The sequence below is a fragment of the Variovorax paradoxus genome, assembly GCF_902712855.1.
GTDB lineage: Bacteria > Pseudomonadota > Gammaproteobacteria > Burkholderiales > Burkholderiaceae_C > Variovorax > Variovorax paradoxus_Q.
The window spans coordinates 1,401,244-1,515,669 of sequence record NZ_LR743508.1 but is presented as its reverse complement, the minus strand read 5'-3'; the positions used below and the strand labels follow the sequence as shown (position 1 = coordinate 1,515,669).

96 protein-coding genes and 3 pseudogenes (2 of these 99 cut by a window edge) are annotated in these 114,426 nt (G+C 68.9%); 49 read left to right on the top strand and 50 right to left on the bottom strand.

The features are described 5' to 3' along the window. The 5 genes in view from AACL56_RS33600 to AACL56_RS33580 are tightly spaced (at most 37 nt apart) and all read left to right on the top strand, a layout consistent with a single transcriptional unit that may run on beyond the window. Positions 1-239, top strand: partial view of a LacI family DNA-binding transcriptional regulator gene (locus AACL56_RS33600; RefSeq protein ID WP_339094967.1) — the end only. The gene continues 814 nt to the left of window position 1, outside the view; the window shows 239 of its 1,053 coding nt (coding positions 815-1,053); its start codon lies off the left edge, out of view; its stop codon occupies positions 237-239. Between the two features lie 37 nt (positions 240-276). Next, positions 277-1,266 (top strand): Bug family tripartite tricarboxylate transporter substrate binding protein, encoded by a 990-nt coding sequence (locus AACL56_RS33595; RefSeq protein WP_339094965.1) that lies wholly within the window; start codon positions 277-279, stop codon positions 1,264-1,266. An 11-nt stretch (positions 1,267-1,277) separates the two neighbouring features. Further along, on the top strand, positions 1,278-2,297 hold the full coding sequence (locus tag AACL56_RS33590; protein WP_339094963.1) for a Bug family tripartite tricarboxylate transporter substrate binding protein: 1,020 nt from the start codon (positions 1,278-1,280) through the stop codon (positions 2,295-2,297). Further along, complete coding sequence (locus AACL56_RS33585) at positions 2,294-3,016, top strand: RraA family protein (protein ID WP_339094961.1); 723 nt, start codon at positions 2,294-2,296, stop codon at positions 3,014-3,016. The genes AACL56_RS33590 and AACL56_RS33585 overlap by 4 nt, the downstream gene beginning before the upstream one ends. A gap of 12 nt (positions 3,017-3,028) precedes the next feature. Beyond that, complete coding sequence (locus tag AACL56_RS33580) at positions 3,029-3,865, top strand: HpcH/HpaI aldolase family protein (RefSeq protein WP_339094959.1); 837 nt, start codon at positions 3,029-3,031, stop codon at positions 3,863-3,865. An 18-nt stretch (positions 3,866-3,883) separates the two neighbouring features. Here AACL56_RS33580 and AACL56_RS33575 read toward each other — a convergent pair whose 3' ends face one another. The 3 genes from AACL56_RS33575 to AACL56_RS33565 form a co-directional block, all read right to left on the bottom strand. Beyond that, positions 3,884-5,560 (bottom strand): autotransporter outer membrane beta-barrel domain-containing protein, encoded by a 1,677-nt coding sequence (locus tag AACL56_RS33575; protein WP_339095326.1) that lies wholly within the window; start codon positions 5,558-5,560, stop codon positions 3,884-3,886. A gap of 58 nt (positions 5,561-5,618) precedes the next feature. Next, complete coding sequence (locus AACL56_RS33570) at positions 5,619-7,043, bottom strand: ESPR domain-containing protein (RefSeq protein WP_339094957.1); 1,425 nt, start codon at positions 7,041-7,043, stop codon at positions 5,619-5,621. 386 nt (positions 7,044-7,429) lie between these two features. Next, positions 7,430-9,088, bottom strand: coding sequence for an alpha-amylase family glycosyl hydrolase (locus tag AACL56_RS33565; protein ID WP_339094955.1), 1,659 nt, complete (start codon positions 9,086-9,088; stop codon positions 7,430-7,432). A gap of 32 nt (positions 9,089-9,120) precedes the next feature. Here AACL56_RS33565 and AACL56_RS33560 point away from each other — a divergent pair, with 32 nt between their 5' ends. Continuing rightward, positions 9,121-10,785, top strand: coding sequence for an alpha-amylase family protein (locus AACL56_RS33560; protein ID WP_339094953.1), 1,665 nt, complete (start codon positions 9,121-9,123; stop codon positions 10,783-10,785). 193 nt (positions 10,786-10,978) lie between these two features. Here the strand turns inward: AACL56_RS33560 and AACL56_RS33555 are convergent, their stop codons facing one another. Next, positions 10,979-11,443, bottom strand: coding sequence for a hypothetical protein (locus tag AACL56_RS33555; protein WP_339094951.1), 465 nt, complete (start codon positions 11,441-11,443; stop codon positions 10,979-10,981). Between the two features lie 275 nt (positions 11,444-11,718). On the opposite strand from AACL56_RS33555, the gene AACL56_RS33550 reads away from it, so the two are divergent. From AACL56_RS33550 to AACL56_RS33540, 3 genes are all read left to right on the top strand, one after another. Further along, positions 11,719-12,021, top strand: coding sequence for a hypothetical protein (locus tag AACL56_RS33550; RefSeq protein WP_339094949.1), 303 nt, complete (start codon positions 11,719-11,721; stop codon positions 12,019-12,021). Next, positions 12,021-13,784: a RecQ family ATP-dependent DNA helicase gene (locus AACL56_RS33545; RefSeq protein ID WP_339094947.1), complete on the top strand. Its 1,764-nt coding sequence runs from the start codon at positions 12,021-12,023 to the stop codon at positions 13,782-13,784. The genes AACL56_RS33550 and AACL56_RS33545 overlap by 1 nt, the downstream gene beginning before the upstream one ends. Positions 13,785-13,892: 108 nt before the next feature. After that, on the top strand, positions 13,893-14,891 hold the full coding sequence (locus AACL56_RS33540) for a hypothetical protein (protein ID WP_339094945.1): 999 nt from the start codon (positions 13,893-13,895) through the stop codon (positions 14,889-14,891). A gap of 190 nt (positions 14,892-15,081) precedes the next feature. On the opposite strand, the gene AACL56_RS33535 is transcribed toward AACL56_RS33540, so the two are convergent. The 3 genes from AACL56_RS33535 to AACL56_RS33525 all read right to left on the bottom strand — a co-directional run bounded on the left by AACL56_RS33535 (position 15,082) and on the right by AACL56_RS33525 (position 18,354). Next, complete coding sequence (locus AACL56_RS33535) at positions 15,082-15,321, bottom strand: hypothetical protein (protein WP_339094943.1); 240 nt, start codon at positions 15,319-15,321, stop codon at positions 15,082-15,084. A gap of 372 nt (positions 15,322-15,693) precedes the next feature. Continuing rightward, positions 15,694-15,831: a hypothetical protein gene (locus AACL56_RS33530; protein WP_339094941.1), complete on the bottom strand. Its 138-nt coding sequence runs from the start codon at positions 15,829-15,831 to the stop codon at positions 15,694-15,696. Between the two features lie 87 nt (positions 15,832-15,918). Further along, positions 15,919-18,354: a catalase gene (locus tag AACL56_RS33525; RefSeq protein ID WP_339094939.1), complete on the bottom strand. Its 2,436-nt coding sequence runs from the start codon at positions 18,352-18,354 to the stop codon at positions 15,919-15,921. Between the two features lie 307 nt (positions 18,355-18,661). On the opposite strand from AACL56_RS33525, the gene AACL56_RS33520 reads away from it, so the two are divergent. Next, complete coding sequence (locus tag AACL56_RS33520; protein ID WP_339094937.1) at positions 18,662-19,381, top strand: glycosyltransferase; 720 nt, start codon at positions 18,662-18,664, stop codon at positions 19,379-19,381. 113 nt (positions 19,382-19,494) lie between these two features. Here the strand turns inward: AACL56_RS33520 and AACL56_RS33515 are convergent, their stop codons facing one another. Both AACL56_RS33515 and AACL56_RS33510 read right to left on the bottom strand, forming a co-directional pair. Next, the gene (locus AACL56_RS33515) at positions 19,495-19,788 is read right to left on the bottom strand and encodes a hypothetical protein (RefSeq protein WP_339094935.1); all 294 of its coding nucleotides are present in this window, start codon (positions 19,786-19,788) and stop codon (positions 19,495-19,497) included. Positions 19,789-19,907: 119 nt separating this feature from the next. Next, positions 19,908-21,881: a sensor histidine kinase gene (locus tag AACL56_RS33510; RefSeq protein WP_339094933.1), complete on the bottom strand. Its 1,974-nt coding sequence runs from the start codon at positions 21,879-21,881 to the stop codon at positions 19,908-19,910. 580 nt (positions 21,882-22,461) lie between these two features. Here AACL56_RS33510 and AACL56_RS33505 point away from each other — a divergent pair. Continuing rightward, positions 22,462-24,609 (top strand): TonB-dependent siderophore receptor, encoded by a 2,148-nt coding sequence (locus tag AACL56_RS33505; RefSeq protein ID WP_339094931.1) that lies wholly within the window; start codon positions 22,462-22,464, stop codon positions 24,607-24,609. Between the two features lie 278 nt (positions 24,610-24,887). Here AACL56_RS33505 and AACL56_RS33500 read toward each other — a convergent pair whose 3' ends face one another. The 7 genes from AACL56_RS33500 to AACL56_RS33470 all read right to left on the bottom strand — a co-directional run bounded on the left by AACL56_RS33500 (position 24,888) and on the right by AACL56_RS33470 (position 32,773). Next, the gene (locus tag AACL56_RS33500) at positions 24,888-25,310 is read right to left on the bottom strand and encodes a hypothetical protein (protein ID WP_339094928.1); all 423 of its coding nucleotides are present in this window, start codon (positions 25,308-25,310) and stop codon (positions 24,888-24,890) included. A gap of 101 nt (positions 25,311-25,411) precedes the next feature. Then, the gene (locus AACL56_RS33495) at positions 25,412-26,809 is read right to left on the bottom strand and encodes an amidase family protein (protein ID WP_339094926.1); all 1,398 of its coding nucleotides are present in this window, start codon (positions 26,807-26,809) and stop codon (positions 25,412-25,414) included. 52 nt (positions 26,810-26,861) lie between these two features. Next, entirely contained in the window at positions 26,862-28,598 is a 1,737-nt protein-coding gene (gene poxB, locus AACL56_RS33490; protein ID WP_339094924.1) for a ubiquinone-dependent pyruvate dehydrogenase, read from the bottom strand. A gap of 105 nt (positions 28,599-28,703) precedes the next feature. Next, on the bottom strand, positions 28,704-29,087 hold the full coding sequence (locus AACL56_RS33485) for a RidA family protein (protein WP_339094922.1): 384 nt from the start codon (positions 29,085-29,087) through the stop codon (positions 28,704-28,706). A gap of 155 nt (positions 29,088-29,242) precedes the next feature. Next, positions 29,243-29,371, bottom strand: a complete 129-nt coding sequence (locus AACL56_RS33480; RefSeq protein WP_339094920.1) for a hypothetical protein — start codon at positions 29,369-29,371, stop codon at positions 29,243-29,245. 246 nt (positions 29,372-29,617) lie between these two features. Continuing rightward, complete coding sequence (locus AACL56_RS33475; RefSeq protein WP_339094918.1) at positions 29,618-31,030, bottom strand: lactonase family protein; 1,413 nt, start codon at positions 31,028-31,030, stop codon at positions 29,618-29,620. A 399-nt stretch (positions 31,031-31,429) separates the two neighbouring features. After that, positions 31,430-32,773, bottom strand: a complete 1,344-nt coding sequence (locus AACL56_RS33470; protein ID WP_339094915.1) for a chloride channel protein — start codon at positions 32,771-32,773, stop codon at positions 31,430-31,432. A gap of 272 nt (positions 32,774-33,045) precedes the next feature. Here AACL56_RS33470 and AACL56_RS33465 point away from each other — a divergent pair, with 272 nt between their 5' ends. After that, the gene (locus AACL56_RS33465) at positions 33,046-34,383 is read left to right on the top strand and encodes an NAD(P)/FAD-dependent oxidoreductase (RefSeq protein WP_339094913.1); all 1,338 of its coding nucleotides are present in this window, start codon (positions 33,046-33,048) and stop codon (positions 34,381-34,383) included. Between the two features lie 24 nt (positions 34,384-34,407). Here the strand turns inward: AACL56_RS33465 and AACL56_RS33460 are convergent, their stop codons facing one another. Further along, entirely contained in the window at positions 34,408-35,733 is a 1,326-nt protein-coding gene (locus AACL56_RS33460) for an NAD(P)/FAD-dependent oxidoreductase (protein ID WP_339095323.1), read from the bottom strand. A 355-nt stretch (positions 35,734-36,088) separates the two neighbouring features. Next, positions 36,089-37,117 carry an OmpA family protein gene (locus AACL56_RS33455; protein WP_339094911.1) on the bottom strand — a complete coding sequence of 343 codons (1,029 nt, stop codon included), beginning with the start codon at positions 37,115-37,117 and terminating at the stop codon, positions 36,089-36,091. Positions 37,118-37,350: 233 nt separating this feature from the next. On the opposite strand from AACL56_RS33455, the gene glgX reads away from it, so the two are divergent. Beyond that, positions 37,351-39,492, top strand: a complete 2,142-nt coding sequence (gene glgX, locus AACL56_RS33450; protein WP_339094909.1) for a glycogen debranching protein GlgX — start codon at positions 37,351-37,353, stop codon at positions 39,490-39,492. Between the two features lie 73 nt (positions 39,493-39,565). On the opposite strand, the gene AACL56_RS33445 is transcribed toward glgX, so the two are convergent. The 3 genes from AACL56_RS33445 to AACL56_RS33435 are packed head-to-tail and all read right to left on the bottom strand — an operon-like array spanning position 39,566 to position 41,659. After that, on the bottom strand, positions 39,566-40,270 hold the full coding sequence (locus AACL56_RS33445; RefSeq protein ID WP_339094907.1) for an NAD(P)-dependent oxidoreductase: 705 nt from the start codon (positions 40,268-40,270) through the stop codon (positions 39,566-39,568). A 10-nt stretch (positions 40,271-40,280) separates the two neighbouring features. Then, entirely contained in the window at positions 40,281-40,757 is a 477-nt protein-coding gene (locus AACL56_RS33440; RefSeq protein ID WP_339094905.1) for an AtaL-like protein, read from the bottom strand. A gap of 35 nt (positions 40,758-40,792) precedes the next feature. Next, complete coding sequence (locus AACL56_RS33435; RefSeq protein WP_339094903.1) at positions 40,793-41,659, bottom strand: SDR family oxidoreductase; 867 nt, start codon at positions 41,657-41,659, stop codon at positions 40,793-40,795. 99 nt (positions 41,660-41,758) lie between these two features. Here AACL56_RS33435 and AACL56_RS33430 point away from each other — a divergent pair, with 99 nt between their 5' ends. Next, positions 41,759-42,652, top strand: coding sequence for a LysR family transcriptional regulator (locus AACL56_RS33430; RefSeq protein ID WP_339094901.1), 894 nt, complete (start codon positions 41,759-41,761; stop codon positions 42,650-42,652). Positions 42,653-42,742: 90 nt separating this feature from the next. Here the strand turns inward: AACL56_RS33430 and AACL56_RS33425 are convergent, their stop codons facing one another. Both AACL56_RS33425 and AACL56_RS33420 read right to left on the bottom strand, forming a co-directional pair. Beyond that, positions 42,743-43,105, bottom strand: a complete 363-nt coding sequence (locus tag AACL56_RS33425) for a hypothetical protein (RefSeq protein ID WP_339094899.1) — start codon at positions 43,103-43,105, stop codon at positions 42,743-42,745. A 139-nt stretch (positions 43,106-43,244) separates the two neighbouring features. Next, positions 43,245-44,075, bottom strand: a complete 831-nt coding sequence (locus AACL56_RS33420; RefSeq protein ID WP_339094897.1) for a TatD family hydrolase — start codon at positions 44,073-44,075, stop codon at positions 43,245-43,247. A gap of 175 nt (positions 44,076-44,250) precedes the next feature. Here AACL56_RS33420 and AACL56_RS33415 point away from each other — a divergent pair, with 175 nt between their 5' ends. Further along, positions 44,251-45,231, top strand: a complete 981-nt coding sequence (locus AACL56_RS33415; RefSeq protein ID WP_339094895.1) for a ferritin-like domain-containing protein — start codon at positions 44,251-44,253, stop codon at positions 45,229-45,231. A gap of 91 nt (positions 45,232-45,322) precedes the next feature. Here the strand turns inward: AACL56_RS33415 and AACL56_RS33410 are convergent, their stop codons facing one another. Next, entirely contained in the window at positions 45,323-47,314 is a 1,992-nt protein-coding gene (locus AACL56_RS33410) for a HEAT repeat domain-containing protein (protein ID WP_339094893.1), read from the bottom strand. A gap of 216 nt (positions 47,315-47,530) precedes the next feature. Here AACL56_RS33410 and AACL56_RS33405 point away from each other — a divergent pair, with 216 nt between their 5' ends. Continuing rightward, positions 47,531-49,327, top strand: a complete 1,797-nt coding sequence (locus AACL56_RS33405) for an ATP-binding response regulator (RefSeq protein ID WP_339094891.1) — start codon at positions 47,531-47,533, stop codon at positions 49,325-49,327. A 52-nt stretch (positions 49,328-49,379) separates the two neighbouring features. Here the strand turns inward: AACL56_RS33405 and AACL56_RS33400 are convergent, their stop codons facing one another. From AACL56_RS33400 to AACL56_RS33375, 6 genes are all read right to left on the bottom strand, one after another. Further along, complete coding sequence (locus AACL56_RS33400) at positions 49,380-50,033, bottom strand: antibiotic biosynthesis monooxygenase (protein WP_339094889.1); 654 nt, start codon at positions 50,031-50,033, stop codon at positions 49,380-49,382. 37 nt (positions 50,034-50,070) lie between these two features. Further along, a complete protein-coding gene (locus AACL56_RS33395) occupies positions 50,071-51,960 on the bottom strand; it encodes a TRAP transporter large permease subunit (protein ID WP_339094887.1) in 1,890 nt (629 codons plus the stop codon). Then, positions 51,957-52,979, bottom strand: a complete 1,023-nt coding sequence (locus tag AACL56_RS33390) for a TRAP transporter substrate-binding protein (protein WP_339094885.1) — start codon at positions 52,977-52,979, stop codon at positions 51,957-51,959. Before AACL56_RS33390 ends, AACL56_RS33395 begins: the two co-directional genes overlap by 4 nt. A 99-nt stretch (positions 52,980-53,078) precedes the next feature. After that, positions 53,079-53,888, bottom strand: a complete 810-nt coding sequence (locus tag AACL56_RS33385) for an IclR family transcriptional regulator (protein ID WP_339094883.1) — start codon at positions 53,886-53,888, stop codon at positions 53,079-53,081. 395 nt (positions 53,889-54,283) lie between these two features. Further along, complete coding sequence (locus AACL56_RS33380; protein WP_339094881.1) at positions 54,284-55,417, bottom strand: ATP-binding protein; 1,134 nt, start codon at positions 55,415-55,417, stop codon at positions 54,284-54,286. Positions 55,418-55,685: 268 nt separating this feature from the next. Beyond that, positions 55,686-57,149 (bottom strand): SidA/IucD/PvdA family monooxygenase, encoded by a 1,464-nt coding sequence (locus AACL56_RS33375; protein WP_339094879.1) that lies wholly within the window; start codon positions 57,147-57,149, stop codon positions 55,686-55,688. Between the two features lie 303 nt (positions 57,150-57,452). Here AACL56_RS33375 and AACL56_RS33370 point away from each other — a divergent pair, with 303 nt between their 5' ends. The 20 genes and pseudogenes from AACL56_RS33370 (at position 57,453) to AACL56_RS33275 (ending at position 79,989) form a co-directional block, all read left to right on the top strand. Continuing rightward, positions 57,453-58,541 carry an ABC transporter substrate-binding protein gene (locus tag AACL56_RS33370; RefSeq protein ID WP_339094877.1) on the top strand — a complete coding sequence of 363 codons (1,089 nt, stop codon included), beginning with the start codon at positions 57,453-57,455 and terminating at the stop codon, positions 58,539-58,541. A 4-nt stretch (positions 58,542-58,545) separates the two neighbouring features. Next, positions 58,546-59,364 carry an ABC transporter ATP-binding protein gene (locus tag AACL56_RS33365; RefSeq protein WP_339094875.1) on the top strand — a complete coding sequence of 273 codons (819 nt, stop codon included), beginning with the start codon at positions 58,546-58,548 and terminating at the stop codon, positions 59,362-59,364. A gap of 154 nt (positions 59,365-59,518) precedes the next feature. Further along, on the top strand, positions 59,519-60,346 hold the full coding sequence (locus tag AACL56_RS33360; protein WP_339094873.1) for an ABC transporter permease: 828 nt from the start codon (positions 59,519-59,521) through the stop codon (positions 60,344-60,346). Then, the gene (locus AACL56_RS33355) at positions 60,339-61,298 is read left to right on the top strand and encodes a substrate-binding periplasmic protein (protein WP_339094871.1); all 960 of its coding nucleotides are present in this window, start codon (positions 60,339-60,341) and stop codon (positions 61,296-61,298) included. Before AACL56_RS33360 ends, AACL56_RS33355 begins: the two co-directional genes overlap by 8 nt. Before the next feature lie 160 nt (positions 61,299-61,458). Next, a complete protein-coding gene (locus AACL56_RS33350) occupies positions 61,459-62,394 on the top strand; it encodes a CysB family HTH-type transcriptional regulator (protein ID WP_339094869.1) in 936 nt (311 codons plus the stop codon). A gap of 132 nt (positions 62,395-62,526) precedes the next feature. Further along, complete coding sequence (locus AACL56_RS33345) at positions 62,527-63,468, top strand: TauD/TfdA dioxygenase family protein (protein WP_339094867.1); 942 nt, start codon at positions 62,527-62,529, stop codon at positions 63,466-63,468. Positions 63,469-63,528: 60 nt separating this feature from the next. Further along, on the top strand, positions 63,529-64,899 hold the full coding sequence (locus tag AACL56_RS33340) for an LLM class flavin-dependent oxidoreductase (protein ID WP_339094865.1): 1,371 nt from the start codon (positions 63,529-63,531) through the stop codon (positions 64,897-64,899). Then, positions 64,896-66,077, top strand: coding sequence for an SfnB family sulfur acquisition oxidoreductase (locus AACL56_RS33335; protein WP_339094863.1), 1,182 nt, complete (start codon positions 64,896-64,898; stop codon positions 66,075-66,077). Before AACL56_RS33340 ends, AACL56_RS33335 begins: the two co-directional genes overlap by 4 nt. Before the next feature lie 108 nt (positions 66,078-66,185). After that, on the top strand, positions 66,186-67,811 hold the full coding sequence (locus AACL56_RS33330) for an ABC transporter substrate-binding protein (protein WP_339094861.1): 1,626 nt from the start codon (positions 66,186-66,188) through the stop codon (positions 67,809-67,811). 14 nt (positions 67,812-67,825) lie between these two features. Next, positions 67,826-68,851 carry an ABC transporter permease gene (locus tag AACL56_RS33325; RefSeq protein ID WP_339095321.1) on the top strand — a complete coding sequence of 342 codons (1,026 nt, stop codon included), beginning with the start codon at positions 67,826-67,828 and terminating at the stop codon, positions 68,849-68,851. After that, positions 68,848-69,678 carry an ABC transporter permease gene (locus tag AACL56_RS33320; RefSeq protein WP_339094860.1) on the top strand — a complete coding sequence of 277 codons (831 nt, stop codon included), beginning with the start codon at positions 68,848-68,850 and terminating at the stop codon, positions 69,676-69,678. The genes AACL56_RS33325 and AACL56_RS33320 overlap by 4 nt, the downstream gene beginning before the upstream one ends. After that, positions 69,675-70,688 (top strand): ABC transporter ATP-binding protein, encoded by a 1,014-nt coding sequence (locus AACL56_RS33315; RefSeq protein ID WP_339094858.1) that lies wholly within the window; start codon positions 69,675-69,677, stop codon positions 70,686-70,688. Before AACL56_RS33320 ends, AACL56_RS33315 begins: the two co-directional genes overlap by 4 nt. Beyond that, entirely contained in the window at positions 70,685-71,527 is an 843-nt protein-coding gene (locus AACL56_RS33310; RefSeq protein WP_339094856.1) for an ABC transporter ATP-binding protein, read from the top strand. The genes AACL56_RS33315 and AACL56_RS33310 overlap by 4 nt, the downstream gene beginning before the upstream one ends. A 113-nt stretch (positions 71,528-71,640) precedes the next feature. Continuing rightward, positions 71,641-73,157: pseudogene (locus AACL56_RS33305) on the top strand (amidohydrolase family protein). Positions 73,158-73,162: 5 nt separating this feature from the next. Then, complete coding sequence (locus AACL56_RS33300) at positions 73,163-74,242, top strand: ABC transporter substrate-binding protein (protein ID WP_339095319.1); 1,080 nt, start codon at positions 73,163-73,165, stop codon at positions 74,240-74,242. A 133-nt stretch (positions 74,243-74,375) separates the two neighbouring features. Continuing rightward, complete coding sequence (locus tag AACL56_RS33295; RefSeq protein ID WP_339094854.1) at positions 74,376-75,224, top strand: ABC transporter permease; 849 nt, start codon at positions 74,376-74,378, stop codon at positions 75,222-75,224. Further along, positions 75,221-76,036, top strand: coding sequence for an ABC transporter permease (locus tag AACL56_RS33290; RefSeq protein WP_339094853.1), 816 nt, complete (start codon positions 75,221-75,223; stop codon positions 76,034-76,036). Before AACL56_RS33295 ends, AACL56_RS33290 begins: the two co-directional genes overlap by 4 nt. Before the next feature lie 16 nt (positions 76,037-76,052). After that, the gene (locus tag AACL56_RS33285; protein ID WP_339094851.1) at positions 76,053-76,919 is read left to right on the top strand and encodes an ABC transporter ATP-binding protein; all 867 of its coding nucleotides are present in this window, start codon (positions 76,053-76,055) and stop codon (positions 76,917-76,919) included. 150 nt (positions 76,920-77,069) lie between these two features. Further along, positions 77,070-78,437: an LLM class flavin-dependent oxidoreductase gene (locus tag AACL56_RS33280; protein ID WP_339094849.1), complete on the top strand. Its 1,368-nt coding sequence runs from the start codon at positions 77,070-77,072 to the stop codon at positions 78,435-78,437. A 550-nt stretch (positions 78,438-78,987) separates the two neighbouring features. Further along, entirely contained in the window at positions 78,988-79,989 is a 1,002-nt protein-coding gene (locus tag AACL56_RS33275; RefSeq protein WP_339094847.1) for a hypothetical protein, read from the top strand. Between the two features lie 61 nt (positions 79,990-80,050). On the opposite strand, the gene AACL56_RS33270 is transcribed toward AACL56_RS33275, so the two are convergent. The 3 genes from AACL56_RS33270 to metC are packed head-to-tail and all read right to left on the bottom strand — an operon-like array spanning position 80,051 to position 82,650. Further along, a complete protein-coding gene (locus tag AACL56_RS33270) occupies positions 80,051-80,821 on the bottom strand; it encodes an amino acid ABC transporter ATP-binding protein (RefSeq protein ID WP_339094845.1) in 771 nt (256 codons plus the stop codon). Beyond that, on the bottom strand, positions 80,818-81,468 hold the full coding sequence (locus tag AACL56_RS33265) for an amino acid ABC transporter permease (RefSeq protein WP_339094843.1): 651 nt from the start codon (positions 81,466-81,468) through the stop codon (positions 80,818-80,820). The genes AACL56_RS33270 and AACL56_RS33265 overlap by 4 nt, the downstream gene beginning before the upstream one ends. Before the next feature lie 15 nt (positions 81,469-81,483). After that, positions 81,484-82,650 carry a cystathionine beta-lyase gene (metC, locus tag AACL56_RS33260; protein ID WP_339094841.1) on the bottom strand — a complete coding sequence of 389 codons (1,167 nt, stop codon included), beginning with the start codon at positions 82,648-82,650 and terminating at the stop codon, positions 81,484-81,486. A gap of 110 nt (positions 82,651-82,760) precedes the next feature. Between metC and AACL56_RS33255 the strand changes: the two genes are divergently transcribed. Together AACL56_RS33255 and AACL56_RS33250 are read left to right on the top strand one after the other, a co-directional pair. Further along, positions 82,761-83,714 carry a LysR substrate-binding domain-containing protein gene (locus tag AACL56_RS33255; RefSeq protein WP_339094839.1) on the top strand — a complete coding sequence of 318 codons (954 nt, stop codon included), beginning with the start codon at positions 82,761-82,763 and terminating at the stop codon, positions 83,712-83,714. A 121-nt stretch (positions 83,715-83,835) separates the two neighbouring features. After that, positions 83,836-84,672: a transporter substrate-binding domain-containing protein gene (locus tag AACL56_RS33250; RefSeq protein ID WP_339094837.1), complete on the top strand. Its 837-nt coding sequence runs from the start codon at positions 83,836-83,838 to the stop codon at positions 84,670-84,672. Positions 84,673-84,727: 55 nt separating this feature from the next. On the opposite strand, the gene AACL56_RS33245 is transcribed toward AACL56_RS33250, so the two are convergent. Continuing rightward, positions 84,728-85,462, bottom strand: coding sequence for a hypothetical protein (locus tag AACL56_RS33245; RefSeq protein ID WP_339094835.1), 735 nt, complete (start codon positions 85,460-85,462; stop codon positions 84,728-84,730). Positions 85,463-85,594: 132 nt separating this feature from the next. Further along, positions 85,595-86,513 (bottom strand): annotated as a pseudogene (gene argC, locus AACL56_RS33240) (N-acetyl-gamma-glutamyl-phosphate reductase). Between the two features lie 82 nt (positions 86,514-86,595). Between argC and AACL56_RS33235 the strand changes: the two are divergent. Together AACL56_RS33235 and AACL56_RS33230 are read left to right on the top strand one after the other, a co-directional pair. Continuing rightward, positions 86,596-87,485: pseudogene (locus tag AACL56_RS33235) on the top strand (LysR family transcriptional regulator). Positions 87,486-87,539: 54 nt separating this feature from the next. After that, entirely contained in the window at positions 87,540-88,184 is a 645-nt protein-coding gene (locus AACL56_RS33230; RefSeq protein ID WP_339094833.1) for a carbonic anhydrase, read from the top strand. A gap of 45 nt (positions 88,185-88,229) precedes the next feature. On the opposite strand, the gene AACL56_RS33225 is transcribed toward AACL56_RS33230, so the two are convergent. The 4 genes from AACL56_RS33225 to AACL56_RS33210 all read right to left on the bottom strand — a co-directional run bounded on the left by AACL56_RS33225 (position 88,230) and on the right by AACL56_RS33210 (position 93,548). Further along, on the bottom strand, positions 88,230-88,667 hold the full coding sequence (locus AACL56_RS33225) for a CBS domain-containing protein (RefSeq protein WP_339094831.1): 438 nt from the start codon (positions 88,665-88,667) through the stop codon (positions 88,230-88,232). Between the two features lie 45 nt (positions 88,668-88,712). After that, on the bottom strand, positions 88,713-89,768 hold the full coding sequence (locus AACL56_RS33220) for a 2-oxoacid:ferredoxin oxidoreductase subunit beta (RefSeq protein ID WP_339094829.1): 1,056 nt from the start codon (positions 89,766-89,768) through the stop codon (positions 88,713-88,715). Further along, the gene (locus AACL56_RS33215; protein WP_339094827.1) at positions 89,765-91,591 is read right to left on the bottom strand and encodes a 2-oxoacid:acceptor oxidoreductase subunit alpha; all 1,827 of its coding nucleotides are present in this window, start codon (positions 91,589-91,591) and stop codon (positions 89,765-89,767) included. The genes AACL56_RS33220 and AACL56_RS33215 overlap by 4 nt, the downstream gene beginning before the upstream one ends. Before the next feature lie 151 nt (positions 91,592-91,742). Then, positions 91,743-93,548 (bottom strand): FAD-dependent oxidoreductase, encoded by a 1,806-nt coding sequence (locus AACL56_RS33210; RefSeq protein WP_339094825.1) that lies wholly within the window; start codon positions 93,546-93,548, stop codon positions 91,743-91,745. A gap of 242 nt (positions 93,549-93,790) precedes the next feature. Between AACL56_RS33210 and AACL56_RS33205 the strand changes: the two genes are divergently transcribed. Next, positions 93,791-95,689, top strand: coding sequence for a diguanylate cyclase (locus AACL56_RS33205; protein WP_339094823.1), 1,899 nt, complete (start codon positions 93,791-93,793; stop codon positions 95,687-95,689). Positions 95,690-95,722: 33 nt separating this feature from the next. Here the strand turns inward: AACL56_RS33205 and AACL56_RS33200 are convergent, their stop codons facing one another. From AACL56_RS33200 to AACL56_RS33165, 8 genes are all read right to left on the bottom strand, one after another. Then, positions 95,723-96,478, bottom strand: a complete 756-nt coding sequence (locus AACL56_RS33200) for a hypothetical protein (RefSeq protein ID WP_339094821.1) — start codon at positions 96,476-96,478, stop codon at positions 95,723-95,725. Positions 96,479-96,640: 162 nt separating this feature from the next. Continuing rightward, the gene (locus AACL56_RS33195) at positions 96,641-96,850 is read right to left on the bottom strand and encodes a hypothetical protein (RefSeq protein ID WP_339094819.1); all 210 of its coding nucleotides are present in this window, start codon (positions 96,848-96,850) and stop codon (positions 96,641-96,643) included. Between the two features lie 122 nt (positions 96,851-96,972). Beyond that, positions 96,973-97,761 carry an SDR family oxidoreductase gene (locus AACL56_RS33190; protein WP_339094817.1) on the bottom strand — a complete coding sequence of 263 codons (789 nt, stop codon included), beginning with the start codon at positions 97,759-97,761 and terminating at the stop codon, positions 96,973-96,975. Beyond that, positions 97,758-98,351: a cysteine hydrolase family protein gene (locus AACL56_RS33185; protein WP_339094815.1), complete on the bottom strand. Its 594-nt coding sequence runs from the start codon at positions 98,349-98,351 to the stop codon at positions 97,758-97,760. Before AACL56_RS33185 ends, AACL56_RS33190 begins: the two co-directional genes overlap by 4 nt. After that, on the bottom strand, positions 98,348-98,836 hold the full coding sequence (locus AACL56_RS33180; protein ID WP_339094813.1) for an aromatic-ring-hydroxylating dioxygenase subunit beta: 489 nt from the start codon (positions 98,834-98,836) through the stop codon (positions 98,348-98,350). Before AACL56_RS33180 ends, AACL56_RS33185 begins: the two co-directional genes overlap by 4 nt. Continuing rightward, a complete protein-coding gene (locus tag AACL56_RS33175; RefSeq protein WP_339094811.1) occupies positions 98,833-100,137 on the bottom strand; it encodes an aromatic ring-hydroxylating dioxygenase subunit alpha in 1,305 nt (434 codons plus the stop codon). The genes AACL56_RS33180 and AACL56_RS33175 overlap by 4 nt, the downstream gene beginning before the upstream one ends. A gap of 30 nt (positions 100,138-100,167) precedes the next feature. After that, on the bottom strand, positions 100,168-101,133 hold the full coding sequence (locus AACL56_RS33170) for a PDR/VanB family oxidoreductase (RefSeq protein WP_339094809.1): 966 nt from the start codon (positions 101,131-101,133) through the stop codon (positions 100,168-100,170). Continuing rightward, entirely contained in the window at positions 101,130-102,392 is a 1,263-nt protein-coding gene (locus tag AACL56_RS33165; protein ID WP_339094807.1) for a dienelactone hydrolase family protein, read from the bottom strand. Before AACL56_RS33165 ends, AACL56_RS33170 begins: the two co-directional genes overlap by 4 nt. Before the next feature lie 188 nt (positions 102,393-102,580). Here AACL56_RS33165 and AACL56_RS33160 point away from each other — a divergent pair, with 188 nt between their 5' ends. Continuing rightward, on the top strand, positions 102,581-103,780 hold the full coding sequence (locus tag AACL56_RS33160; protein WP_339094805.1) for an ABC transporter substrate-binding protein: 1,200 nt from the start codon (positions 102,581-102,583) through the stop codon (positions 103,778-103,780). A gap of 21 nt (positions 103,781-103,801) precedes the next feature. Here AACL56_RS33160 and mug read toward each other — a convergent pair whose 3' ends face one another. From mug to AACL56_RS33145, 3 genes are all read right to left on the bottom strand, one after another. After that, positions 103,802-104,410 (bottom strand): G/U mismatch-specific DNA glycosylase, encoded by a 609-nt coding sequence (gene mug / locus AACL56_RS33155; protein WP_339094803.1) that lies wholly within the window; start codon positions 104,408-104,410, stop codon positions 103,802-103,804. Further along, entirely contained in the window at positions 104,410-105,456 is a 1,047-nt protein-coding gene (locus AACL56_RS33150; protein ID WP_339094801.1) for an SLAC1 anion channel family protein, read from the bottom strand. The genes mug and AACL56_RS33150 overlap by 1 nt, the downstream gene beginning before the upstream one ends. 181 nt (positions 105,457-105,637) lie before the next feature. Then, positions 105,638-106,636, bottom strand: a complete 999-nt coding sequence (locus AACL56_RS33145) for an AraC family transcriptional regulator (RefSeq protein ID WP_339094799.1) — start codon at positions 106,634-106,636, stop codon at positions 105,638-105,640. Positions 106,637-106,891: 255 nt separating this feature from the next. Between AACL56_RS33145 and AACL56_RS33140 the strand changes: the two genes are divergently transcribed. From AACL56_RS33140 to AACL56_RS33110, 7 genes are all read left to right on the top strand, one after another. Then, positions 106,892-107,398, top strand: a complete 507-nt coding sequence (locus tag AACL56_RS33140) for a sigma-70 family RNA polymerase sigma factor (RefSeq protein ID WP_339094797.1) — start codon at positions 106,892-106,894, stop codon at positions 107,396-107,398. 14 nt (positions 107,399-107,412) lie between these two features. Further along, positions 107,413-108,447: a FecR domain-containing protein gene (locus AACL56_RS33135; protein WP_339094795.1), complete on the top strand. Its 1,035-nt coding sequence runs from the start codon at positions 107,413-107,415 to the stop codon at positions 108,445-108,447. Between the two features lie 94 nt (positions 108,448-108,541). Next, a complete protein-coding gene (locus AACL56_RS33130; protein WP_339094793.1) occupies positions 108,542-111,079 on the top strand; it encodes a TonB-dependent siderophore receptor in 2,538 nt (845 codons plus the stop codon). A 103-nt stretch (positions 111,080-111,182) separates the two neighbouring features. Continuing rightward, a complete protein-coding gene (locus tag AACL56_RS33125; protein ID WP_339094791.1) occupies positions 111,183-112,355 on the top strand; it encodes an acyl-CoA dehydrogenase family protein in 1,173 nt (390 codons plus the stop codon). 6 nt (positions 112,356-112,361) lie between these two features. Then, positions 112,362-113,495 (top strand): acyl-CoA dehydrogenase family protein, encoded by a 1,134-nt coding sequence (locus AACL56_RS33120; RefSeq protein WP_339094790.1) that lies wholly within the window; start codon positions 112,362-112,364, stop codon positions 113,493-113,495. After that, positions 113,492-114,349, top strand: a complete 858-nt coding sequence (locus AACL56_RS33115) for an enoyl-CoA hydratase-related protein (protein WP_339094788.1) — start codon at positions 113,492-113,494, stop codon at positions 114,347-114,349. The genes AACL56_RS33120 and AACL56_RS33115 overlap by 4 nt, the downstream gene beginning before the upstream one ends. A 59-nt stretch (positions 114,350-114,408) precedes the next feature. Next, positions 114,409-114,426 carry the 5' end (the start) of an acyl-CoA synthetase gene (locus tag AACL56_RS33110; protein ID WP_339094786.1) on the top strand. The gene runs 1,506 nt beyond the window's last position, so only the first 18 of its 1,524 coding nucleotides appear in the window; its start codon is at positions 114,409-114,411; its stop codon lies beyond the right edge, outside the window.

The window sequence follows — 114,426 nt, the reverse complement described above, 5'->3', positions numbered from 1 at the left end:
CCGAGGACGTGAGCGTGATCGGCTTCGACGACGTGCCGCAGGCGGCCTGGGGCGCCTACCGCCTCACGACCGTGGTGCAGGGCGTGGAGCCGATGGTCGAGGCCACGGTCGAGCTGCTGCACGAACAGATGCAGGACGACGCGCAACCGCGCAACGTGGTCATTCCCTGCCGCGTGGTCGAGCGCGAGTCGGTTCGCGCCGCGCGCCGCAGGACAACAAGAGTTTCGAAGCCCGCCTGAGCGGGACGCATCCCATTTCATCCAGGAGACACACCCCATGAGCCCCCGAATCCGCCCCTTGATGCTGGCCGCATTCGCCCTTTCCACACTCGCCGCCCTGCCCGGCGCCGCGCACGCGCAGGCCGCCGCATGGCCCACCAAGCCGATCAAGTACGTGGTGCCCTTTTCTCCCGGCGGCGTGTCCGACGGCGTGGCGCGCCTGGTGGCCCAGCATCTGAGCGAACGGCTCGGGCAGCCGGTGGTCATCGACAACCGGCCCGGCGTGTCGGGCATCGTCGGCACGCAGGCCGTCGCACGCGCGCCGGCCGACGGCTACACCGTGATGGGCGGCACCATCACCACGCATGCGGTCAATCCCTTCTTCAGCAAGAACCTCGGCTACGACCCGGTGAAGGACTTCGTGCCGGTGAATCTCGTGGGCATGGTGAGCAACGTGCTCGTGGTGCCCGAGGGCAGCCGCTTCAACTCGGTGGCGCAGGTCGTCGCCGAGCTCAAGGCCAGGCCCGAGAGCCTCACCTACGGCACGGCCGGCCCCGGCACCTCGCAGCACCTGTCGGGCCAGCTGTTCGAGAACATCACGCACACGCGCATGCGCCAGATCATCTACAAGGGCGGCTCGCAGGCCATCGTGGACCTGGTCGGCGGACAGATCGACATGGTGTTCGAGACCGTGGCGGCCGCGCGTCCCATGATCGACGGCAAGCGCGTGAAGGTGCTCGGCGTGACCGCCGCGAAGCGGCTGCCCAGCCTGCCGGGCGTGCCCACGCTGGCGGAGGCCGGCGCGCCGAACTTCGAGATGCAGTCGTGGCAGGGCGTGTTCGCACCCGCCGGCACGCCCAAGCCGGTGGTCGACCGGCTGGCGCGCGAGATCGCGGCCATCGTGGCGATGCCCGACGTGCAGGAGAAATTGCGCGGCCTCGGCGTGGAGCCCGACGGCCGCACGTCGGAGGCCTTCACCGCGTTCCAGCAATCGGAGATCGCGAAGTGGGGCAAGGTCATCAAGGACGCCGGCATCCAGGCCGAATGAGAAAGACAACCATGAAGCACACAACCACGAAGAAGAACCTGCGCCGCACGGTGCTGCTGGCCGCGCTCGCGCTGGGTGGCGGCATCGGCCACCTCGTCTCGGCACAGACCGCCGCCGCCGGCCCGGGCGGCTACCCGTCCACGGGCCGCGTCACCATCGTCGTGCCGTTCGCGCCCGGCGGTGCCACGGACATCGTTGCGCGCCTGGTGGCCGAGGAACTCGGCAAGCGCTGGGGCACGGCCGTGGTGGTCGACAACAAGGCCGGCGCGGGCGGCGGCATCGGCACCGAGTTCGTCGCGCGCGCCAAGCCCGACGGCTACACGCTGCTGCTGGGCACGCAGACCGCGCTGTCGGTCAACCCGACGCTGCTGAAGAAGCTGAGCTACAACGTCGAGAAGGACTTCGCGCCCGTGACCGAACTCGCGAGCACGCCGCTCGTGCTGCTGGCCGGCAACAAGTCGGGAGCGACCGATGTGAAGTCGCTCATCGCGGTCGTCAAGGCCAAGCCCGATGCGGTGTCGTACGGCTCGAGCGGCAACGGCACGTCGCAGCACCTCACGGCGCTGATGTTCCTCAACCGCATCGGCGGCAAGGCGGTGCACGTGCCGTACAAGGGCAGCAGCCAGTCGCTGGTCGACCTGGCGGGCAACCAGATCGACATGCAGTTCGACAACATGACCACCGCGCTGGCCTTCGCCAAGAACAATCAGGCCAAGGCACTGGCCGTGACGAGCGCCGCGCGCTCGCCGCTGGCGCCCGACCTGCCGACGCTGGCCGAATCGGGCGTGCCCGGCTTCGAGGCCGCGACATGGCTCGGGCTGCTGGCGCCGGCAGCGACGCCGGCACCCGTGGTCACCTGGCTCAACGCCGAAGTGGTCGCGGTGCTGCGCACGCCCTCGGTGGTCGAGCGTCTCGCGGCGCAAGGCTTCACGCCCAGGCCGATGACGCCCCAGGCGTTCCGCAAGTTCATCCAGGACGAGACGCTGAAGTTCGCCGAGCTCATCAAGGCCAACCATGTGACGCTCGAATGAGCGCCGCCGCACCAGGTCCGGCGCTCGGTGCCGAACTCGTCCGCAAGCTGCGCTCGGTCGACACGCCGACGATCTGCAACGCGCTCGAAATCGCGATGGGCGGGCGCAGCGCGCAGGGCTTCACCCGCGGCACGCTGGTGGCCGCACCGCAGCCGATGGCGCCGATGCTGGGCTTCGCGCGCACCGCGTGCATCCGCGCCGCGCAGCCTTCCGACCGGCCCGCCGCCGAGATGCGGCAGCTGCGGCTCGACTACTACCGCCATGTCGCGCCGGTAAACGGCGTGCCCACGCTCGTGGTGATGCAGGACCTGGACGAGCAGCCCGGCATCGGCTCGTTCTGGGGCGAGGTCAACTCGGCCGTGCACGAAGGGCTGGGCGTGGCCGGCGTGCTGACCAACGGCTCGGTGCGAGACCTCGGCGACCTGTCGCCTCGCTTCCCGATCCTGGCCGGCAGCATCGGCCCCTCGCATGCCTTCGTGCACGTCGAGAGCATCGGCAACACGGTGGAGGTGTTCGGCCTGCGCGTGGCGCACGACGACCTGATCCATGCCGACCGCCACGGCGCGGTACGCATCCCGCCGCACTGCCTCCAGGCATTGCCCGCCTGCATCGACCTCGTGCAGCGCAAGGAGGCGCCCTTGCTGGCCGCCGCGCGCGCCCCGGGCTTCAGCCTGGCGAAGATAGAGGCCGCCATGCGCGAAGCCGACGACATCCATTGAAAGACCCACACCATGGAACAGCCTCAGAACACGCTCCACCAGCCGCGCCACCCGCACCACCCGCACCACCCGCTCGATACGCGCCTGCCTGCCTTGCTCAGGAGCGGCCAGCGCCTGCGCGGTCTCTTCAACTCGCTGCCCAGCCCGGCCATCGTCGAGATGTGCGGCTATGCCGGGTTCGACTTCGTCATCCTCGACAACGAGCACGGCAGCGCCAACCTGGAGACCACCGAGCACATGCTGCGCGCCGCGCGCGCGAGCGGCATCGTGCCCGTGGTGCGCTGCCTGCGCCACGACATCTCGCGCGTGCTCGACATGGGCGCCAGCGGCGTGCAGATTCCGATGGTGAACAGCGCCGAGGAAGCGCGCGACCTGGTGCAGCAGGTGCGCTATCCGCGCACCGGCCGGCGCGGCAGTGCCTTCAGCCCGCGTGCCGCCGGCTACGGCGCGTTCCCGGGCGTGGCCCACACCGAACGCAGCAATGCCGGCGTGGCGCTGATCGTGATGATCGAGACGCCCGAGGCGGTCGGGCAGGCCGCCGACATCGCGGCCGTGCCGGGCGTGGATGCCGTCTTCGTCGGCCCCAACGACCTCTCGCATGCGATGGGCTTCGACAACAACTGGAAGGCCCCCGAGGTCGAAGCGGCGATCCAGCGTGCGCTCTGCGCGATCCGCGACGCCGGCAACTGCGGCGGCGTGATCGCGCTCACGCCGGACGACGAGGCGAAGTACGGCCAGTGGGGCGCGCGCTATTTCGCCAGCACCACCACCGGCCTCATCACGCAGGCCTTCCAGCAGGCCTCCAGTGCCGGCGGGCGGCGACCGGCGGCGGCGACGCTCGGCTACTGAGAAGGCCCTGCCGGCAGTTCACCAGCGCACCTTCACGCCCACGCTGGCCTGCACGCTGCCCTTCGTGCGCGTGTCGCCACCGGAGGCCCACAGCTTGCCCACTTCGCCGTACAGGCTCGTGCTCTCGGTGAGCTGCAGCGTGGCGCCGCCCGCCAGCTCGGTGCTGGTGCCGCCGGTGCGAGTGGCGATGTCGGTGTACGCGGCCGGGCCGACGAAACGCGCGACGTCGGTACCGCTGCCGCTGCGGTACACGTTGAAGCGCACATAGGGCTGCAGCAGGCCGGCGCCTGTCGCCATCTCGCCCTTGACGCGCACGCCCGCGCGCACCAGCCAGCCGCTGTGCGTATTCTGCTGCACGAGCGCGCCGGCGATGCCGTTGTCGTCCAGGCTCACCCGCTGGTGCACCAGCTGCAGTTGCGGCTCGACGGTCCAGTTGGGTGCAATCGCGAAGGCCTGGCCGACCTCGACGGAGGCCAGCAGGCTGTCGCCCTTGCCGGAACTGCCGGAGCCCAGAGCCGGCGACACGGTGTAGCGGTGGCGTCCGGCCTGCAGGACGCTGTCGACGTACAGGCCGCCGTCGTTCTTCCAGGTGGCATAGGCGCCCAAATACTGGTTCCTCAGGTTGTTGGTGCCGACCGCGAGGTTCTGCACGCCGCTGGCGAAGCCGGTCACGCGCATGTCGCCGTCGAGCTGGCCGACGTACACGCCCACGCGCCAGTTCGGGTCGGCCCACAGGTCGGTGCCTGCCTGGAAGCCCGTCAGGCGGCCGTCGCTGGTGGGGCTGACGGTGCCGCCCTGCGAGATGGTGCGGTCGATGCTGATGACGCGGCCCCAGGCCTGGCGATAGCCCTGGTCGGGCGTGGCGATGTTCGCGCCCGTGGGGCCGTCGTCGCCCACGCGCTGGTGCAGGTTGCCGACCATCGCAAGGTTGGCCTGGCGGAATTGCTCGGGCAGCGCCGCGTACAGCGGCACCTCTGCGCGATAGGTCGGCACGACGATGCCGCCCACCGCCGCCCCTGCGCCGGTGCCTGCCGCGCCGGTGACCTCGCCTGCGGTCCGGGTGCCCGTGCCGGTGCCTGTTCCCGGGTCGGTTCCGGTTCCTGTGCCCGTGCCACCTCCGGGCGGCGTGACGGTGGTGGTGGAGCGCAAGTACCAGTTCTCGCCCGCGCCGCTGGCATCGGCTGCGTACAGCCGGTATTCGTAGGCGCCGGCATCGACATGGCCGCCCGCCAGGACGAAAGCGCTCCTGGTGGTCTGCGCCGTGGTCGTGGCCCCGCTGATGGCGCTGATCACCTCGATGCCGCTGCCGGTGGTCAGCGCGCCCAGCCCGCCCATGTTGGTGATCTGCACATTGGTCGTGCCGCTGGCGATGGCTGTGGCGCCGCTCAGGATGAGCCGGTCGCTCACGCTGGCGCTGTTGCCCAGCACGGTGCCCAGGCGCAGCGTGCCGCCGTTGCCGACCCATGGCCCGGTGACCGTGAGCGTGGTGCCGGCCACGCTGCCCGGCAGCGTCACGGTGCCGCTGTTGTTCATTGACGCGATGGTCTGGTTGTGGCCGGCCAGGTCGAGCGTGGCGCCTGCCGCCACGTTGAACGCGCTCGCGCTGCTGAAGGTGCCGGCCACACCGGCGCGCAAGGTGCCGGTCGCCACGCTGGTGGCACCGCTGTTGGTGTTGGCGCCGCTGACGGTGAGCACGCCCGCGCCGGCCTTCACCAGATCGCTCGGGCCGGAGATGACGCCGGTCCAGGCCAGGTCATGCCCGTTGGTGTCGATGGTGCCGGTGCCGCCGAGGATCAGCGCGTTGGGCACGCTCAGCCCATCGTCGCCGGCGATCACGCGGCCGGTGGCGCCGGGGTCGATGGCAATCGCGCCGATCAGCACGCCGCCGGGGTTCAGCGTGAGCGTGTTGCTGCCGGCAGTGAACTGGACGGCCGGCGCGCGCGTCGTGCCGTCGCCGCCCAGGCCGCCGGAGATGGTGCCGGTATTGGTCACGTCCAGGTTCGAACCCCAGACACCGACGCCGCCGGCACCGCTCGCACCGTTGGCGCCACCGTTGGCGCCACCGTTGTTGGCGACCCCGCCCGCACCCCGGCGCCGCCAGTGATGGTGCCGGTGTTCGCGATGGCGGCCGAGCTGCCGGTGGACGACACGCCCGCGCCGCCGCTGCCACCCGCGCCCGGCGCGCCGGTGCCGGTGGCGCCGCCACCGCCGTTGCCGCCCGCGCCCCTGCGCCGCCCGTGATCGTGCCCGGGTTGTTCGCGGCAATCGAGGTGCCGACCAGCGTGAGCCCGATGCCGCCTGCACCGCCGCCGCCGCCGGAGGCGTTGAGCTCGCCCGGCAGCAGGCTGGAGCCGCCGGCACCACCCGCACCGCCGGTGATCGTGCACATGTTGGTGAACGCCAGGCCCGGCGTGACGGCGTTCAGGTGGAACCCGCCCCCGCCGCTGCCGCCCCCGCCGGCTTGCGAGAAGGCGTCGCCGCCCGCCCCGCCCGCGCCGCCCACCGACTCTCCGAACGACGTGAAGTTGCCGAGCGGACCGTCGAGGATGGCGCCATAACCGCCCGCACCCCCGCCGCCCGCTGCCCAGTAGCCCTGACCGCCCGCGCCGCCGTTGCCACCGGTGCGGCGCCGGTTGGACGAGCTCGCATTGCTGGGAATCGTCCCGCCCTGGAAGCCCGCGCCACCACCACCGCCGTAGCCGTTGCCGGCCCCTGCACCGCCGGTCTGCGACTGGCCCGCCATGCCGTCGTCGCCACGGAACGACCCCGGGCCCACGAGGTTGCTCGTGGCGCCCGCCGCGCCGCCGGTGCCGGGCGTGGCGCCCGCGAAGGAGCCGATGTCGGCGCTGCTGCCATCCGACGCACCGGCGGGCGTCGAAGCGCCGCCGTTGCCGCCGCTCGCGCCCAGGTTCGAGTCGTTGAGACCGCCGCTGCCGCCGTTGCCGTCGCTGCCTCCGGCCCCTGCGTGCAGCAGCGGGTCGCCGGCCGGCTGGCCGCCGGCGCCGCCTGCCGCCATCGCGGGCCCTGCGGACAGGAGTGCCACCGCTACGGCGACCGCGCCGGCGCAGCGCTCGGCGCGCGTGCTCGACGAAGAGCGCGCATGGCCGCGCGAGGTCTCAGGCGTGGCCACCCAGGTGGCGAGCGCGGGATTCCAAAGGGTGCGAAAAATCTTGTTCATGGCCTCAACCTGTTGCTTCGTTACCTGATCGGGCAGGCGCCCACATGCGGCGGCATCGGCTCGCCCCTTCCGCATACCGTGATCTGCGAAATACAAGGTAAAAATGTAAGAACGCGTAGCAACTGGCGATATGCCCGATAGCGGGTACCCCACGCAGGCAGCCACAGCGCGCTGCCATGGGTTCAAGCGCCGTGACGGGGCACGTCGGCTCGCTCATCGCCGAACTGCATCGGGAAGTAACCGATGTGTCGGAGGTAGGCTCAAAGTATTAGGGTTACCAAGGACGCCGGCGAGTTTGCGGCGTGCCCGAAGTGCTTGCCGGCGGGGCTCGACACCCGCCGGCGCACCGCCACCTGGGCATGGTGGCAGTGCGTGGTCTGCGCGCCTCAGCTCGGCATGGAGATGGCGCCGTGCACCGCCAGTGCGACGCCTTCGAGCGGATGCAGGACCAGCCGTTCCGCATGCTTCCCTTCCGGCCGCTCATGAGTGCTGGCAAGCACGTCGGCACGTTCGCCCAGCAATGCCCTGTCGATGCCACGCTGCGCGTCCGCGAAGTTCAGCAGCACCACGAGCCGGCGTTGCGCAACGGTTCGTGCATAGGCCAGGATGTCCGCGCCAGCGTCGAGCGGCTCCCAGGCGCCGGCATGCAAAGCCGGTTCCGCGCGCCGCAGCGCGATCAGGCGGCGGTACAGCGCGAGCATCGATGTCGCATCGGACTGCTGCCGCTCGACATTGAGTGCCGCCCAGTCGCCGGCCAGCCGCAGCCAGGGGCTGGCATGGCTGAACCCCGCATGCGGCCCGGTGCTCCACTGCATCGGCGTGCGCTGCGGATCGCGGCCGAGCCCCCTGCCGGGCTCGTTCTTCTCGAACGGGTCCTGCACCTCGTCGGGAGGAATGTCCACGTCCGTCATGCCGATCTCGTCGCCGTAGTACAGGGTCGGCGTGCCGCGCAGCGTGAGCAGCAGCATCGCCGCGAGCCTGGCGCGCTCGGGGCCGACGCGGCTTGCGATGCGCGGCTTGTCGTGGTTGCCGAGCACCCAGTTGGGCGCCGCGCCGGGCGGCAGCGCGGCTTCGTAGTCGCGCACGAGGCGGTCGATCACGTCGGCCTGCCATTGCGCGCCGATGAGCTGGAAGTTGAACGGCAGCTGCACGCCCTGCAGCACGCCCTCGCTGTCGAGCCCGTAGTACGCCATGAGGCGCGCCAGGGGCAGGTAGAGCTCGCCGATCAGCACGCGGTCGCCGCGCGCGTCGCTGAATGCGTCGACCACGCCGCGCATCTCGCGCACGATCTCCTGCACCTCGGGAAGGTCGGCGGTGTACAGCGGCAGCAGGCTGTGCGACGGGTCTCCGCCGGGCACGAAGGCCGGGTTGGCAGGGTTGTCGCGGAAAGAGGCGTCCTTCACGAGGTGGTACAGCACGTCGATGCGGAAGCCGTCGACGCCGCGCCGCAACCAGAAGCGCAGCGCCTCGTACATCGCAGCGCGCACCGCCGGGTTGCGCCAGTTGAGGTCGGGCTGCTCGCGCAGGAACGAGTGCAGGTAGTACTGCCCGGTGCGCGGGTCGAGCGTCCAGGCCGGGCCGCCGAAATTGCTGAGCCAGTTGTTCGGCGGACCGCCGCCGGGTGCGGGGTCGCGCCACAGGTACCAGTCGCGCTTGGGGTCGCTGCGCGAAGAGCTGCTTTCGATGAACCAGGGATGCCGGTCGGAGGTATGGTTCGGCACGAAGTCGAGGATGACCTTCAGCCCGCGCGCATGCGCGCCCTGCACCAGTTCGTCGAAGTCCGCCAGCGTGCCGAAGCGCGGGTCGATGCCGCAGTAGTCGGATATGTCGTACCCGAAGTCGGCCATCGGTGAAGGGTAGATCGGCGAAATCCAGACAGCGTCGACACCGAGCGCCACCAAATAATCGAGCCGTTGCCGGATGCCGCGCAAGTCGCCGATGCCGTCTCCGTCACTGTCCTGGAACGAACGCGGATAGATCTGATAGACGATGCCGTTCTTCCACCAGCTGTCGGGCGATGAGGGTTGCCGTTGCCTGGAATCCATGTGTGCGAGTCCTTCCCTGAAAGCAGGAATGCATGATCAAAGACCTTTGGTATAAGAACGCGGTCGTCTACTGTCTGTCGGTCGAAACCTTCATGGATGCGAACGGCGACGGCTGCGGCGACTTCGAAGGCCTCACCCGGCGGCTCGACTACCTCAACGGGCTCGGCGTCTCCACCATCTGGCTGATGCCCTTCCAGACCTCGCCGGGCCGCGACGACGGCTACGACGTGGCCGACTACTACAACGTCGACCCGCGCTTCGGCACGCTCGGCGATTTCGTCGAATTCACCCACGCCGCCGCGCAGCGCGGCATGCGCGTGCTGATCGACCTCGTCGTGAATCACACCTCCGACCAGCACCCCTGGTTCCAGGAGGCCAGGCGCGACCCCGGCTCGAAGTACCGCGACTGGTACGTGTGGGCGGACCGCAAGCCCGCGCGCGCGGACGACGGCGTGGTGTTTCCCGGCGTGCAGAAATCGACATGGACCTACGACAAGGTGGCGAAGCGCTGGTATTTCCATCGCTTCTACGACTTCCAGCCCGACCTGAACACCAGCCATCCGATGGTGCAGGCCGAGATCCTGAAGATCATGGGGTTCTGGACGCAGCTCGGCGTGTCGGGCTTCCGCATGGACGCGGTGCCGTTCGTCATCGCCAGGAAGGGCGCGGAGGTCAAGGGCGCGCCCGAGCAGTACGACATGCTGCGCCAGTTCCGCGAGCTGATGCAGTGGCGCAAGGGCGACGCCGTCATCCTGGGCGAGGCCAACGTGCTGCCGAAGACCGACATGCAGTACTTCGGCGACGAAGGCGAGCGGCTGCACATGATGTTCAACTTCCAGGTCAACCAGAACCTGTTCTACGCCTTGGCCAGCGGCGACAGCCGGCCGCTGGCCAAGGCGCTGGCCGCAACACGGCCGCGGCCGGCCACGTCGCAATGGGGCATGTTCCTGCGCAACCACGACGAACTCGACCTCGGCCGGCTCACGCGCGCGCAGCGCGAGCGCGTGTTCGCGGCCTTCGCGCCGGACAAGGACATGCAGCTGTACGACCGCGGCATCCGCCGCCGCCTCGCGCCCATGCTCGGCAGCGACCGCCGCCGGCTCGAGCTCGCCTACAGCCTGATGCTCACGCTGCCCGGCACGCCGGTGCTGCGCTACGGCGACGAGATCGGCATGGGCGACGACCTGAGCCTGCCTGAGCGCAACTGCGCGCGCACGCCCATGCAATGGTCGACCGAGCCGCACGGCGGCTTCACCTCCGCGCGCAAGCCGGTGCGCCCGGTGATCAGCGGCGGCGCCTACGGCTTCGAGCATGTGAACGTCGCTGCGCAGCGGCGCGACCCCGAGTCGCTGATGAACTGGATGGAGCGCGCACTGCGCATGCGCAAGGAGATTCCCGAGGTGGGCTGGGGCGACTTCGAGGTGCTGGCGCACCCGTCGCCGCAGGTGCTGGTGATCCGCTACGACTGGCGAAACAACTCGGTCCTGTTCGTCCACAACCTGGCAGAGGAACCGCTGGAGTTCGAACTGCCCGCACGCAAGATCGGGACCGAAGGCGCGCGGCTGATCAACCTGCTGACCGAGGCGCACAGCGAGGCCGACAGCAAAGGCCGGCACTGCATGCTGCTGGAGCCCTACGGCTATCGCTGGTTCAGGGTCGGCGGGCTGGGCTACCTGCTGCAACGCAGCGAGATCTGAAGCGCGGCACCGACGGCAGCCGCCGGCCTCGCCCTGGCCGGCGGCCTACCTCTTTCTGGTTATTCCAGGAACCGCGATCGTTCCCTAGACTGGCCGCTCGATCCTTCGTCCTTCGCGGACACCTGAGGGGATTGTTTGCCCGCCTCGTGCGGGCACTTTTTTGGCGCCCGCTGCGACGCCGTGGCGCGGATGCTCAATCGCGGTCCAGCTGCTTGTCCAGCTGTTTGGCCACACGGTCGTAGTAGCGCGCCGAAGCGGTGTTCCCTGCATTGCTGTAGTGCTTGCTCACCATGCGTGCCGCACGCAATGCGGCTTCGAAACCATCGTGCTGCTCCTGCCATTCGGTGTTGTGCGCGCCGATGTCACCGTCCACGAAGCGCCCGACCTGATAACCCGACTCGAAGTCCACGGCACCGATGAGGGGAACGCCGTCCCGCAACTCGCCATAGAAGGCAATGCCGGCCTTGGCACCGACCCGCGTGCGCAGCATGCCGAGGCCCGAGGCCTTGCCGGACACGCAGGCGCCGGTCCAGTAGGTCGGCGCGGTCGTCAGCGACGTGGGCGCGATGAATCGGCAGCCGGTCGAAGGGTCCTGCTGCCATTCCGCCTGGCCGCCCTTGCCGGCCGCAAGGGCCGCGCCGAAAGAGATTGCAAGCACGGCCGCGGCAGCCGCACAACGTCCAGCCCGCAAGCCGTTCAAGTTCAAACGCATGGGTTCCCCCTCCTGAAGAAATCTTGTTGCACGCAGCGGGCAGACGGCCCCCGCGATCCGCGAGGGATTCTGCTCGGGATGGCATGCCGCATCAAGCGGCGGCACCGGCCTTTGCGCCGGCGCAGACACGACATCGTCCCGGACGCGCCCTGCTCCTACTTCGCACGCATCCGGAAGCGTCCAGTGTTCAGCAACGAATCACCCATCGAGGAACTTGCGACATGGCAACCAGCAGCATTCTGGGCGGCGATCATCCGCCCATCGAACCCAAGGGCACCGACGTGGACAGCCTGGGCCCGAGCGACTCCAGCGACAGCGGCAGCGACGCCGCAGGAACCGAAGACCGGCCCTCGGCCGAAGGCGGCCTCGAGGAAGCCACCAACGCGGACATCCTGCCCGACCGCGTGGGCGTGTTCCCGGATTCCGCTTCCGAAGTGTTTACGTCGCCCGACGACCCCGAAGCCGCCGAGGCCGCTGAACTCGCGGCCTCGGGCGACGAGCCCGAAGACGAAGAGAACGACTGATGCCCGGCAGCGCCACCGACGCCCGTAACAGGAAAAAGAGGCCGTTCGGGCAGACCGCCGCCGGCCTGGACGACGCACTGCGGCGCGTCTTCGGCCACGCCCGCCTGCGCGCCGGGCAGGCGGAGGTCATCGAGCGCGTCATGGCAGGCCTGCCCACGCTGGCGGTAATGCCCACAGGCGCGGGCAAGTCGCTGTGCTACCAGTTGCCGGCGGTGGTCCTGCAGGGACGCACCGTGGTGGTGTCGCCGCTCATCGCCTTGATGAAGGACCAGTGCGACAAGCTGCAGCGCCGTGGCATCCGGGCCGTGCAGGTCAACAGCTCGCTGAATTCGGCCGAGCTGGCGCAGGCCGAGCTGGCCATCGACGGCGGCAGTGCCTGCATCGTGCTGACGACGCCCGAACGCCTTGCCGACCCGGCCTTCGTCCAGCGCCTGCGCGCGCATCCGGTGGCACTGGTCGCGGTCGACGAGGCCCATTGCATCTCGCAATGGGGCCATGACTTCAGGCCCGCATTCCTGGAGATCGGTCCGGCGCTGCGCGTGCTCGGCAACCCGCCCGTGCTGGCGCTCACCGCGACCGCGGGAGACGACGTGGCGGCCGACATCATGAAGTGCCTGGGCATTCCACGCGCCGGGTTGATCGACACAGGCGCATACCGCGCCAACCTGCACTTCGCGGTCGAGCAGATGGCGGACGAGAAGGAGCGGTTGCAGCGCGTCGTCGATTTCGTACTGCAGGCTTCGGGCTGCGGCATCGTCTATGCCGCCACCGTGAAGGCCGCGCAGCAGGCGTTCGATGCGCTCAGGGCGCGCGACGAATCGGTCGCGCTCTACCACGGCAAGCTCGGCGCGCGCGAGCGCAACGAGGCGCAGGAGGCTTTCATGGCCGGAACGGCCCGCGTCATGGTGGCCACCAACGCGTTCGGCATGGGCATCGACAAGCCCGACATCCGGTTCGTGCTGCATTGCCAGATGCCATCGAGCGTGCATGCCTACTACCAGGAGGCTGGGCGTGCGGGCCGCGACGGACAGGTCGCGCGATGCGTGCTGCTGTTCCAGGCGAAAGACCGGGCGGTGCAGCAGTTCTTCCTCGCGGGGCGCTACCCGCAGCTCGAGGACCTCGACGCGATCTATCGCCAGTTGCTGGCCGAACCGCCTGAGCCGCAGGGCTGGACCGCAGCCAGCCTGATCGACGCGCTGGACCGGCCGCGCACCAAGATGCAGTCGGCCATCGCGCTGCTGCGAAAGGAGAAGGTGCTGAAGGTCGATCGGCTCGGCCATGTATCGCTGCGCCAGCACGAGACGGCTGGCATCGACTTCGCCCCGATGCTCGACGCCTACAAAGACCGGCGCGCACAGGACCGCGAAACGCTCGAGCGCATGCTTGCCTATGCGCAATCGGGGCAGTGCCGGTGGCAGCTGCTGCTGGGCGACCTCGACGCGGCGGCGCCCGCGAAGCGCTGCGGCACCTGCGACAACTGCCGGCGCATCGCAGCCCATGAAGCCGCGATAGCGCAGCCGATCGTGGTCGATGCGGATCCCCAGCCGATCGTCACGCGCAGCAGCCCTGCCTTCGCCCCCACCGACCCGGTCAGGGTCCGGCGCTTCGGCTCCGGCATCGTCGTCGCATCGGACACGAGCGCGATCACTGTCGAGTTTCCCGATGGAACCCGGCGCAGCTTTCATCCGGACTACGTCAGCCACCGGCGCGCGTCCAGCCCTGCGGGCGCGGCGCACGCGATGCGAGCGTCGCTGGCCGCCTGACGAACTCTCCCGTGCGTGGGGTGGCCGCCTACTGCGCTTGGCGCCCGGCGCCGACTGAGGCCATGCGGCACGGGATCGAGAGTTCCTGCTCCACAACAAGGAGCAGCCATGGCTCAGTACGGCGTCAATACACCGGTCGGCGTGATCGAAGGAAACACCTCCTCCAGCGGTGTTTCATGGGGCGCGATCTTCGCGGGTGCGGCGGGGGCCGCCGCGCTGTCGCTCGTGCTGTTGCTGCTGGGCACGGGGCTGGGCATGTCGTCCGTGAGCCCCTGGGCGAGCCAGGGCGCCAGCGCGGCCACTGTCGGCATCGCCACGATCCTCTGGCTGAGCTTCACCCAGATCGCGGCATCGGGCATGGGCGGTTACCTGGCCGGACGGCTGCGCACGAAGTGGGCCGGCATCCACACCGACGAGGTCTACTTCCGCGACACCGCGCATGGCTTCCTTGCATGGGCGGTGGCCACCCTTCTGACTGCAGCGCTGCTCGGCTCCGCCGTGGCCTCGATCCTCGGCGCCGGTGCACAGGCAGGCGCCACGGTGGCCGGCGGCGCGGCGACCGCGGCGGCGACCGCGGCGGGTGGAGCGGGCATGGCAGCGTCGCGCTCGGGCACGGACTCGGCTTCTGACCCCACCGGCTACTTCATCGACTCGCTCTTCCGGCGCGATCCGGCCAGCCCGGCGCCGGCCCCGAGCGATGCCACCGGCACATCCGGCACATCTTCGACCTCGTCCATGCCGTCTGCATCAGGCACGCCGTCCATGGCGCCCGAACGCGGCACGGCCGCGACCAGCGCCGAGGTCAGCCGCATCTTCCTGAACAGCATCCGCACCGGCGCACTGCCGCCCGAGGACGCGAAGTACGTCGGCCAGGTCGTGGCGCAGCGCACCGGCTTGAGCCAGCAGGACGCGGAGAAGCGCGTGAACGACACCTACGCCAAGGCCCAGGCCGCGCTCAGGAATGCAGAGACCAAGGCCAGGGAAGCGGCCGATGCCGCACGCAAGGCGTCCGCCTATGGCGCACTCTGGCTGGTGGTGTCGATGCTCATCGGGGCCTTCGTCGCCAGCTTCGCAGCGACCTACGGCGGCCGCCGCCGCGACCTCTGAACGAACACCTTCAAGGAGACCTTCATGCGCTCACTACTCTTGCTGTTCCTTGGCGTGCCGATCCCCGTCATCATCCTGATCGCGCTCTTCTTCCACTAGGCTCCGCCGGGCTTCGGCCGGCAGGCCGCGGGCCTCGGCTCTCGGGGTCGCCCGCCGCGCATTCGGGCACGAGCCTCATCGTTGGAAAGTGTCAGGCCGAGACTCCGTTCATCTCGGCCTGCTCGATCCAGGCGATGCACTTCCGCCGGAGTTGCTCGAAGCCGTCGGCACCGGCAGTGTTGGGAAGGCAGAGCACCAGCTTGCATTGCAGCTGCCCGTTGCGTGCGATGTCGGCGGAGGCCGAGAAGCCGGCTTCCGGCGCACTCATGCTGCGGAGTGTGCAGACCCAACGACCTGATCTGCCTTCGTGGACGAAGGTGATGCCATCCATGACCCACTCCCGTACCGGGCGTGGCATCGGGATTGATGTTTGGCGCTCGTAGAAAGTGATGTCGAAGGTACCCGTGCGGCGGCAGCGTGTCCAACGCAATGTCGACAGGCGGGCTTTTCGACAGCCGTCAAGCCCGGCAGGAAAGGTGGTTGTCCTACGCATCGCGACATCACCATTACTTATTTTTTGCTCGAGGCAGCATCCGACCACTTCCAACCCTGCGCTGTCTCATTGAACCCGCACTGCGGGTTCTCTTTTTTTGGCGCCTGCCACGCGAGTGTCCAGTTCACACCGCGTGCGCGTGGATACAGGGTCACGTCTGAAGGATTCCGCTGCGCAGCAGGCGCGGCGAGCCACATGTGACCGCCGCGATCAAGCCTGGATGTCGTCGCGCGTTCCGCTCACGCTGCGGGGCAACTGGAGCGCATCGACCGGTCGCTCGCCGTGCGACCGGTGCGCCTGACGGAAACAGGCCAGAACGCTCTCCGCCTCGATCGCGAGCTGCAGCACTTGCGCGTGCAGATCGTTCGAGCTGCCCGCCCTGCCGCGCGCGACACGCCCGCCCCCTCGTTCCGGGCCGATGCGTCGCGCCAGCGTTCAGGCCTTCGGGGGATCGTTCTCCCGCCCGAAGTGACGGTGCTGGCCCATGGCCGCGATGAACGCCTCGATCGCATCGTCGGCGCCGGCAGCATCGGCGAGGATGAGGCCGGGATCGGCCGCTCCGTCGGGCATCGTGAGCGGTATCTGCGCCTCTGCCAGGAGCGCATCGGACGCGCCCAGCGCCAGGATGGTCTTGCAATGCCAGTACTGGTCGCGCAGGAACTCAAGCGTGTGTGCGTCGGCGTCGAGTGCCTCGACAGCGGGCGCGCCGTCCGGCAGCACCAGCGCGTCGAACAGGAAGCCGGGCGAGTTCTCCATCGTTGCGTCGACGGCGAACTTCTCACCGCCCGCACCTGCGCAGGTTCCCAGCCGCGCGCCGACGAGCCGGGGCACCGCGCCGGCGGCCACCAGCGCCGACACCAGCTTCTGCAGCGACGCGCCTTCCACACCGTTGGCCACGAGCACCGCCACCTTGCGCGTGCGGATGCCGCCGTCGCCGGGACGTGCCATGAGCGACAGCGCGGGCGACTGCTCGACCTCCGGCGCCGCCGGCGTTTCGAGCGCCTTGGGCATCGGCGCCGGCAGCTGCATGCCGAGGTCCTGCGCGAGGCGTTGCGCCAGTTCGGGCACCGCGTTCAGCAGGCTCGCCACCACGCGCTCGCGGATCGCGGGCACGGTGACCTTGGACAGCTCGAAACGGAACGCGTTGCCGATGTGCACCTGCTCCACCTCGGTCTGGCTCTGGAAGAACAGCCTCGCCTGCGTGTAGTGGTCGGCAAATTTCTCGGGCTTGATGCGCACCTTGTCCGCGCTTTCCTTCGCGTCCAGGCGCCGCGCGATGCTCGCGAAGCCCTGTGCCGCACCGGCCTGGAACGGGCAGCCGCCGGCCAGCGAGTTCGGCTCGTAGGCCACGCGGCCGCGATGGATCGCCTGGCGGTGCATGCCGTCGCGCTGGTTGTTGTGCACCTGCGCGATCGGCGCGTTGATCGGCAGCTCGTGGAAGTTGGGGCCGCCGAGCCGGCTGATCTGCGTGTCCACGTACGAGTGGATGCGCCCGGCCAGCAGCGGGTCGTTGGTGAAGTCCAGGCCGGGGACGATGTGCGCGGTGCAGAACGCCACCTGCTCGGTCTCGGCAAAGAAGTTGTCGGGGTTGCGGTTGAGCACCATGCGGCCCACGATCTGCACCGGCACCAGTTCCTCGGGAACGATCTTGGTCGCGTCGAGGATGTCGAAGCTGAACTGCTCGGCCTGCTCCTCGGTGAAGATCTGCAGGCCCAGCTCCCACTCGGGGTACTCGCCGGCCTCGATCGCCTCCCAGAGGTCGCGCCGGTGGAAGTCCGGGTCGGCGCCCGAGATCTTCACCGCCTCTTCCCACACCAGCGAATGCGTGCCGAGCTTCGGCTGCCAGTGGAACTTGACCAGGAAGCTCTCGCCAGCCTCGTTCACCAGCCGGAAGGTGTGCACGCCGAAGCCCTGCATCATGCGGTAGCTGCGCGGAATGGCGCGGTCGGACATCTGCCACATGAGCATGTGGGTCGACTCGGGCATCAGCGAGACGAAGTCCCAGAAGGTGTCGTGCGCGCTCGCGGCCTGCGGCATCTGGTGGTGCGGTTCGGGCTTCACCGCGTGCACGAGGTCGGGGAACTTCATCGCGTCCTGGATGAAGAACACCGGCATGTTGTTGCCCACGAGATCCCAGTTGCCCTCGTCGGTGTAGAACTTCACCGCGAAGCCGCGCACGTCGCGCGCGGTGTCCTTGGAGCCGCGCTCGCCGGCCACGGTGGAGAAGCGCACGAACACCGGCGTGACCTTGCCGGCCTCCTTGAAGGGAGCGGCCCTGGTGTATTGCGTGAGCGGCTCGTAGGCCTCGAAGAAGCCGTGCGCGCCCGAGCCGCGCGCATGCACGATGCGCTCGGGAATGCGCTCGTGGTCGAAGTGCGTGATCTTCTCGCGCAGGATGAAGTCCTCGAGCAGGGCCGGGCCGCGCGCGCCTGCCTTCAGCGAGTTCTGGTTGTCTGCGATGTGCACGCCCTGGTTGGTCGTGAGCACCTGGCCGGTCGAGTCGACGCGCACGCGGTCGAGCGTGCCGATGGTCGCGTTCACCGCCTCGGCCGCGGGGCCGCCCGTCTTGTCCGACCGATTGGCCTCGGACAGCGTGCTCACGCCCGGCAGGTGCGACGGCGGCGCCACCGTCACGCCGGCAGGGGTCGACGCCGCATTGGACTCGCCATGCTCGAGCGGCTTGTTGACGTTGGCGGGCATGCCGGCGGCAAGCGCCTGCGTGTCGATGGCCTTTTGAGCAGGCGCATCGCCCTTGCCCGCGGCCGCGGGCGCCGGACCCGCGGGTCCGCTGTCGGTGTTGCGGGCTGCGGCGCGCGCCGCGTCGATCTCGGCTGCGCTTGCAACGGGTGAAGCAGTGGGTTTCTTGGCCATGGTTTGCTCGTGGGCTGGTGGAAAGGCGGCGATGCTGTGTGCGGCATTGCTGCCGCGGTGTAGGAGACAGCCGCGTGGGTGCCGATGACTCGCGAAATCGTGCGCGCCTGACTTGCCCGGCGCGCGTCGGTGCGCATCGCCTGCCGCCCGCCGGCCCCCCGCGCGAACCGTGTGCGCACCTACAAGCGCACCGCGCGTACGCTGACGACTGCCGCTGCGCCCCGGCCCAACGCTACGGATGAACCAGGCGCAACAACCTCACCGCTGCAACCCGCAGCAGATGCGTCGAAGGAAAAGGCCCTGTCAGATGATCGGCATCGTCGTACCCGCCCACAACGAAGAAGCGCTCGTTCGCGACTGCCTGCGGTCGCTGAAAGAGGCTGCAAGCCACCCCGCGCTGGCGGGCGAGCCCGTGGAGATCGTGGTGGTGCTGGACTCGTGCACCGACGCCACGGGCGTGATCGCCAACGCGAGCGGCGCGACCACGTTGAGCATCCGGGCGTGCAATGTCGGCATGGCGCGCGCCGTGGGCGCGCAATTGCTCATTCTGCGCGGCGCGCGCTGGCTGGCCTTCACCGACGCCGACACGGTGGTGTCGCCCTCATGGTTGGCCGACCAGCTGTCACTGCAGGCCGACGCCGTGTGCGGCACGGTCGGCGTTGCCGACTGGACACCGCATGGCCGCCACGCGGCGCTGCTGGCATCGCATTTCATGCAGACGTACAACGACGACCATGGGCACTCGCATGTGCACGGCGCCAACCTCGGCGTGTCGACCGAGGCCTACCGGCGCGTCGGCGGCTTCAGGCACCTCGCCTGCAGCGAAGACGTGGCGCTGGTCGATGCGCTGGTGGCCAGCGGCGCTTCGGTCGCATGGAGCGCGAAGCCCCGCGTGACGACCAGCGCGCGCAAGGACGCAAGGGCCGTGGGCGGTTTTGCCGACGCACTGCTGCATGCCGTGGCGCAACGGCTGGAGGCTGCCTCGCAGCCGCTGTTCCTGCCGGCGCCGGTGCTGCAGAACACCTGACCTCGCTGCCTGATCGGCGTTGCACGTCGAGCTCAAGGGGACCGTCGACGCTCATGTCTGCTGCGCCGGCATGGCGACCTCGTGGACCGGGGCCAACGGCAGCTTCGCGTTGCCTAGCGAAGCAGCTGCAGGTAGCGCCACGTGCCCCAGCCGACGCCGACGGCGATGCCGATCCCGATGCTCAGGCCCGCGGGCAGGCCGAAGCCGAGCGACAGAAGCAGCATCAGTCCGGCACAGGCCAGCCCGATGACGATCATCGTGACGAAGTCCAAGCGTGCGACCTGGAACGCGTCTTCGCTCATGCTGCGTTCGCGGCGCCCGCGCTTGCTGCGCACGCGGCGCAGCAGCAGGACATCGAGAATGAAATCGAACACGCCGACGAAAAGATCGGCCAGGATGCTCCACATCGATCAGACTCCCAATGATTCAGGCAAGGACGCTGCCTTAAATAGCGGCGTAGGACTGGGCTTCGGCCCGCCGCGCACGACCGCCGGGATCATAGAGGCACGAACGTGCCGTCGCGCATTCAGAGCGCCCGAAGCGCGGGATCTTCGACAGGAGTGCGCGGAAGGTGCAATGCGAGCGTGACGCGCGTGCCTCCCTGCGCGGGCTCGTCGATCTGCAGCGTCGCGCCGATCAGGTTGGCCCTGAAGCGCATGTTGTCCAGGCCCTGCCCGCCGTGGGCCTGTGCTGCATCCGCGGGCTCGCGGTGCCGGCGGGCGCCGAGGCCGATGCCGTCGTCCGCGATCGAGATGGTCGCAACCGTCGCGCTGCTCGCGCGCGGTGCGTGCGGCGACACGTGGGCTTCGCTGTGCAGCCTCGCCTGCACCGTGATCTGCGTCGCCTGCGCATGCTTGAGCACGTTGGTGAAGGCTTCGAGCAGGATCCGCTGGATGTGCATGACCACGTTGGGCGACAGCTCGCTGACTTCGGAGAGGTCCACCACGTCCCATTTCACCTCGATGCCCGCCGCCTCCAGCCGCGACTGCAGCCGGTAGCGCAGCGTTGCCAGCACGGTCATCAGGTCGTCGTTGGCCGTCTGCATCGAATCGATGGCCATGCGTATTTCGTCGAGAGCCAGCTGCACATGCTCGCGCAGCGCCTGCGAAGGCGTGCCGGGCCGCCCCACCATGTTGAGCAGGGCCACGAGCTGAGAGCCGACGCCGTCGTGGATCTCGCGCATGATCCGCTGCCGCTCGTTGGACACGGCCTGGTCCTGCTGCTGTGCGCGCATCACCTCGAAAGCCTCGGTCAGCTGCCGCTCGCGCTCCTCGACCCGTTGCGCGAGGTGGGCGTTGAGCGCGTGGAAGCTGGCCGCCGTGCGGCTGTAGCGCTCCGCGATGAGCCAGCCCATGATGGGAACGAAGGCGAACATCGCATGCTGCAGATAGGTGTGGCGCAGCCCGCTGGCGCTCGAGATGCGCACCGCCAGCAGGTCGTGCAGCCCCGCTGCGATGGAGCCGGCGAGCGCCAGGGTCAGCAGCCACGCTCCCACCCCCGCGTCCGGACCCGACCACGCCCGCCGCACGCACAGCCAGAGCGACGCCAACGAAACGGGCACCACCGTGCAAAGGCCCAGCGTGAACAGCACCGGCCTGTGCAGCGCGAACGAGGAAGCCGTGAGCGCCGCGCCGAGGAAGATCGCCGCGTCCATCGCACGCTCGAGCCTGTGCGGCGCGGTGCCGGTCGCGAGCACGGAAAAGCGGCACATCAGCACCATGTGCGACAGGTAGCACGTCGCAGCCAGGGCGCCCAGCATCGGCCATGGCACCGGAATGTCGGCCCAGGCGCGATCGACGATGCGCAAGGTGCCGATCAGCGCGCCCAGGCTGAACCATCCGTACATCGGCTGCCGCTGACGCAGCCACAGCGCGCCCGTCAGGATGCCCATGCCCGACAAGCCGACTGCGAACACCAGCCATGCGAGTTCGCGCCAGCGCCGGCTGGTGTCGTAGACGGGCTCGATCAGCGCGCGCGGCCCGTAGTGCAGGGTCGACAGCCCGCCCAGGCGCTGGGGCTGGATGGTTACGTCGACACGCAGTTCGTTCGGCCGGTCGGCGTGCAGCAGCGCGGCGGGCACCACGGCCATCACCGGATGCTTCGAGGCATCGAAGAGCGGGTCGCCGAGCTGGCCCCAGCGCTGCACGAGGCCGTCGTTCACGCGCACCTCGACCTGGCTGCCGACGCGCGAGAACAGGAGCGCCATCGGCTCCGGGCCGGTGTGCGCCGGCAATTCGATGCGGTAGGTGGCGCTGCCGCCGAGGCCGGGGTACTGCGCGTCCCATCGCCTGGAGAGGCGCACGGGCCCTTCGTGCGGCGCGCGGCCGTCGGGCCGCAGGACGGCGCTCGCCTCGTCCAGCATCAGGATCGCGCCGCTGGGCAGCGTGGGCGGCTCCATCAACGCCGCCACCCATACCGCCAGGATCAGCGCCACTGCCAGCGCGAGCGGCCAGCGGCCGACGCGGAACGTCAGCCGCCGCAAGCTCCCGGCGCTTGCCATCGGTGCCGACATTCCGGGCTGCAGTTCTTCTGACATCGAAGCCAATGGTGGGTTGTCTGCGGCGGCGGCGACGCATGTCGCGCCGGTGCTGCTGAAGACCGACTGCCCCTGCACGGCGCTGCCGCAAGGGATGACCGGTCGTCGCCGGATTCTGCCGCAGCGGCGGGCGGGCCGTGGCGGCCCTGTCCGGTCACGGCGTGCCTGCGCACCGGAGCGCTCGTTGCCGCGAACAGCCGGAAGCGGTTGCACGAACTCCAGCGTCGCGGCCCGGGTGCATGCATCAGCGATGCGGGCGAGAACGCGGCGCGACTGACGGTGCAGCTGTTACATGTGCACAACATTCGGCCTGCATCTCGTCTGGGATTTCCCGTCCTGCAGCATTCAAAACTTACAATTGAGAATGATTGTTATTTGCTCTGAACGGCAATTGGCAATGTCCGCAAGAAGCCGTCCTTCGCGATGCGAGACGCGCTTCCTTCTCTTGCCGCACAGGCGGTTTTCACTGTCCCCTTTAGCTCTACTGATGCCTTCTTCGCTCGGCCGCGCTCCGCGCACAAATTCCTTCTTTGCACTGAAGCCCTTGGCGCAACTGGCACGTCAGTGCCTCGGCGGTTCGCTCGCATTGCTGGCCGTCGGCGCCATGGCACAGACCGCGACCGGCACCGCTGACAACGCGACCACCACCAGCAGCACGGGCACCAGCCTGCAGGAGGTCGTCGTGACCGATCAGGCGCAATCCATCGGCGGCCTGCAGAAGACCTACTCGGGCGGCCAGCTCGCGCGCGGCGGCAGCCTCGGCATCCTGGGCATCACCGACCTGATGAACGTGCCCTTCAGCACGACCAACTACACCTCCGAGCTGATCGAGAACCAGCAGGGCATCACGATCTCCGACGTGGTGATGAACGACGCGTCGGTGCGCACGCTCCAGGCACGCGGCGGCTACGGCGACGACTTCCAGATCCGCGGCTTCTCGGTCGGCTCGCGCGACGTGAGCATGAACGGCCTCTACGGCCTGGCACCCTCGACCCGCATGCCGGTGGAAATGCTCGAGCGCGTCGAAGTGCTCAAGGGCCCCGGTTCGCTCACGAACGGCGTGGGCCCCAACGGCAGCGTCGGCGGCAGCATCAACGTGGTGACCAAGCGCGCGGCCGACGTGCCGCTCACGCGCCTGACCGGCACCTACATGGGCGACCGCCAGTTCGGCACCCACCTGGACGTGGGCCGCCGCTTCGGGCAGGACAACCAATGGGGCGTGCGCGTCAACGGCGTGTGGCGCAACGGCGAAGGCAACATCGACGGCGGCCGCCAGCGCCTGGGGCTCGGCTCGATCGGGCTCGACTACGCGGGCGACCGCCTGCGCTGGTCGATGGACGGCCTCTACACCAGCGGCCGGACCAACGAATTCCGCCCCCAGAGCGCATTCCTCGCGGGCATCACGCAGGTGCCGACCCCGCCCGACAGCCGCTCGACCTTCTATCCGGGCGCACAGCTGACGGACAAGGCCAAGACCGTGATCTCGCGGCTCGAGTACGACATCAGCGACAGCACGATGGTCTACGGCAGCGTGGGCTACAGCGACGTGACCAGCAACCAGGGCTTCCCGACCGCCGTGCAGCGCATCAACACGCTGGGCAACTTCACCGTGCGCAACGGCTACTACGACGAATACAACCAGACTTCGTCCGGCGAGATCGGCATCCGCACGAAATTCAAGACCGGCAGCATCGGCCACACCGTGGTGGTGGCGGGCAACCGCATGGAGCGCGAAACCGGCTACTTCTACCAGCTGACCACCGCCGCAGCCGCCTCCAACATCTACAACCCGTCGCCGCTGCCGGCCATCAACTTCCCGCGCGGCCAGCCGAGCAAGTCGGCCGAACTGGTGCAGTCCAGCGTCGCCATCGCCGACACGATGAGCTTCTTCGGCGACCGCCTCCTCGCGACCGTCGGCCTGCGCGACCAGACCATCAACCAGAAGAGCGTCAACGGCTCGACGGCCTACGACGCCAGCTCGGTGACGCCGCTGGTCGGCGTGGTGTTGAAGCCGCAGCAGAACATTTCCATCTACGGCAACTACACCGCGGGCCTGACGGCCGGCGGCGTTGCGGGCCCGACCACGGCCAACCGCGGCGAAGTGTTCGCACCGCAGAAGTCGAAGCAATACGAAGTGGGCGTCAAGGTGGACTGGGGCACCCTCATGACCCAGGTCGCCCTGTACGACATCCGCAAGCCCAACGCGCAGACCGATCCGACGACCCTGGTCTACAGCTTCGGCGGCGAGCAGCGCAACCGCGGCATCGAGTTCACCGCGTACGGCGAAATCCAGCGCGGCCTGCGCGCCATGGCCAGCGCATCGTTCAACGACGCGAAGCTCACCCGCACACCGGGCGGCGTGAACCAGGGCAACGACGCGAACGGCGTGCCGGACCGCACCTTCAACATCGGCCTCGACTGGGACCTGCCGTGGGTGCCGGGGCTGAGCCTGAACGGCCGCGTCATCAACACCTCGTCGCTGTACTACGACGCGGCCAACCTGCTGCGCATGCCGAGCTGGACGCGCGTGGACCTGGGTGCCCGCTACGTGGTCAAGATGGGCGGCAAGCCGGTGGTGCTGCGTGCCAACCTGGAAAACGCGACCAACAAGTCGTACTGGGTGACGACGACCGGCTATGCGACCGTGGGTGCGCCCCGCACGCTGATGCTGTCGGCGTCCATCGACTTCTAAAACCGCTGGCCCTCGCCCTTCTCGCTCGAAGGGAGGCCTGCGCCGCTGCGGCGCCACCGAACCCGAAGCCACGCAGGACAGCTCCTGCGGGGGCGGAGTTCACGCCCCGTCATTGGCGACCACGTCGATGTCCGGTCGTGGCGGTGGAGCGGTTCTCGAGCCACGCGCTGCTGCCCGCGCGCGAGCGAGCATCGAATCCGCATCGCGCGCACAGGCCTTGCGGGGCCTGTCGTCGATCGCGCTCATCTGCAGCCACGCCCCCGGGCCGGGCCGCGCCGTCAACCGTGCATCACCGACGCGACGCAGCGGCATTCGAACGGGACCGCCTCCATGAAGTCGTCGGCCCAGAACACGTCGCAGAGGCCAATCCAGACCAGTTCGATGTGTCCCTCGCTGAAGCGTCCGAACGTCAGTGTCGCGTCGTACACAGCGTGGTGGCCGAACACGTACATCAGGGCCAGTTCCGGATGCGGATACGCGGCGTCCGAGCTGCTTCTCCACGAGGTGGTCGCGCCCGCCAGTCCGGCCGGTGCATGCGCCGGCATGCGCAGCCCCTGGTGGGCGAGCGCAGGTGACCACGTCTCACCGTCGAACTCCTTCGGCGCGGTCTCGATCTCCACGCGCCAGAGTCCATCGGACTTCCGCACCACCGCCGAGGTGACGTCGAACTTCCGGTCTCGAAGGGCAAGGTAGCTGTTCATGGATGGGGTTTCGGGCGCGCAGACACAAGGATGTTTCCGGCCGCATTCTCCCCGGTGCCGAGCGGACGCCCCCGCCGGTCCGGGTGCGGCCCGCTGCCGGACTACGACGGGTCGACCACCGGGATCGGCGCGCCTCGCGCCTCGATGTCAGCACCGGCATCGAGGCAGAGGTCTTCGCGGAACCGCGGGGCGACCAGTTGCACGCCAACCGGCGTAGTGCCGACGGAACCCGTGGTGACCGCCAGCCCCGGCAGGCCGATGGCCGGAAAGGCGCGCATGGGCAACTGCGCATCCCACACGCGCTGGAACCCCGCGCTGCCCTGCAGGTCCAGGTCGTCGGGAAACGGCAGTTCGGTCGACACCGGCAACAGCATCACCGCGTAGTACTCGAAGAACAGGCTCCAGCGCCGGGCCTCGGTCGCGCGTCGCAGCAAGGCACTGGCCACGATGTCGGGCGGCATCTTTTCGACGGCACCGCGCACACCGTCCACCACGGCGCGCGCACCCGGATCGCCGTCGCGCTCGACCGCGTCCGACAGGTTGGCGAAGCCGTCGCCGAGCCACAACTGCTGCTGGATGTCGGCGAGCGCCTGCAGCGAAGGGGTCTGCTCCACTTCGACGACGGTCCATCCGGCGTCTTCCAGACGGCGCGCCGCGTCCCTGAGCGCCGACTCGACCTCCGCGGCGACGTCGATGCCATCGGGACGCACGCAGAGCGCGACGCGCCTGGGCATTGGCTTGCCGGCCAATGCGAGGGACACGTGCCAGGGATCGCGGATGTCGGTCATCGACATCGCGGCCAGCGCGAGCCGCAGGTCTTCGACGCTGCGCGCCATCGGGCCCGTGCTCGACATCAGCTGCGGGCCGATGCCGCGCTCCGGCGACGACGCGTTGTACGCCGGCACCCGGCCGAAGCTGGGGCGCAATCCCTGGATGCCGCAGGCATACGCCGGGTAGCGCAGCGAGCCTCCGATGTCGCTGCCCAGCGCGATCGGGCCGATGCCTGCCGCGACGGCTGCAGCGCCGCCGCCCGACGAGCCGCCGGGCGTCAGCCGCGGGTCGCGGGGGTTGACCGTCTTGCCATGGACCAGATTGCTCGTGAACCAGCGCAGCGCGAACGTGGGCGAGTTGCTGCGCCCCACGAGCAAGGCGCCGGCATGCAGCAGGTTGTCCACGGCCGGACTGTTGCGCGCGGCGACGAGGTCACGCTGCAGGCGAGTGCCGTTGGTGGTGGCGAAGCCCGCCTCGTCCGCGTTGATCTTCACCGTGACCGGCACGCCGGCGAGCGGACCTGGATCGTGCCCTTGCGCCAGCAGTGCGTCGATGCGGTCCGCCTGACAGCGCACATGGTCGGGCCGGCATTCGACGATCGCGTTGATCTTCGGGTTGACGGCGTCGAGGCGCTGCAGCGCATCTTGCGCAACCTCGCGTGCCGACACTTCGCGTGCGCGCACCAGTCCGGCAAGCTGGCTTGCCGTCATCTTCCATAGTTCAGTCATGCAGTTCTCTCTTTGCTTTTTTGTCGGATCGCCGATCGGGGGATGGGCTTGCTCAGCGCCACAGGTTGCTTGCGGCCAGTTCGATGATTTCGTCCGTCCGGCCGTTCATCACCGCCTGCAGCATGTAGAGCGAGAAGCCTTTCGCCATCTCCTTCGAGATCGCCGGCGGCATGGCGAGCTCGGTGCGGCTGACGACCGCATCGACCAGCACGGGGCCGTCGTGCGCAAGCGCTTCGGCAATGCCCTCCCGGATCTGGTCGGGACGTTCGAGCCGGATCCCGCGGATGCCGACCGCCTCGGCCATGGCGGCGAAGTCGGGGTTGTGCAGGTCGGTTCCGGTGCTGAGGATGCCGGTGGCTTTCTGCTCCAGCTCCACGAAGCCGAGTGCGCCGTTGTTGAACACCACCACCTTCACCGGAAGCCCGCGTTGGGCCAGGGTGAGGAAGTCGCCCATCAGCATGCTGAAGCCGCCGTCGCCGCAGAGCGAGATCGTCTGGCGCTGGCGGAAGGTCGCCTGTGCGCCGATGGCCTGGGCCATGGCGTTGGCCATGGAGCCGTGCACGAAGGAGCCCATCAGCCGCCGCTTTCCGTTCATGCGGAGGTGCCTCGCGGCCCACACGGTCGGCAGGCCGACGTCGCAGCTGAACACGGCATCCTCTTGCGCAAGGTCACTCAGCGTCTTCACGATCTGCTGCGGATGGATGCGGCGGCTGTCTGGCGTGATCGCGGCCAGTTCGTCCAGCGCACGTTCGCCGCGTGCGTGGTGCGCCCGTGCGCGCGCGAGGTGATCGCCGTGCGGGTTGTGCTCGAGCAAGGGCAACAGCGCATCCAGGGTGGCGCGCACGTCGCCGACGACGCCCAGCTCGACATGCGCGCGTCGCCCGATCTGCCCGGGGCGTATGTCGACCTGGGCAATGCGCACGCCCTCGCCTTGCGGATAGAACTGGCGGTAGGGAAAATCGGTGCCCAGCATCAGCAGCACGTCGCAATCGCGCATCGCGTAGTAGCCCGACGACACGCCGATCAGCCCCGTCATGCCGACGTCGTACGGGTTGTCCCAGGCCACGTGTTCCTTGCCGCGCAGCGCATGCACCACCGGCGCCTGCAGCCGTTCGGCCAACGCGACGAGCTGCTCGTGCGCTTCTGCGCAGCCGGCGCCGCACAGCATGGTGATGCGCCGGCCGCTGTGGAGCAGGTCGGCCAGCCGGCGCAGCGATGCCGGCGCCGGCGTCACCACCGGCGGCGCCGGCAGCAGGCTCTCGATGTCGATGGGCGGCGCCGCCTCGGCTCGCTGCATCGCCACATCGCCCGGAATCACCACCACCGAGACCCCGCGCTTGCCCACGGCCTCGCGAATGGCGATCTGCAGCGTTCGCGGCATCTGCGCGCTGCTGGACACCAGTTCGCAGTAGTGGCTGCATTCGCTGAAGTAGGTCTGCGGATGGGTTTCCTGAAAGTAGCCCGAACCGATTTCCGCCGATGGAATGTGCGCGGCGATCGCCAGCACGGGCACGCGCGAGCGGTGGGCATCGAACAGGCCATTGACCAGGTGCAGGTTTCCGGGCCCGCAGCTGCCGGCGCACACCGCCAGCGACCCCGTGAGGTGGGCCTCGGCGCCGGCCGCGAAGGCGGCCACTTCCTCGTGGCGCACATGCACCCACTCGATGTCGCCGCGACGCCGGATCACGTCGGTCAGTCCGTTGAGGCTGTCTCCCACGAGCCCGTAGATGCGCTTGACGCCGGCGGTGACCAGCGTGTCGACGAATTGTTCAGCGACCGTCTTTTGCATTGTTCTCTTGCTCCGTTCGGATGTGTGCCCGGTGGCGGCTGCCGCATGCCTTGCGTGATGCGCGATCGCCCGTCTGGCGACACCGGCGCAGGGATATGGCCCGCTTCACTCGAGCACCATGATGGCGTCGGCCTCGACGCGGCATCCCTGGGGCAGGCTCGCAATGCCGACCGCGACGCGGGCGGGGTACGGCCGCGAGAAGTACTCGGCCATGATGCTGTTGACCTTGGGCGAATCCGCCAGGTCGGTAAGGTACACAGTGAGCTTGACCACGTGCGCCAGGTCACCGCCGGCAGCCTCCGCCACGGCGCGCAGGTTGGAGAACACCTGGTGGATCTCCTCCTCCGCGCTGGCGGCGCTGATCTTCTGCGTCTTCGGATCGATCGGAATCTGCCCGGACAGGTACACGGTGCTTCCGGTGCGGATCGCCTGGCTGTAGTTGCCGATGGCTGCGGGTGCCAGATCGGTATGGATGACTTGTCGTTGCATTTCGCGGCTCCAGTGGTGTTGCAATGTGAGCGCACGATGGCTGCTGCAACGCATCGGGCATTGCGTGCGAAGCGAAGCGACTCCTCGTCGCCAGACCATCTTGCGCTCGTTGGTCGGTGCTTTGGAGTAGACATGGCGCGGCCATGCCGCATCAATCAGCTGTTGGTATAGGTCGAGGCAAACGAATCGACGATGCCCGATGCGGCCCTGTCGCGGGTTGGCGATTCATCGAACAGCGGCGAATGCCCGGGACGCGGCGACCAGGCGCAGATGATGTTCGCCACGGCGCACCCCATGCGTCCCTGCGCACAGGCCGGCAAGGCGAAACCGCTTGCCGTGACCGGTCCGGCACGCGGGCGGCGCCTGCCAGCTTGCCTTGGCCGCGAAGCCCTTCGCCATGTTCGCCTGTGCGCGACGTTGTACGCGACCTTCCCCAGCGTCCAGGAGGCCGCGAGCGGCCCCAGCGACTGGGTCCAGAGCATGAGCGCCAACTGCGTCGGTGCTTCGCGGGACCTGCGCCGGGGCCCGCGCTACTTCGTGAGCACGAAGAACTGCGGCCCGCCGGCTCCGGCCGGGTGCGCAGCTTGCAGAGCGAGCGCGCCGGTGGCCCGGTCGATCTCGAAGATCGAGATCGTGCTGTTGCCCTGGTTCGCCGTGTAGGCGAACCGGCCTGTGCGATCCACGGTCACGGAGTTGGGCGTGTTGGCTCCGACCGAGAACGGCTGGCCCGGCACCGCTGTCAGCGCGCCGGTTCGTGGGTTGATGGCGTAGGCCGAGACGTTGTGAGAGTTCCTGTTCGCAACGTACACGAAGCGTCCGGTCGGATCGATGGCCATGCCAAAGGGTGTGGTGCCCAAGGGCACCGAACCGATCGAAGTGAACGCTCCCGAGGTCTGGTCGATGGAATAAGCGAGCAGGGTGCCGGGGTTGCTGCCGGCGCTCACGTACGCGAAACGGCCGCTGGGCTCGGCCGCGACGTCGACGAAGCCGCCGACAGGCAGCGCGACCGACATAGGTGGCGAAGTCGGAACGCCGGTGCTCTGATCCAGGCGGAACACTTCGATCGACGCGCCGTTGGGCACGAACGCGAATCGCCCGTCGGCATCGAAACCCAGCTTGCGGCCGTTGCCGCCGGCCACGGCCACGGCGGTAGCGCTGTCGAGGTCGCCAGTGGCGGCATCGATATGGAGCCGATGGATCTGCCCATCGCCGATCACGTAGGCAAAACGCCCCTTGGGTTCGACGCCGACAAACACCGGGCTTGCGCCGACACCGGTGGTGATATTGAGGTTCTGCGACAGCAGGCCGGCGGGATCGATCGTGTATTGGGTGACCCCTCGGGTGCCGGTGAAAACGCTGGCGTAGAGCTTTTTCCCGGAGGGATGCGCTGCCACGTGCTGGGGTGCGCCTGCCAGTGGGTACGTGGTGGCTGCCGTCAAACTGCCATCCGGAGAAACGGTGTATGCAGTCAGATAGTCGGGTTGTTCGTTGGCCGCAAAGCCGAACCGATCGGCTCCGGCCTCCGAACAGTTGACCGTCACCGAACTCACCGACGCCCCCGCCACCTTCCCGAAGGCCTGTTTCGCCACGCAGACTTGCAGCGCCGCCGGCTGCGTCTTCACGGTCACGCCGTAGTCGGCACCGTCGTCCAGCGCAGTGCCGAAACTGAAACTGCCGTCGGCTCCGACGGCCAAGTCGTCGCCCGCGTTGTTCTGCAATACCAGCCCGCCGCCTGCCAGGCCGGTGACGGAGCCGCCGACGGTGAACTTGGGCGCGGGAGGAGGAGGAGGAGGAGGAGGAGGAGGAGGAGGAGGAGGAGGAGGAGGAGGTGGTGGTGGCAACGGTGTATCGCCTCCGCCGCCGCTGGACGGAGGAACGGGCCCGAAGGAGAAGCCGCCGCCGCCGCCGCACGATGCAAGCATCAAGGGCACGGCGATGGCCAAGGCGAGATGTAGGCGGGTGCGAGCGAGCAGTGGCGGCATCGTGTAATTGCGAAACAAATGTGGTCGCAATGTTATCGGGGCGCGCAGCTGGTTGCGGGTGCCCGCACCGGCGCCCGCCTGGCGACCGATCTCATGCTCTTGGCCGGAGGTGGTCGCACCCGGTGAGTCGAGGCCAGGCGCCGGCGGCATCCCTAACCGTTCGGCAGGTTCTTCGGACGACAGAAGGTGACCGCGCGCTGCGCGCGGCGAAACCGGGCTTGAACCGCCAATGACAGGTTCCGGCCGACAGCGGAAGTCCGGTCTGTTCTTCTCGACACTTCCCAAAGTGGCCGCCTTGTTCGCGGCCTGGTTCCCCGCTGCCGACGCTCGAGATATGGAGCGAATCAGGTCGTGTCCGAATCAGGCAGCGGCGTTCTTTACCGGCTCGGGTTCGGCCGCGATCGCTTTGACCATGTGATCGGCGAGCGCCTCATAGAGCGGCCGGCTGATCATGCGCGACACCAGGCTGGCAAGCATCGCGCACGCCATCAGACTCAACACCATCGAATGGCCATCCACCATTTCCATCACGATGATAAAAGCGGTGAGCGGTGCTTGTGTCACCGCGGCAAGAAATCCCGCCATGCCCAATGCAATGAGCGCCGGCCCAAGGTCAGAAGCCACAAACTGCGCCACGCTGTTCCCGATCCCTGCGCCAACCGACAGGGACGGCGCGAAGATTCCGCCGGGCACACCGCACCAGGCGGTGATCCAGGTGGAGATCAACTTCAGCACCGAGTACAGCGGAGCCAACTCGTACTTGCCGACCAGCATGTGTTTGACCGTCTCCGAGCCCGCACCGAAAGTGGCTCCACCACTTGCGAGGCCGATCAACGCGACGACCAGCCCTCCGGCAGCGGCGAAGCGTATCGGCCAGCGCGCCCGCCAGCGGTTCAGCCGCTGCGGCGCGCCTGTCAGCGACGCGATCATCAGCCGCGCAAAGACGCCACCGGCGACGCCCGTGACGAGTGCGACAAGCAGGCCGGGCCCCACAATGTCCCAACCCAGGCGCGGCACCTTGATGACGCCGAAGTAGCTCAAGTTGCCGAACGCCGAGACGGCGACGAGGCCGGCCAGCACGATGGCAGTGATGATCACGCCGCTGGAGCGAGCCTCCAGGCGGCCCGAGAGCTCCTCGATCGCGAACACCACGCCGGCAAGGGGTGCATTGAAGGCAGCGGCGATACCTGCCGCACCTCCCGCCACCAGCAGCGAACGCATATCGATCGTCGAATGGGGAGAGAGCCAGCGACGCGCGTGCTGCATCACACCGGCAGCGACCTGGACGGATGGCCCTTCGCGTCCGATGGACAGGCCCGCGGCGAATCCGCCGACCCCCAGAACCACCTTGGCGACCGTCAATCTCAGCGAAGCGAATCGACCACGCCTGGAGGGGGGAAGGTCGGGATCGAGGGCCGCCTTGATCTGCGGGATTCCCGAGCCTGAGGCGCCGGGAAACCAGCGCCTCGTGACCCAGACGATGCCGGCGGTGAGCGCGGGGGTCCACAGAAGCACCAGCCAACCATGGACAGAATAGATGTGCTCGAAGAGAGCGAATGCCCAATCGGCTGCAATCGTGAAGCCCACCACGAACAGCCCGGCAAAGATCGCGTACCCCAGCACGATGGCGCGATCCACCCACAGGCGCCAACTCGACAGCTCGCCGCGCAGGTTGGCAAAAAAGTCCGGTTCCCCATGTGACATGTGGGAGACATGTTACCGCTGCGCCCCGGCGGTGGGCGCCGGACCGGCGGGGCTCGAACACCGGTCAGCGCGATCTGCGGACGATGTCCTTCGTGCGCCGCAGCTTCGGTCCCACCACCGGGAGCGTCCGCTGACGGTCGCGACGGCCACGCTGGTTCGCTGGAAGTCCCGGTCGGAGCATGGCGTTCAGCCGTTCCGGGCTCGCCTAAACTTGCCGGGTTCGACCGAACAGCGACCCCTCACAAACCAATTCCAACACGGAGAAGCAGCATATGAGCAGTGGACAGTTCGTCACCACCGAGCCCGATGTCGTAGTCATCGGCGGAGGTCCCTCTGGCTCCACAGTGGCGGCATTGCTTGCGGACAAGGGGCATGACGTGGTGTTGATCGAGAAGGCGCAGCACCCGCGCTTCCACATCGGGGAGTCACTGCTGCCGATGAACATGCCGCTTTTCGACCGGCTGGGCGTGCGTACCGAGGTCGAGGCCATCGGCATCAGGAAGCACGGCGCGGAGTTCGTCTCGCCGTGGCACGACCACAACAGCCACTTCGACTTCGGTGAGGCGATGGACAAGAGCTTCCCTTACGCAGTGCACGTGCGCCGCTCGGAATTCGACGAACTCCTGTTCCGCCATGCCGGCAAGCGCGGCGCGCGCACCTTCGAGCAGCATCGCGTGACGGGCGTGGACATGGACGCCGGCAAGGGCACGCCCGACAACCGGCCACTGGTCAAGGTCAAGGCCGACGACGGCACCGAAACCGCCTGGCGCCCGCGCTTCGTGATCGACGCCAGCGGCCGCGACACGCTGCTGTCGAACCAGTTCGACGCCAAGCGCCGCAACCGCAAGCACGCCAGCGCGGCGCTGTTCGGCCACTTCGCCAATGCCGAGCGGCGGCCGGGCCGCTTCGAGGGCAACATCTCGCTGTTCTGGTTCGACCATGGCTGGTTCTGGTACATCCCGCTGAAAGACGGCACCGTGAGTGTCGGCGCGGTGGCCTCGCCGGCCTACTTCAAGAACCGCAAGGGCTCGCTCGAGGAGTTCCTGATGGAAACCATCGCGCTCGCACCCAAGCTGGCGGCCCGCCTGAAGAACGCCACGCTGATGGAAGGCGCCACCTCCACCGGCAACTACGCCTACGACTCCGCGTTCTGCCGCGGCGACCGCTTCATGATGGTGGGCGACGCCTACGCCTTCGTCGACCCGATGTTCTCCTCGGGCGTGTACCTGGCGATGAACAGCGGTTTCGAGGCCGCCACCGCTGCAGACTTCTGGCTCAAGGGTGAGATGAAGGAGGCCGAGCGTGCCTTCCGTCACTACGAGAAGGTCATGAAGCACGGCCCGAAGATGTTCTCGTGGTTCATCTACCGCATCACCTCGCCGGCCATTCGCCGCCTGTTCATGGCGCCGCGCAACATCTGGCGCATGCAGGAGGCGCTGCTGTCCATCCTGGCCGGCGACCTGTTCCGCGACACGCCCATCGGACCGCGCTTCTGGGGCTTCAAGGTGACGTATTACGCGTCTTGCCTGGGCATCCTGCCGCAGGCCGTGAAGACCTGGGCCTGGCGCCGGCGCAACCTCAAGGAATCGCTCGCGGCTGCGAAGGGTTGATCTGGCGGACGTGGTCCTTGCGGATCACTCCGCCTTCATGATCGTTTCGCCGTTCAGGGCGCCCGTGTCGCGAATGTTGAAGCGATGCCGCTTCCAGCCGGCATAGGTTCGTCGCCAGTTGAGGATGGAGACGAAGTAGTACACCACCTTGAACATGAGCAGGGAGCGCCGGTACCGGGCGCCATGGTGGATGTCGGCCGCCAGCAATGACATCAGGCCCTTCTTCACGTTGAAGATGTCCTGCGGGTGCATGAACATGTCCCGGATCGTCGGATTGGTGACCCGATAGATGAACCAGGAGTAGTCGCGCGGCCCGGTGCGCATGCGCTTCTCGAGGTCATGGCGCGCCAGTGGCAGTCTTTCGGGCTGGTCGAGCGCCGTCGCGACCAGTTGGGCCCCGTCGAAGGCGCTCTGCATGGCAAGGTAGACGCCCGAGGAGAACATCGGGTCGATGAAGGTGAAGGCGTCGCCGATCATCAGATAGCGATCGCCCGTCGCGTGGGTGCTCGAGTAGGAAAAGTTGCCCGTCGCATGCACCTTGTCATCGACCAGGGTCGCGCCTTTGAGCCGGTCGGCCAGTTCCGGGCACAGCGCGATGGTGTCGTAGAAGTAGTCCTTGAGCGGCTTGTCGCGCGCCTTCAGGTAGTAGGCCCAGCACACGGCGCCGACGCTGGTCGTGCCATCGGCCAGCGGAATGAACCAGAACCAGCCATGCTCGAACCAGCAGATGCTGATGTTGCCTTCGCGTTTGCCCTCGAGCCGGCGGGCGCCCGTGAAGTGACCGAACAAGGCCGTGCTGTTGTGGTCCGGATTCTTCTGCTTGCTCTTGAACTTCGTGGCGAGCATGGTGTCGCGGCCGCTGGCATCGACCACGAAGCTGGTTCGCCAGGTCTGCTCGACGCCATCGTCGGACCGACTGCGCACGGTGGCCCCTGCCTGATCGAAGTCCAGCGCGGTGACCTTCGTTCCTTCATGGGTCTGCGCGCCGGATCGCGCTGCGTTGCGAAACAGCAGTTCATCCAGTTCCGAACGCCTGACCTGCCATGCCGACCCCTTCGATGGGTCCCAGCCTTCTGCGAAGTCGACGTAGCTGCAATAGTCGAGGTCGGGCGGCACGAACTCGATGCCGAACTTCGGCATGCCGATCTTCTCGACCTCCTCACGCACACCGAGCCGCTCGAAGAGCTCCACGTTTCCGGGCAACAGCGATTCCCCGATGTGGAATCTCGGGTGGTGCGCCTTCTCGAGCAGGACCACCTTGCGCCCCTGCTTCGCGAGCAATGCCGCGGCCGTGGAGCCCGCAGGACCGCCGCCGATCACGAGGACGTCGCATGTCTGCTCGATGTTCATCATGTTCCTCTCGGCATGGAGCTCGCCATGACATTTGTAAACGAGGGATATTAGTCGTTCGAAGGCGGCATGGCGGCTTTTGCAGACGCGCCCTTCGAGGGCTGGAGACTCAGGATCGCATCGCATTTGCCGCGCCGTGACGGCAGTAACGAACGCTGACCGGGCGCCCCTTCGCGCATGGGGACCCGACGGGCAGGCATGACCGACGTTCGAAGCTGACCCCGCTCGTGCGCGAAGCTCGGCCCGCCTACTGGCGCTGGCGGGACGCTCCCAGAATGCTTGCGGCGCCCGACGTGGCGGTGGCTGCCTTCATGCCGCATCGGGCGCAGCAGCGCGTGCAGACGGAAAAGATCGCCTACTGCGGCACCAGCTCCACGCGCCGGTTCTTGGCGCGGCCCTCCTCGGCCGCGTTGCTGGCGACGGGCGCCAGGTCTGCGACGCCATACGCGCCGAGCCGGCTGGCGGCGATCGCGTACTGGCCGACCAGGGCCGCATTGACCGCCTCCGCCCGGCGCTTCGACAAGGCGATGTTGCTCTCCAGCGCGCCCTGGTTGTCGGTGTGCCCGACCACGCGCAGCTTGAGCGCGGGCTCGGCCTTGAGCAGCTTGGCGATCTCGTCCAGGGCAGGCTTCGAATCGGGCTTGATGTCGGCCTTGGCGGTGTCGAACAGGATGCCGTAGAGCGCCACGCGCCCGTTGGCGGCGATGGCCTTGGACATGTCGCCGGCGCTGACGGTGACCATGTTCTGCTTCATGGCGCCGACCTCGACGATGTCGACCGCCGCATAGGCGCCCTTGACTGCCTTGTAGTCCTTGCTGTCCTTGGCCCACTGCACCGCCTCGACGACGACGTAGAGGTCGCCCTGCGGCCGCGGAATCCTGAAGCTGGCCAGGCGCGCCGTCCCGACATCGGCCGTCGAGAAGGTGTACGTGCTGCGGCTGGTCTTGATCTCGTTCCAGCTGTAGGCACAGAGGAAGCAGCTGCGGCTCTTGAAGTTGTCGTCGCGGCCCGAGTCGTAGAGCGTGACGCCGCCGGCGGCCTGCACTTCGTTCTGGTAGTTGCGGATCAGCTCCGCCGTGGAGGTGTCGCCAGGCGATTCGTACCAGAGCCGGGTCAGTGCCCCTTCGACCGGCACGCTGCTCGTCCAGCTGCGCTTGCGGGACGTGGTGTCGTAGCCCTTGTAGGTGCCCGTGGGCACCAGGTATTCGTCGAAGCGCTTGAAGTCGTAGCCGACGATGGTCGAGCCTGCGAAGCGCTTGAGCAGCGGGTTGTCCTTGGCGCCGGGAAGGTCCTGGCCGGATGCGACGGTCGAGAGGAACAGCAGGCCGGCGAGTGCAGGACCGGCGAGCAGCCGGGCAAGAGCGGGGACGGAACGCACGAGCATGAATGACTCCGGAATTGGACGGCGCGATTGTGTCGATTTCCGGTCGCCGTGGCTGCACGGCCGTTCGGCCTATGAAGAACGTCCGTACCGGCTGCGGCGTGCCGCGCCTGTCCATGTACGGCAAGGCGCCTACATCCGGCTGCGCAAAAAGCACTACGCGGACCGGGCCCCGGCATGCGGAGACTACGGTGGCCCCTCGCCTCAAACACCGTCAACCACCGGAGCCCTGCCCCATGTCCGTTTCCTCATCCTCTCCCCTCCCCCTGGAAGTGCTGGAGGGCGTGTCGCACCCGCTGGGGGCGACCTTTACCGGCGACGGCGTGAACTTTGCCGTGTTCTCGGCCCATGCCACGAAGGTGCAGGTCTGCATCTTCGACGAGGCCGGCACCACGCAGGTCGGATGCGTGACGCTTCCCGAGTACACCGACGAGATCTGGCACGGCTTCGTGCCGGGCCTGCAGCCGGGCGCGCGATACGGCCTGCGCGTGCACGGCCCCTACGAACCAGCGAAGGGCCATCGCTTCAACCACCACAAGCTGCTGCTCGACCCCTATGCCAAGGCCTACATGGGCGAGCTGCGCTGGGGTCCGGAGCTGTTCGGCTACACCGTGGGCCACGCCGACGCCGACCTCAGCTTCGACGAGCGGGACAGCGCGCCGCTCATGCCCAAGTGCGTGGTGGTCGATTCGCGTTTCGAGTGGACGCAGACCGACGCGCCGCGCGTGCCGTGGAAGGACACCGTCTTCTACGAGACCCACGTGCGCGGCTTCACCATGCAGCACCCCGCGGTGCCGGAACACTTCCGCGGCACCTTCGCCGGCATGGCGCGCGACGAGGTGCTGGCGCCCATCCGCGCGCTCGGCGTCACCAGCGTCGAACTGCTGCCGGTGCAGATGTTCCTCAACCAGTCGTCGCTGCTCGAGAAGGGCCTGACCAACTTCTGGGGCTATGACACCATCGGATTCTTCGCGCTCGACCCGCGCTACATGGACGGGCCGCACATCGACGAGTTCAAGCACATGGTCGACCGCTTCCACGCGCACGGGCTCGAGGTGATCCTCGACGTGGTCTACAACCACACGCCCGAGGGCAACGAACTGGGCCCGACGATCTCGTTCAAGGGCATCGACAACGCCAGCTACTACCGCCTGATGCCCGACGGCGACGGGCCCGGGCCGCGCTACTACATCAACGACACGGGCACCGGCAACACCGTGAACCTGAGCCACCCGCGCGTGTTGCAGATGGTGATGGACAGCCTGCGCTACTGGGTCACCGAGATGCGCGTGGACGGCTTCCGCTTCGACCTCGCGACCATCCTGGCACGCGAGCCGCACGGCTTCGACGAAGGCGGCGGCTTTCTCAAGAGCTGCCGGCAGGACCCGGTGCTCTCCAGCGTGAAGCTGATCGCCGAACCCTGGGACATCGGCCCCGGCGGCTACCAGGTCGGCGGCTTCCCGCCCGGCTGGGCCGAGTGGAACGACCAGTTCCGCGACACCGTGCGCGCTTACTGGAAAGGCGACGAAGGCATGGCCGGCAAGCTCGCCCAATGCCTGACCGCGAGCGGCGACCGCTTCAACCAGCGCGGGCGCCGGCCGTGGGCCAGCGTCAATTTCATCAGCGCGCACGACGGCTTCACGCTGGCGGACACCGTGAGCTACAACGACAAGCACAACGAGGCCAACGGCGAGGACAACCGCGACGGCCATTCGGACAACCGCTCATGGAACTGCGGGGTGGAAGGCCCCACCGACGACGAAGCCGTGCTGGCGCTCCGGGCACGCCAGCAGCGTAACCTGCTCGCGACGCTGCTGCTGTCGCAGGGCACGCCGATGCTGCTGGCAGGCGACGAGTTCGGCCGCTCGCAGCAGGGCAACAACAACGCCTACTGCCAGGACAACGCCATCTCGTGGGTCGACTGGACCGCCGCGCACGGCGAGACCGGGCAGGCACTGGCCGGTTTCGCATCGCGACTGCTGGCCTTGCGCCACGAACTGCCTGCACTGCGGCGCAACCGCTTCCTGGCGGGCGCCTACTACGAAGGCATCGGCGCGAAGGATGCCACCTGGTTCACGCCAGCAGGCGAGGAAATGCAGGCGCCGCAGTGGGAAGACCCGCAGACGCGCTCGTTCGCACTGCTGCTCGACGGCCGCGCGCCCGCATCGGCGCTTCCGGTCGAAGCGCATGACGCGAGCGTGCTGCTGGTGTTCAACGCCTGGCAGGACCCGGTGCCCTTCGTGCTGCCGACCCCGCCCGCGGGCGCGTGGACGCTGCGGCTCGACACGGCCGATCCGGCGCTCGGCACCGGCGATGCACCGGGCGTCGCCGACTACCTGGTGACGGGGCGCTCGGTCCTCGTGTTCACGAGTTCCTAGGCACGGCAGGCACCTGGCATCGCGCCCCGCGACCCTGCGTGCGTTCGCGGCACGCGACGCCAGCCCGCGCCGCTCACCAGGAAATCAGGGGTGAGCGATGCAGCCAGGCGTTGCCTTCGACCTGGTCGAGGACGAATGCCGCTGCGTCTGCCCTCGCGATGGTTCCCCCATGGAAACCCGACAGGTCCGTGAGCGCGCGCACGGCGGGGCCGGGTGCCTTGTCATTCAGCACCGAGGGCCGCACGAGCACCCAGTCCAGGCCGCTCTCCCGGACGAGGGTCTCCTGCCGGTCCTTGTCGGCGTAGACCTTGCGCAGCAGGAGAGGAAGGATCAGCCGGTCGAACACGAACCCGCCATGGCCGGCGCTGTCGCCCGCGCCCATGCCGGTGACGCAAACCAGCCGCCTGACGCCTTCGGCCTGCATGGCTGCGACGAGGGACCGCGTGGCGGATGAAAGCACGGTCACATCCCGCCAGGGGCTGACGGGCGTTCCGAGCGCACTCACCACGGCGTCCCTGCCCTGAAGGGCGCGGCGCAGGGCGCGTTCGTCACGCGCGTCGGCGACGCTGATCGATGCGCCCTCCAGGCCGGCCGCCTTGTCCGGCGAGCGCACCAGCGCATGGACGTCGTGGCCGCGTGCGAGCGCCTGCCGGACGATCAGGCGCCCCATGCCGCCGGTGGCGCCGAGCACGAGGATCCTGCTTCGCCTCGGCCCTGCGCCGCCGGTGCGAGCGTTGCCGCTGTTGTTGCCGTTGCCGGCGGTGTCGTGTGCGTTCATGGCATCGCACTCACAGCTTGCCCTGGGCGAGCAGTTCGCGCGTGCGCGCGAGCGTCGACAGCAGCGCGCTCCGGTAGCCCCGATCCGCGCTGTCGAACTGCGCCTGCTCGGCCTGCGCCTCGGGGCCGCCCGGCGCCTTGCCGCGCAGGCCGAGGAGGCAATAGAACCGCAGCTGCAGTTCACCGGCCGCGTCCTCGAACAGCTCGTTGACGATCGCGCCTTCGCGCGGGCCCGTCGCCTGGAAGAAGGTGACCTTGCGCTGCGGCTCGAGCGTGATGATCTCGCGCAGGTCTGCGCCTGCGATGGTGGCTTCGCGCACGAAGTGGGTCGTGCTTTCTTCCACGACGTCGCAGCGCGTGCAAAGGCCCGGCGGGAGAAAGAGGCGTGCATCGCGCGCCTTCAGTTCAAGGCCCTTCCAGGCCTGCGCGCGGGTGAGCGGTGTCTGGCCGTGGGGGTTCACGGCCACGGTGGCGGTCGAATGGATCATGTGGAATCCTTGTCTTGCGTCGCGGGTGCCGGCGCTCAGGCCGAGGCGGAAAGCTCGGCAGCGAAGTCGCGGTAGGTGCGCAGCGGGCGTCCCAGCAGCGCCACCAGGCGTTCCACGTCGCCGGCCTCGGGATTCATGCCATCCGACAGGAAGCGTTCGCTCATGAGGCGCATGTCGTAGGCCATCCAGCCCGGCATGAAGTTCTGCAGGTTCTTCTCGAAGCCTGCGGTGTCGTCGCCGCCGTAGACGACCGGGCGGCCCAGCACCGCCGACCAAGCCTCGGCAACGTCGGCGCCCGTCAGCGTGTCGGGGCCGACCAGGTTCATGCGCTGCAGCGGCAGCGGCGCGGATGCGTCGCGGCGCATCAGCTCGAGGGCGGCGATCTCCGCGATGTCGCGCGTGTCGATCATCGCGAGCCCCTTGCTGCCGACCGGCATCGGATAGACGCCGTGCCCGAGCACGACATCCTTGATCGTGAGGTCGTTCTGCATGAAGTAGGCCGGCCGCAGGATGGTCGCCCCGAAACCCATCTGCTCGAGCATGCGCTCCACGCCGAACTTGCCTGCGAAGTGGGGCACGTTCAGGTATCTGTCGCTGTGGATCACGGACAGGTAGACGACCCGCTCGACACCCGCGTCGCGCGCCAGGTTGAGCGTGATGAGGGCCTGAGTGAACTCGTCCGGCACGACGCCGTTGAGCAGGAACAGGGTCGACACCCCCGCCATGGCGCGGCGAAGGGCCTCGACATCGAGCAGGTCGCCCTGCACGACCTCGACTCCCTCGGGAAATTCGGCTTTCGACGGATCGCGCACGAGGGCGCGCACAGCCGCGCCGCGGCTGGAGAGTTGCTGGACGACCTGGCGGCCGATGTTGCCGCTGGCGCCGGTGATGAGGATGGTCATGGAATTGCTCCGGTTCGTTGAAGGAGCCTCGATCTTCAAAGTTCCAGCGGCGGTCCGATAGCCTCTATATTTGGATACCTCGTCTCACTGTTGGAACACATGGACCTGCTTGCCCTCACCGACTTCAACCTCGTGGCGCGCCACGGCGGCTTCGGACGCGCTGCCCGGGAGTCCGGCCGGCCCAAGGCGACCTTGTCGCGCCGGGTCGCCGACTTGGAAAGCGGCCTCGACCTGCGCCTGTTCGAACGCGGCGCGCGCACGCTGAAGCTCACCGAGGAAGGCCGCGCGCTTCACGAGCGAACCTCGGTGCTGCTGACGGAACTCGAGGAGACCACGGCCGCGATCGCATCGGGCGGCGCTGCGCCCCGCGGCAGGTTGAGGGTGAGCGCGCCGCTGCTGTTCTCGCAGGCCGCGATGGGCAAGCTGGCCGGGCGGTTCGCGCTGAAGTACCGCGACGTCCGCCTCGAGGTCACCACCGAGGATCGCACCGTCGACATGGTCGAGGAAGGTTACGACCTCGTGATCCGCGTCAACCCGGACCCCGATGCGCGGCTGATCGGACGTATCTTCCTGAGGGACCGGCTCCTGGTGGTTGCAAGCCCGGATCTCAAGCGGCCCGCAGGCCTTGCACCGGTGCCTGCCGTGCTGCGTGGAGGCACAGGCGACACGCCTCCGGCATGGAACGTGACCCGCGCATCCCGCACGAGGCGCATCGCCGTGAAGCCCGTGCTGCGCCTGTCCTCGCTGTTCATGGTGCGCGACGCGGTCAGGGCGGGCGTCGGTGCCGCGCAATTGCCCCTGTCGCTGGTCAGCGGGGACCTGGCAGCAGGAACCTTGCTGAACTGGGGCGATGTCGAGGGGCCGGAGATTGCCCTCTGGGCGCTCTATCCCTCGCGCAGGCTGCTCAACAGCCGCGTTTCCGCATTCCTGGGCGTGCTGAAGGAGACCTTTCCGATGGGCTCGCCCGAAGAACTGGCGTCCTTCATCGACTGAACGAAGGACAGCGAAGCCCGGCGAAGACAGGCACGGCGCGTTCGCCCCGAGACCCGTCTTCGCGCAGGCGCGCGGTGCGCGCCGTGGCCGTCATTGCGGGCTGGGTGTCTGCCCCTGGCCGGTTCCCTGGGTGTTGTTGCCCGTTCCCTTGTTCGACTTCATGTCGCGGTTCTTGCCGGCACCCATGCCGTTCGTGTCCGACGACCTCGGGCTCGCCATGTTGCCGCCCGATGCGCGGCCACCCTGGTTGGCGGTCGTCGGCGCGGTCGTGCCGCTGGTGGGACCGGTGGAGGTGCCGGGCTTCTGCTGCATGGCGCCGCTGTCCGGGCTGTTGAGACCGGGGCCCCCTCCTCCACCGCTGCCGCTGCCGCCTCCGCCTCCCGCCTGGGCCATGGCAGACGCAGCGCCCAGTGCGATGCAGCTCGAAAGAAATACGGTGGCGATACGGTTCATGTCGGGTCCTTGAAAAAACAAAGTGATCGAAGAACCCAATGAAGTCGGCTCGCGGCGTTGCCCGGGTGGGGCGGCATCGACCGTCCTTGTCAGCGAAGACGCTCCCTGTGCCGGCACGCGTGCACCATGAAGCACCGCCTTACGCGTCCGGAAGGCCGAACATCCGGCGGGTGTTCGCGCTGCAGGCGCGGATGATGTCCTCGACGTCGCGTTGCATGAGTTCCGCCACGCTGGCAGCCACCCACGGAAGGTTCGCCGGTTCGTTGTGCCCGCGGCGCGCGCCCGTGTTCTTGGGAAACAGGTAGGGCGCATCGGTTTCGAGGTGCAGGCGGTCCAGCGGCATGGCCGGCACGGCTTCGCGAAGTGCCTGGCCACGCTGGAGGTCCGTGACCCAGCCGGTGATGCCGATGTCGACGCCCATCTCGAGGAAAGCCTCCGCCTCGGCGCGGTTGCCGGTGAAGCAATGCACGACGCCGCGCGCACCGGCAGCCACCACGGGCGCGAGCATGTCGTGGAAATCGGCGAACGCGTCGCGGCAGTGGAGAAAGAGCGGCTTGCGCGTTTCGACGGCCATCGACAGCTGCTGCTCGAATGCGGCGCGCTGCGCCTGCGGCGTCGAGAAGTTGCGGTTGTAGTCGAGGCCGCACTCGCCGACCGCCACGACCTCCGGGCGCTTCCAGAGTTCGACCAGTTCGTGGAACGTGCGCGCGTCGCACGACTTCGCATCGTGAGGGTGGACGCCCGCGGTCGCAAACACGACGCCCGGGTTCGCCCTTGCAAGATCGAGCGCCAGGCGGCTGGATGCGAGCGAGGTGCCGGTGGCCAGGATTTGCGCGACGCCTGCCGCTTTCGCGCGTGCCAGCAAGGGGGATGTGATGGCCGCGAGTTGCGCGGAGTGGAAGTTGACGCCGATGTCGACGAGTTGCGGCCGTTCGCCTGTCGATGCCATGTTGTTGTTCTTGTTGTTCATGTGCCGATGGTAAGCGCGCGATGGCAGGCGCACCGTGACGGGATGGACTACAGAAGCCGGCGGCAGCCGCCGACCCGGCGGTGCCCACGGGCCGCCAAGCATGGAGAAAACAACGCGAACAGCTCGTCTCGTTTCGTTTCACGCCAGCTTTACTCCACACCATCCAAGGAACGCCATGACCCAGATCACGAAGCCCACCGGTCGCGATGACCTCAACCTCGACCCGATCACCGGCGAGCCCGGTGCCCATCCGCTGGGCACCGGCGCAGGCGCCGCCGGAGGCGCAGTGGCCGGCGCGGCCGTCGGTGCGGTCGGCGGACCCGCCGGTGCGGTCGCCGGCATGCTCGTCGGCGCCGTGGTCGGCGGCCTCGGCGGCAAGGCGGCCGCGGAGCGCATCAACCCGACGGCGGAGCACAGCCATTGGGAAGACGCCTACACCCGCGAGCCGTACTACGAACCCGGCCTGAGCTACGAGCACTATGCGCCGGCCTACGAGCTCGGCTGGAGCCGCCGCGCGGTGGTGGACGACGACTTCGCGGCCGTCGAGCCGTCCCTGGCGCGCGAATGGGAAACGCGCCGCGGCACGTCCTCGCTGTCGTGGGAACAGGCGCGCCCTGCGTCGCACGCTGCCTGGGAGCGCGCCGACCGGCTCTACATGCGCGAGGAAGACACCGCGTTTCCCGAAGGCGAACCGCTATCCAACGACGACGTAGCCGACGTGCTGAACGACCTGATCGAGAACACGCGCGACGGCGAAGCCGGCTTCCGCACCTGCGCCGAGGAAGTCAAGTCCGCGCGCCTGCAGGAGGTGTTTTCCGTCCGTGCCGCCCAATGCCGCAGTGCCGCGACGCAGCTGGCCGAACTGGTCGTGTCCTACGGCGGAAAGCCGGCCGAAGGCGGCACCGCTTCAGGCGCGCTGCACCGCGGCTGGGTGCAGGTCAAGGCAGCGGTGGGCGCCAACAGCGAACTGTCGATCCTGGAAGAGTGCGAACGCGGCGAGGACGTCGCGGTGGCGCGCTACCGCAAGGCGCTGAAGCAGCAACTGCCGCAGGGTGTCCGCCAGGTGGTGAGCACCCAGGCGCAAGCCGCCCAGCGCAACCACGACCTGATCCGTGACCTGCGCAACGAGGCACGGGCGGCAGCCGGCCGCACGTGACGGGAAAGACGCCCGCGAGCCCGGCAACGCCCTGCGGAAGCCGGCTCGAAAGGGCCGGCCTTCCGCAGCTCGACGACGAGCTTCGCGCCGTCTATTCGTAGTGGACAGTGCCGAGCTGGACGCGGCGTGACGCAGCGCTGCGCGGCAAGGCCCCTTCGTCCTCCTCCGATGCTGCGGCCGCTTCTTCAAGCGCACTCCCCACGTCGTCGCATCCAGCCGGCAACGCCGACAGGATGCGGCGCAGCGCCGGTGCATCGCACACGTCCGCAAGCGCGCTGGCCGCAGTGGACTGGACATCCGGATCGTCATCCTGCAGGGCGTCGACCAGCAGCGGCAGCACCTTCGACGGCGTGAAGAAGCTCAAGGCCCACACGACGCGCCTGCGGACCGGAGGGCAGTCGTCGTTGAGCAGCGCCTGCAACGGTTCGATGGCGCGATCGTCCGCGAGGGCCGCCAGGGCCAACGCTGCCTCGCCGCGCACATCCTCGTCGTCGTCATCGAGCAGCGCCGTCAACGGCCTCATCGCACGCGGGTCCGGCAGCTCGCACAGCGCTTGCGCGGCCGCCGCGCGAACATGGCCGCTCCCATCGCGAAGCAGATCGAGCAGCACGGGAACGGCCTCCAGCCCTCCCCGTTGCGCCAGGGACTTCGCCAGGTCGCATCGGGCGAAAGGATCGCCTTCGGGGTCGGCCATGCAGTCCAGCACCTCGGAGGGAATCGGTGCATGCGCCGACAGGACCAGGGACTTCGCGGCCACCCTGCGGACATCGGTCGCCGCGTCCGCAAGCGCCTCAAGCAGCAACGCTTCGCCTGCGGTGGCGTCGATCCTGGCGATGGCCTCCAGGGCCGCGATCCTGCATTCCTCGGTGCCGTCACGGCCGGCCTGCATCAGGAAAGGCAGCGCACGCGCGTCGTTCAACGCACCCAGCGCGCCGCAGGCGACTGCCCTGACGCTGCCCACGGCGTCCTTCAATGCCAGGCACAACGGCTCCAGCGCCGCCATGCTTGCGGGGACCTCCGGATCGAGAAGCCACTGGAGCGCTTCGGCCGCAGCTTCCCTGGTCTCGGCGTCCGCGTCGCCCAATGCCGCGCACAGCACGGGCAAGGCCTCGACATCGTGCGCACTGCCCAGCGCCCGCACGATCTCCGTGCGCACTTCGGCAGACTCGGCCTCCTGCCCGAACGCGTCGATCAAGTGCGCAGTGGCAGCCTCGGTTCCGAGATCGCCCAATGCGGCTGCGGCGCCGCGGCGCACTTCGGCGTCGGTGTCGTTGCGAAGCCGCTCTGCCAGCGCACCGATGGCCTGGTTCGCACCCAGCGTTCCCAACGCGCCGGTCGCCTCCCTGCGCGCTTCCGAGGCCTCGTCGGCCAGCAGCGCCATCAGCCCGGGAATCGCTTCGGCGGCCGAATAGCGCAGGGCCCGCGCCGCGTTTTCCCTCACGCCGGCCGACGGGTCGGACAGCGCCAGCAGCAACGCGTCCAGGACGACTGGCGTCTCGCCGGCGTCATGCTCGCCCAACGCGCATGCCGCGGCGCTTCGCACGAGCGCGCTCGGGTCTTCGAGCGCGCGGACCAGGTCGCCGGCCACGCCCTCGGGCTTCAATCGCTCCAGTGCCATGACGGCGCGCTCGCGCACCTCGGGCGCTGAATCACGATGCAGGCGGTCCGTCACGGCGGCCACGACGTCGCTCGCCTCGAAGGCCGAGAGTGCAAGGACCGCCTCCATGCGCACGTCGGCGCTTGCATCGCCGAGGGCCGCGAGCAGCGCGGCGACCGTGTCGCCCGGCATGCGTGCCATGACCTCCGCCGCAGCCGATCTCACCGACGGGTCCGGGTCGTCTGCCAGCGACTTGAACAGCGCCTCCTGCAACTGCGCGTGTTCTTCGGGTTCATAGCTCGCGAGCGCATGGACGGCGCTCGCGCGGATGTAAGGGTCCGGGTCGGTCGTTGCCGCCAGCAGGGGTGCAACGAAGGCCGCGCAGGGCGTGTGATCCAGGCTGACGCGGGGGTGCCTGTCGCCGGCGTCCTGGCCTCTCAAGGCATCGATCCGCTCTTCGATCTCCGTGACGGGGGTGGGGGGCATTTTTTTGGGGTGGTGTGCTTCGCGGGCCGTCGCCGTTGCGCGTTGGTCAGTGTGCCGGGCGCCGAATATATAGCGCCGACCTGCACACGCGATGCCTGAAGATGCCACGGACTCGCCGACCCCGTTCACCTGAAAGCATTCCTCCGGTTCGAGCAGGCATCCCGCCGGGCAAAGAAGGAAAATGGGTCCGGCTCCGCAACCCATCCACCCCACGCGTTGAACAATCCCGCCATCGACCCATCCAGCAGCCAGCGCGTGCTGCACGAGCACCTGTCCTCGGTCTATGCATCGCGCATGGCCGGCGTCTGCGGTCACCTGTGCTTCACCTTCATCGGCGGCGCGATGGGCTATTTCTACCTTCACCTGCCCTTCGTGCTGCCGTTCGTGCTGCTGCTGGTCTGCGTGAACCTGTACGTGCTCTCGACACCGCGCTGGCATGCAGGCGTCGCGCTGGCCGATGGCCGCCGCTGGGCGCGCCGGCACACGCGGCAGATGATCCTGATCGGTGTGGCCACCGCACCCGTCCCCTGGTTCTTCGTGTCCACGCAGAACCCGGAAGTGACCGCCCTCATGGCCATCCTGATCATGGTCGGGTGCGGACTTGCCATGCAGTCGCTGTGGCCCATGACGTCGTCGTTGTTCGGCTACGGCATCCCGATGATGGGCGGATTGATCACTGCGCTGCTTTGGCACAGCGACGGCGTGAACCTGTTCCTGGCCGCCGTCGGCACGGCCTACCTGCTGTTCGCGCTGCGGCGCGGCGTGCTGCAGAACAGGCAGCTGACGGACGCGCTGATCCTGCGCTTCGAGAACGAATCGCTGGCAAGCCGGCTGGGAGAGCAGATCGCGGCCACCGAGCGCGCGAGCGTGGAAAAAACCCGCTTCCTCGCGGCGGCCAGCCACGACCTGCGCCAGCCGCTGCACGCCATCGCGCTGTTCGGTGCCGCACTCCAGAATGCGCTGCACAGCCACCCCGAGCGCCAGAACGCGGAGCGGCTCATGCGCGCGGTGAATGCACTGGGCAGCTCGCTGGACACCATGCTCGATGTCTCGCGCCTCGATGCCGGCGTGATCACGCCCGATGTGCAGCTTTTCCAGGTCGACGCGCTGCTGGTCTCGCTCAACCACGTCTTCCTCGCCCGCGCCGAGCAGGCTGGATTGCAACTGCGCATACAGGCCAGCGGTGTGTGGGTGCGCAGCGATCCGCAGTTGCTGCAGCGCATGCTCTCGAACCTTGTCGACAACGCGCTCAAGTACACGGTGCGCGGCGGCGTGATCGTTCGCGTGCGAAAGCGCGGCGAGCGCGCGTGGGTCGAGGTGCGCGACACCGGCATCGGCATCGCGCCGGGGCAGCTGGAGCGCATCTTCGAGGAGTTCTACCAGGTCGGCAACCCGGAGCGGGACCGCGCGCGCGGCCTCGGCATCGGGTTGTCGATCGTGCAGCGGCTGTCCCGGCTTCTCGGCCATCCAATCGAGGTGCAATCGCGCATCGATCGCGGCACGCGCTTCCGTGTCCTGCTGCCTGCCGCAGCAGCTCCGCCGGCCGGAACGCCTTCCATCCCGCTGCCAACTGTTCATGCGCAGCATGAGCAGCCACGCGGGCAGGCGCCCCGCCCCCGGTTGCCGGCCTTGTCGCGGCGCGTGCTGCTCATCGACGATGAAGCGTCGATCCGGCAGGCGATGGTCGAGCTGTTGCGCGCCTACGCCTTCGATGTGCTCGCCGTGGCCGACGAGGCCACCGCGGCCATGGCGCTGTCCCAGGCGGAGACTGAAGAGCGGCCGTTCGAACTGCTGCTGTGCGACTTCCGGCTGGCGGACGGCGGCAGCGGACTCGACGCGGGCCTGCGCCTGCGATGGCGCAACGGCAGGCGTTTGCCGCTGCTGCTGATCACGGGCGAGACGGCGCCCGACCGGCTTCAGCGCGTGCGCGAAGCCGGCGTGCCCGTGCTTTTCAAGCCGGTGGACCCGGACAAGCTCCTCGACGCCATCGATGCGGCATTGAAGGCAGCCTGATCCCGGCGACAGCGCCCCGCCGTCGTGCCCGCGCGCCGGCGCCGGGCGATCGTCACCGCATGTCCGCGGGCGTGGCCGAATAGGCCAGCTGGTACAGCTGGTGTTCCATTTCCGCGGCAGCACCCGCGGCATGCAGCGCAGGCGCGGACAGCTCGCCATCCATCAACGCCGCGACCGCCCGCGGGTCGTAGCCGCAGGCCAGCAGCACATGGTCGGCGAAACGGTCGGCGTTTCCGCGGATCGCCTGTTCCCGGGTCGGCGGGATGGGCGGCGGTTCGTGCCGCAGCAGATGCAGCCCGACGAGGCCGGGGCGCTCGCGCAATGGCCCGGCGAGCTCGCGCACCGCATCGCGCAGACGGTCTGCCTGCCCTGGCGACGGCGACAGGCGAACGGCGAGCACGGCCTGCCCAGTCACGCCGCCTGCGCTCTCGAGAACGCGGCACTGGCTGCGCACCATGTTGCGGTGGTGTGGCATCAGCCGCGTGGACCAGGAGGTCGGCGCGTTCAGCCGGCTCGCATACGCCGGCGAGGACAGCACCTCGAAATCCTCCAGTTCGTAGAGGACGAAGACGCCCTCGCCGCCATCGGCGCTCGACCACCGCGACGCACGACGGAAGCCCGGAATGCCCAGCCGCTCCGGAAAGTGTTCGTGGGCATGCCAATCCTGGAAATCGCCGCGCACATCCGCGGCCATGTCCCACCACATGGCGAGTGCCGCCTTACCTGACAGAGACATATCGGAATCAGTGAATGAAGATGGTGGAGATCGCGGGCACCGCGGCGATCACGAGGAGGCCTGCAACAAGCACCGCCAGGTAGCGCCACATGTGCCCGATGACCGCGTCCGGCGCGACCTTGCCGATGGCGCAGGCCGCATAGAACCCGATGCCGAAAGGCGGGGCGAACAGGCCGATGCTCATCGCCACCACCACGACCATCGAGTAGTGGACGTCGTTGATGCCGAAGGCGTGCGACACCGGCAGCAGGAGCGGCGCGAACAGCAGGATCGCCGGAATGCCCTCGAGGATGTTGCCCAGCAGCAGGAACACGACGATGGTGATCGCGAGAAAGCCGTAGGGCCCGCCCGAGATCGATGTCATCGCACGCGCCAGGTCGCCGGAGAAACCCGATTGCGTGAGCGACCACGCCATGCCGGTGGCCGTACCGATGACGAACAGGATCGCGCCGGAGAGCGCCGCCGTCTCCACCAGGATCGGATAGAAGCGCGACCACTGCACCGGCCGGTAGATCAGCACGCTGACGACGAGGGCGTACACGATGCCGATGGTCGAGACCTCGGTGGCCGTGGCCACCCCCTCCACCACCGCCCAGCGGATGACGAAGGGCAGCGCGATCGCCGGCAGCGCGGCCAGGAACGACTTGCGGATCAGCGACCAGTCGGGACGCGCATCCGCCGGCGGCGGCTCGGCGCGGGTGCGCACGAAGATCAGCGCGGCCAGGAAGCCCGCCAGCAGCAGCGCCGGAAGCAGGCCCGCGGCGAACAGGCTGGCGATCGAGATGCCGGTGACCGAGCCGAGCGTGATCAGGACGATGCTGGGCGGAATGGTGTCCGCCATGGCCGCCGATCCGGCCAGCAGCGCGACGAGATCGCCGTCCTTTGCGCCCCGGCGGCGCATCTCGGGAAAGAGGCCGGGCGCAACCGCCGCCATGTCGGCCACCTTGGAGCCCGAGATGCCCGACACCAGCAGCATCGCCACCACAAGCACGTAGTACAGCCCGCCGCGCACGAAGCCGAGCAATGCCGCGAGGAAAGCGATGATCGTCCGCGCGAACCCGGTGACCTCGATCATCAGGCCCAGGAAGATGAAGAGCGGGATCGCCAGCAGCAGTGGCTGCGACATGCCCTGGTCGAGCCGGTTGATGACCACGCTCATGGGCGTGGAGGTGGTCAGCGCAAGGTAGCTCAACGTGGCGATGCCGAAGGAGAAACCGATCGGCACGCCGATGAAGATGGCCACGCCGACGATCAGCACGAAGAAGACCAGCAGGTTGAGGTTGCCCATCTTCATGAACCAGGGGGCGAGCCCCCAGAGCGCGAGGCCCAGCACGGCCAGCCCGAGCGCGGCGGCCAGCGTGGGCACCAGCAGCCTCGAGCGGACCGCCTGCAGCGCCAGCGTCACCATCATGAGGACGATGCCCAGCTCGATCCCGAATACGCGCCAGCTCGAGGGCACACCGAGGTTGGGGAGCACCGCGAACGCCTCGTCCTCGACGTAGTCGATGGACGGACGCAGCATGAGGCACAGCGTGGCGAACAGCACCGCCATGACCGCTGCGCGCAGGAAGGTCTGCGTTCGCGGCGTCGCGTTGCGCGAGAGCGCCGTGAAGGCGAGGTGCTCGCCTTTGCGCAGCGCGATCACCGCACCGAGCATGCCGAGCCAGAGGAACATGCTGCCCGCGAGCTCGTCCGACCAGACGATCGGGCTGTGCAGTGCGTAGCGTGCGATGACGCCCGCGAAAAGCAGCACCACCTCGGCGACGATGAGGACGGCCGCCACGAGGTCGACCGCACGCCCGAGCCACAGGCTTGCCGCCTCGAGCCAGCGCACGCCTGCAGGCCCGGAGGAACCCGAGCTGCCCGGCGACGCATGCGACACCGAGTGCAGGCTCATGCAAGCTCTCCGCCGGCGGCCTGCTCGAGCACCTTCCAGGCGGCATCGCCGAACTTCTTGCGTGCGTCGCCGTAGTAGCCTGCGGCGGTCAGCTTCTTGCGGAACGAGTCCGCATCGATGTCGTTGAAGATCACGCCGCCCTTGGCCATGGCGTCCTTGTACGACTGCTCCTGGCCGGCCAGGTCCTGGCGCTGCGCGAGGCCCGCTTCGTTCAGCCGCTTCTCGACGATCTCCTGCAGGTTGGCAGGAAGACCGCGCCAGATGCGGCCGTTGATCAGCACCCAGTTGCCCTGCCAGATGTGGTTGCTGAGCGCGCAGTGCTTCTGAACCTCGAAGAACTTCGAGGTGACGATCACGCCGAGCGGATTCTCCTGGCCGTCGACGATCTTGGTCTGCAGGGCGGGATAGACCTCGTTGAACTGGATGCTCGTGGGTGCCGCGCCCAGGGCCTTGAAAAGATCGACGTAAGCCGCCGCGCCAGGCACACGGATCTTCATGCCGGCGATGTCGTTGACCGACTTGACCACGCGCGCCGAGGACGTGATCTGCCGGAAGCCGTAGTCCCACACCGTGGCCGGTGCATACAGGTTCGCCTGCTTCAGCGCATTGCGGATGTGCGTGCCCAGTGCACCGTCCATCCCCTTCATCACGGCGGCGGAGTCCTTGAACGCGAAGCCCACGCCATCCAGCGCAGCCATCGGCACCACGCTGGACGCGATCAGCCCGCCGACCACGAACATCTCGACGGCACCGGAGCGGACCTGGTTGAGCAGGTCGACCTCGCCCCCGAGCTGGTTGTTGGGGAACAGGCGCAGCTCGACGCGGCCGTCGCTGTCCTTGGCGATGCGATCGGCCGCCTGCTGCAGCCGCACGTTGGTCGGATGGTTGGCCGCGAGGGGGTGCGCGACCTTGAAGACGAACTCGGCGGCGCGCGCGCGGCTGACGAAGGGCCCGCTGACGAACGGTGCTGCGGCAAGCGTTCCGAGAACGGCGCGGCGGCTGATGGAGGAGGACGGCATGGAATGTCTCTGTTGGAGTGGATATGGAGAAACGACAGGGAAACGAGAAACGGGGAACGGCGCAGCGCGCCCGGCCGCTGCGGGCCGGGCGGCCGCGGCTCAGGACTTGCGCGCGGGCACCGGCTGGTTGGGGCGGCGCTGGAACACCGCGGAGACAGCGCTCGCCGTGCCCAGTTCGCTGGCCGTGTCGATCAGCGCGTCGCTGAGCGAATCCATGCGTTCCTGCGTCAGGCGGTTCATCGGGCCCGCGATGATCAGCACCGCGATGACTTCCTTCCTGGCGTTGAACACCGGCGCAGCCATCGAGCTCATGCCCGGGAGGAAGACGTTGACCGTGGTTGCGTAGCCGCGGCCCTTCACGGCCTTCACCTGCGCCATCAGCGCCTTGAGCGTGGTCGGCGCGCCGGGGCCGTAGTTCTTCGGATCGCCCATGCCCTGGATGGACACGAGGCGCATCGCTTCGTCCTCGGACTTGGTGGCGAGCCAGACGAGCCCTGCCGCGCTGCAGGACAGCGTGACCGGCTGGCCCATTTCGGGGTCGTAGCGCAGGCCGTGCGTCGCGCCCTGCGCCTTGGCGACGTACACCAGGTTGTCTTGGTCGACGACGGCGAGCCGCACGAGCTCCATGCTCTTGCCGGCCAGACGCTCCAGGATCGGCTGGGCAACGTCCACGATGCCGCCGGCGCTGAGGTGGCGCAGCGCCAGGGAAACGACCTGCATCGTGAGCGTGAACTCGCCGTGCCGCTCGTCCTTGCGCACGTAGCCTGCAGCGATGAGGTCGTTCAGCAGGCGGTGCGTGGCACTGAGCGGAATGTCGGCCTTCTCGGCCAGTTCGGACAGCGTCCTGCCGTTCGGGTGGTACGAAAGCTCGTCAAGGATCTTCAGGCAGCGGTCGACGATGTTGCTCATGTGGAGTTCCAGTATTCGCCGGAATTCTAAGCAAGTAGTTTTCATTTTGGAAGTCACTTCCAAAATGGTTTTAGCTTCCATTTCTCAGAGTATTCCCTGATCCTGAACGAGATATGGCCAGTGGCCGCGCCTGCCACAGCAGGGCGGTTTCACGACGCGCCGAGCCAGCCGGATCGACATGGAAAGGCGTCCACGCCGCAGCGCGGCACGCGTATCGGGGAGAGAAGACGGAACGAAATGGCGACGCCATCCGAGCGCCGGCTGCGCATGCGGCGCACGATGCCGGCTTCGACGCCTTAGGCCCGCCTCGAGGTCAGCCCCTTGCGATCGCCGGGCCTGGAAGTTCAGGCCGACCATCGCGTCCACCCACGCCGGATGGACGCCCGCTCACTTGCTCAGCTCGAACGCAGCCAGGCGGCATGCTGGCTGTCCTCGATGACCCAGGCGCCGCGGCCATGGTTCCAGACCAACCCGTCCTTGCGCAGCCGCTCCAGCGCCGACTGCACCGAGGACTTGCTGATGGGCGTGTCGTCGTCCGGCGAGCGCGCCGTTCTTGCGCGGCGATAGCTTTCCATCGAAGCCTCGTCGAAAGGCGCGAACTTGTCGACCTTCGCCATGCGGAACAGCACGGCCGCATCCAGGGGGTCGCGGCCCTCGATGCTTCGCAGGAACAGGTCGCGGTCGGCCTCCAGCGAGGCCTCCACCAGGCTCAGGAACTGGGCGTCGATGTCCGCCTGGGCGGCGCCCGGGCTGCGCTTGAGCAGGTCCTTCAGCACGCCCTTGAGCGGCTCGGGCCGATGGCCCATGCGCTCGAAGCCCTGCTTCAATACGCCTTTCGCCGGCATCGGCTGCCTGCCCCTCGTCTTTCGCAACCACGCCAGGTAGTCGTCGCCCAGCGGCTCGAGCTGTTCCAGCGGGGCCTTGTAGAACGCCTGGTCCTTGGAGTTGATGAGGGCCGTGAGCTTGTCCGAGTTGGAGCCCGTGGCCAGGAGCCGGAAGCCGAACAGCGACCGGTCGAGCATCAATGCGTCGCGTGCCGCCTTGAGCGCGAACAGCATGGCCCGACCTGCCTCCGTCGTCTGCGCATGCTGGGCTTCGTCGATCACCAGGAAGATCGGCTTGCGGGCCATCTTGCTGAGCACCTGCAGCGCGGCCGAGATCGTCATGCCGTCGGGCGTGCCGATCGCTGCAAGGTCCATCTCGAAGCCGACGACCTTGAATCTGGTGAGCCCGGAAGCCTTCGCCCCCTTGAGGACCATGCCCTCCAGGCCGAGAATCGCCTTGCGGATGCCTTCGATGACCACCTTGGCCGGGTCGACCGCCTTGTCTTCCCAGAGATCGACATAGATCACCAGGGCGCCTTCGGTGGCCAGCAACGGGTTCAGGTCTTCCTTGATGAAGGTCGTCTTTCCCGTGCGGCGGGGGGCGGCGAGAAACACGCCGGACGACGCGTACGAGGTCTGAAGAAGATCGACATAGGTGCGCGCCAAAGCATCGCGGTGATAGATCTCCTCGTCCTGCAGCTTCATGCTTGTCCTTCGGGTGCGATTCCGGGCTGAACACGGTGGCAGGAATTATCCCCAAGTACGCTAATTATGGAAAGTATGTGAAGTAGGCCAAGTGCGACCATCAGGTCGCATCCGGCTTGTCGATGACGACCGGCGATGCGCGCCACGGCGGCGCAGTCGCTTTCGGGAAACATGGGTTCCGATCCGGCGCGGCTGCATGGCCGCGCACATGGTGAGCAGCCGGCCCGCGAGCGCTCTCGTTACGCGAAGACGGTCCGCTCCACGAGCCTCAGGCTGCGCCGAGCGCAGCGCTTTGCGGCTGCCAGAGCGCGCCCGCGTACAACTCCTCGCCGAAGTCCGCCGGCACGTCGGCCCGGGTGCGCGCTTCGTGCAGCGCCAGGTCGGCGTGCAGCAGGTCGTGGCTGATGCGCCGCACCACCGCGGGCACATAGCCGCGGATGCTGGGCACGTCGCCCAGCGGCAGCCCGGTGGTAGCGAAGCCGCCAGGGTTGTAGGTGTGGATGTCGCGCAGCCATGGTGCCGTTCCCGGCGTCTTCTCGAGGTACTCGAGGCCCGCGCCCAGGTACGGTGCCGCGCCCAGTTCGTCGTCTCGCTCGTGCGCCGCGGGCTGGTAACGGTCGCGCCAGCGCAGCACCAGCCCGGCGATGCCGGCCAGCTCGGGCCGCTGCGACAGCTCGTGCGTGTAGCCCGTGCCGGCGATCACGAAGTCGAAGTGCAGCCGCTCGCCCTGCACCTCGGCCACCACCTGCCCGCCCTGCACCTGCGCTCGCTGCCATGGCGCGCCCAGGTGCAGGTGAAAGTTCGGGAACGCGAGCACGCGCTGCACCGAGTCGGGCGGGGGTGTGGTGCCCAGGCGGCGGTAGCGCGCCGCATGGTGCCAGCGCGTGGCATCGGGCAGCGACAGGTAGTTGTCGTAGAAGCCCGGGTAGCCCCTCACGCGCACGACCGGCGTGGCCGCGATGTGGTCGCGACGCGCGAACAGGTGCACCGCGGCGGCGCCGCTCTCCAGCGCCACCGCGGCCGCGTCGAAGGCGGATGCCGCCGCGCCGATCACGGCCACGGTCTTGCCGGCCAGCGCCGCGAAGTCGATCGCATGGCCGGTGTGGGCTGCCAGCCCCTGGTCCACTGCTGCAGACAGCAGTTCGGGAATGAAGGGAGCGCCGCTGCCGGCGACGCCGTTCGCGAAGACCAGCTTGCGCGCGGTCTCCGTGCAAGGCTCGCCGTTCACTTCGAGGTGCAGCCTGAAATGCGGCACCGCGCCGCCCCGTACCGGCTCGAAGCGCACGAGCCGCGTGCCGTAGCGCACCGTCGTGCCGGTGATGCCGCGAAACCAGTCCAGGTACGCGGCCCAGTCGGTGCGGCCGATGCGGTCGATCGCGGCGTAGGCCTCCTGGCCGTGTCGGGCCTCGTACCAGGCCTGGAAGCCCAGCGCCGAGACCGGGCCCTCGGGCCCGACCAGGTTCTTCAGCGTGCGCAGCTTGTGCATGCGCGCCCGCGTGAGCCACACGCCCGCCTGCGCGGCGCCGCCGGCCGCGTCGATCACGCTCACGCCGCCGATGCCCGCACGTTGCAGCGCGAAGGCGAAGGCGCTGCCGCTCTGGCCGCTGCCGACGATCAGCACGTTGTGGTCCACGCCTTCGTGCGCGGGCACCCAGTTGGCGGGCGCGGGCCCGAGCAGGCGCAGGGCTTCATGGGCGGACGTGTCGGGATTCGATGTCGTCGGGGATGTCATGGGCTGGAGACCGGTGATGGAAAAGTGCGGGCCCCGAAGGGCCCGCGAACCGTCGCCGCTTTCCGGCGACCAGGAGACACTCACCCTCGAAGGCAAGAGCCGCCATTCTTGGCGGGCCGGCGCACCGGGCGAAGCACGTAAATCGCATACGCTGATTCGGTTTCCGGATTTGCGGCCGGCCACGCGCGCCATCCCGCGCGGCGCATATGCATGCGCGGTTTTCTTCGTTGATGGCACGCGCCCGCGCTTCCTACGATGCGGGCCTTCCAACACTTCGAACGCTCCCTTGTAGAGCGCGCCGCCATGTCCATCGAGTCGCCCTCCCGCATTCCCGCCCGTGCCGTGCCCTCGAGGCGCCTGGCGCTCAAGACCTTCGCGTCGCTGACGGCCATCGGCGGGCTGGGCAGCCTCGGTGCGCTGGGACTCGCCGGCTGCTCGCGCGACGAAGGCCGGAGCGCGTCGGCCGGCGGCCCGGCGGTGGTGAAGAAGGCCGGCGACAAGGTCGCCTTCAAGTACCCCGACAACCCCTCCTTCGACCTGATCTACCTGGCCGACCAGCTCGGCTACTTCGAGGGCACCAACACCCGTCCGCAGTACGTGGGCAAGATCGCCGCCCCGCAGATCATTCCGCTGGTGGGCACGGGCGAGATCGACTTCGGCAGCCGCATGGTGCCGCTGGTGATCTCGGCCATCGCCTCCGGTGCCGACCTGAAGGTGGTGGCCGCGGGCGGCAAGACGCTGCAGGAAGCGCCGCACATGAAGTACTTCGTGCGCAAGGACTCCGGCATCCGCACGCCGAAGGACCTCGAGGGCAAGACCATCGGCTTCAACAGCTTCGGCGCCTGCGCCGAGTTCGTCACCAAGAAGTACCTGCGCCAGCACGACGTGGACGTGAGCAAGATCAACTTCGTCGTCATTCCCGACGAGCAGGCCGAGCAGACGCTGGTCACGCGCAACACCGACCTGGCCATCATCCACGCGCCCTTCTCGGGCCGTGCCGACCATGCCGACGCGCTGGTGCGGCTGTGGAGCGACTTCGACCTCGACGGCGGCCTGGGCGGCATGGCGCCCTACAGCGCGCACGGCAGGTTCATACGCGAGCATCCCGAGGCGGTGCGCGACGTGGTCACGGCGCTGGCCAAGGCCGGCAACTGGGTCAACGCCAACCCCGAGGAAGCGCGCAAGCTGGTGGCCAAGCGCATCAACATGGACCTGCAGAACGTCGACCGCTATGCCTACGTGGACGACCTCGTGGTGACCGAGCCGCCGATCCAGTACTACGTCGACATCCTGCAGTCCGAAGGAAAGATCCCGGCCGGCAAGATCTCCGTGAAGGAGGTCTACACCAACGAGTTCAACCCTTTTGCACAGCCGCAAGCCGCGAAGGCTTGAACCGATGCAGACCAAGATCTCGGCCCGCGGTGTGCGGATGGACTATGCGGCGCGCGGCGCCAGCGAGCGCGTGCGCGTGCTCGAGGGCTTCGACCTGGAAGTGCGCGAGGGCGAGTTCCTCTCGGTGCTCGGCCCCTCGGGCTGCGGCAAGTCGACCTTTCTCGGCATCCTGGCCGGGCTCACCGAGCGCACCGGCGGGCACATCGCCATCGACGGCCAGCCCATTGCCGGCATCAACCGCAACCAGGGCGTCGTGTTCCAGGGCTATGCGCTCTTTCCGTGGCTTTCGGTGCTCGACAACATCGCCGTGGGGCTGGAGATTCGCGGCCTCGGCAAGGCCGCGCGCCGGCGCACCGCGCAGGAGTACCTGGAGCTGGTGGGCCTGCAGGGCTTCGGCGAGCGCTACCCGCACGAGATCTCTGGCGGCATGAAGCAGCGCGTGGCCATCGCGCGCTCGCTGGCCTACGAGCCCGACGTGCTGCTGATGGACGAGCCCTTCGCGGCGCTCGACGCGCAGACGCGCGAGGTGCTGCAGGGCGAGCTGCTGCGCATCTGGGAGCAGCACCGCAAGACCATCGTGTTCATCACCCACAGCCTGGAAGAGGCGGTGTACCTTTCGGACCGCGTGGCCGTGATGACGCAGCGGCCCGGGCGCATCAAGGACATCATCGACATCCCGCTCGCACGCCCGCGCTCCGCGGAACTGCGCCACACGGCGGAGTTCGCCGCCCTGCGGCATCGCGCGTGGGAGGTGCTGAAGGACGAGGTGCAGCTGGGGCAGCCCGTGCAGCGGCAGCTGCGGCCAGCAAGGGCGTTGCCATGAACGCGCCCGGCTTCTTTTCCTTTCCCCCCTGGGAGAAGGCCGGGATGGAAGCATTCGGCCGTCGCGATGCCGATGCCGATGCCGCTCGACAAGCCGCCGACCCCCAACCTCCCCAGCGGCGGAGGGAGCAAACCCCGAACACAGAGGTTTTCCAATGAGCGCCGTCCTCGAAGCACCCAAGGCCCGCCATCCCGCCCGCCTCCCCGGATTCGCGCGCGGCGCCCTCCGCTGGGCCGAACGCGGCATCGGCATCGTGCTGTTCCTCCTGCTGTGGGAGGCACTGCCGCGCCTGGGCATCGTGAGCGATGCCTACCTGAGCCCGCCTTCGGCGGTGCTCGCCGCCATCGGCCAGCTCGTCGACAACAACCAGCTCTGGAAGCACGTCGCCGCCAGCCTGCAGCGTTCGCTGTGGGGGCTGGTGCTGGCCAGCGCGGCGGGCGTGGTGCTGGGACTGCTCATCGGCGGCTTCAGGCGGCTCGCGGCCATCGTCGATCCGGTGCTGCAGCTGTTCCGCCAGACCTCGGCGTTCGCCCTGTTCCCGGTGTTCATCCTGTTCCTGGGCATCGGCGAGCTGTCGAAGGTGGCGATCATCTTCTGGGCCTCCTTCTGGCCGGTGCTGCTGAGCACGGTGAGCGGCGTGAAGCAGGTCGACCGCTTGCTGGTGAACTCCGCGCTGTCGATGGGTGCGTCGCGCCGCTTCGTCTTCTTCAAGGTGGTGCTGCCCGCGTCGCTGCCGTCGATCTTCACCGGCGTGCGGCTGGCAGGCGCCTACAGCATCACGGCGCTGGTGGCGGCGGAAATGATCGGCGCGCACTCCGGGCTCGGGTTCCTCACGCTCAATTCGCAGGAGACCTTCCAGATCCCGACGATGTACGCCGGCATCCTGATGCTCGCGGTGCTGGGCCTGCTGCTGAACTACCTGCTCGCGCTGCTGGAGCGCAGGCTGCTGCGCTGGCGCCGGGGATTGAGCCTTGATGAATGAAGCCGCATCCGGCCCGGCCGACCGCCGGCGCGCGTCCCGTGTCGCAGCGGGCACGGTCGCAGCCGCGGCGCTGGCGCTCGCGGTGCTCGGCGGCATCGGCGGCTCGTGGGCCTTCACGGACCCGGGCGATGCACGGCTGCCGGCCTCGCTCGGCTGGCTGCGGCTGCTGGACACCGCGCCGCCGCTGGCCGCGTTGCCCAAGGGCCCCGTGCTCGCGCACGCGACAGCGCGCGGCGAACTGCGCGTGGGCGTGCGCCGCTATCCGCGTCCGGCGCCACCCGAGGCACCGACACCGCCCGAGCCCGATGCCTTCGACGCCGCGCTGGCGCGCCGGCTTGCCGATTCGCTGGGCGTGCGGCTGCAACTGGTAGGCCTCGCACCCGAAGAGCGCGAATCGGCCCTGCGCAACGGCCGCGTCGACCTGCTCGTGGCGGGCGTCTCCGACGACGCGGCGCCGCAGCAGGGCATTGCCGCGGCGCCGGGCAGCTACGACACCGGCCGCGGCGAGGTGGTGGCGCTGCGCCGCGGCCGGGTGCAGGACGAGACGGCCCTGCGCGGCGCATCGGTCTGCGTGGGCGAGGGCTCCGGCTATGCGGGCGCCGTGGCGCAACGCTATGGCGCCCAGCCGCGCAGCTACCCGTCGTCGGTGCATGCGGCCTCGGCCTTCATGGCGGGCGAATGCGCGGCCCTGGCCGAAGATGGCGAGGTGCTGCAGCGGCTGATGCGCAACGAGGAGTGGCGCTTCTACAGGCCGCTCGCGCGGGGGCTGGTTCCGCGCGCCGATGCCTCGGTGCGGCTGGCCGAAGGCGATGCGGTGTCGCGCGACTACATCGCCGCCGCGCTTCGCCGCTGGCAAGCCGACGGCACGCTGGCCAGGGCGCGCAGCGCGCGTGCGGGCAACCTGCAGTTCGAGATCACGCTGCTGAAGGACGGGCTGGTCTGCCATTCCTGAGCGTCGGGGCGGTTGCCGGACCTCGGCCACCGCCCCGTTATCCCGCATATCCATAGCCGCATTCGTTCTTTGGCCGCGTCGGCGCGCTCCGCCCACACTCTGCAGGCCAGCGGGGCTTCCCGGTGATCTGCACAGAGACAACCCACACGCCGAACTGCCGATGAACTTCCAGCAATTGCGTTCCGTGCGGGAAACCGTGCGCAGCGGCTTCAATTTGACAGAGGCCGCGCAGACGCTGCGCGCCTCGCAGTCCGGCGTGAGCCGGCAGATCCGCGACCTGGAGCAGGAGCTCGGCATCGAGCTGTTCGTTCGCTCGGGCAAGCGGCTCACCGGCCTCACGCCGCCGGGCGACCACCTGCTGCCGATCATCGAGCGCGTGCTCGCCGAGAGCCGGCACCTGCAGCAGGCCGGGCACGCCTACCTTGCACAGCAGCAGGGCGTGCTGTCGGTGGCCGCCACCCATTCGCAGGCGCGCTATGCACTGCCGCCCGCGGTGCAGGAGTTCCGCCTGCGCTTTCCCGGCGTGCGCCTGCACCTGCACCAGGGCTCTCCCAGGCAGGTGGCGCAGATGCTGCAGGACGGCGAGGCCGACGTGGGCATCGCGACCGAAGCGCTGGCAGGCCATGCGCAGCTTCTCGCGCTGCCGTGCCGCTGCTGGCGCCATGCGGTCATCGCGCCCCTGGGGCATCCGCTGCTGCGCGCGACCGGGCCCCTCACGCTGGCCGGGCTTGCGGCCTGGCCACTCATCACCTACGACACCGGCCTCAGCGGCCGCTCGCGCATCGACGAGGCCTTCGAGCGGGAAGGCCTCGCGCCCGAGATCGTGCTGGCCGCGATGGACGCGGACGTCATCAAGACCTACGTCGCGCTCGGCATGGGCGTGGGCATCGTGGCCGACCTCGCCTGCGACCCGGTGCGCGACGTGCAGCTCGGCGCGCTCGACGCAGGCCACCTGTTCGGCGTGAACCAGACCCGGATCGCGGTGCGCCGCGGCGGCTACATGCGCAGCTATGTGTATGCCTTCATCGAATGCTTCGCGCCCGACCTGGCGCGCCCCGCGATCGAACTCGCCGCGGCCGCGGCGAACGACGCCTGAACCTGAGCGCCCTCGCACCGGCCGCGCGGCCCAAACGAGGTTTGCGCATATGCACATGCGCAATGGGCGCATGCGACGAACGCGAACTTTCCTAGCATTCAAGCCATTGCATCGCGCCGAAGACGCCACACCATGTCCCTGACCGATACCCTCGCCCCACCCGCGCCGCCCGTCGCGCCATCCGCTGCGCAGTCCGGCAGGACCGCAAGCGCCGCCGAAACCTTCCGTATCGCGCCCATCAACGCCGCACTCGGCGCGGAGGTCACGGGCCTCGACGCCACGCGGCCCCTGCGCGCCGACGAGGTGCTGGCGCTGAAGCGCGCGCTGCTCGAGCGCCATGTGCTGGTCTTCAAGCGCCAGCAGCTGGACGACGCGCAGTTCGAGCGGCTGGCCAGCTACTTCGGCAGCGTGTTCCGGCCGCCCGCGAACGTGCCGGTGCTCGGCTCCGACCCCTACGGCGGCAACACGCCCGACATCGTGCATGTGTCGAACCTCGCCGGCGGCGTGCTCGGGCACGACGAACTGGCCGCGCACGCCGACCACCACTGGACCCCGGTGCCCTCGTCGGGTTCGCTGCTCTACGGCATCGAGGTGCCGTCCGAAGGCGGCGACACCACGTGGTTCAACCTCGCGGCCGCCTGGGACTCGCTCGACACGGGCACGCAGCGCGAGATCGCCGATCTCAGGCTCATCACCTACAACCCGTTCCTGCGCAAGCTCAAGCCGCTGCCCACCGGCTTCCCGCTGTACCGCACGCCCGACATCGAGCCGCTGGAGCCCTTCGAAGTGCATCCGCTGGTGCGCACGCATCCCGACAGCGGGCGGCGCATCCTGCACCTCGGCGAGAAGACCGAAGTGGAGATCGTGGGCGTGGAGCCGCAGTACGGCGCGGCGCTGGTCGCCCGGCTGCGCAGGCACCTGCTGCAACCGCGCTTCGCCTACACGCACCGCTGGTCGGTGGGCGACATCGTGTACTGGGACAACCAGGCGACGCTGCATGCGCGCAGCGCCTTCGACAACGGCGAACGCCGGCTGCTGAAGCGCATCAGCCTGTCGGGCAGCCGCCCCTACTGAGCGACGCCGAACCCACCGAAGACACGCGCGCCCCGCAAGGGGCGGCGCGCGGACCCGCTCATGCCCTCCCGCCGCCCTATCCTGCTGAACGCGTTCGACATGAACACGGTCGGCCACATCTCGCACGGCCTGTGGCGCCACCCGCGCGACCGTTCCACCGGCTACAAGCGCCTGCCCTACTGGCTCGATCTGGCTCGCACGCTGGAGCGCGGCCTGTTCGACGGCCTGTTCCTGGCCGACGTCACGGGCGTGTACGACGTGTGGGGCGGCAATGCCGACGCGGCGCTGCGCGACGCCATCCAGCTGCCCATCAACGACCCTGCGGTGCTTGTCGGCGCCATGGCCGGCGTCACGCGGCACCTCGGCTTCGGCATCACCGCCACCATTTCCGCCGAGCAGCCGCACGCGTTCGCGCGGCGCATGTCCACGCTCGACCACCTGAGCGAGGGGCGCATCGGCTGGAACATCGTCACCGGGTTCCTCGACAGCGCCGCGCGTGCGCGCGGCGACAAGGCCACCGCGGGCCATGACCAGCGCTACGACCGCGCCGACGAATTCATGGACCTGGTCTACCGCCTGTGGGAATCGAGCTGGGACGACGACGCGGTGGTCGCCGATCGTGAACGCGGCATCTACGCCGACCCGGCGAAGGTGCGCCCCATCCATCACGAGGGCCCGTTCTACACGCTCGATGCGGTGCATCCCTGCGAGCCGTCGCCGCAGCGCACGCCGCTGCTGTTCCAGGCCGGAGCCTCCGCTCGCGGCACCGCCTTCGCGGCACGCCATGCCGAGATCGTGTTCGTGCCCAACCAGGGCCTGCAGGCGACGGCAGCCGTGGTGCGCAAGCTCCGGGCCGCGATGGCCGAGGCCGGCCGCGACCCGTCGCAGGCCCGCTTCGTGACCACGCTGCAAGTGGTCACCGGCCGCACCGAAGACGAGGCGCAAGCGCGCTACGAGGACTATCGCCGCTACGCGCGCCCCGAAGCGGGCCTGGTGCAGTTCGCCAGCGCCATCGGTGTCGACCTGTCGCGCCACGGCCCGGACGACCCGGTGACCGGGGGCAGTGCCGATGCGATCCAGAGTTCGGTCGCGTCGCTGCGGCGGCACAGCGAAGCACCCACGGTGCGCCAGCTGCTCGCGCAGATGCCGCTCGGCGGCCGGCACGCACCGGTGGTGGGAACGCCCGCGCAGGTGGCCGACGAGATCGAGGCCTGGGTGCAGGAAGCGGGCGTGGACGGCTTCAACCTCGTGCGCACGGTGAGCCCGGAGGGCCTCGAGCATTTCGTCGAGCTGGTGGTGCCCGAACTGCAGCACCGCGGCCTGCACAAGCGCGCCTATGCCGAGGGCACCTGGCGCGAAAAGATCTTCGGGCGCGCCAGCGTGCGCCCGCCCGCCGCCCTTGCGGCCAGACGACAGCCTGCTTCTTCATGACTGCCCATCTCATCACGACCGACGCCGAGGCCCTCGAGGTCGCCCGCGCCCTCGCGGCCGAATTCGCACCCGGCGCCTCCGCGCGCGACCGCGAGCGCCGGCTGCCGCATGCCGAGGTCGAGCGCTTCTCGGCCAGCGGACTCTGGGGCCTCGCGGTGCCGCGCGCCTTTGGCGGCGCCGCTGTGTCGCACGCGACGCTGGCGGAAGTGATCGCGCTGATCTCCGAGGCCGACCCCGCGCTCGGCCAGATCCCGCAGAACCACCATTGCCTGGTCGACGCGGTGCGGCTCATCGGCAGCCCCGCGCAGCAGGACTTCTTCTTTCGCGAGGCGCTCGAGGGCAAACGCTTCGGCAACGCGGTGTCGGAAAGCGGCACGCCCAATGCCAAGGTCGTCACCGCGCGTTTGAGCCGGACGCCGGAGGGCCTGCGGCTGAACGGCCGCAAGTTCTATTGCACGGGCGCGCTGTTCGCGCACTGGGTGCCGGTGGCCGCCAGGGACGACGAGGACCGCCAGGTGCTGGTGTACGTGCGCCGCGACGCCCCCGGCCTGCAAGTGATCGACGACTGGAGCGGCTTCGGCCAGCGCACGACCGCGAGCGGCACGGTCACGGCCGAGAACGTGGCGGTCGAGCCGCTGCAGGTGCTGCCCCGCGCCCGGTTGTTCGACCCGCCGACCATCCACGGCCCGTTCGCGCAGATCCTCCATGCGGCCATCGACCTGGGCATCGGCCGCGCCGCCATGGCCGACCTGCGCACGTGGGTGCGGGACCGCGCGCGCCCCTGGCCCGACAGCGGCGTGGCACGCGCGGCGGATGACCCGCTCACGCTCGCCAAGCTCGGCGATCTCGTCATCCGGCAGCACGCGGCCGAGGCGCTGCTGGAGCGCAGCGGACGCTGCCTCGACAAGGCCCGCGACGACGGCTCGCCGGGACGCGTCACCGAAGCATCGATGGCCGTTGCCGAGGCCAAGGTCGTCACCACCGAATTCGCATTGCTCGCGGCCACCACGCTGATCGAACTCGGCGGCACGCAGGCCACGCTGGCCGAGCACAACCTCGACCGCCACTGGCGCAATGCGCGCACGCACACGGTGCACGACCCGGTGCGCTGGAAGCCGCACGCCATCGGCAATCACTGGCTCAACGGCGCGGCGCCCCAGCGCCACGCCTCCTTGTGAGGGCGCCGCCCCGCGTCTTAGAGAGCCCGCGGAACGTGCACGCGCCACGAACCGCGGCAGCACCCGAGCCCAACCACCACTTCCAGTTTTCCACAGAGAGAGTTCGACATGGACCGTCGCAGTTTCATCCAGCAGAGCACCGCATTCGTCTCCGTAGGCGCCACAGGAGCCATCGCCACCGCCGGCCTCGGCATGCCGCTGGCGGCCTTCGCGCAGTCGCGCAAGGAAACCGTGCGCGTGCTGGCCGAAGGTGCGCCCAACTCGCAGGACCCGCATGGCGAAGGCGTGAGCCGCGAATCGCTCGGGCTCTTTACCAACGTGTACGACCGGCTCATCAACTTCGACCGGGTGCAGGTGTCGCCGGGCGTGTTCAAGTACGACTACGGGCGCTTCCGCGGCGAGCTGGCCGAGAGCTTCGAGCAGTCCGCCGACGGCCGCACGCTGACCTTCAGGCTGCGACGCGACGCCACCTTCCACGACGGCAGGCCGGTGACCGCCAACGACGTGAAATGGTCGCTCGACCGTGCCGTGTCGCTGCCCGCCAGCAAGCGGCAGCTGGCCACCGGATCGCTGGAGAACGCATCGCAGTTCAGCGTGGTGGATTCGCACACCTTCCGCATCACGCTGCCGCGCGCGGACCGCTATACGCTGCCCAACCTGGCGCTGTTCTTCGCGTCGGTGCTCAATTCGGAACTCGCGCGTTCGCACGCCACCCCGGCCGATCCATGGGCCGCCGAGTGGGTCAAGGCGAATGCCGCGGGCGGCGGCGCCTACAAGGTCGAGAACTTCACGCCGGGCCAGCAGGTGATCTATGCGCGCTTCGACGGCTGGAAGAGCGGCGCGCTGCCGCAGGTGCGCCGTGCGGTGTTCCAGGTGGTGCCCTCCGCCTCGAACCGCGTGGCCGCGCTTCTCAAGGGCGATGCGGACGTCGCGCTGCAGCTGCCGCCCAAGGACCTCGATGCGCTCACCGACACCACGCGCGCCAAGGTCGTGTCCGTGCCCGTGACCACCAGCTTCCGCTTCGTGGCCTTCAACACCCAGGCCAAGCCCTTCGACGACGTGCGCGTGCGCCAGGCCATCGCCTATGCGCTGCCCTACACCTCGCTGCTGCGCGGCGCCAACCTGGGGCGCGGCGAGCCGCTGTACGGCGCGAAGCCGGGCAAGCCCGCCGGCAGTCGCTTTCCGCAGCCCTATCCGTACGAAACGCAACTGCTGCGCGCACGCGAGCTGCTCGCGCAGGCCGGGCTGGCGAAGGGCTTCAAGACCAGCTTCAGCTACAACGTCGGCGACGCCACGCTGGCCGAGCCGGCGGCGCTGCTCATCCAGGAAGCGCTGGCGAAGATCGGCATCGAACTGAGCATCGAGAAGGTGCCCGGCGCGCAATGGGGCACGCTGCAGACCGAGAAGAAGCTGCCCTTCTTCATCGACAGCTCGTCGGCCTGGTTCAACGACCCCGACTACTTCTTCCGCATCTTCTTCCAGGGCGACTGGCGCTGGAACTTCGGCTCCTTCAGGAACGACGAGCTCGCGAAGCTGGTCGAGCAGGCGCGCTGGGAAACCGACCGCGCGAAGTACGACCGCGCCATCCAGCGCGCGATCGAGATCGCCTTCGACCAGGTGCCGCTGGTGCCGCTGTGGCTGCCCGCGTTCGAGGCCGCGCTGCAGCCCGACCTGCAGGGCTTCACCTATTACATCCACGGGCAGGTGGATTTCCGGCCTCTCACGCGCGGATGAGCCGGGACGTGGCCATGGGCGCTAACTTCGCGGCGCGCATCGGCGCGCGCGTGCTGGCCACCGTGCCGGTGCTGCTGGGCGCGGTGGTCTTCACCTTCCTGCTGACGCACGTGCTGCCCGGCGACCCGGCCGCGTTCCTCGCATCGGGGCCGAGCGCAGGGCCGGAGGAGATCGCGCAGATCCGAGCCCGCATGGGCCTCGACCAGCCACTGCCCACGCAGCTCTGGCACTACCTGGTGGCGCTCGCGCAGGGCGACTGGGGCCAGTCGCACACCACCGGCCAGCCGGTGTGGAACGACCTGCGCCAGCGCCTGCCGGCCACGCTGGAGCTCACCTTCTTCGCCTTCGTGCTGACGCTGGCCATCGCGCTGCCGCTGGGCGCAGCCGCGGCGCTGCGGCCGCGTTCGCTGTGGGACCGCGCCTGCACGCTGCTCACGGTCGGCGGCAGCTGCATGCCGACCTTCGTCATCGCGCTGCTGCTGGTGTACGTCTTCTACTTCCTGCTCGGCTGGGCGCCGGAACCCACGGGCCGCATCGACGCCATGCTCGCGCCGCCGCCCACCGTCACCGGCTTCATGCTGGTGGACGCCGCGCTCGCAGGCGAGCGGGATGCGCTTGCATCGGCCGGCGGACGGCTGCTGCTGCCCTCGGTGGCCATGGCGCTGTTCTCGCTCGCGCCGGTGGCGCGGCTCATGCGCGCATCGCTGCTCGGCGTGCTGCGCAGCGACCCGGTGCGCACGGCGCGCGCACTCGGGCTGCCGCGGCGCGCGGTGCTGGCGAGCGCGCTGCACCTGGCGCTGCTGCCGGTGGTCACCGGCGCCGGGATGGTGTTCTCGTACATGCTGAGCGCCAACGTGGTCATCGAGAAAGTGTTCGCCTGGCCGGGCATCGGCAGCTATGCGCTCGACGCGCTGCTGGCGGCAGACCATGCGCCGCTGCAGGGCTTCGTGCTGCTGGTGGCGCTGCTGTTCGTGGGCGTGAACCTGGCCGTGGACCTGCTGCACGGCCGGATCGACCCGCGCGCGCGAGGCGAGGCATGAAGCCGCAGCATTTCCGCGCCGCGCCGGGCCTCCTGCTGCTCGCGCTGTTCCTGCTGGCCGCGCTCTTCGGCCCCGCACTGGCGCCCTTCGATCCGCTGGCCACCGACATGCTGGCGCGGCTGCAGCCACCCGGCGCCACCCACTGGTTCGGCACCGACGCGCTCGGGCGCGACCTGTTCTCCCGCGTGCTGGTGGCGACGCGCCTCGACCTGGGCATGGCCGCGGGCGCGGTGGTGCTGTCGCTGCTCGCGGGCAGTGCGATCGGCGCATGGTGCGGCTTCGTCGGCGGCCGCCTCGACCGCTGGACCGGCCGGCTGGTCGATGTGCTCATGGCCTTCCCGCTCTTCGTCGTGGCGATGGCGCTGGTCGCGGCCTGGGGCAACAGCGTGGCGAACATCGTCTATGCGACGGCGCTCATCAACCTGCCCTTCTACATCCGGCTGGCGCGCAGCGAGGTCGGCGTGCGGCGCAACGCGGGCTACGTGCTCGCGGCGCGGCTCGGCGGGGCCACCGCGCCACGGCTGCTGTTCGGCGTGCTGCTGCCGCACGTGCTGCCGATGCTCGCGGTGCAGGGCTCCATCAACCTGGGCTGGGCGCTGCTGAACGGCGCGGGCCTGTCCTTCATCGGCCTGGGCGTGCGGCCGCCGACGGCGGAATGGGGCGTGCTGGTGAGCGAGGGCGCGCCCTACATCATCACCGGCCAGTGGTGGCTGGCCTTCTTTCCCGGGTTGGCGTTGTTCGCGGCCGTGGGCTGCTTCACCTTGCTGGGCGACGCATTGCGCGACCTGCTCGATCCGCGCGGCGCCGCGGAGGCGGCCCGGCCATGACCGCGCCGATGCTCGAGGTCGAAGGGCTGACGCTGCGCTTTCGCACACCCACGGGCCTGGTGAACGTGCTCGACCGGGTGGGCTTCACGCTGCAGGCCGGCGAAACGCTGGGCCTGGTCGGCGAAAGCGGCTCGGGCAAGTCGGTGACCGCGCTGGCGCTGGCCGGACTGCTCGATGCGCGCGCGCAAACGCAGGCGCGCACGCTCCGCTTCCAGGGCCGCTCGCTGCTGGACAGCCGGGGCGAGCCCGACACCGCCGCCTGGCAGGGCCTGCGCGGGCGCCGCATTGGCTTCGTGTTCCAGAGCCCGCGGCGTGCGCTGCACCCGCTGCGCACCATCGGCGACCAGCTGCAGCAGGTGCTGCAGGTGCATCGCGGCCTGAAGGCCTCCGCCGCGCGGCAGGAGGCGCTCGCGTGGATCGAGCGCGTGGGCCTGAGCGAGCCCGCACGCCGCTTCAAGGCCCATGCGCATGAACTCTCGGGCGGCCAGTGCCAGCGCGTGATGATCGCGCTGGCACTGGCCGGCGAACCCGAGCTGCTGATCGCGGACGAGCCGACCACCGGCCTTGACGTGAGTACGCAGGCGCGCGTGCTCGATCTCATCGCCGCGCTCGCGCGCGAACGGCGGCTGGCCACGCTGCTCATCACCCACGACCTGGCGTTGGCCGCGCAGCGCTGCGCGCGCATCGCGGTCATGCACGCCGGCCAGCTCGTGGAAACGCTGCCGTCGCGCGGCCTGCGCGATGGTGCCGCGCATCCGTACACCAGACAGCTGCTGCGCGCCACGCCGCAATCGGCAGCCACGCTCGGTGACCTGCGCAGCGTGCACGGGGTGCTGCCCGACCTGACGCGCACCGACCTTCCCGCCTGCCGCTTCGCCGAGCGCTGCGACCGGGCCGACGCCCGCTGCCACGCGCAAGCCTCGCCGCGCACGCGGCTGACGGGCCCGCATGCACTGGCCTGCTGGCACCCGGTCCAGTTCGTTCACCCGCCGCTGCCGATTGCCGCATGAGCACGCCATCGCCCTTGCTCGAAGTGCGCGACCTGGTGGCGCGCCACGCCCTGCCCGGCGCGCCGGCATGGGGCGGGCTGGTCAACCGGCGCCGCTGGCTGCAGGCCGTCGACGGTGTGAGCTTCACGCTCGCTCGCGGAGAAGCGGTCGGGCTGGTGGGCGAGTCGGGCTGCGGCAAGTCGACGCTGGTGTCGCTGCTGGCGCGCCTGAGCGATCCCGTCTCGGGGCGCATCGTGTTCGACGGCATCGAGCTGTCCGGCCACCCCGCGGCACGCGCCGCGCGGTCGCCATGGCGCCACCGCGTGCAGATGGTCTTCCAGGACCCGCACGACAGCCTCGACCCGCGCCGGACCGCCTTCGACGCCATCGCCGAGCCGCTGCGCTCCGCCGGCGGCCAGCGGGCGCTGAAGGGCGACGCGCTGCGCCGCCGCGTGCTCGAGGTGGCGCAGCGCGTGCAGCTGGGCGCAGACCTGCTGCAGCGGCGCCCGCACGAGCTCTCGGGCGGCCAGGCTGCGCGCGTGGGCATCGCACGCGCGCTGGCGCCGGGGCCCGAGCTGCTGATCCTCGACGAGCCCACGGCCGCGCTCGACGTGTCGGTGCAGGCCGGCGTGCTGGCGCTGCTCGACCGGCTGCGCCGCGAACTGGGCCTGGCCATCCTGTTCGTCTCGCACGACCTCGGGGTGGTGCGCCTGCTGTGCGAGCGTGTGCTGGTGATGCGCGAGGGCCGCATCGTCGACCAGGGCCCTGCGCGCGAACTGCTCGACAGCCCTCGCCATGCCTACACCGCTGCACTGGCCGCGGCCATTCCGAAGTTCCTGGAGCGCGCACCGCACGCCTAATGCGCGCTTTGCCTAAGCAAGCGCCAAAGCCTTCTTTGGCAAGCATGCGCGCCCCGCGTAGCCTGCGGCGGTCCTTTCTTCTTCCAACGCGTCGACCAACAAGGAACCCGCAGATGAACGATCGCTTGAACCGCGTGCACGCCTCGCGCTCCGCCGCCGTCAAGGCAGGCCTCGACCACCCCGTGATCGACACGGACGTGCATGTCAACGACTTCGCTCCGGTGCTGGAGGACTACGTGGCGCAATACGGCGGCAACAAGCTCGTCGATGCGCTGCGCAAGGCGCTGGGCGGGCGCTTCGTCACTCGCAACGGCGGCGGCAAGGACTGGTACCAGCAAAGCGCCGAGGAGCGCCAGTTCCACCGCACGCTGCGCGCGCCGTGGTGGGCCCGCGTGACGCGCAACACCTACGACCTGGCCACCTACACCCTGCCCGCGCTGCTGCACGAGCGCCTGGGCGAGCAGGGTTCCGACTACTCGATCCTCTTTCCCAACGACGTGCTCTCGCCCGCCGCGGCCGGCAGCGAGTACCGCCAGCCGCTGCACCGCGCCATCAACCACTTCCATGCCGACCAGTACCGGCCCTATGCCGACCGCCTGACGCCGGTGGCGGGCATCCCGCTGCACACGCCGCAGGAAGGCATCGAGGAGCTCGAATTCGCGGTGAAGACGCTGGGGCTGAAGGTGATCAACATCGCCGGCGGCGTGCGCCGGCCGATCCGCGCCATCGCCGAGAAGTACCCGGCGGCACAACACCCCGACATCGCGAAGCAGGTCGGATACATCGACTTCTACGGCATCGACAGCGAGCACGACTACGACCCGTTCTGGGCCAAGGTGGTGGAACTGGGCGTGCCGGTGACGACGCACTACGGCAGCCAGGGCTGGACCGGGCGGCAGTCGATCAGCAACTACATGAACAACCACATCGGCCACTTCGCCGACGGTTCGCAGGCCTTCGCCAAGGCGCTGTTCTTCGGCGGCGTCACGCGGCGTTTTCCGGGGCTGCGCGTGGGCCTGCTCGAGGGCGGTGCCGACTGGGGCGCGCATGTGTACACGCACCTGGTCGACCGCTGGGAGAAGCGCAACAGGCACGCGGTGCGCAACTACGATCCGGCCGAGGCCGACATCGATCTGCTGGCCTCGCTGTTCGAGCGCTACGGCGGCGACTTCGTCAAGGGCCGCACGCTCGACAAGGCTACGCTGCTGCGCGACAGCCTTGGCATCTCGGCGCTGCCGCACAGCCGCGAGCCGAACGAGTCGGAAATCGACGACTTCGCGCTCGCCGGCATCGAGAAGGTGAAGACATCCGCGACCGCTGGGTGAACAACTTCTACTTCGGCTCCGAGGCCGACGACCGCACCGTGGCGGCCGCCTTCAACACCCGCGTGAACCCGCTGGGCACGAAGATCAACGCGATCTGGTCGTCCGACGTGGGCCACTGGGACGTGCCGGAGTTCACTGAGCCGCTGGCCGAAACCTGGGACCTGGTGCAGCAGGGCGTGATCTCTTCCGACGACTTCAAAGCCTTCGTCTTCGGCAACCCGCACCGCTTCTACACCGAGGCCAATCCGCGCTTCTTCGAAGGCACCGAGGTGGGCCGCAAGCTCGCGCTGAAAGGCACGCGATGAGCGCCATGAAGCATCTGTCGCGCTGGGCCGCGGCGTTCGCCGTCGCCCTGGCTTGCGCCACCGCCGCGCACGCGGCGCCCGACACCATCCGCATCGGCGTGGCCACGGCCGGCGGCGGCGACCCCGTCACCTGGGGCGGTTCGCCCGGCGGCGTGGCACGCGCCAACAACTGGCTGGAGGAAGAGTTCAAGGCCTCGGGCATCAAGGTCGAGTGGCTGTTCTTCAAGGGCGCGGGCCCGGCGGTGAACGAGGCACTATCAAACAAGCAGATCGACTTTGCATACCAGGGCGACCTGCCGTCGATCGTCGGGCGCTCCAACGGGCTGAAGACCAAGCTGCTGCTGGTGAGCGGCGCGCGCAACAACCTCTACCTGGTGGCGCCGGTGAAGTCGCAGGTGCAGTCGATCAAGGACCTGAAGGGCCGCACCGTCTCGATCTTCCGGGGCACCAACGGGCATCTGGTCGCCATCAACGTGCTGGCTGCCAACGGCCTGGCGGAGCGCGACATCAAGGGCGTGAACCTGGACACCGGCAGCGCACAGGCGGCCCTGGTCTCCAACGGTGTGGACGCGGCCTTCGGCGGCTACGAGTGGTTCAAGGTGCGGGACCAGGGGCTGGCCAAGGTCGTGTACTCCACGCAGGGGCAGGACCCGGCCTTCACACGCCAGGCCTCGCTGCTGGTGCGCAGCGAGTTCGAGCAGGCGAATCCGGCCGAGGTGCAGCGCGTGGTCGACGTGTTCGTGCGCGCGGCGCACTGGTCGTCGGAGGAGAAGAACCGCGACGAACTCTTCCGGATCTGGGCGCGCAGCGGCACGCCGGTGGCGTCGTGGGCGGCCGAGTTCGACCGGCAGCCGCTGGCCGTGCGCAACTCGCCGCTGGCCGACGCGTTCATCGTCGCGCGCTACAAGGCCGTGGTGGCCGACGCGCTCAAGCTCAGGCTGATACGGCGCGAGGTGTCGGTGGACGACTGGTTCGACACGCGCTACCTGAAGGCGGCACTGAAGAAGCAGGGGCTGGAGGATTTCTGGACCGCCTTCGATGCGAAGGGCCAGCCGGCGGCCGGTGCATCGGTCGCTGCGAAATGAGCGCGCCGTTGCCTTGTCTCTCCAAGCTCGGGCAGGGCGACTCGCGTTGCCCTCTCTCCCGCTCGCGGGAGAGGGAGCAAGACCCGGACCGCGCGGTGTCTTCATCCCACTCGCCGCGAAGTGAGCGATACCGATGAGCGCCGAAGCCGAACTCTCTGCGGCGCTTGAACGGCACGGCGCCCCGTCCGCACGTCCGACGTTGCCCTGGCGCCGCATCGCCGTGCGGCTGGTCGACGCCGCCCTGCCCTGGCTGCTTCCCGTCGCTCTTCTCGCGCTGTGGTTCGCCGGCGCCGAGCAGGGCTGGATCTCCCCGCAGGTGCTGCCGCCGCCGCAGTTCGTGTGGGACACGCTGCGCGACCTGGCGTCCAACGGCGACCTGTGGCTGCACGTGAGCACCAGTTTCACGCGCGTGGGCGTGGGCTTCGCCATCGGCACGCTGATCGGGCTGGTGCTGGGCTCGGCCATGGGGCTGTCGCGGCGCCTCGAGGCCTATGTGCTGCCCAGCTTCAACGCGCTGGTGCAGATCCCGGTGCTCGCCTGGCTGCCTTTCGTGCTGCTGATCGTGGGCATCGGCGAGCCGCTGAAGTACATCCTCATCGCCAAGGCGGCGCTGGTGCCGGTGGCGCTGAACACGCTGCAAGGTTTCCGCCAGACGCCGGTGTCGCTGCGCGAGGTGGGCGAGGTCTACGGCTACACCCGGCGCCAGCAGGTGCTCGAGATCGTGCTGCCGCATGCAGTGCCCACGCTCTTCACGGGCGTGCGCCTGGGCTTCACCAAGGCATGGCTGTCGCTCGTCGTGGTGGAGCTCGTGGCATCGAGCGAAGGGCTGGGCTACCTCATCGTGTACGGGCGCCAGCTGTTCCAGCTCGACCTGGTGATGGCCGCAGTGATCGTGGTCGGTGCCATCGGCTATGCCATCGACCGGCTGCTCGACCGCCTGGAAGCGGCGGCGAACCGCCACCGGCCCGGAGGCAAGCGATGAACCGCACGGCAACGGACGCCGCGGAACTGGCCGCCGTGCAGCCGCTGCGGCAGGCCGGGCGCAGCCGCTGGCGCGGCCTGGTGCTGCCGGCGCTCGCCATTGCGATGTGGTGGCTGCTGTCATCGCTGGACATCGCCAATTCCGCCCTGCTGGTGTCGCCGGCCAAGGTGGTCGACACCGCCGTCGACCAGGTCGCGAGCGGTCGGCTGTGGCGCGCGCTGGGCGCCAGCCTGGCCCGCGAGGCCACGGGCTTCGCGATCGGCACGTTGTCGGGCCTGCTGCTGGGCGCACTGCTCGGCCTGTCGCCGCTGTTCGACCGCATCGTCGGCCCGAGCTTCAACACCTTCAAGCAGATCTCGCTGTTCGCATGGATTCCGCTGATCTCGGTGTGGTTCGGACTGGGCGACGTGGCCAAGGTGGTGTTCCTGTCGCTGGCCGCGCTGGTGCCGGTGGTGGTGAACACCTGCGACGGCATCCGTACCGTGCCGCCCGGCCTGCTGGAGGTGGCGCGCGTGTACGGCTTCACCCGCTGGCAGACGGTCACGCAGGTGGTGCTGCCGGCGGCGCTGCCGTCGATCTTCACGGGCGTCTACCTTGCCCTCATCTATTCCTGGCTCGCGACCATCGGCGCCGAATACCTGCTGGTGGCCGGCAAGGGCATCGGCAACACGCTGATCGAAGGCAGCGAGCATTTCCAGATGGACCTGGTCATCTTCGGCATGGTCGTCATCGGCACTGTCGGCTGGCTGATGAACGCCGCCGCCCGTGCACTCGAACGCCGGCTGGCGCGCTGGACCGGGCGCGCGAACTGAGACAAGGCTTCAACCCATGAGCACTCCCCTGACCACACAGACCTCCAACGAGCTCGACATCCGCGGCCTCGGCAAGCGCTACACCCACGCCCAGGCGCAGGGCGGCGAACTGCAGGTGCTCGAAGGCATCGACCTGCACGTGCCCGAGGGCCGCTTCGTGAGCATCGTGGGCGCGAGCGGCTGCGGCAAGTCGACCCTGCTGCGGCTGATCCTCGGGCTGGACACCCAGTACGAAGGACAGATCCTGCTGGGCGGCCAGCCGGTCTCGGGCACCGGCCGCGAGCGCGGCATCGTGTTCCAGGACCACCGGCTGTTCCCGTGGCTCACGGTGGCGCAGAACATCGCTGTAGGGCTGCGCAACGCGCACCTCACCGCGCGCGAGAAGGCTGAACTGGTGGCCGAGCACGTGGCGCTGGTCGGCCTGGAGGGCTTCGAGCGCTCGTGGCCGCACCAGATCTCCGGCGGGATGGCGCAGCGCGTGGCGATCGCGCGCGGCCTGGTGAACCGCCCGCGCGTGCTGCTGCTCGACGAACCCTTCGGCGCGCTCGACGCGCTCACCCGCTCGCGGCTGCAGAACGAACTGCAGCGCATCTGGCAGAAGGAACGCATCACCATGCTGCTGGTGACGCACGACGTGGAAGAAGCCGTGTTCCTCGGCGACCGCGTGGTGGTGATGCAGCCGTCGCCGGGGCGCATCCGCCGCACGGTCGACATCGACCTGCCGCACCCGCGCAACCGCAGCGACCCCGCGTTCATCCGCCTGCGCGACGATGTACTGGGCGACTTCATCGACAGCGGCGCGGACGCGCGCCCGGTGCCGCCGCAGCCCCGGGGCGGCCTGCCGGTGCCGGGGCTGCCGCCCGGGCTCCAGCTCGCCTGGTGAACGGCATCCTCTTCACACTTGCCGCGAGCGGCGGGACGCCCGTCTGCCCGCACATGCACGCGAGCGCCTAAGCAAACGCGAAAGCCTTCTTTGGACATGCGGGCGCCGCGCCTACGCTTCAGGGCCATTTCCATCACCCGAATCCACGCCATGGCCACATCGACCCGCCAGTTCAAGCTCGGCGCCTTCCTCATGCAGACCGGCCACCACATCGCCGCATGGCGCCACCCCGGCGCGCAGGCCGATGCGGGGAGCAACTTCAGGCACTACGTGCAGCTCGCGCAGAAGGCGGAAGCCGCGAAGTTCGATGCGGTGTTCCTGGCCGACTCGGTGGGCGTGCGCAGCAGCGACCTCCCCTCGCTGTCGCGCACCGCGCGCAGCGACCACTTCGAGCCGCTCACGCTGCTGTCGGCGCTGGCCGCGGTGACCGAGCGCATCGGCCTGATCGCCACCGTCTCGACCAGCTTCAACGAGCCCTTCAACGTGGCGCGCAAGTTCGCCTCGCTCGACCAGATCAGCGGCGGCCGCTCGGGCTGGAACCTGGTCACCTCCAGCGGCACGGGCGAGGCGCAGAACTTCAATCGCGATGAGCACTTCGAACACGCGTTGCGCTACGAGCGTGCGGCCGAGTTCCACGACGTGGTCACCGGGCTGTGGGACAGCTGGGAAGACGACACCTTCGTGCGCGACAAGGAAAGCGGCCGCTACTTCGACGAAGACAAGCTGCATGTGCTCGGCCACAAGGGCAAGCACTTCTCGGTGCGCGGGCCGCTGAACGTCTCGCGCTCGCCGCAGGGCCGGCCGGTGGTGGTGCAGGCCGGCGCATCGGAGGCCGGCCGCGACCTGGCGGCGCGCACGGCCGAGGTGATCTTCGTGGCGCACCAGACCTTCGACGAGGCGAAGGAGTTCTACGCCGACATCAAGGCCCGCGCGGCCGCCTATGGCCGCGACCCCGACAGCGTGAAGATCATGCCCGGCATCTTCCCGGTGGTGGGCCGGACGCAGGCCGAGGCGGAAGAGAAGTTCGCGCAGTTGCAGGACCTGGTGCATCCGGTGGTGGGCGTGTCGCTGCTGTCGGGCGTGATCGGGGGCTTCGATTTCTCGGGCCTGCCGGTGGACGGGCCGCTGCCCGAGCTGCCCGAGACCAACGGGCCGAAGAGCCGCCAGCGGCTGCTGGTCGACCTGGCGCGCCGAGAGAACCTGAGCATCCGCGACCTGTACCTGCGCATCGCCGGCGCGCGCGGCCACCAGCAGGTCGTCGGCACGCCAGCCAGCATCGCGGACCAGCTGCAGCAGTGGTTCGAGGAAGGCGGCGCGGACGGCTTCAACATCATGTCGCCGTGGTTCCCGGGCGGGCTGGATGACTTCATCGAGCTGGTGCTGCCGGAACTGCGCCGCAGGGGACTGTTCCGCACCGAGTATGAGGGGCGCACGCTGCGCGAGCACCTGGGCCTGCAGCGCCCGCGGCATCCTGCGCAGCTGAAGGCCGTTGGCACGGCGCAGGAATCGGCGGCGTAGCCGCTCGGCCCGCCGCAGACCTCAGGCGTCCCCCGCCGGCCCCACCGCAAGGTTCTCCTGTCGAGAACCGGCCCTGGTCGCCATCAGGGTCGCGTTGCGTTTGCTGGTCATGCTTGAGAAAGATCGCGCGCTGCAGGACGCGTGCCGGGCGGGTCGAGCATCCGACGGCCACGTTCGTTGGCTCGAGGGACCGTCCGCCCCGCACGCTGTGTCACGACGAGTTCATCGGAACACGCCTTCGTCTGCGGCGGCTGCAAGGACGGCGAGCAGGCCCCGGCACGCAGGCACCGGCCGGCGGCGTGTCTTCATGACGCTCGCCGCACTTGCTGCAGCGGCTGCCTCACTTCAGGATCGCGGGCGGACCGGCTCAGAACGCATATCTCGCGCTCAGAAGAATCACTCTCGCTGCAGCGGCCGGCAGATGCCAGCCCTCCACGAGGGCCGGCGCGCGCAACGCATCGCGTCGCCTGCGCGCGCTGCCGGCGGGCCGATCGCCGCCACTGGCGGCATACTGGGCCTTCCAAGAACACCTTCAGGGAGGGACTGCGACATGTCGATCGTCTTTTCGTCTTTCACCGACTACCTGGATATGCTGCCGCAAGAGCAGGCGCGGCACGGCGATGCGCTGCGTTCGCAGGTTCGCCAGCAGGTGCAGGAACCGTCCAGCGCCGGACTCTCCGCGTTCCTCTTCCTGCCCGACCAGCTCGACCATCCCGATCACGACGACGCCGCACAGGTGTTCGCCCAGGCGGTGGAGCAGATGTACCTGCCCAGGCCCCTGGTGGACGACGAGATCCCGCTTCTCTTCCTCGGCTATCACGCGATGAACCGGTTCAGCGGCAAGCGCACGTCGCAGGGTTTTCTGCTGACCGATCAGGCGATCTACGTGCAGGACGATTTCACGGTACTGTCGGCCGCACCGGCGCCTGCGCGAGGCCAGGCTCTGCCGACGGGCGTCGATGTGGTGCAAGGCTTCGTGTCGCCCCTGCTCGCAGGCTATAAAGCCTGGAAGGACTGGGCCGACCTCGCGCAGTGTCCGCAATCCGATCTGTCGGCGCGATGCGGCGCATCGCTGCAGGCGGTGATCGGCACGGTGATCGGGTATCACGCGCAGCATGGCAGCCTGCGGCAGCCCCGGCTGCGCGAATGGAAGCTCGCCGAACTGGTGGCCGAGCATGATGCGGGCGAGGCACTGCTCGATCCGCTCAACCCCAAGCTCTCCAAGAAGCTCGGCAAGGTCATCGGCAAGTTCCAGATTCCCGCCGACGAAGCCCTGCAGTTTGCGCTGGTCGACTTCCCGCTCTTCGGCGGCCCGTACGGCCTCGCGCTGACCTCGAAGGCGCTGTACGGAAAGGACCTGATGGAATCGCCGTTGCGCATCGCGCTTGCGCAAGTGGATGCGAGCGCCCTGCAGATATCGGAGAAAGGCGACCGGCTGTCGACCGGCGCCAACCTGCCCATCGCACTGCCCTCCTACACGGACGCGGCGCTTCGCGATCCCTTTCTCGGGCTCCTGAAGCAGGAAATCGTGCGCCTGCAATCGCAGGCCTGAAGCGCCAGCGTGGCGGGCAGGATCGCCACGCCATCCGCCCATCGGCAACGCGACGCTGTCCTCAATCCCTGATCAGCCCCAGGAAGTCCTTCGAGCGTTGGCTCGCGGTGGGGCCGAAGAAGTGCTCCGGCGTGGCGTCGTCCACGATCACGCCGCCTTCCATGAACACGATCCGGTCGGCCACGTCTTTCGCGAAGTGCGTCTCGTGCGTCACCACGAGCATGGTCATGCCCTTGTCGGCGAGTTCGCGCATCACCTTCAGGACTTCGCCGCGCAGCTCGGGGTCCAGGGCGGAGGTCGGCTCGTCGAAAAGGATCACTTCGGGATTCATCGCCAAAGCGCGGGCAATGGCCACCCGTTGCTTCTGTCCGCCCGACAGCCGGCCGGGGTATTCGTCGGCCTTTTCCAGCAGCCCGACCTGGCCGAGCAGCTCGCGCCCGCGGGGCAACGCCGCAGCCTTGCGAATGCCCTGCACCGAGACCATGCCTTCGATCACGTTCTCGACGGCGGTCATGTGCGAGAACAGGTTGAACGACTGGAAGACCATCGCCGTCTTCTTCCGGATCTCGCGCATCTTGCGGCGAGTCTCTGCCGAAGGTCTGGACCCCGCGTCGGCGATCTCGATGCCGCACATCCGCACGGTGCCGCGGTCGGGCATCTCGAGGAAGTTGAGCGAGCGGATCAGCGTGGTCTTGCCGGAGCCCGAAGGTCCCATGATCACCACGACCTCGCCGCGCGCGACGGTGAGATCGATCTGCCGGAGTACATGGTTCGGCCCGAAGCTCTTGGCGAGGTTTCTGACGTGGACCGGCGGAGTGGTTGTTGCGTTCATGCGTAGCGCTTGGAGAGGCGGCTTTCCAGCCAGGTCTGCAGGAGGGTGAGCACCTGGTTGATGAACCAGTAGATGGCACCGACGATGAGGAACATTTCCATGTACCGGAAGGTGGTGGCGCCCATCTGCTCGGCGACGCGCGTGAGCTCGACCACGGTGACCGTCGACGCCAGTGAGGTGTCTTTCATCAGCCCGATCAGACGGCTGCCGACAGGCGGCAGCACGATGCGTGTCGCCTGCGGGAGCACGACGCGGAACAGCGTCTTCCAGTAGCCCATGCCCATGGACCAGGCCGCTTCCCACTGGCCCTTGTCGACGGCCATGATCCCCGAGCGGAAGTTCTCGCTGAGGTAGGCAGCGGCGAAGAGGCTCAGGGCCAGCAAGGCGGAAGGAATCGGTCCCATCACGATGCCGTACGACGGCAGGCCGAAATAGATCAGCAGGATCTGGATCAGCAGCGGCGTGCCGCGGAACACGGACACGTAGGTGAAGGCGAACCACCGCAGCGGCGCGAACGGCGAGATGCGTGCCAGCGCGATCAGCAAGCCCAGCAGGCAGCCGAAGAAGAACGCCGACAGGCCCAGGCCCAGCGTGACCAGCACCGCCTTCTCGAGCAGGGGGAGCGCCCTGATGAACAGGTCCATCATGTTCGGCCTCCGTCCTCAGCGCGGCGCGGCGCCCGTGCGGCGGGCGGCGTAGCCCGAGAGTGCGGCCTGCAGGTCGGCGATGAGGTCGGCCGTGTCCTCCAGGCCGATCGACAGGCGCACCACGGGCTGGTCGGTGGCCGGGAACAGGCGGTCGGCCTGCAGCGGCGCGGGATAGTACGCGGCAAGGCTGTGCACACCGCCCCAGCTGGCGCCAATCACGAAGCGCTTGAACGCATCGAAGAAGCCGTGGAACGCCGCTTCCGGCGCTGGCTTGAGCACGAGGGAGAACAGGCACCCGTTGGTCCGGAAATCGCGCTTCCACAGCGCATGACCCGGGTCCGATTCGAGCGGCGGGTACAACACGCGGTCGACCTCGGGCTGCGCCTGCAGCCACCGCGCGACGTGCAACGCCGATGCGCTCTGCGCAGCCACGCGCAGCTTCAGCGTCTCGAGTCCGCGCAGTACCAGGAAGCAGTCCTCTGGGCTCACCTGCTGGCCGAGAATGCTCTGCGTCTCGCGCAGCACGTCGTAGTGCGCGTGGTCGTTCATGCTGATGCTGCCCATCAGCAGGTCGGAATGGCCGCCCAGGAACTTCGTCGCAGCCTCGATGCTGAAGTCCACGCCGTGCTCGAGCGGCCGGAAGCCCAGCGGGCTGGCCCAGGTGTTGTCCATCATCGTGAGAACGCCGCGGCGCTTCGCCACGGCCGCGATGGCGGGCGTGTCCTGCATTTCCATCGTCACCGTGCCGGGCGACTCCATGCAGATCATCCGCGTGTTCGGCCGGATGAGCGACTCGATCTCGGCGCCGATCGCAGGCCTGTAGAACTCCACCTCCACGTTCATGCTAGCGAGCCACTTCTGCGCGAAGGTCTTCAACGCGCCATAGCAGGCCGCGGACACCAGCAGGTGGTCGCCGCCGCGCACGAAGCCCATGACCGTCGTCATCAGCGCGGACTGCCCCGAAGGCGTGATCACGCAATGCCGCCCACCCTCGAGCTGCGCGATCCTGCGTTCGAGCCCGCGCGCGGTCGGGGTGCCAGTGATGCCGTAGCTGAAGCCGTCGGGCTGCCGGCTCTTGCGGTTCACGAAGTCGTTGAAGTTCTCGAAGACGACCGTCGAGCCACGCATCACGGGCGGCGACAGGCTCTCGAATGCGTCATTAGCTGGAGCAATTGATTGCATTTATGCTATTCGTTCAGGTTAGGTTGTCTTGGCCGATGCGCTGAAGTATTTGTCAGGCGACCTATCAGCTCAACAGCGCCGGCTACTCGCTCGATAAACGGAGGTTATGGATGGAGAAGCGTGACATCGAGGTGTTCCGCGCAGTCATGCGGGCAGGCACCACGAGCCAGGCCGCGACGTTGCTGGGCGTGTCCCAACCCGCGGTGAGCCAGTCCTTGCGCAAGTTCGAGCTCGCCTGCGAACTGCGCTTGTTCGAGCGGGTGCGCGGGCGCCTGGTGCCCACACAGGAGGCCATCGCCCTGATGGTCGAGGTCGACCGCTACTTCACCGGCCTCGAGATGATCGAGCACCGCATCCGCAGCCTGAAGTCCTTCGGCCTGGGGCGGCTTGCCATCGGCGCCCTTCCGGCCCTCGGCACGGGCTTCATGCCGCGGGCCATCGCGGCCTTCGGCCTTGAGCGGCGCCAGATCCAACTGTCGTTCCAGGTCATGAGCTCGCGCGAGGTCTACCAGCAGGTGTCTGCCGGCCAGCTCGACTTCGGCCTGATGGCCGAAGAGCTTTCCGTCACCGGCCTCGAGCATTCGCCCTTCGCGAAAGTGCACGGCGTGATCGTGATGAATGCGAAGCACCCGCTGGCGCGAAAGAAGATCCTCGACGCCAATGATCTTGCGAGCCACCCCTTCATTGCGCTCAACCCCGAGGACGTCGGACGCCGCGCCCTCGACGAAGCGTTGGCAGCCGAAGGCCGCAGCCTTCGCCCTGTGATCGAGACGCCCTACTCCAACTCGGTGTGCGAGTTCGCGCTGCAGGGCGTCGGCATGGGCATGGCACACCCCGTGATGGCGCTCGACTACGTGACGCGCGGCTTGCTGCTCAAGCCGATGGCCTTCGACATCCCGTCCACCTCGCTGCTCGTGTTCAGGCCGGGCATGCCGCTGTCGGACAACGCCAAGGAGCTGCTGCGCGTCATGCGCATCCAGCTCGAAGCCGACTTGAAGCGCGTACGGGAGGCGGTGGGCGGCGCGGTCGTCCCGGTTCCGCGGAAGGCACCCAAACGGCGATAGTAGTTTCCCTGATTGGTGCATAAGCCCGGCTTATTGAGCAACTACCTGCGCCCGATTGTGGCAAGGCCGTGGCGCGCGACAAGATCGCGCTCATTCATCGACCTCCAACTTCCTACGCGCCATGAACCGAGTTTCTTCCAGACGCCACCTGATCTGCAGCCTGTTCGCCATGTCGGCCCTCGGCATGCTGCTTGCCCCCAAGGCCTCGGCGCAGCAGGCCGACCTGCTCGCCAACGCGCGCGCCAGCGGCGTGATCCGCGTGGCCAACACGCAGGCCAGCCCGCCGTGGAGCATGCTCGACGACAAAAACCAGCCAGCCGGCTACGACGTCGAGGTGGCCAAGGAGGTGGCCAGACGCATCGGCGTCGCCAGGGTGGAGTTCGTTGCCGATCTCTTCAAGAACTTCGTCGAAGGCCTGAAGGCCGGCAAGTACGAACTCGTGATGAACGACCTCACGCCCACGCCCGAGCGCGAGAAGCAGGTCGACTTCAGCATCGCCTACGGCCTCGAGGACTTCCGCATCTTCGTGCGCACCTCCAACAACGACATCAAGGACCGGCCAGACCTGAAGGGCAAGCGCATCGGTGTCACGGCGGGCACCAGCAACGAATCGTGGTCGCGCGCCAACCTTCCCGGCTCGGAGATCGTGACCTACGACAACGGCGGCCTTGTCTTCAACGACATCGCGATCGGACGCATCGATGCGCTCATCAGCTCCCACTTCGGCGGCATGCGGTACGCGACGGTGAACAAGCTGCCGATCAAGGAAGTGGGTCCGATCCTCACCTACCAGCTGTCGGCCGCCGCCATGCCCAAGAACCAGCCTGCGTTGCGCGAAGCGGTGAGCAAGGCCATCAGGGACATGCGCGCCGACGGCACCATCGACAGGCTGTCGAACCGCCTGCTCGGCGTGAGCTACCAGATGTCGGCGCAGATTGCGCACGAAGAAAAGCAATGAGAGGACACCGCACGCCCCGGCCTTGCGCGACGCATTGTCCCGAAACCGGCGGGTGTCACCAGATGTCGTCGTTGGGCATCAACCGCCTCTGGACACGGAAGTTGCGCACGCTGCGCAGGGCAAAGCCGTTCTGGCTTCCGTAGACACGGGGAATGTCGTGCATGAGGTCGGCGACGGGCATCCGGATTCCGCCCCTGGGAAGCTGCGCACCGCCGATGGCCATCAACTGGCCCTGCACCCATCCCAGGCCGATACCGGTCTGCTTCTGCACATAGATCCACCAACGATCCTCTTCGTACTTCAGGAACGCAAAGCCGCGAGGCTGCTGCGGATCGCTGTAGTCGTCGGTGGTCATGGCCGCGGCGAGGCCCAGCACGTTGAGTCTCGCCGGATGGTTGAGGTACTCCCTCTGGAAATGAAGGGCCCCACCCTGCACGTGGTAGACGCGATAGTTGTCGGCGTCGATCTGGTCCACCATGATCGAGCAGCCGCTCAAATCGGGCGTGAAGACCAGCTGTCGCAGCCCGCCCGCACGAACCGGGATGACACAGGAATCGCCTTGCGGCACCCAGTAGCCGAAGATCGGCATTTCCCGCTCGTTGCCGGGCTGGGCCTCCAACAGGTCCGCCGCGCGCAGGATGACGACACGCTGCCCGTTGACAAGGTGTGGAACCAGGTCGAACGATGCCGTTCCGGCGTCCAGAGGGCGGATGCCCAATGCCGTCGTGAAGTTCTGCTGCAGATAGCCTCTGGTGAGCTGGGAAAGCAGGACGTTGTATCCGAGGGTCATGCTGGATCGCGCGCGGGCAGGCGGCCGGAGTGAGGACCCCGGCGTTATGTCACGCACGCCGCCTTCGCGTAAATACCCGAGAACAGGTACGAACGTGGCGTCTGCAAGCCGGTCCACCTCCGCACCACGGGTTCATGCGCCGGACTGCGCCATCAGGCGAAGGTTCTGGACCGCCGCGCCCGCGGCGCCCTTGCCGAGGTTGTCGAGCACGGCGCTCAACACGATCTGCCCGGTGCGTTCGTTGCATGCGACGCCGAGGCTCATGTCGTTTGAGCCGTTGTGGATCTGCGGATCGAGTTCGGTGATCGGCACGTTCGAAGACATCGGCATCACGCGCACATGCGTGGCGTCGCGGTACCGCTGCGCGAGGCATTCGTGGATGCGTGCACCGGACGCATCTGCGGGAAGCATTCGCGCATGCAGCCCGATGGTCAGCACGATGCCCTGCCGGTAGCTGCCATAGGCCGGCACGAAGATGGGCCGCACCGCCAGGCCGGCGTAGGCCTCGATCTCCGGCACGTGCTTGTGCTCGAGTGCAAGGCCGTAGACCTTCAGCGAATGCGCTCCGCCCCGGCCTCGTGCGCTTCCGCCCCCGCCCTGCCCTGGCCCGAATAGCCCGAGACGGCATGGATGACGAGCGGATAGTCTGCAGGCAGCAGGCCCGCGTCGGTCAGAGGCCGCAGCAACGCGACCGCGGCCGTCGGATAGCAACCCGGATTCGTCACGCGCGACGCCGAGGCGATGCGTTCGCCTGCCCGGCATCGAGTTCCGGCAGGCCGTAGATCCAGCCGGGGCTGGTGCGGTGCGCCGAGCTCGCGTCGATGACACGCACCGAAGGGTTCTCGATCATCGACACCGCATCGCGCGCTGCGGCATCGGGCAGGCAGAGGATCGCGATGTCGCATTCGTTGAGCGCAGCCCGGCGCGCAGACGCATCCTTGCGCAGGCCGGCCGGCAGTGTGCGAATGCGGAATTCCCCACCCTGGAGCCGGTTCTGCAGGTCGAGGCCGGTGGTGCCCTGGTCGCCGTCGATGAAAATATGAAGGTCCATGGAACGCGATCGTAGGGGCGCGGCCTCGATGGCTCCAGCTAAATATATGCAACCCGAGATTAAGAAAAATTGAATCCATGCCATGCGTGAACTGAGCCTCGACCACCTTCGCACCCTGGTCGCCATTGCCGACCTCGGGTCCCTGGCCAATGCCGCGCGCGCCCTTCACCTGGCAGCGCCGACCGTCACGGTGCAGATCGCGGAACTGGAATCGCGCCTGGGGGCCAACTGCTGGTTCGGGGACGGGGGCCCGCGCAGGCAACCGCGCTGGGAGAGCGGTTCATCGCGCGTGCCCGCAGGCTGCTGGCGGATGCGGACGATGCGGTGGAGGACGTTCGGCGCCAGCTCGCAGGCCAGACGGGCCGGGTGCGGGTGGGTGCCTCGACGGGTGCCATCGCGCACCTGCTGCCGCCGGCGCTCGAACGCCTTGCGCGGAACCATCCGGGCATCGACGTGAACGTGCAGGTCCTGACCTCCAACGACAGCATGGCCCGGCTCTCGGCAGGCAGCCTGGACCTGGCCGTCGTGGCGCTGCCGCAGGCGCCCGTGCGCGGCGTTCACCTCACGCCGCTGCGGCGCGAGGCCGTCGTCGCCTTCCTGCCGGCGGACTGGAAGGCGCCCCGGCGGCTGACACCGCAATGGCTGGCACAGCGTCCGCTGATCATGAACGACGCCTCCACTCGGCTCTACCGGCTGACGGCGGAATGGTTCTCCGCGGCCGGCGTCCATTGCCGGCCGCGCATCGAGCTCAACTACAACGACGCGATCCGGACACTGGTTGCCGCCGGCTACGGCGCGGCGCTGCTGCCGGAGGAATCGCAAACGCCCGCGCACGACCCGCGCATCGCCATCCGCCCGCTCAGCCCGGCCCTGTGGCGGCAGCTGGGCGTCGCGGTCAGCGACCGGGACACGAGCGGCCCGACGCGCATCGTGCTGGAGGCCCTTCTGCCGGCGAAGGCGCCGGCGAGCTGAACCCGCGGGCCCGCGGGGCTGTCCGGATGACTTTCGGGCGACTAGACTCGAGCCATGCGAGACATCATTGCCGGCTTCGTGCGCTTCCAGAAGGAAGTGTTTCCCGCTCACAAGGAGCTCTTCAAGGAACTGGCCACGAGCCAGACGCCCACGGCGTTGTTCATCTCTTGTTCCGACAGCCGCATGGTGCCGGAGCTCGTGACACAACGTGAACCGGGCGACCTTTTCGTCATCAGGAATGCGGGCAACATCGTCCCGTCCTTCGGTCCCGAGCCCGGGGGCGTGTCGGCCACCGTCGAGTTCGCGGTCGCCGCCCTGAAGGTGAGCGACATCGTCATCTGCGGGCACTCCGACTGCGGCGCCATGAAGGCGATCGCAACGTGCGCCTGCCTCGACACGATGCCGGCCGTCAAGAGCTGGCTGCGCTACTCGGATGCGGCCCGCATGATCAACGAAGCGCAGCCCCATGCCGACGAGCGCTCGCGCGTGGACGGCATGGTGCGGGCCAACGTCGTGGCCCAGTTGAACAACCTGCGCACGCACCCTTCCGTGTCGCTCGCGCTGGCGCAGGGCGCGCTCACGCTGCACGGGTGGGTCTACGACATCGAAACCGGCTCGATCGAAGCCCTGGACACGGACACGGGCCGCTTCGTGCCGCTGGCGGAGCACCAGTCGGCGAAGGAATCGAACGGCGGCTGATCCGGTCCCGCCCGGCACCGGTCGCCGGCAAGAAAACGCGGCGCGCTACCCCAGCGCGTCGTTCACCTGCTCGCGGAACTCGCTCAGGCTGACCGCTGCGCCGATCTCGCGCGGCAGCGCATCGCGCACCGAGAACACGCCGAGGATCTTCGCGCCCGCCACCAGCGGCAGGTGCCGGAATCCGCGCTCGAGCATCATCGCCACCGCGTCGGACACCAGCGTCTCGGGCGGAATGCAGATCGGGTTGGGCGTCATGGCCTCGCGCACCGGCGTGCGGTCGGGGTCGAGCCCCTTGGCCAGCACGCGGGTCATGAGGTCGCGCTCGGTGAGGATGCCCAGCAGGATGTCGGGCAGCTCCATGACGAGCACGCTGCCGCAGTTGGCGCGCGTCATGACGCAGGCGGCGTCGCGCACGCTGGCCTGCGGGCCCAGGCTGATCACGTGCGTGCGCGAGATCGATTGGAAAACGGTGCGCTCGGCCATGGTGCGCCCTCCTGAAGGAGCGCCAATGGTGCCGCCGACGGCGCCTCAGCGCAAGGAGTCGTTGAGCCTCGCCAGCGCCTTGGCGCCGGGGCACAGCTCGCCGGCGTCCAGCGCATTGAGCGGCCGGTCGCTGGTGTTCAGCGCGGTGTGCAGGTCGGTGGCCAGCGGATCGACGTACAGCAGCCCGGTCACCACCTCGCCCATCTCCTGGTGCCGCTGCATGTAGGCCATCGCGGCGTAGCGGTCGCCGGGGTTGTAGTCGGGGTGCAGGCTGCGCAGGCGCAGCAGCGTGCCGTCGTGCTGGCGCACGTCCACCACCTCGCCCGGTCCCTGATCGATGGTGATCTCGTCGCGGCCGCTGATGAAGTCGATGCGGCTCACCGCCTCGTTGTGCTCGCGCACGTAGTCGTAGCTCTTGGTGCTGCCGGGGTGGTTGTTGAACGCGATGCACGGGCTGATGACGTCGATGAACGCCGAGCCGCCGTGGCTGATCGCCCCCTTGATGAGCGGCACCAGCTGCGCCTTGTTGCCCGAGAACCCGCGCCCCACGTAGCTGGCGCCCAATTGCAGCGCCATCGCGACGAGGTCCACCGGGCTGTCGGTGTTGACCACGCCCTTCTTGCTCTTGGAGCCCTGGTCGGCCGTCGCCGAGAACTGGCCCTTGGTCAGCCCGTAGACGCCGTTGTTCTCCACGATGTAGGCCATGCGCACGCCGCGCCGCATGGCGTGCGCGAACTGGCCCAGGCCGATGGAGGCGGAGTCGCCATCGCCGGAGACGCCCAGGTACAGCAGGTCGCGGTTGGCCAGGTTGGCGCCGGTCAGCACGCTGGGCATGCGCCCGTGGACCGTGTTGAAGCCGTGCGACGCGCCGAGGAAATAGTCGGGCGTCTTCGAGCTGCAGCCGATGCCCGAGAGCTTGGCCACGCGGTGCGGCTCGATGTCGAGCTCCCAGCACGCCTCGATGATGGCGGCGGAGATCGAGTCGTGGCCGCAGCCGGCGCACAGCGTCGAGATCTTGCCCTCGTAGTCGCGCCGCGTGTAGCCCACCTTGTTGGTGGCCAGCGTGGGGTGCCGCAGCCTGGGCTTGGCGAGGTAGGTCATGCCGCTTCCTCCGTCGGATGAACGTGCGCGGCGATCGCCTGCCCGATGAAGCGCGCGGTGATGGGTGTGCCGTCGAAATGCAGCACCCGGATCAGCCGTGCCGGGTCGACGTCCAGCTCGTTGACCAGCAGGCTGCGCATCTGCGCGTCGCGGTTCTGCTCCACCACGAACACCCGCTCGTGCTGCGCAAGAAACTGTGCCACGCTGTCCGGAAACGGAAAGGCCCGCAGCCGCAGCGCATCGAGGTGGATGCCGCGCGCCTCCAGCGCGTCCAGCGCCTCGTGCATCGACGGGCTGGTCGATCCGAAATAGATGACGCCCAGCCCGGTCCTTGCGGCGGCAGGCCGCAGCACCGGCTGCGGCACCAGCGTGGCCGCGGTCGCGAACTTCTTGAGCAGCCGCTCCATGTTGTAGATGTAGTCCGGCCCGCGCTCCGAATACCGGGCGTACGCGTCGCGCGTGGTGCCGCGCGTGAAATAGCTGCCCTTGGTCGGGTGCGTGCCCGGCAGCGTGCGCCAGGGAATGCCGTCGCCGTCCACGTCCTTGTAGCGGCCGAAGTCGCGTCCCGCCTCGAGCTCCTCGGCGCTCATGACCTTGCCGCGGTCGTAGGCCGCGCTGTCGTCCCAGGCAAAGGGCTCGCACAGGCGCTGGTTCATGCCGATGTCCAGGTCGGTCATCAGGAACACGGGCGTCTGCAGCCGGTCGGCCAGGTCCAGCGCCGCGGCCGCCTGCTCGAAGCACTCGTGCGGGTCCTGCGGAAACAGCAGCACGTGCTTGGTGTCGCCGTGCGACGCATAGGCGCAAGCGAGCACGTCGGCCTGCTGCGTGCGCGTGGGCATGCCGGTTGAAGGACCGCCGCGCTGCACGTTGATGAGCGTGATGGGTATCTCCGCGAAGTAGGCCAGCCCGATGAACTCCGCCATCAGCGAGATGCCCGGCCCCGAGGTCGCGGTGAAGGCCCGCGCGCCGTTCCAGCCGGCGCCCACCACCATGCCGATGGAGGCGAGCTCGTCTTCCGCCTGCACGATGGCGAAGCGGTGCTGGCCGGTGGCCGCATCGACACGGAACTTGGTGCAGTACTTCTGGAAGGCCTCGGCCACCGACGACGACGGCGTGATCGGATACCACGCCGCCACGGTGGCACCGCCGTACACGCAGCCCAACGCCGCCGCGCTGTTGCCGTCCACGAAGATGCGCCCGCCCACCCGGTCGGCACGCCGCACCTGCAGGCCGACCGGCTCGTGCAGGTTTTCCCGTGCGAAGTCGCAGCCCAGGTGCAGCGCCTGCACGTTGGAAGCGAGCAGCTTTTCCTTGCCCTTGTACTGTTCGCCGAACAGCTTCTCGACCACTTCCGGCTCGATGCCCAGCAGGATGGCCAGCGCGCCCACGTACACGATGTTCTTGAACAGCTGGCGCTGGCGCGGGTCCTGGTAGACGGCGTTGCAGATCTCGGTGAGCGGCATGCCGATCACGCGGATGTCGTCGCGGAACTTCGACGGCGGCAGCGGCCGCGTGCTGTCGTAGAACAGGTAGCCGCCGGGCGCCAGCTCGGCCACGTCGGCGTCCCAGGTCTGCGGGTTCATCGCCACCATCATGTCGGTGCCGCCGCGACGGCCCAGGTGGCCCTCTTCGGTCACGCGGACCTCGTACCAGGTCGGCAGGCCCTGGATGTTGCTAGGGAAGATGTTGCGCGGGCTCACCGGCACGCCCATGCGAAGGATCGCCTTGGCGAACAGCTCGTTGGCCGAGGCCGATCCCGAGCCGTTGACGTTGGCGAACTTGATGACGAAGTCGTTGACGGCTTCGATCTGCGGGACGTTCATGCGGCCACCTCCGTGCTCGTATGGCTCCCTCTCCCCTTGGGGAGAGGGCGGGGGTGAGGGCCGACGGCGGTGGCAGAGGCGGCGCGCTTGCACAGGCCCCTGCCCTCACCCCAACCCTCTCCCCGAGGGGAGAGGGGGCAAGACGGGGACCTCATGCCGGTACTCCTTGCTCCGCGCCCGCGGGCGTCATCTTCAGCAAGAACTTCTGCATGTCCCATGCCCCCGTAGGGCAGCGCTCGGCGCACAGGCCGCAATGCAGGCACACGTCTTCGTCCTTGACCATCACGCGGCCGGTCTTGAGGCCGCCCGACACATACAGGTCCTGCGCCAGGTTCAGGGCCGGCGCCTTCAGATGGGGCCGCAGCTCGGCCTCGTCGGCGTTGTCGACGAAGTTGATGCAGTCCATCGGGCAGATGTCCACGCAGGCATCGCATTCGATGCACGCGGACTCGGCGAACACGGTCTGCACGTCGCAGTTCAGGCAGCGCTCGGCCTCCTTGAAAGCGGTGGCGGCATCGAAGCCGAGCTCGACCTCGACACGGATGCTGGCCAGCGCGGTCTCGGCCTTGGCCCACGGCACCTTGTAGCGCAGGTCGTTCGAGGTGTCGTTGTCGTAGCTCCACTCGTGGATGCCCATCTTCTGCGACACCAGGTTGGTCATGGGCGCAGGGCGCACATGGACCGGCTCGGCGCGCAGCAGCTTGTCGATCGACACGGCCGCCTCGTGGCCGTGGGCCACCGCCGTGATGATGTTCTTGGGGCCGAAGGCCGCATCGCCGCCGAAGAACACGCGGGGCACCGTGGACTGGAAGGTGTCCTTGTCCAGCGCCGGCAGGCCCCACTTGTCGAAACCGATGCCGCAGTCGCGCTCGATCCAGGGGAACGCGTTTTCCTGGCCGACTGCCACCAGCACCTCGTCGCATTCGAAGTACGCCTCCGGCTCGCCGGTGGGCTCCAGCGTGCGGCGGCCCTGGTCGTCGTAGACGGCGCGGACGATCTCGAAGCGCATGCCCACCAGCTTGCCCTGTTCATGCACGAAGGCCTTGGGCACGTGGAAGTTGATGATCGGAATGCCCTCGTGCTGCGCGTCCTCCTTCTCCCAGGGCGAGGCCTTCATTTCCTCGAAGCCGCTGCGCACGATGACCTTCACGTCGGTGCCGCCGAGGCGGCGCGCCGACCGGCAGCAGTCCATGGCCGTGTTGCCACCGCCCAGGACGATCACGCGCTTGCCGATGCTGTTCACATGGCCGAACGACACCGAGTTCAGCCAGTCGATGCCGATGTGGATGCCGGCCGCGGCCTCCTGCCGGCCGGGCACGTCGAGGTCGCGCCCGCGGGGCGCGCCGCAGCCGACGAAGATCGCGTCCCAGTCCTGCGCCATCAGCGCCTTCATGGAGCCGATGCGCTCGCCGCCGCGGAACTCGACGCCCAGGTCGAGCACGTAGCCCGTTTCCTCGTCGATCACCGACTCGGGCAGCCGGAAGCGCGGTATCTGCGTGCGGATGAAGCCGCCGGCCTTGGCCTCGCCGTCGAACACCGTCACCTCGTAGCCCAGCGGTGCGAGGTCGCGCGCGACGGTGAGCGAGGCAGGTCCCGCACCCACGCAGGCCACGCGCTTGCCGTTCTTCGGCGCCAGGCCGGGCATGCGCGCACGCACGTCCTCCTTCATGTCGGCGGCCACGCGCTTGAGCCGGCAGATGGCCACAGGCTCCGGCGCCGCGGCATTGCTTTCCTCGACCCGACCGCGCCGGCAGGCCGGCTCGCAGGGCCTGTCGCAGGTGCGCCCCAGGATGCCGGGGAACACGTTGGAGGCCCAGTTGATCATGTATGCGTCGCCGTAGCGGCGCTGCGCGATCATGCGTATGTACTCGGGAACGGGAGTGTGCGCCGGGCAGGCGTACTGGCAATCGACGACCTTGTGGAAGTAGGCCGGGTTGGCAATATTCGTTCGCTGCAACGCGTGTCTCCTGGCTGTCGCCTGGAGCCCCGGAGGGGCCGGCGAGTGGCTTTGGCGCGAGTATGCGCCGCTGCGGCGAACGTGAAACCTTGGTGGAATCCCGCACCATGCCCCATGCGCTGCCCCACGCGCCATGCGTGTCCGGCCACCCCTTTGCGCCCCGGTTCGGGCCTCCGGGGGGTGCCCGACGGGCCCCGGCGACAATCGGCGGTTTCCCCCGACCTCCGTTGCTGCGCATCCCGATGATGTTCCGCCTCCTGCTTTCCGTCGCCGAGGGCCTCGGCTTCCTTCGCACCCGCGCCATGCGGCTTGCCTGGCGCGCCTTATCGGCGACCCTGCTGGCCTTGCTCGTCCCTTCCCTTGCTGCGGCGCAGCAGGCCGGCGAGCAGCGGGAGCCGCTGCGCATCGAGCGCCAGGCGGGCGGGCTTCCCGCCGTGCGCCGGCTGCAGGTGTTCGACGACGCCACGCGGTCGCTGACCATCGAGCAGGTGCGCACGCCGCAGCAGGAGGCACGCTTCGCGTACCCCGACGACCCGCTGCGCGGCAGGGAATCCGACCGCGTGCTGTGGTTCAAGCTACAGATGCAGCTGGCCGACCCTGCCGACGCGTCGCGCGAATGGCTGATGCTGGTGCCCACGGTGTCGACGCACGACCTTCGCTTCTACGGCCCCTTCGACGAGAACGGCAGCGCGTTGGCCGAACCGGTCGTCACCGGCATGCGGCATCCGTGGGCCAGCCGGCCGGCCTCGTCCGAGCAGATGGCCTGGCGCTTCAGGCTGCCCGGCCCGGGCACGTACACCGCCTACTTCCGGGTCGAATCGACTTTCGCGCGCATCTACGACGTGAGCGTCTGGGACCCGGCCGACTTCCTGCAGTCGACCCAGGACAAGCGCATGTTCGACGGCCTGACCTACGGGCTCCTGTTCGGGCTGATGGTGTACGGCCTCGTGCTGTTCAAGGTGTTCGGCGAGGCGCTGTACGGCTTCTACATGCTGTCGTGCGCCTGCGGCGTGCTGGCGCTCGGCAGCATCAACGGCCATGCGCTGCGCTATCCGTTCTCGCACTGGCCCGAGGCGGCCGGCTTCGCCTACACCGCGGGGCCGGCGCTGTGGGCCATCTGCAAGCTGCAGTTCGGCAGGCGGCTGCTGCGGCTGCGCCATTTCGCACCGACGCTCGACCGGTTGGTGCAGGCCTTCACGATCGCGCTGGCCCTGGCCATTCCCTATGCCAACTGGGGCGCGTACCCGCTGGTGACCTTCCGGCTGGTGCAGCTCTCGGTGATCGCCTCGACCGTGGTGATGGTGATCGGCGCGCTGATCGCCATGCGCCGGCGCTACTGGCCCGCGGTGCTCTACTTCTTCGGCGTGGCACTGCTGCTGGGCGGCATCGGCGCGATCGTGGTCGCGAGCTGGGGCTGGATCGAATGGGCGCCGAACCAGATGAACATCACGCAGGGTGCGCTGGCGGCCGAGCTGGTCGTGTTCGCCGTGGCGATGGGCTCGCGGCTGCAACTGGTGCTGCGCTCCGAGCAGGCCCTCACCGAACGCACGCAGCAGCTGGTGGAAGCGCTCGGCACCGACGCACTGACCGGCGCGGCCAGCCGTTCCGGCTTCGAGAGCCGCGGCGAGGAATGGCTGGAACAGGAACGCCCGTTCACGCTGATGCTGCTGGACCTCGACGGTTTCAAGGGCGTCAACGACGCGCACGGCCACGCCGCCGGCGACGCGGTGCTGGTCGCGGTCGCGCAGCGCCTGCGCCAGCAGCTGCGCAAGGACGACGTGGTGGCGCGGCTCGGCGGCGACGAATTCGCGGTGCTGGTGCGCGGCACGCCGTCCCGCGAGGTCCTGAGCCTGATGGCGCGCCGCATGATCGAGGCCGGGACCCAGCCGGTCGAGTACGAGGGCCGCAGCGTGTCGGTCGGCATGAGCCTGGGTATCGCCTGCCATCCGGGCGACGGCGACACCCTGCCCCGCCTGCTGCGTTCGGCCGACCGGGCGATGTACCACGGCAAGCAGCAACGCACCGGTCCGTCGTTCACCTTCGCCGCGGACCTCGCCTCGCCCGATGCATCACAGCCCCAGGCCTTGCGGCCGGATGCGCACGGTCCGGGCAGCGGGCAGGCGGCGCTGGAACGCCGCTAGGCAGCTACCTCGGACGGCTTCGCGGGGGCCGGCTCAGCGGGCGTCCCGCTTGCCTTGCGCGTGGCGGTTCTGCGAGCCCGCATGGGCGTGCAGCGCGATGTTCTCCGCACGTTCCTTGAGCGGATTCAGCCGGGCCGCGCGCGGATTGATGTCCAGCGGAGCGGTCACCTGGGGCGCACCGGCCGCAGCGGCGCCCAGCGGCGACAACGCGGCCGGGGCCTTCGACGAATGCTCGGCCACCGGCGGCGCCGCGAGCGACGCCTGCTTGAGTTCCAGCGCGTGCTTGACGGCGGACTTGAGGCTCACGACCTTGGCTTTGGGCTTGCGCGCCTTCTTCGCGGGGGTCGGCGTCGCGGACGCCTTCTTCACCGGCGTCCTGGCTGCGGTCTTCTTCGCCGGCGCCCTGACCGGCGGCTTCACCGGCGCCTTCACCGTGGTTCTGGCTGCGGTCCTGACGGCCGGCTTCAGCTTGACATCGGCCTTCGCGTCCAGCTGCGCCAGCCGCGTCTCGAAACGTTCCAGCACCTCGGTGAACACGGTGGCTTTCTTCTGCGTGCGTTCGTTGTCGCCGCCGGCCGCGGAACGCCGGCTGGCCGGCGCCGAGCGGGTGGCCACCGACTGGCGCCGGTACAGGTCGCGGTATTTGTCGCGCAGGGCGCGCGCCCGCTCCACCTTTGCGCGCAAGCGGGCCGCCGTCAGTTCCTTGATGGGGCCGGCACGGCTCTGGTCGAAGATTGCGAGTTCGGCCGCGGTCAGCAGCCCACGGGCTTGCGTCAAGGTATAGGCCATGGATCGGTCTCCTTCTTTTCGAATGGAAAGAGGAACCACCCTAACGGCTAGCGGCCCGCGCCGATGTGGGACGAGGGCTACGTCTCCTGCGCTGCCTGCGCGCGCCTTGCAGGCTCGTGTGCGCCCACCCTGTTCCGGGCGCGACCCGCCGGGAGCGAAGGGCTATGAACCAGGCGACACCAGATCCCGGCGCAAGGTCCACAGGCAGGCGGCCAGCCGCAGCAGCCGCTCGACCTCGCGGTCGTACAGCTCATGGGTCGGGTCCTGCGCGCCGATGAGCTCGGCGATGTAGTCGAATGCGTCGGCCGGCGTCATGCCCAGCCCGTTGCGAGCCATGTCGATGGACGTGGCCATGACCTCTGTCTTGTTCATGGCCCGATCATGTAGACAGCCGGTCGAAAGCTGAAGTTTCTTTACATTCGGGAGTTGGGTTTGGCCGACACCGCCGGCCTGGCCACCGCCATCGAAGGCCGGCAACGACGTTCGGCCCTTGCCTAGCCGGCGAACCAGTCCCGTGCCGAGCGGCCCTGGTCCGGGCCCAGCATCGAGAAGCCGCCGTCGACCGGAATGTCCGCGCCGGTCACGAAGCGCGCCGCATCGGAACACAGGAACAGCACGACCTGCGCCACGTCGTCGCCGTCGCCCACGCGCCCCAGCGGGTGCATCGGCGCGCCGACGCGGTCGGCCAGGGCGCGGTCGCCGCCGGCCATGCGCGACAGCGCGTCCGACCAGGTCCAGCCCGGCGACACCGAATTCACCCGCACGCCTCGCGGCGCGAGGCTGGCCGCCTGGTTGCGCGTCAGCTGCAGGATCGCCGCCTTGGCCGCCGGGTACAGCGCCCGGCCCGCCGCGCCGAACTTGCCGCCGACGCTGCCCATGTTCACCACCGCGCCGCCGTGCGCCGCCAGCGCGTCGGCGGTCTTCTGCACCAGCATCGCGCCGGAGACGAGGTTGACGTCCAGCGCGGCCAGCCAGTCGGCGCGCGCGGCATCGAGGCCGGCGTCGCCGTAGACGACCGCGTTGTTGACCAGGAAGTCGATGCGCCCTTCGGTGCGCAGCGCCTGGGCCACCATGGCGTCGAGCGCTTCGTCGGAGCCGATGTCGCAGGCCGCAAAGCGGCAGCGCGGCCCGAGCGCGGCCGCAAGCGCCTCTCCGCGCGGCACGTCGATGTCGAGCGCCACCACCTGCGCACCGGCCTGCACGAACGCGCGCACGATGGCGCTGCCGAGCACCGCCGCGGCACCGGTGACGATGGCCACCCTTCCCTTCAGGTCCGGCGTCATTGCGGGCCTCGCATCTGCCGCACCGCGTCGTCGACCTGGATCACGTCCGCCAGCATCGCCAGCGTCTCGAGGCTCGCCGCGTGCAGGTGCGCCTGTGCCGTGCTGCAGGCATCGGCCACCACCGCCACGCGATAGCCGAGGTCGCTTGCATGGCGCGCACCGTGCTCCACCACATGGTTGGTCGCGATGCCGGCCACGTACAGCCGTCGCGCGCCGGTGGCGCTCACCGCCTCCTCGAGCCCGCTGGCCCAGAAGGGGTTGTTGCGCTTGTGGGTGACCACGGCCTCGCCCGGCAGCGGCGCGAGATCGCCGTAGAACCCGGCGCCCCACGAGCCCTCCTGCACCGCACCAGTCTCGGCGACGCGACGGAACAACTGGCAGTTGTCGAGGCAGTCCGCGTAGCCGGGCGCGAACGCGATGCGCACGAAGATCACCGGCACGCCGCTCGCGCGGGCACCCGCGATCAGCCGGCCGGCCGAGGCGATGAGCCGCGGGCGCGCCGGGTCGTCAGCGGCCACGCCCACGCGCACCTTCCCGTCGGCATGCAGCACGTCGTTCTGGTAGTGCATCGCCAGCAGCGCGGCCTTCACATGAACACCTGCAGGGCTTCGTGCGGGGCATCGCAGTTGACGAGATCCACGCGCTTCATCCGGATGCGCAGCATGCCCTCATCACGCTGCAGGGTGTGCAGCACGCTGCCGCCGAAGGTGCGCTGCTCGGTCTTGCGCCATTCCAGCAGCATGAAGCTCGAGCGGACGACGCAGCCGCCGGCATCGTCGCGCGACGCGAGCCCGATGTTGCCCACCACGTGCACCGTGCGCGTCGGCGGCTGCTGCGAGTAGGCGCGGGCCTGCTCGAGCCGCCGGGCGCGCATCGAGCGCAGCAGCGCGTCCTCGCAGAACAGCGAGGCATGGTTGACGTGATCGGTCTGGCCGTGCACCAGCGGCACCCAGTACAGGCCGTCGGGCGTGAAGAGCTGCTGCCACTCGTCCCAGCGGTGCTCGTCGAGCAGGCGCGCCTCGTGGTGCAGGAACTGCGTGATCTCCTGCTGTTCGTTCCAGTCGATGAAGTTCATTCGGCGCTCCCGGCCTGCACGCCCATGTACTTCGCCCAGGCGCCGAACATGTTGCGCGACGGCATCTCGCTGTTGCCGTTGGAAGCGCGGCCGCCGGGCAGCAGCTGGTCGCGGCCCGCGGCGCGGTGCATGCTGACCCAGTCGCCGCCGTCGGAGCCCAGGCCTTCCTGCACCCGGTTGTAGGCCTCCAGGTCGTCGGGCATCACGTTGGACGACGGCGAATTGACGATGTTGGTGTACTTCAGCGTGCGCTGGAACGTGGCCTCCGGTGCGCCCTTCAGCCGGAAGCTGAAGATCTCGACCAGCGTGCGGTCCACCGACAACGGGCGGATCACGCGGATCTGCTGGAACGAGGTGTGCGGGGAGCAGCTCGGATAGACGATGGTGTTGTGCCGGTTCACGCGCAGGATCTCTTCGGCGCGCTTCGCGCCCTTGCTGGCCTCGAGCGAGGCCACGTAGGCCAGGCTCACCGGGTCGGTCGGCGGCACGAAGATGCCCTCCATGAAGCCGTGGCCGTTGTCGTAGCCCTTGAGCTCCAGCTTTTCCCAGAAGTCCAGCGGCTCGCCGTTGCCGTCGACGATCACCACCTCGAAGGGCTTCGGCGTGCCGGCCGGCATGGACTCGTACTCTTCCTTGGCCGCGCGCCACGACGACTCGTGCGTGGCCACCGCGTGGATGGTGTCGTGCAGGTTCTCGAAGAAGATCTTCCAGTTGTTGCGCTGTATCACGCGCTGCACGCCGCCGGCCACCTCCACCTCGCCGTCGGGTGCGCGGTCGCAGAAGTTGTCGAGCGAGGTCGCCACGCCACCCAGGAAGTCCTTGAGCTCCGGGCCTTCCTTCGACAGGCTCGCGAACACGAAGCCGCGGTGCGTAGCCACGCGCGCCACGTTGCGCACGCCGTACTGCGGGTCCTTCAGGTCGAGCGCCGTGTCCTCGTAGCCGCTGCGCAGCGGCACCGACAGCAGGCTGCCGTCGCACTTGAAGGTCCAGCCGTGGTAGAGGCAACGCAGGAACTTGCCGGCGCTGCCGCTGCCCTCGGGCACGATCCTGGCGCCCTTGTGCGGGCAGCGGTTGAACATCACGTGCACGCCACCGTCGGTGTGGCGCACCATCACCACGGGCTCGCGCCCCAGGCGGGTGGTGAAGTAGTCGCCCGGGTTGGGCACCTGGCTTTCGTGGCCGACGTAGAGCCAGGCCTGCCCGAAGACGCGGTCCATCTCCAGCTCGAAGATCTCCGGGTCGGTATAGACGCGCTTGTGCACGCGGTCGGGCTGCACGAGGGCCTGCAGGTCGATGGTCATGGGGTGGGTCTCCTTGGGATCGTGGGTTCGTCAGATGTCGAGCACCAGCACCGGCGTCTTCGCGCGCGACACGCAGGTGCACAGGGTCTTGCCGCCCGCCTTCTCGCGCGGGCTCAGGTTGTGGTCGCGGTGGTCGGGCACGCCCTCGGCCACGTCGACCGCACAGACGCCGCAGTCGCCCTGGCGGCAGTCGTAGAGCGGATCGAGGCCGGCAGCGATGAGCACGTCGAGCAGGCTCTGCTCGGGCCGCACCGTGAGCGTCCTGCCCGAGCGCAGCGTGCGCACCTCGAAGGCCTTGTCTCCGGTCTGCTCGAGCGCACCGGCGAAGAGTTCGAAGTGGACATGGTCGCCGGGCCAGCCGAGTTCGCGGGCGGTGTCGACCACCGCCTGCACCAGGCCGCGCGGGCCGCAGACGTGCAGGTGGCGCCCGGCGGCCGGGGCCGCGAGCAGGGCGCGCAGGTCGATGCCGCGCGATGGATCGCCGCCGTCGTGCACCATCGTGCCGCCGAGCGCACGCACCTCGTGCAGATAGGCGGTGGCCTCCTCGCTGCGCGTGGCATAGACGAACTCGAAGGCCTGCCCTTCGGCCGCCAGCGCCCGCGCCATGCAAAGCAGCGGCGTGATGCCGATGCCTCCCGCGACGAGCAGCGGCGCCACATCGCCCCGGTGCAGTGCGAAGTCGTTGCGCGGCGCATGCGAGGTCAGCACCGCGCCTTCCCTCACATCGTGCATCCACGCCGAGCCGCCCGCGCCCTGCGGCTCGTGCAGCACCGCGATCTCGTAGCAGTCCGCCGCACCGTGCGGCCGCGCCAGCGAATAGGCGCGCTGCCCGGCGTGCCCGTTGGCCTGCATCACCTGCACGCCCAGATGGGCGCCCGGCGCGAACGGCGGCAGCGGCTCGCCGTTCGCACTGCGCAGCACGAAGGCCTTGATGGCCGGCGTGAGCGACGTGACCGATGCCACGACCAGCTCCAGCATGTCCGTCGCAGCGCTCATCCCAGCGGCAGCGCAGGATCGGCGATGGTGAGCGCGTCCGACTTCGCCCAGCGCGCCATCAGCCCGTTCGAAGGCAGCGTCTCGTCGACCAGCTTGCGCGCGGTTTCCGCGCCGGCCACGGGCAGGCCCGCAGGGTCGAGCAGGCCGATCTGCACCAGCACACTGGCCTGGTCCCAGTAGATGTGCTCGTGGTAGAGCTTGTCGCCGCGGAACTTCACGATGGCCACCAGCGGGATCTCCACGGGCTTGCCGGTGGGCGCGATGCCCGGCAGCATCCAGTCGACCTCCACCGTGTGGGTGAAGCAGAACAGCATCTCGTCCACGATCTGCGTTGCGCCCACGGTGCGCGAGATGGGCGTAAGCCGCGTGTCCGGCGGCGTGGTCGGGATGAAGTGGTGCTTGTAGAAGCGCGACAGCTCCCTGGCGCCCACGCCGCCCGTCATGGTCGGGATGTGGTTGACGTAGGGCTCGCCCACCATGGTGGCCATGGTCGCGACCACGTCGCGCGTGGCGAATTCGTACTCGCAGTGCTTGTCCCACAGCGCCGACAGGTCGTAGACCGGCCCGATCGCCTCCTTGAACAGCGCCATGGAGCGCTGGTGCGCCATGAGCGCGGAGGGCTTGTCGAAGTGGTCGCCGCCGGTGCGCGCGAAGGCGTGGTCGACGCCGGGGTACACATACATCTGCGCGCCGGGCTTGCCGGCGAAGGCCTCGAGCACCTGCGTGCGCGCCTCCGGCGGGCAGAACTGGTCGAGTTCGGAGAAGTGAAGCGCGATCGGGCATCCGATCTTCGGCACCAGGTCGAGCGCGCCCTCGATGCCCACGCCGTAGTAGCCCACCGCCGCGTCCACGCCGGAGTGCGCTGCCGCCAGGTAGGCGAGCTTGCCGCCCAGGCAGAAGCCCAGCGCGCCGACCTTGCCGGTGCAGGCCGGGTGCGCGCGCAGCGCCTTCACGCTGGCAGTGACGTCGGCCACGCCGGCATCGACGTCGAACTTCTGGAAGAAGCCGAAGGCGCGCTGCCAGTCCTCGGGCGAATAGCCGAGTTCCACGTTGGGTTCCATGCGCCAGAACAGGTCGGGTGCGAGCACCACGTAGCCTTCTTCGGCGTAGAGGTCGGCCACCTCGCGCACGTAGTCGTTGATGCCGAAGATCTCCTGGCACAGCACGATGCCGGGGCCGCGCCCCGAGGCCGGCAGGGCCAGGTAGCCGCGGAAGCTCTGCGTGCCGTCGCCGGCCGGAATGTCGATGTAGCTGCTCATCGGGTCTCGTCTCTGGAGTGGTGGGGTTCGGCGGCCATTCTGTGGAGCGCCCTGCCTTGCTGTCTGTCCATTTCCTGCAGCCGCTTTCCCTGCACGAAACGGATAGCGGCGTGGCGCGCCGGCCCACAGACTGCGCCCTGCACTTCCGTCCCCACGTTCATCGACCCCCTCCACAGGAGAGTTCTTCCATGTCGCAGGCAAGCACCCCCACCGCCCGGTGGGCCATCGCCATCGCAACCGCCGTTTCCTTCGGCGCGCTGGCCACTCCCTCGCACGCACAGGCCGTCAAGGTCGGTCTCGCCATGGACCTTTCGGGCCCGTTCGCCGTCGGCGGCGCCGAGGCCAAGGCCGGCTTCGCCGTGGCGATGAAGCAGCTCGGCGGCAAGCTGGGCGGCGTTCCGGTCGAGTTCGTCGAAGCCGACACCGCCGGCAACCCCGAGACGGCGCGCCAGGTGGTGGAGCGCATGCTCATGCGCGACAAGATCGACCTGTTCACCGGCCCCGTCGGCTCGTCGGTCGCGCTGGCCGTCGGCCCGCCGCTGTTCGCAGCCAAGGTGCCCTACCTGTCGAGCAACACAGGCCCCAGCGACTACTCGGGCGCGCGCTGCAACCCGTACTTCTTCGGCGCGTCGTACCCCAACGACGCGTACCACGAGGCCGCGGGCAAGTTCGCCTCCGACAAGGCGTTCAAGAAGGTCGCGCTCATCGCGCCCAGCTATCCCGGCGGCAAGGACGCCATCACCGGGTTCAAGCGCACCTACAAGGGCACGGTGGGCGACGAGCTCTACACCAAGCTCGGCCAGCTCGACTACTCGGCCGAACTGGCGCAGATCCGCGCATCGAAGCCGGACGCGCTCTACTTCTTCCTGCCGGGCGCGATGGGCGTGAGCTTCATCAAGCAGTTCGTGGGCGCGGGCCTGTCGAAGGACGTGGCGCTCGTCTCCACCGCGTTCTCGGCCGACGAGGACATGATCCCCGCCGTCGGCGATCCGATGCTCGGCCTGTTCAACACCGCGCACTGGTCCTTCGACCTCGACAACCCCGCCAACCAGCGCTTCGTGGCCGCCTTCCGCGAGCAGAACAACGGCCGCAACCCGTCGTTCTACGCAGGCCAGGCCTACGACGTGCTGATGGCGATGGATGCCGCGGTGCGCGACGTCGGCGGCAAGGTCGCCGACCGCCCCGCGCTGCTGAAAGCCATCAAGGCGGCCAACTACAAGTCGGTGCGCGGCGATTTCCGCTACGGCGCGAACAACTTCCCGATCCAGAACTACTACCTGCGCGTGATCGGCAAGGACGCGAGCGGGCGCATCTCGAACAAGGTGATCGGCACGGTGCTGCAGAACTACCAGGACACCACCGCTGCCCAGTGCGCGATGAAATCCTGAGGCTGATGCGCGGGCAGCGGCTCAGGGCCTCTTCGCAGGTCCGGAGGCGCTCGCCACGCGCAACGCCTTGTACGCCGCCACGAGATCGTCGAGCGAGAACGCACGATTGAGTCCGCTCGGGTTCGGAAGGACCCAAGCCTGCGCGCCCGCGAAGGGCTCGGCCTGCCGGCCCCACGCGAGTTCCTGGCGGCCGGTCATTCCTGCGTACGCGGCCTTGCCGAGGAAGGCGAGGTGGCGCGGCCCGCAGGCCCGGATCTTCGCGACGAAGCCCTCGGCCGCAGCGGCGAATTCGTGCGCTGCCAGTTCGCTCGCGCTGGCGGTGGCGCGCCCCACGACCGTGGTCAGGCCGCAGCCCAGCGCGGGCAGCAGGCGGTCCTGCGCCGGCGTCATCGACACCGGCGTGAACCCGGCGAGGAACAGCACGCGCCAGAAGCGGTTGCCCCGGCCGTCGAAATGATGGCCCGAGGCCACGGCACGCCTGCCGGGGTTGATGCCGCAGAAGACGACATCGAGCCCCGGCGCCAGGATGTCCGGCAGGCCGTCGCCCCGGTGGTTGCCGCTCTTTGCGGCCGAGGTGCGAGCGTTCCGGGCCGACTGCATCGGCTGCCGGCCGGAGACCGGTGCGGGCATCACTTCGGCGCGAGAAGCCTGCCGCTCGCGAGCAGGTGGAGCGTGCGGTACGTCAGCACGGCGATGAGCACGCTGAGGAAGGCGAGCAGCGCCACGGCGAGTGCCGTCAACGCCGCGTTGTGCACATGCTCGGCATAGCGCAATGCGGCGTTGCACAGCGCGGCGATCGGGAAGCTCAGGGCCCACCAGCCGGCGGCGAACGGAATGCTTCGCCTGAAGATCTTGAAGACCAGCGCGAGGAAGACGAACAGCCCGAAGTAGAAGAGCATCGCCGCGAAGGTGTCGACGCGCTGGAAGAAGTGCGTGTAGGCGAGAAAGCCCACCTCGAAGGGCGCGATCAGGATCATCATCGACGGCACCATCTCGCTGGCGAGCTTCTCGTGGTGATGGATCAGCCGCGACATGATCATCGTGAAGAAGAGCAGCGCCATCGTGGTGCCTACCGCCATCGCGAACAGGTTGAGCTCGTGCGCCCAGGCCATCGGCATGGTGCCGCCGGCGACCGTGATGTCGAGCGTGGCCACGCCGGGAATGAGCCAGGCCGGCACCGCGTGCCCGGCATCGACCTTGCCCCGCAGCAGCCGGCTGACGATCGTGAAGGACAGCGCGATCGTCGTCGCCGCGCCGATGGTCCAGAGCACCTGCGAGGCCAGCGCGCTGACCGGCGCCACGACGGAGGAGATCAGCAGGATGGCGATGGTCACCGTGCCGAAGAAGTTGCCGGCAATCGGATGCCGGAACTCTCCCTGGACCGCATCCGGATGGCGCAAAACCTTGGCGCCGTAGGCCAGGCACAGCAGGATGAAGATGCCGACCGCGACCGCGCCGATCGCACCTTCCACCAGCGGGCTTGCGCCGAACTGGTGGGTGGCCTGGCGCCACGCCGTGGCGAGGCCCGAGATGCCCATGACGGAGGCGAAGAGATTGACCGGAAGGTGCCGGACGGATGCCTGCCGCGGGCTGCCCGTCCGGCTCGGCGTGGCGATGGTGTTGATGGTGGCTCCTGGTTGACGCGAACGCCGCGGCGCCGGCAAGGGCGTGCGCATCGCTGCGGCGGTTCGTGGATGGGAAGCCGAAAGTCTAGGGACGCGGGCCTCGCTGCGGGCAGGCGCGGCAGCGGCGTTCGGGCCATTGATGGACGCTTTCAGGCCACGGCCGACTTGCAGCGGGCGAAGCGGGGCGAACGCAAGGCAGTCCCGGCGAGCGTGAGGCCGGAATCTGAAAGGTTCAGTGCCTCGCGGCAGGAAGGCGCGAGGTGTCGCGCGGCAGGTGGCCGAAGCGTTCGCGGTAGCAGGCCGAGAAGCGGCTGAGGTGCGAGAAGCCGCAGTTCAGCGCCACATCCGTCACGCTCGCGCCGTCGTGCCGCGCGAGCTGCGCATGCGCGGCGTCGAGCCGCATGTTGCGCAGCACCTCGCCCGGCGACAGGTCGCGAAAGCGCCTGAACAGCAGCGCGAGGCCGCGGCGCGTCATGCCGGCGGCCTGCGCCACGTCCTCGAGCGACAGCGGCGTGTCGAGCCGCTCGCGCATGAATTCCTCGGCGCGCCGCAACTGGTGCAGGCTCGTTTCTTCCGAGCCGCGCCGCGCGTCGGCCTGCTGCCGCAGCACCGAGTTGGGCCGGTGGCACAGCAGGTAGAGCATCAGGTTGTCCTCGCAGTGCGAGAGCCAGCGCGGGTCGAACCCGTCGAACGAACTCGCAAGCCCGGCCACCATGCGGCACCACTGCGCGCCTGCCGCGTCGTCGAGGCGAAAGGGCATGTCGAAGTCGATCTCGCCGACGTTGCCGGTGCCTCGCAGCGCGAAGGCATGGCGGGCCACTTCCTGCAGCCGGCTGAGTTCGATCTTGAGCATCAGCTGCTCGCAGTCGGCGTGCCAGCGCAGCCGCACGGGCCTGTGCGCGGAAATGATGGCGCCCTGCCCCGGATGGATCTGCAGGGTCTGCGCGCCGGTGTGGACGTCGGCACGGCCGCGCAGCGGCATCTGCACCAGCACGAAGTTGCCGAGCGCATCGGGCTCGATGTCGACGTCGCAGCCATAACGCAGGATGCACAACGACAGTGCGCCCAGCTCGGCGCGGCAGAAGACGGCGTCGACGTTGCCTCGGCCCCACACGCTGCGATGCGGCTTCAGCTCACGGGCGACGCGCGCATGGGTCTCGTCCGCCTCGCGCGAACGGAAGACTTCGCGTCCATACAACGGGGAAAGCTGCTGGCTCGACCATGCGTCCACGGACACTCCTGCGGATCAAAGTGGGAAAGGCGAACAGGAAAGGATGCCTGTCGCACGCCGGAAATCTACGTCCGGCAACCGCTCGCCGCCATGGGAGTTGCCCGGGCGGCCCCAGCGTCGAGTGCAAGAACCTTGCCCAGCCGCAACAGCGCGCGGGGAGCGTCGCTAAACGATCTACTTGAGAATGACTTTCATTCATATAATCACCGCCCAGGTCCATGACGGGCCTCCCCGTCCCCTGTCCGCCCACGCCTCATGCCTGCCGCTGCCGAGCCCGCCCTGCACGCCCATGTCCACCTGCTCTACAGCGAACATCACGGCTGGCTGCAGGGCTGGCTGCGCAAGAAGCTGGGCAATGCCTTCGACGCGGCCGACCTCGCGCAGGACACCTTCGTGCGCGTGCTGCGCGCGCCCGGCCTCGACCGCGTCGAGGAACCGCGTGCCTACCTCACCACCGTGGCGCGCAACCTGCTCATCAACCATGTGCGGCGGCGCGCCATCGAGCGCGCCTACCTCGACGCGCTCGCCCTGCTGCCCGAGCCTGCGGCGCCGTCGCCCGAAGCGCGCCTCATGGTGCTGGAAACGCTGGTCGAGATCGACCGCCGCCTGAGCGGCCTGCCCGCGCAGGCCAAGCAGGCCTTCCTGCTGGCGCAGCTCGAGGGACTGGGCCAGGCGGAGATCGCGGCGGAGCTCGGCATTTCGGTGTCGACCGTGAAGCGGCACCTGGCCAAGGCCGCCATGCGCTGCTTCTTTCCCGAATGACCGCGGTGCCGCGCATGGGCCTCCTTCAGGAAGACGCCACCGGCCTGCCCCTGATGCAGGGCAGCGAGCGCATCGCGCCCGCCGTCGCACAGGAGGCCGTTCACTGGTGGATGGCGCTCAAGTCGGGCGACACCAGCACGGCGCAGCGTGCGCGCTGGCAACGCTGGCGCGATGCCGACCCCGCCCACGAGGCCGCCTGGCAACGCATCGAGCAGGTCGGCGGCCGGCTCGCCGGCATTCCGACGCCCGTGGCCCGGGCCGCCTTGACCGCAGCGCCTGCCTCCATGCAGCGCCGCCGCAGCGTGCAGCTGCTCACGGCGATGGTGGTTGCCGGCGGCACGGCGCTGGTCGCACGCCAGTCCACGCCCTGGCGCGCGTTCACGGCCGACCATGTCTCGGCCATCGGCGAGCGTCAGACCTTGCAACTGCCGGACGGCGGCCAGGCGATCCTCAATACCGGCAGTGCGATCAACGTGCGCTTCGACGCCGAACGCCGCGTGCTGCAACTGGTGCGCGGCGAGATCCTGGTGCAGACCGCACAGGACGCCACGCACCGCCCCTTCTACGTCGAGACGCAGGCCGGCTCGGCGCGCGCCCTCGGCACGCGCTTCACGGTGCGCGCGCGGGACGACGGCTCCGTCGACGTGGGCGTGCTGCAGGGCGCCGTCGAGATGCGGCCGCTCGATGCGCCGGCGCTGTCGCAGGTGCTGAAGGCCGGCTTCGCGGGCCGCCTCACGCGCACCCAGGCCACGCCCACCGGCGCGCTCGACGGCAACGCCAGCGCCTGGACCGACGGCATGCTGGTCGTCTCCCACATGCGCCTGGCCGATTTCCTGGCCGAGCTCGGGCGCTACCGCCTCGGACGGCTGGGCTGCGATCCGGCGGTCGCCGTGCTGCAGGTGTCCGGCGCCTATCCGCTGGACGACACCGACAGCGTGCTCGCTTCGCTGACCTCCGCGTTGCCGATCGAGGTGCACACCTACACCCGCTACTGGGTGAGCGTGCGGCCGCGCCAGCGGCATGCCGCCGCGGCACCGAAAAATAGTTGAGCTGTTTCGACGGGTGTCGCTGTCAAGGAAAGGAAGGGCGCGGTTGCCGCGCTTTTTTTCTTCCCGACATTCCATCCATCGAAGGTGATTTCCCATGCCGCAACGCCCCGGCCAGCCCCGGCCCCTTTCCGAAACGCCGCGCCTGCGTCCGCTGTTCCTCGCACTGCGCACGCTGTGCATCGCCACGGCCGCCAGCATGGCCACTGCCGGGCTGCTCGTGCCGCAGGCGGCATATGCGCAGGCCGCGCCAGCGCCCGACAGCCGTGAGCTGAAGCGCTTCGACATTGCCGCGGGCCCGCTCGAAGGCGTGCTCAACCAGCTCGGGCGCGACACCGGCGTGCTGATCACCTTCGAATCGAAGCTCACCGAAGGCATGCGCAGCCCTGGCGTGCGCGGCAGCCACACCGTGCAACAGGCCCTTGCACAGGCCCTCGAAGGCACCGGCCTCGGCATGGTCCGCGCGGCGGGCGGCGGCTACGCGCTGCGCACCCTGCCGGCCATGGCATCCACGAGCACCGCGGCCGCCACCGCGCCCGCCTCGGGCACCACGCTGGCCGAGGTGCGCGTGGTCGACACCGCCCCCGTCGGCGGTCCCACCGAGGGTACGGGCGCATACACCACGCGCTCGGCGAGCACCGCGACGCACTTCGCGCTGTCGCCGCGCGAGACGCCGCAGTCGATCAGCGTCGTCACCCGCCAGCAGATGGACGACCAGGGCCTCGTCAGCGTGCCCGAGATCCTCGACAAGACGCCCGGCGTGACGGTGGGCCGCAACGACAGCGAGCGCGCCACTTTCTACGCGCGCGGCTTCCCGATCGAGAACTTCCAGTTCGACGGCGTGCCCAGCACGCTGGACACGTCCAACCAGTACACCACCGCGATCGGCGACAGCATCGTCTACGACCGCGTGGAGATCGTGAAGGGCGCCACCGGCCTGCTGACCGGTGCGGGCTACCCGTCGGCCACCATCAATCTCGTGCGCAAGCGCCCCACCGCCGAGTTCGCGGGCAGCCTGTCGTTCGGCGCGGGCTCGTGGGATCGCCTGCGCACCACCGCCGATTTCTCCGGGCCGCTGAACGCCAGCGGCAGCGTGCGCGCGCGCATCGTGGCCGCGGCGCAGAACGCCAACTCGTACGTCGACTACTACAAGCGCGACACGCGCAACCTGTACGGCGTGATCGAGGCCGACCTCACGCCCGACACGCTGCTGACCGTGGGCGTCGACCACATGACCAGCCGCGCCGACGGCGCCACCTTCGGCCACCTGCCGCTGTTCTACAGCGACGGCACGCAGACCCGCTTCAGCCGCTCGCTCAACCCGGCATCGCGCTGGTCGTACTGGGACAACGACAGCACCAACACCTTCGCGAGCCTGAAGCACGACTTCGGCGGCGGCTGGAAGCTCGACGTGGCGGCGAGCCACCTCGACCAGTCCAAGGACGTGTGGTTCGGCTCGGCCTACAACGGCAGCGTCGACCGCTATACCGGCCAAGGCATCCGCATGCTGTCGGGCCTGTTGCCATCGGAGTCGAAGACCGACGCCGTCAACGTGGCGCTCACCGGCCCGTTCACGCTGGGCGGCCGCACGCACGAACTGATGCTGGGCGCCGGCTACTCGCGCCAGCACCAGCAGGCCGAGCTGCACAACACGGTCTTCACCACCGTGCCCAACTACTTCGCATGGGACGGCTACATCCAGCAGCCCGCCTCGCCCAAGCGCGCCGACCGCGACACCGTGATCGCCGAGAAGGGCGTGTCGGCCGCGTTGCGGCTGCGACCGGCCGACGCGCTGTCGGTCATCGTGGGTGCGCGCGCCAGCTGGTACCGGCTGCATGACCAGTCGACCGGCGTCGCCGGCGACATCTCGGTCGACGACGACCTGAACGTGCGCGCCAAGATCATTCCCTATGCCGGCATCGTGTACGACCTCGACCGCACCTGGTCGGTCTATGCGAGCTACACCGACATCTTCCATCCGCAGACCTACTACAAGGATGCGAACGACCGACCGATCGCGCCGCTCACAGGCAAGAGCACCGAGGTGGGCGTGAAGGCCGAGTTCCTCGACCGCCGCGTGAACGCCAGCCTCGCGCTGTTCCATGTCAAGCAGAACAATTCCGCGCAGTACGTGAGCGTGAACGACGACACCGGCAACGAGATCTACAAGGCGGTCGACGGCATCACCAGCAAGGGCCTTGAAATGGAAGTGGCCGGCCAGATCACGCCGTCGTGGAACCTGTCGGCGGGGTACACCTTCCGCACCTCGCGCCAGCCGCAGCAGCAGGACGTGATCCTGAGCGCGGTCAACACCAACCAGCCCAGGCACCTGGTCAAGCTGAACACCAGCTACCGGCTGCCGGGCGAATGGAGCAAGTGGGTGGTGGGCGGCTCGCTCACCTGGCAGAGCAGGACCTACTACGAGACCTCGGACGACAACCACTGGCGCGCCGACCAGCCCGCCTACGCGGTGGTCGGCCTGATGGCGCGCTACGAGTTTGACAGGCACCTGAGCATGACGCTGAACATCAACAACCTGTTCGACAAGACCTACATGCCGGGCCTGGGTTCTTACGGCACGGGGGTGTACGGCGATCCGCGCAATGCGCTGCTGACGGTCAACTACAAGTTCTGAGAGCGGCCGCTGGCGGATCGTCTTTCAATGAATGGTTGATCCAATGAAGGCGATCGGGCTATGATTCATCCAGCCAACTCCGGGCGCCAGCGCCCCGACAACGATGAATCTGGAACCGACCGCCAGCCAGGCTGCATTCCGTGCGGAGGTGCGCCGCTTCGTGAAGGAGCGGTTGCCCACCGACATCCGCGAGCGCCTTCGCCTGGGCCATCCACCGCGCAAGCAGGACACCGTCGCGTGGCAGCGCATCCTTCACGAGAAGGGCTGGGCCGCGCCGCACTGGCCGCGTGAGTACGGCGGCGCCGAACTCGGGCAGGCCGAGCGGCTGATCCTGCTCGACGAGATGTTCCGTGCGCCAGCGCCGCTGCCGCAGGTGTTCAACGTCGGCATGCTCGGGCCGGTGCTGCTGAAGTTCGGCACCGAGGCGCAGAAGCGCCATTTCCTGCCGAAGCTCGCCAACCTCGACCTGTGGTTCTGCCAGGGCTTCTCGGAACCGGGCTCGGGCTCCGACCTGGCCTCGCTGCGCACCTCGGCAAGGCGCGAGGGCAACGATTACATCGTCAACGGCCAGAAGATCTGGACCACCACCGCGCACCTCGCGGACTGGGTCTTCGCGCTGGTGCGCACCGACGGCGAAGGCAGGAAGCAGCACGGCATCTCGTTCCTGCTGATCGACCTGCGCACACCGGGCATCACGATCCGCCCGATCACCTCCATCGACGGGCAGCACCACCTCAACGAAGTGTTCTTCGACGAGGTGCGCGTGCCGGCCGGCAACCTGGTGGGAGACGAAGGCCGCGGCTGGGATTGCGCCAAGTACCTGCTGATGAACGAGCGCACCGGCATCGCCAACGTGGGTCTGTGCCGCGAGCGGCTCGACTACGCCCGCGAGCTGGCCGGCCGCCTCACCGAAGCCGGCCGGCCGCTGCTCGAAAGCCCGAAGCTGCGCGCCGAGATCGCGACGCTCGAGGCCGAGGTGCGTGCGCTGGAGGTGACCAACTGGCGCTTCCTGCTCTCGACGGACACGGCACAGAAGAACCCCGGCTTCGCCTCGGTGCTCAAGCTCAAGGGCACCGAGCTCCAGCAGGACATCGCGCAACTGCTGCAGCGCATCGCCGGCCCCGCGGCCATGGAGAGGCGCCCGCACGACGGCGAAGGCGCCGGGCACTGGGCCGGGCCGCTGGCCATGCGCTACTTCTACAGCCGCGCCGCGAGCATCTACGGTGGCACGAGCGAAGTGCAGAAGGACATCCTTGCCAAGACCATCCTCGGGTAGCCGCGCATGAACTTCGAACTCAATGACGAACAACTCGCGCTGCAGGACAGCCTGTCTCGCCTGCTGGGCGACGTGTACGGCTTCGAGCAGCGCCGCGCCATCGCGGCATCGGCCGCCGGATGGAGCACGGCGGTCTGGCAACGGCTCGCGGAACTCGGGCTCACCGCCCTGCCGCTGCCTGCGTCGCACGGCGGCTTCGGCGGCGGGGCGGCCGACCTGATGCCGGTCATGCGTGAGCTGGGCAAGGCGCTGGTGCTCGAGCCCTACCTGTCGTCGATCGTGCTCGGCGCCACCGCGGTGAGGCTGGCCGCCGACGAGGTGCTGCAGGTGCAGCTGCTGCCCGGCGTGGCCAGCGGCGAGGTGCGGCTGGCCTGGGCGCACGACGAGCAGGGCGCGCGGCATGCGCCGCTGTGGATCGAGGCCCATGCACGCCAGGAAGACGGCCAGTGGGTCATCGACGGCGCCAAGTGCAACGTGCTGCATGCGCCGTCGGCGCACCGCTTCGTGGTGAGCGCGCGCATCGACGCAAAGCCGGGCGACGCGCGCGGCGTGGCGCTCTTCCACGTCGATGCCAGGGCCGCGGGTCTGGCCTGCCGCGCGCACCGGCTGGTCGACGACACGCCCGCCGGCGAGCTCCGCTTCCAGGCCGTCAAGGCGCAGCCGCTGGGAGATCCGCGCAACGGCGCCGCCAACCTGCGCGTGCTCGAGGCCACGCTGGCCATGGGCACGGCCGCAGTCTGCGCCGACGCGGTCGGCACCATGGAAACGGCCTATGCGCTCGCCGTCGACTACCTCGGCACGCGCCGGCAGTTCGGCCGACTCATCGGAGAGAACCAGGCGCTGCGGCATCGCGCGGCCGAGATGCTGGTCGCTCTCGAGATGTCGCGCAGCATGGCCGTCGTCGCCGCCGTGGCCGCCGATGACCTCGATGCGCCAGGAGCGCACGCCGACCTGGCACGCGCCAAGCTGGTCATCGGCCGCCATGCCCGCGCCGTGTGCCATGCGGCGGTGCAGCTGCACGGCGGCATCGGCATGACGGAGGAATACGCGGTCGGCCATTGCCTGCGCCGCGTCACGCTGATCGACCAGCTGTTCGGCGACACCGAGGCGCAGGCCACGCGGCTGGCGGCCATGGCATGAGCGCATTCGAGGCCATCCGCTGGGACCGCTCGGGACCCGTCCTCACGCTGACGCTGTATCGGCCGGAGAAGATGAACGCCATGACGCGCGCGATGCGCCGGGAGCTGTGCGAGGCCATCGACCGTGCCGACGCCGACGACGCGGTGCGCGCCATCGTGGTCACCGGTGCGGGGCGGGCCTTCTGCGCCGGCTTCGACCTGTCCGAAGGTGCAGGCGCGTTCGGCGCACCTCCCGCACCCGGCGACGAACCGGACCGTGACGGCGGCGGCGTGCTCGCGCTGCGGCTCTTCGCCTGCACCAAGCCGCTGATCGCCGCGGTCAATGGCGCGGCCGTGGGCATCGGCGCCTCGATGCTGCTGCCGATGGACGTGCGAATCTGCGCCAGCGATGCGCGCTTCGGCTTCGTCTTCGCGCGGCGCGGCATCGTGCCCGACGCCTGCGCGAGCTGGTTCCTGCCGCGTGTCGCCGGCATCGCCAAGGCACTCGAATGGAGCCTGGGCGGACGCGTGTTCGATGCGGCGGAGGCTGCGTCGGGCGGTCTGGTGAGCGAAGTGTGCGAGCCGGGCGGGCTGCTGGCCCGCGCGCAGGCGCTCGCACGCGACATCGCGGAGAACGCGGCGCCGGTGTCGGTCGCGCTCACGCGGCAGCTCATGTGGCGCATGCTCGGCGAGAGCCATCCGATGGCGGCGCATCGCATCGAGAGCGCGGCGATCGCATCGCGCGGCACTTCGGCGGATGTGGCCGAGGGCGTGGCCTCGTTCAGGGACAAGCGTCCCGCGCAGTTTCCCGACCGCGTGAGCGACGGCATGCCTGCGCTCTACCCGTGGTGGACCGAGCCCCAGTTCCGGGCCTGAAGCCACCGCAACGCAACGCCACGGCCCCGACCACCCGCCGACCACGGAGACACGACGCCATGAGCCAGGTGATCCTC

What these genes read in the sequence shown, in the direction of transcription:
- AACL56_RS33420 (WP_339094897.1), bottom strand. Translation starts at nt 44,075, where the DNA reads ATGAACAACAAGAACAACAACATGGCATCGACAGGCGAACGGCCGCAA.
- AACL56_RS33430 (WP_339094901.1), top strand. Translation starts at nt 41,759, where the DNA reads ATGGACCTGCTTGCCCTCACCGACTTCAACCTCGTGGCGCGCCACGGC.
- AACL56_RS33245 (WP_339094835.1), bottom strand. Translation starts at nt 85,462, where the DNA reads ATGACCCTCGGATACAACGTCCTGCTTTCCCAGCTCACCAGAGGCTAT.
- mug (WP_339094803.1), bottom strand. Translation starts at nt 104,410, where the DNA reads ATGCCCGCACCGGTCTCCGGCCGGCAGCCGATGCAGTCGGCCCGGAAC.
- AACL56_RS33510 (WP_339094933.1), bottom strand. Translation starts at nt 21,881, where the DNA reads ATGGCAAGCGCCGGGAGCTTGCGGCGGCTGACGTTCCGCGTCGGCCGC.
- AACL56_RS33190 (WP_339094817.1), bottom strand. Translation starts at nt 97,761, where the DNA reads ATGACGCCGGACCTGAAGGGAAGGGTGGCCATCGTCACCGGTGCCGCG.
- AACL56_RS33325 (WP_339095321.1), top strand. Translation starts at nt 67,826, where the DNA reads ATGGGCGCTAACTTCGCGGCGCGCATCGGCGCGCGCGTGCTGGCCACC.
- AACL56_RS33150 (WP_339094801.1), bottom strand. Translation starts at nt 105,456, where the DNA reads ATGCGCACGCCCTTGCCGGCGCCGCGGCGTTCGCGTCAACCAGGAGCC.
- AACL56_RS33460 (WP_339095323.1), bottom strand. Translation starts at nt 35,733, where the DNA reads ATGAACATCGAGCAGACATGCGACGTCCTCGTGATCGGCGGCGGTCCT.
- AACL56_RS33280 (WP_339094849.1), top strand. Translation starts at nt 77,070, where the DNA reads ATGGCCACATCGACCCGCCAGTTCAAGCTCGGCGCCTTCCTCATGCAG.
- AACL56_RS33500 (WP_339094928.1), bottom strand. Translation starts at nt 25,310, where the DNA reads ATGAACAGCTACCTTGCCCTTCGAGACCGGAAGTTCGACGTCACCTCG.
- metC (WP_339094841.1), bottom strand. Translation starts at nt 82,650, where the DNA reads ATGCAATCAATTGCTCCAGCTAATGACGCATTCGAGAGCCTGTCGCCG.
- AACL56_RS33535 (WP_339094943.1), bottom strand. Translation starts at nt 15,321, where the DNA reads ATGGATGGCATCACCTTCGTCCACGAAGGCAGATCAGGTCGTTGGGTC.
- AACL56_RS33550 (WP_339094949.1), top strand. Translation starts at nt 11,719, where the DNA reads ATGGCAACCAGCAGCATTCTGGGCGGCGATCATCCGCCCATCGAACCC.
- AACL56_RS33160 (WP_339094805.1), top strand. Translation starts at nt 102,581, where the DNA reads ATGTCGCAGGCAAGCACCCCCACCGCCCGGTGGGCCATCGCCATCGCA.
- AACL56_RS33175 (WP_339094811.1), bottom strand. Translation starts at nt 100,137, where the DNA reads ATGACCATCGACCTGCAGGCCCTCGTGCAGCCCGACCGCGTGCACAAG.
- AACL56_RS33370 (WP_339094877.1), top strand. Translation starts at nt 57,453, where the DNA reads ATGTCCATCGAGTCGCCCTCCCGCATTCCCGCCCGTGCCGTGCCCTCG.
- AACL56_RS33350 (WP_339094869.1), top strand. Translation starts at nt 61,459, where the DNA reads ATGAACTTCCAGCAATTGCGTTCCGTGCGGGAAACCGTGCGCAGCGGC.
- AACL56_RS33165 (WP_339094807.1), bottom strand. Translation starts at nt 102,392, where the DNA reads ATGAGCAGCTACATCGACATTCCGGCCGGCGACGGCACGCAGAGCTTC.
- AACL56_RS33270 (WP_339094845.1), bottom strand. Translation starts at nt 80,821, where the DNA reads ATGAACGCAACAACCACTCCGCCGGTCCACGTCAGAAACCTCGCCAAG.
- AACL56_RS33195 (WP_339094819.1), bottom strand. Translation starts at nt 96,850, where the DNA reads ATGAACAAGACAGAGGTCATGGCCACGTCCATCGACATGGCTCGCAAC.
- poxB (WP_339094924.1), bottom strand. Translation starts at nt 28,598, where the DNA reads ATGCAAAAGACGGTCGCTGAACAATTCGTCGACACGCTGGTCACCGCC.
- AACL56_RS33585 (WP_339094961.1), top strand. Translation starts at nt 2,294, where the DNA reads ATGAGCGCCGCCGCACCAGGTCCGGCGCTCGGTGCCGAACTCGTCCGC.
- AACL56_RS33310 (WP_339094856.1), top strand. Translation starts at nt 70,685, where the DNA reads ATGAGCACGCCATCGCCCTTGCTCGAAGTGCGCGACCTGGTGGCGCGC.
- AACL56_RS33320 (WP_339094860.1), top strand. Translation starts at nt 68,848, where the DNA reads ATGAAGCCGCAGCATTTCCGCGCCGCGCCGGGCCTCCTGCTGCTCGCG.
- AACL56_RS33200 (WP_339094821.1), bottom strand. Translation starts at nt 96,478, where the DNA reads ATGGCCTATACCTTGACGCAAGCCCGTGGGCTGCTGACCGCGGCCGAA.
- AACL56_RS33300 (WP_339095319.1), top strand. Translation starts at nt 73,163, where the DNA reads ATGAAGCATCTGTCGCGCTGGGCCGCGGCGTTCGCCGTCGCCCTGGCT.
- AACL56_RS33135 (WP_339094795.1), top strand. Translation starts at nt 107,413, where the DNA reads ATGGGCCTCCTTCAGGAAGACGCCACCGGCCTGCCCCTGATGCAGGGC.
- AACL56_RS33400 (WP_339094889.1), bottom strand. Translation starts at nt 50,033, where the DNA reads ATGTGGTGGGACATGGCCGCGGATGTGCGCGGCGATTTCCAGGATTGG.
- AACL56_RS33485 (WP_339094922.1), bottom strand. Translation starts at nt 29,087, where the DNA reads ATGCAACGACAAGTCATCCATACCGATCTGGCACCCGCAGCCATCGGC.
- AACL56_RS33250 (WP_339094837.1), top strand. Translation starts at nt 83,836, where the DNA reads ATGAACCGAGTTTCTTCCAGACGCCACCTGATCTGCAGCCTGTTCGCC.
- AACL56_RS33335 (WP_339094863.1), top strand. Translation starts at nt 64,896, where the DNA reads ATGACTGCCCATCTCATCACGACCGACGCCGAGGCCCTCGAGGTCGCC.
- AACL56_RS33415 (WP_339094895.1), top strand. Translation starts at nt 44,251, where the DNA reads ATGACCCAGATCACGAAGCCCACCGGTCGCGATGACCTCAACCTCGAC.
- AACL56_RS33225 (WP_339094831.1), bottom strand. Translation starts at nt 88,667, where the DNA reads ATGGCCGAGCGCACCGTTTTCCAATCGATCTCGCGCACGCACGTGATC.
- AACL56_RS33120 (WP_339094790.1), top strand. Translation starts at nt 112,362, where the DNA reads ATGAACTTCGAACTCAATGACGAACAACTCGCGCTGCAGGACAGCCTG.
- AACL56_RS33385 (WP_339094883.1), bottom strand. Translation starts at nt 53,888, where the DNA reads ATGAGCAACATCGTCGACCGCTGCCTGAAGATCCTTGACGAGCTTTCG.
- AACL56_RS33115 (WP_339094788.1), top strand. Translation starts at nt 113,492, where the DNA reads ATGAGCGCATTCGAGGCCATCCGCTGGGACCGCTCGGGACCCGTCCTC.
- AACL56_RS33265 (WP_339094843.1), bottom strand. Translation starts at nt 81,468, where the DNA reads ATGATGGACCTGTTCATCAGGGCGCTCCCCCTGCTCGAGAAGGCGGTG.
- AACL56_RS33515 (WP_339094935.1), bottom strand. Translation starts at nt 19,788, where the DNA reads ATGTGGAGCATCCTGGCCGATCTTTTCGTCGGCGTGTTCGATTTCATT.
- AACL56_RS33465 (WP_339094913.1), top strand. Translation starts at nt 33,046, where the DNA reads ATGAGCAGTGGACAGTTCGTCACCACCGAGCCCGATGTCGTAGTCATC.
- AACL56_RS33360 (WP_339094873.1), top strand. Translation starts at nt 59,519, where the DNA reads ATGAGCGCCGTCCTCGAAGCACCCAAGGCCCGCCATCCCGCCCGCCTC.
- AACL56_RS33470 (WP_339094915.1), bottom strand. Translation starts at nt 32,773, where the DNA reads ATGTCACATGGGGAACCGGACTTTTTTGCCAACCTGCGCGGCGAGCTG.
- AACL56_RS33330 (WP_339094861.1), top strand. Translation starts at nt 66,186, where the DNA reads ATGGACCGTCGCAGTTTCATCCAGCAGAGCACCGCATTCGTCTCCGTA.
- AACL56_RS33435 (WP_339094903.1), bottom strand. Translation starts at nt 41,659, where the DNA reads ATGACCATCCTCATCACCGGCGCCAGCGGCAACATCGGCCGCCAGGTC.
- AACL56_RS33560 (WP_339094953.1), top strand. Translation starts at nt 9,121, where the DNA reads ATGATCAAAGACCTTTGGTATAAGAACGCGGTCGTCTACTGTCTGTCG.
- AACL56_RS33140 (WP_339094797.1), top strand. Translation starts at nt 106,892, where the DNA reads ATGCCTGCCGCTGCCGAGCCCGCCCTGCACGCCCATGTCCACCTGCTC.
- AACL56_RS33230 (WP_339094833.1), top strand. Translation starts at nt 87,540, where the DNA reads ATGCGAGACATCATTGCCGGCTTCGTGCGCTTCCAGAAGGAAGTGTTT.
- AACL56_RS33495 (WP_339094926.1), bottom strand. Translation starts at nt 26,809, where the DNA reads ATGACTGAACTATGGAAGATGACGGCAAGCCAGCTTGCCGGACTGGTG.
- AACL56_RS33130 (WP_339094793.1), top strand. Translation starts at nt 108,542, where the DNA reads ATGCCGCAACGCCCCGGCCAGCCCCGGCCCCTTTCCGAAACGCCGCGC.
- AACL56_RS33340 (WP_339094865.1), top strand. Translation starts at nt 63,529, where the DNA reads ATGCCCTCCCGCCGCCCTATCCTGCTGAACGCGTTCGACATGAACACG.
- AACL56_RS33255 (WP_339094839.1), top strand. Translation starts at nt 82,761, where the DNA reads ATGGAGAAGCGTGACATCGAGGTGTTCCGCGCAGTCATGCGGGCAGGC.
- AACL56_RS33290 (WP_339094853.1), top strand. Translation starts at nt 75,221, where the DNA reads ATGAACCGCACGGCAACGGACGCCGCGGAACTGGCCGCCGTGCAGCCG.
- AACL56_RS33425 (WP_339094899.1), bottom strand. Translation starts at nt 43,105, where the DNA reads ATGAACCGTATCGCCACCGTATTTCTTTCGAGCTGCATCGCACTGGGC.
- AACL56_RS33380 (WP_339094881.1), bottom strand. Translation starts at nt 55,417, where the DNA reads ATGAAGCTGCAGGACGAGGAGATCTATCACCGCGATGCTTTGGCGCGC.
- AACL56_RS33520 (WP_339094937.1), top strand. Translation starts at nt 18,662, where the DNA reads ATGATCGGCATCGTCGTACCCGCCCACAACGAAGAAGCGCTCGTTCGC.
- AACL56_RS33440 (WP_339094905.1), bottom strand. Translation starts at nt 40,757, where the DNA reads ATGATCCATTCGACCGCCACCGTGGCCGTGAACCCCCACGGCCAGACA.
- AACL56_RS33215 (WP_339094827.1), bottom strand. Translation starts at nt 91,591, where the DNA reads ATGAACGTCCCGCAGATCGAAGCCGTCAACGACTTCGTCATCAAGTTC.
- AACL56_RS33180 (WP_339094813.1), bottom strand. Translation starts at nt 98,836, where the DNA reads ATGAACTTCATCGACTGGAACGAACAGCAGGAGATCACGCAGTTCCTG.
- AACL56_RS33410 (WP_339094893.1), bottom strand. Translation starts at nt 47,314, where the DNA reads ATGCCCCCCACCCCCGTCACGGAGATCGAAGAGCGGATCGATGCCTTG.
- AACL56_RS33345 (WP_339094867.1), top strand. Translation starts at nt 62,527, where the DNA reads ATGTCCCTGACCGATACCCTCGCCCCACCCGCGCCGCCCGTCGCGCCA.
- AACL56_RS33565 (WP_339094955.1), bottom strand. Translation starts at nt 9,088, where the DNA reads ATGGATTCCAGGCAACGGCAACCCTCATCGCCCGACAGCTGGTGGAAG.
- AACL56_RS33295 (WP_339094854.1), top strand. Translation starts at nt 74,376, where the DNA reads ATGAGCGCCGAAGCCGAACTCTCTGCGGCGCTTGAACGGCACGGCGCC.
- AACL56_RS33525 (WP_339094939.1), bottom strand. Translation starts at nt 18,354, where the DNA reads ATGGCCAAGAAACCCACTGCTTCACCCGTTGCAAGCGCAGCCGAGATC.
- AACL56_RS33395 (WP_339094887.1), bottom strand. Translation starts at nt 51,960, where the DNA reads ATGAGCCTGCACTCGGTGTCGCATGCGTCGCCGGGCAGCTCGGGTTCC.
- AACL56_RS33285 (WP_339094851.1), top strand. Translation starts at nt 76,053, where the DNA reads ATGAGCACTCCCCTGACCACACAGACCTCCAACGAGCTCGACATCCGC.
- AACL56_RS33355 (WP_339094871.1), top strand. Translation starts at nt 60,339, where the DNA reads ATGAATGAAGCCGCATCCGGCCCGGCCGACCGCCGGCGCGCGTCCCGT.
- AACL56_RS33205 (WP_339094823.1), top strand. Translation starts at nt 93,791, where the DNA reads ATGATGTTCCGCCTCCTGCTTTCCGTCGCCGAGGGCCTCGGCTTCCTT.
- AACL56_RS33315 (WP_339094858.1), top strand. Translation starts at nt 69,675, where the DNA reads ATGACCGCGCCGATGCTCGAGGTCGAAGGGCTGACGCTGCGCTTTCGC.
- AACL56_RS33220 (WP_339094829.1), bottom strand. Translation starts at nt 89,768, where the DNA reads ATGACCTACCTCGCCAAGCCCAGGCTGCGGCACCCCACGCTGGCCACC.
- AACL56_RS33375 (WP_339094879.1), bottom strand. Translation starts at nt 57,149, where the DNA reads ATGACATCCCCGACGACATCGAATCCCGACACGTCCGCCCATGAAGCC.
- AACL56_RS33275 (WP_339094847.1), top strand. Translation starts at nt 78,988, where the DNA reads ATGTCGATCGTCTTTTCGTCTTTCACCGACTACCTGGATATGCTGCCG.
- AACL56_RS33445 (WP_339094907.1), bottom strand. Translation starts at nt 40,270, where the DNA reads ATGAACGCACACGACACCGCCGGCAACGGCAACAACAGCGGCAACGCT.
- AACL56_RS33455 (WP_339094911.1), bottom strand. Translation starts at nt 37,117, where the DNA reads ATGCTCGTGCGTTCCGTCCCCGCTCTTGCCCGGCTGCTCGCCGGTCCT.
- AACL56_RS33170 (WP_339094809.1), bottom strand. Translation starts at nt 101,133, where the DNA reads ATGAGCGCTGCGACGGACATGCTGGAGCTGGTCGTGGCATCGGTCACG.
- AACL56_RS33590 (WP_339094963.1), top strand. Translation starts at nt 1,278, where the DNA reads ATGAAGCACACAACCACGAAGAAGAACCTGCGCCGCACGGTGCTGCTG.
- AACL56_RS33365 (WP_339094875.1), top strand. Translation starts at nt 58,546, where the DNA reads ATGCAGACCAAGATCTCGGCCCGCGGTGTGCGGATGGACTATGCGGCG.
- AACL56_RS33545 (WP_339094947.1), top strand. Translation starts at nt 12,021, where the DNA reads ATGCCCGGCAGCGCCACCGACGCCCGTAACAGGAAAAAGAGGCCGTTC.
- AACL56_RS33540 (WP_339094945.1), top strand. Translation starts at nt 13,893, where the DNA reads ATGGCTCAGTACGGCGTCAATACACCGGTCGGCGTGATCGAAGGAAAC.
- glgX (WP_339094909.1), top strand. Translation starts at nt 37,351, where the DNA reads ATGTCCGTTTCCTCATCCTCTCCCCTCCCCCTGGAAGTGCTGGAGGGC.
- AACL56_RS33390 (WP_339094885.1), bottom strand. Translation starts at nt 52,979, where the DNA reads ATGCCGTCCTCCTCCATCAGCCGCCGCGCCGTTCTCGGAACGCTTGCC.
- AACL56_RS33570 (WP_339094957.1), bottom strand. Translation starts at nt 7,043, where the DNA reads ATGAACAAGATTTTTCGCACCCTTTGGAATCCCGCGCTCGCCACCTGG.
- AACL56_RS33125 (WP_339094791.1), top strand. Translation starts at nt 111,183, where the DNA reads ATGAATCTGGAACCGACCGCCAGCCAGGCTGCATTCCGTGCGGAGGTG.
- AACL56_RS33580 (WP_339094959.1), top strand. Translation starts at nt 3,029, where the DNA reads ATGGAACAGCCTCAGAACACGCTCCACCAGCCGCGCCACCCGCACCAC.
- AACL56_RS33595 (WP_339094965.1), top strand. Translation starts at nt 277, where the DNA reads ATGAGCCCCCGAATCCGCCCCTTGATGCTGGCCGCATTCGCCCTTTCC.